The 115343-nt window shown below is 70.9% G+C and carries 85 protein-coding genes and 1 pseudogene (2 of these 86 cut by a window edge); 38 read left to right on the forward strand and 48 right to left on the reverse strand.

The genetic code is table 11. The features are described from left to right. The 4 genes in view from JYK02_RS04325 to JYK02_RS04340 are tightly spaced (at most 44 nt apart) and all read right to left on the reverse strand, a layout consistent with a single transcriptional unit that may run on beyond the window. Positions 1–1022, reverse strand: partial view of a non-ribosomal peptide synthetase gene (locus JYK02_RS04325; protein ID WP_207048563.1) — the 5' end (the start) only. Its footprint begins 2302 nt before the window's first position; only the first 1022 of its 3324 coding nucleotides appear in the window; the start codon lies at positions 1020–1022; its stop codon lies off the left edge, out of view. 2 nt (positions 1023–1024) lie between these two features. Beyond that, the gene (locus tag JYK02_RS04330; RefSeq protein ID WP_207048564.1) at positions 1025–6979 is read right to left on the reverse strand and encodes a type I polyketide synthase; all 5955 of its coding nucleotides are present in this window, start codon (positions 6977–6979) and stop codon (positions 1025–1027) included. Between the two features lie 39 nt (positions 6980–7018). Continuing rightward, positions 7019–11677 carry a type I polyketide synthase gene (locus tag JYK02_RS04335; RefSeq protein ID WP_207048565.1) on the reverse strand — a complete coding sequence of 1553 codons (4659 nt, stop codon included), beginning with the start codon at positions 11675–11677 and terminating at the stop codon, positions 7019–7021. A gap of 44 nt (positions 11678–11721) precedes the next feature. Further along, the gene (locus tag JYK02_RS04340; RefSeq protein ID WP_207048566.1) at positions 11722–17166 is read right to left on the reverse strand and encodes a non-ribosomal peptide synthetase; all 5445 of its coding nucleotides are present in this window, start codon (positions 17164–17166) and stop codon (positions 11722–11724) included. Positions 17167–17864: 698 nt separating this feature from the next. Between JYK02_RS04340 and JYK02_RS04345 the strand changes: the two genes are divergently transcribed. Both JYK02_RS04345 and JYK02_RS04350 read left to right on the forward strand, forming a co-directional pair. Further along, positions 17865–18584 carry a YcnI family copper-binding membrane protein gene (locus tag JYK02_RS04345; RefSeq protein WP_207048567.1) on the forward strand — a complete coding sequence of 240 codons (720 nt, stop codon included), beginning with the start codon at positions 17865–17867 and terminating at the stop codon, positions 18582–18584. Positions 18585–18602: 18 nt separating this feature from the next. Continuing rightward, on the forward strand, positions 18603–18806 hold the full coding sequence (locus JYK02_RS04350) for a hypothetical protein (protein WP_207048568.1): 204 nt from the start codon (positions 18603–18605) through the stop codon (positions 18804–18806). Positions 18807–18814: 8 nt separating this feature from the next. On the opposite strand, the gene JYK02_RS04355 is transcribed toward JYK02_RS04350, so the two are convergent. The 7 genes and pseudogenes from JYK02_RS04355 to xdhC all read right to left on the reverse strand — a co-directional run bounded on the left by JYK02_RS04355 (position 18815) and on the right by xdhC (position 29514). Further along, a complete protein-coding gene (locus JYK02_RS04355) occupies positions 18815–19825 on the reverse strand; it encodes a hypothetical protein (protein ID WP_347402424.1) in 1011 nt (336 codons plus the stop codon). A gap of 326 nt (positions 19826–20151) precedes the next feature. After that, positions 20152–21853, reverse strand: a pseudogene (locus tag JYK02_RS04360) (hypothetical protein). Between the two features lie 302 nt (positions 21854–22155). Next, a complete protein-coding gene (locus tag JYK02_RS04365; protein ID WP_207048570.1) occupies positions 22156–22587 on the reverse strand; it encodes a hypothetical protein in 432 nt (143 codons plus the stop codon). A gap of 151 nt (positions 22588–22738) precedes the next feature. Next, on the reverse strand, positions 22739–23860 hold the full coding sequence (locus JYK02_RS04370) for a methanobactin export MATE transporter MbnM (protein ID WP_207048686.1): 1122 nt from the start codon (positions 23858–23860) through the stop codon (positions 22739–22741). Between the two features lie 42 nt (positions 23861–23902). Then, the gene (locus JYK02_RS04375; protein ID WP_207048571.1) at positions 23903–24769 is read right to left on the reverse strand and encodes an MbnP family copper-binding protein; all 867 of its coding nucleotides are present in this window, start codon (positions 24767–24769) and stop codon (positions 23903–23905) included. Positions 24770–24853: 84 nt separating this feature from the next. Then, positions 24854–28687, reverse strand: coding sequence for a xanthine dehydrogenase molybdopterin binding subunit (xdhB, locus tag JYK02_RS04380; protein WP_207048572.1), 3834 nt, complete (start codon positions 28685–28687; stop codon positions 24854–24856). Then, positions 28684–29514 (reverse strand): xanthine dehydrogenase accessory protein XdhC, encoded by an 831-nt coding sequence (xdhC, locus tag JYK02_RS04385; protein WP_207048573.1) that lies wholly within the window; start codon positions 29512–29514, stop codon positions 28684–28686. Before xdhC ends, xdhB begins: the two co-directional genes overlap by 4 nt. Positions 29515–29670: 156 nt before the next feature. Between xdhC and JYK02_RS04390 the strand changes: the two genes are divergently transcribed. Together JYK02_RS04390 and JYK02_RS04395 are read left to right on the forward strand one after the other, a co-directional pair. Beyond that, positions 29671–30114 (forward strand): DUF2383 domain-containing protein, encoded by a 444-nt coding sequence (locus JYK02_RS04390; RefSeq protein ID WP_207048574.1) that lies wholly within the window; start codon positions 29671–29673, stop codon positions 30112–30114. Positions 30115–30281: 167 nt separating this feature from the next. Then, the gene (locus JYK02_RS04395) at positions 30282–31115 is read left to right on the forward strand and encodes a hypothetical protein (RefSeq protein WP_207048575.1); all 834 of its coding nucleotides are present in this window, start codon (positions 30282–30284) and stop codon (positions 31113–31115) included. Positions 31116–31121: 6 nt separating this feature from the next. Here JYK02_RS04395 and JYK02_RS04400 read toward each other — a convergent pair whose 3' ends face one another. The 3 genes from JYK02_RS04400 to JYK02_RS04410 form a co-directional block, all read right to left on the reverse strand. Further along, positions 31122–32216: a hypothetical protein gene (locus tag JYK02_RS04400; protein ID WP_207048576.1), complete on the reverse strand. Its 1095-nt coding sequence runs from the start codon at positions 32214–32216 to the stop codon at positions 31122–31124. An 18-nt stretch (positions 32217–32234) separates the two neighbouring features. Further along, the gene (locus JYK02_RS04405) at positions 32235–32792 is read right to left on the reverse strand and encodes a DUF2378 family protein (RefSeq protein WP_207048577.1); all 558 of its coding nucleotides are present in this window, start codon (positions 32790–32792) and stop codon (positions 32235–32237) included. A 134-nt stretch (positions 32793–32926) separates the two neighbouring features. Continuing rightward, positions 32927–34816 carry a M4 family metallopeptidase gene (locus tag JYK02_RS04410; protein WP_207048578.1) on the reverse strand — a complete coding sequence of 630 codons (1890 nt, stop codon included), beginning with the start codon at positions 34814–34816 and terminating at the stop codon, positions 32927–32929. Positions 34817–35075: 259 nt separating this feature from the next. Here JYK02_RS04410 and purL point away from each other — a divergent pair, with 259 nt between their 5' ends. Further along, complete coding sequence (gene purL / locus JYK02_RS04415) at positions 35076–38972, forward strand: phosphoribosylformylglycinamidine synthase (RefSeq protein ID WP_207048579.1); 3897 nt, start codon at positions 35076–35078, stop codon at positions 38970–38972. A 12-nt stretch (positions 38973–38984) separates the two neighbouring features. Here purL and JYK02_RS04420 read toward each other — a convergent pair whose 3' ends face one another. Further along, positions 38985–40877: a glycoside hydrolase family 18 protein gene (locus JYK02_RS04420; protein ID WP_207048580.1), complete on the reverse strand. Its 1893-nt coding sequence runs from the start codon at positions 40875–40877 to the stop codon at positions 38985–38987. Positions 40878–41125: 248 nt separating this feature from the next. On the opposite strand from JYK02_RS04420, the gene JYK02_RS04425 reads away from it, so the two are divergent. Then, the gene (locus JYK02_RS04425) at positions 41126–42358 is read left to right on the forward strand and encodes a FadR/GntR family transcriptional regulator (RefSeq protein ID WP_277991225.1); all 1233 of its coding nucleotides are present in this window, start codon (positions 41126–41128) and stop codon (positions 42356–42358) included. Positions 42359–42432: 74 nt separating this feature from the next. Here the strand turns inward: JYK02_RS04425 and msrB are convergent, their stop codons facing one another. Further along, positions 42433–42855 carry a peptide-methionine (R)-S-oxide reductase MsrB gene (gene msrB, locus JYK02_RS04430; protein ID WP_207048581.1) on the reverse strand — a complete coding sequence of 141 codons (423 nt, stop codon included), beginning with the start codon at positions 42853–42855 and terminating at the stop codon, positions 42433–42435. A gap of 218 nt (positions 42856–43073) precedes the next feature. Here msrB and JYK02_RS04435 point away from each other — a divergent pair, with 218 nt between their 5' ends. Next, positions 43074–43493 (forward strand): CBS domain-containing protein, encoded by a 420-nt coding sequence (locus JYK02_RS04435; RefSeq protein ID WP_207048582.1) that lies wholly within the window; start codon positions 43074–43076, stop codon positions 43491–43493. Positions 43494–43569: 76 nt separating this feature from the next. On the opposite strand, the gene thrS is transcribed toward JYK02_RS04435, so the two are convergent. Together thrS and JYK02_RS04445 are read right to left on the reverse strand one after the other, a co-directional pair. After that, positions 43570–44772 (reverse strand): threonine--tRNA ligase, encoded by a 1203-nt coding sequence (gene thrS / locus JYK02_RS04440; protein WP_207048583.1) that lies wholly within the window; start codon positions 44770–44772, stop codon positions 43570–43572. Between the two features lie 254 nt (positions 44773–45026). After that, a complete protein-coding gene (locus JYK02_RS04445) occupies positions 45027–46874 on the reverse strand; it encodes an OPT/YSL family transporter (RefSeq protein WP_207048584.1) in 1848 nt (615 codons plus the stop codon). A gap of 123 nt (positions 46875–46997) precedes the next feature. Here JYK02_RS04445 and JYK02_RS04450 point away from each other — a divergent pair, with 123 nt between their 5' ends. Beyond that, a complete protein-coding gene (locus JYK02_RS04450) occupies positions 46998–48590 on the forward strand; it encodes an MBL fold metallo-hydrolase (protein WP_207048585.1) in 1593 nt (530 codons plus the stop codon). Here the strand turns inward: JYK02_RS04450 and JYK02_RS04455 are convergent. Together JYK02_RS04455 and JYK02_RS04460 are read right to left on the reverse strand one after the other, a co-directional pair. Continuing rightward, positions 48545–49585: a hypothetical protein gene (locus JYK02_RS04455; protein WP_207048586.1), complete on the reverse strand. Its 1041-nt coding sequence runs from the start codon at positions 49583–49585 to the stop codon at positions 48545–48547. The two genes, JYK02_RS04450 and JYK02_RS04455, sit on opposite strands and share 46 nt — an antisense overlap. 85 nt (positions 49586–49670) lie before the next feature. Further along, positions 49671–50279 carry a hypothetical protein gene (locus JYK02_RS04460; protein ID WP_207048587.1) on the reverse strand — a complete coding sequence of 203 codons (609 nt, stop codon included), beginning with the start codon at positions 50277–50279 and terminating at the stop codon, positions 49671–49673. Positions 50280–50476: 197 nt separating this feature from the next. Between JYK02_RS04460 and JYK02_RS04465 the strand changes: the two genes are divergently transcribed. The 3 genes from JYK02_RS04465 (at position 50477) to JYK02_RS04475 (ending at position 56173) form a co-directional block, all read left to right on the forward strand. After that, a complete protein-coding gene (locus JYK02_RS04465) occupies positions 50477–51295 on the forward strand; it encodes a class I SAM-dependent methyltransferase (RefSeq protein WP_207048588.1) in 819 nt (272 codons plus the stop codon). A 312-nt stretch (positions 51296–51607) separates the two neighbouring features. After that, positions 51608–52927, forward strand: coding sequence for a carbamoyl-phosphate synthase (locus JYK02_RS04470; RefSeq protein WP_207048688.1), 1320 nt, complete (start codon positions 51608–51610; stop codon positions 52925–52927). A gap of 12 nt (positions 52928–52939) precedes the next feature. After that, positions 52940–56173 carry an HYR domain-containing protein gene (locus tag JYK02_RS04475; RefSeq protein ID WP_207048589.1) on the forward strand — a complete coding sequence of 1078 codons (3234 nt, stop codon included), beginning with the start codon at positions 52940–52942 and terminating at the stop codon, positions 56171–56173. Between the two features lie 508 nt (positions 56174–56681). Here JYK02_RS04475 and JYK02_RS04480 read toward each other — a convergent pair. From JYK02_RS04480 to JYK02_RS04490, 3 genes are all read right to left on the reverse strand, one after another. Further along, positions 56682–58130 carry a pyridoxal-dependent decarboxylase gene (locus JYK02_RS04480; RefSeq protein ID WP_207048590.1) on the reverse strand — a complete coding sequence of 483 codons (1449 nt, stop codon included), beginning with the start codon at positions 58128–58130 and terminating at the stop codon, positions 56682–56684. Positions 58131–58144: 14 nt separating this feature from the next. Further along, on the reverse strand, positions 58145–59005 hold the full coding sequence (locus JYK02_RS04485) for a glycosyltransferase family 2 protein (protein ID WP_207048591.1): 861 nt from the start codon (positions 59003–59005) through the stop codon (positions 58145–58147). A gap of 260 nt (positions 59006–59265) precedes the next feature. Then, the gene (locus JYK02_RS04490) at positions 59266–59436 is read right to left on the reverse strand and encodes a hypothetical protein (RefSeq protein WP_207048592.1); all 171 of its coding nucleotides are present in this window, start codon (positions 59434–59436) and stop codon (positions 59266–59268) included. Positions 59437–59612: 176 nt separating this feature from the next. Here JYK02_RS04490 and JYK02_RS04495 point away from each other — a divergent pair, with 176 nt between their 5' ends. Beyond that, positions 59613–60437, forward strand: a complete 825-nt coding sequence (locus JYK02_RS04495; protein ID WP_207048593.1) for an arginyltransferase — start codon at positions 59613–59615, stop codon at positions 60435–60437. Here JYK02_RS04495 and JYK02_RS04500 read toward each other — a convergent pair. Then, entirely contained in the window at positions 60424–61323 is a 900-nt protein-coding gene (locus JYK02_RS04500) for an alpha/beta fold hydrolase (protein ID WP_207048594.1), read from the reverse strand. The two genes, JYK02_RS04495 and JYK02_RS04500, sit on opposite strands and share 14 nt — an antisense overlap. 136 nt (positions 61324–61459) lie before the next feature. Here JYK02_RS04500 and JYK02_RS04505 point away from each other — a divergent pair, with 136 nt between their 5' ends. From JYK02_RS04505 to JYK02_RS04525, 5 genes are all read left to right on the forward strand, one after another. Continuing rightward, the gene (locus JYK02_RS04505) at positions 61460–62275 is read left to right on the forward strand and encodes a glycosyltransferase family 2 protein (protein WP_207048595.1); all 816 of its coding nucleotides are present in this window, start codon (positions 61460–61462) and stop codon (positions 62273–62275) included. Then, the gene (locus JYK02_RS40335) at positions 62275–63441 is read left to right on the forward strand and encodes a GNAT family N-acetyltransferase (protein ID WP_207048596.1); all 1167 of its coding nucleotides are present in this window, start codon (positions 62275–62277) and stop codon (positions 63439–63441) included. Before JYK02_RS04505 ends, JYK02_RS40335 begins: the two co-directional genes overlap by 1 nt. A 50-nt stretch (positions 63442–63491) precedes the next feature. After that, positions 63492–64628: a glycosyltransferase gene (locus JYK02_RS04515; RefSeq protein WP_207048597.1), complete on the forward strand. Its 1137-nt coding sequence runs from the start codon at positions 63492–63494 to the stop codon at positions 64626–64628. Between the two features lie 65 nt (positions 64629–64693). Further along, positions 64694–66376 (forward strand): glutamine--tRNA ligase/YqeY domain fusion protein, encoded by a 1683-nt coding sequence (locus tag JYK02_RS04520; protein WP_207048598.1) that lies wholly within the window; start codon positions 64694–64696, stop codon positions 66374–66376. A 162-nt stretch (positions 66377–66538) separates the two neighbouring features. Further along, a complete protein-coding gene (locus JYK02_RS04525; RefSeq protein ID WP_207048599.1) occupies positions 66539–67696 on the forward strand; it encodes a hypothetical protein in 1158 nt (385 codons plus the stop codon). 8 nt (positions 67697–67704) lie between these two features. Here the strand turns inward: JYK02_RS04525 and JYK02_RS04530 are convergent, their stop codons facing one another. Next, entirely contained in the window at positions 67705–68193 is a 489-nt protein-coding gene (locus tag JYK02_RS04530) for a GNAT family N-acetyltransferase (protein WP_207048600.1), read from the reverse strand. Positions 68194–68307: 114 nt separating this feature from the next. Beyond that, the gene (locus tag JYK02_RS04535) at positions 68308–68811 is read right to left on the reverse strand and encodes a DUF3592 domain-containing protein (RefSeq protein WP_207048601.1); all 504 of its coding nucleotides are present in this window, start codon (positions 68809–68811) and stop codon (positions 68308–68310) included. 166 nt (positions 68812–68977) lie between these two features. On the opposite strand from JYK02_RS04535, the gene JYK02_RS04540 reads away from it, so the two are divergent. Beyond that, the gene (locus tag JYK02_RS04540) at positions 68978–69811 is read left to right on the forward strand and encodes a 3'(2'),5'-bisphosphate nucleotidase CysQ family protein (RefSeq protein ID WP_207048602.1); all 834 of its coding nucleotides are present in this window, start codon (positions 68978–68980) and stop codon (positions 69809–69811) included. Here the strand turns inward: JYK02_RS04540 and mug are convergent, their stop codons facing one another. Beyond that, positions 69812–70312, reverse strand: a complete 501-nt coding sequence (mug, locus tag JYK02_RS04545) for a G/U mismatch-specific DNA glycosylase (RefSeq protein WP_207048689.1) — start codon at positions 70310–70312, stop codon at positions 69812–69814. Between the two features lie 196 nt (positions 70313–70508). On the opposite strand from mug, the gene JYK02_RS04550 reads away from it, so the two are divergent. After that, positions 70509–71771, forward strand: coding sequence for a glycosyltransferase 87 family protein (locus JYK02_RS04550; RefSeq protein WP_347402427.1), 1263 nt, complete (start codon positions 70509–70511; stop codon positions 71769–71771). Positions 71772–71842: 71 nt separating this feature from the next. Beyond that, positions 71843–72151 (forward strand): hypothetical protein, encoded by a 309-nt coding sequence (locus JYK02_RS04555; protein ID WP_207048604.1) that lies wholly within the window; start codon positions 71843–71845, stop codon positions 72149–72151. An 18-nt stretch (positions 72152–72169) separates the two neighbouring features. Here JYK02_RS04555 and JYK02_RS04560 read toward each other — a convergent pair whose 3' ends face one another. Next, a complete protein-coding gene (locus tag JYK02_RS04560; RefSeq protein ID WP_207048605.1) occupies positions 72170–72544 on the reverse strand; it encodes a DUF423 domain-containing protein in 375 nt (124 codons plus the stop codon). 99 nt (positions 72545–72643) lie between these two features. On the opposite strand from JYK02_RS04560, the gene JYK02_RS04565 reads away from it, so the two are divergent. Both JYK02_RS04565 and JYK02_RS04570 read left to right on the forward strand, forming a co-directional pair. Further along, on the forward strand, positions 72644–73312 hold the full coding sequence (locus JYK02_RS04565; RefSeq protein WP_207048606.1) for an SET domain-containing protein: 669 nt from the start codon (positions 72644–72646) through the stop codon (positions 73310–73312). A 52-nt stretch (positions 73313–73364) separates the two neighbouring features. Continuing rightward, positions 73365–74300: an acyl-CoA dehydrogenase family protein gene (locus JYK02_RS04570; RefSeq protein WP_207048607.1), complete on the forward strand. Its 936-nt coding sequence runs from the start codon at positions 73365–73367 to the stop codon at positions 74298–74300. A gap of 212 nt (positions 74301–74512) precedes the next feature. Here the strand turns inward: JYK02_RS04570 and JYK02_RS04575 are convergent, their stop codons facing one another. Next, the gene (locus JYK02_RS04575; protein WP_207048608.1) at positions 74513–75223 is read right to left on the reverse strand and encodes a hypothetical protein; all 711 of its coding nucleotides are present in this window, start codon (positions 75221–75223) and stop codon (positions 74513–74515) included. A gap of 120 nt (positions 75224–75343) precedes the next feature. On the opposite strand from JYK02_RS04575, the gene JYK02_RS04580 reads away from it, so the two are divergent. Beyond that, positions 75344–76177 (forward strand): hypothetical protein, encoded by an 834-nt coding sequence (locus JYK02_RS04580; RefSeq protein ID WP_242588320.1) that lies wholly within the window; start codon positions 75344–75346, stop codon positions 76175–76177. Positions 76178–76189: 12 nt separating this feature from the next. Further along, complete coding sequence (locus JYK02_RS04585; protein WP_207048610.1) at positions 76190–77500, forward strand: M18 family aminopeptidase; 1311 nt, start codon at positions 76190–76192, stop codon at positions 77498–77500. A 76-nt stretch (positions 77501–77576) separates the two neighbouring features. On the opposite strand, the gene JYK02_RS04590 is transcribed toward JYK02_RS04585, so the two are convergent. Further along, the gene (locus tag JYK02_RS04590) at positions 77577–79709 is read right to left on the reverse strand and encodes a M4 family metallopeptidase (protein WP_207048611.1); all 2133 of its coding nucleotides are present in this window, start codon (positions 79707–79709) and stop codon (positions 77577–77579) included. A gap of 371 nt (positions 79710–80080) precedes the next feature. Here JYK02_RS04590 and JYK02_RS04595 point away from each other — a divergent pair, with 371 nt between their 5' ends. Next, positions 80081–80665: a DUF2378 family protein gene (locus JYK02_RS04595; protein WP_207048612.1), complete on the forward strand. Its 585-nt coding sequence runs from the start codon at positions 80081–80083 to the stop codon at positions 80663–80665. A 22-nt stretch (positions 80666–80687) separates the two neighbouring features. On the opposite strand, the gene JYK02_RS04600 is transcribed toward JYK02_RS04595, so the two are convergent. After that, a complete protein-coding gene (locus JYK02_RS04600; protein ID WP_207048613.1) occupies positions 80688–81701 on the reverse strand; it encodes a S1 family peptidase in 1014 nt (337 codons plus the stop codon). Between the two features lie 178 nt (positions 81702–81879). On the opposite strand from JYK02_RS04600, the gene uvrA reads away from it, so the two are divergent. The 3 genes from uvrA (at position 81880) to JYK02_RS04615 (ending at position 89060) form a co-directional block, all read left to right on the forward strand. Beyond that, positions 81880–87192, forward strand: a complete 5313-nt coding sequence (gene uvrA / locus JYK02_RS04605) for an excinuclease ABC subunit UvrA (RefSeq protein ID WP_207048614.1) — start codon at positions 81880–81882, stop codon at positions 87190–87192. Between the two features lie 26 nt (positions 87193–87218). Continuing rightward, the gene (locus JYK02_RS04610) at positions 87219–87782 is read left to right on the forward strand and encodes a glutathione peroxidase (protein WP_207048615.1); all 564 of its coding nucleotides are present in this window, start codon (positions 87219–87221) and stop codon (positions 87780–87782) included. Between the two features lie 132 nt (positions 87783–87914). Then, positions 87915–89060 carry a chemotaxis protein gene (locus JYK02_RS04615; protein WP_207048616.1) on the forward strand — a complete coding sequence of 382 codons (1146 nt, stop codon included), beginning with the start codon at positions 87915–87917 and terminating at the stop codon, positions 89058–89060. A 9-nt stretch (positions 89061–89069) separates the two neighbouring features. On the opposite strand, the gene JYK02_RS04620 is transcribed toward JYK02_RS04615, so the two are convergent. The 5 genes from JYK02_RS04620 to JYK02_RS04640 all read right to left on the reverse strand — a co-directional run bounded on the left by JYK02_RS04620 (position 89070) and on the right by JYK02_RS04640 (position 92016). Further along, the gene (locus tag JYK02_RS04620; RefSeq protein ID WP_207048617.1) at positions 89070–89645 is read right to left on the reverse strand and encodes a DUF4136 domain-containing protein; all 576 of its coding nucleotides are present in this window, start codon (positions 89643–89645) and stop codon (positions 89070–89072) included. Positions 89646–89776: 131 nt separating this feature from the next. Next, entirely contained in the window at positions 89777–90265 is a 489-nt protein-coding gene (locus JYK02_RS04625) for a hypothetical protein (RefSeq protein ID WP_207048690.1), read from the reverse strand. A 5-nt stretch (positions 90266–90270) separates the two neighbouring features. After that, the gene (locus JYK02_RS04630; protein WP_207048618.1) at positions 90271–90816 is read right to left on the reverse strand and encodes a zf-HC2 domain-containing protein; all 546 of its coding nucleotides are present in this window, start codon (positions 90814–90816) and stop codon (positions 90271–90273) included. Continuing rightward, positions 90816–91388, reverse strand: coding sequence for a sigma-70 family RNA polymerase sigma factor (locus tag JYK02_RS04635; RefSeq protein WP_207048619.1), 573 nt, complete (start codon positions 91386–91388; stop codon positions 90816–90818). The genes JYK02_RS04630 and JYK02_RS04635 overlap by 1 nt, the downstream gene beginning before the upstream one ends. A gap of 151 nt (positions 91389–91539) precedes the next feature. Further along, on the reverse strand, positions 91540–92016 hold the full coding sequence (locus tag JYK02_RS04640; protein ID WP_207048620.1) for a peroxiredoxin: 477 nt from the start codon (positions 92014–92016) through the stop codon (positions 91540–91542). A 122-nt stretch (positions 92017–92138) separates the two neighbouring features. On the opposite strand from JYK02_RS04640, the gene JYK02_RS04645 reads away from it, so the two are divergent. From JYK02_RS04645 to JYK02_RS04660, 4 genes are all read left to right on the forward strand, one after another. Beyond that, positions 92139–93308, forward strand: a complete 1170-nt coding sequence (locus tag JYK02_RS04645; RefSeq protein WP_347402428.1) for a YcaO-like family protein — start codon at positions 92139–92141, stop codon at positions 93306–93308. Continuing rightward, positions 93305–94474: a TfuA-like protein gene (locus tag JYK02_RS04650; protein ID WP_207048621.1), complete on the forward strand. Its 1170-nt coding sequence runs from the start codon at positions 93305–93307 to the stop codon at positions 94472–94474. Before JYK02_RS04645 ends, JYK02_RS04650 begins: the two co-directional genes overlap by 4 nt. A 381-nt stretch (positions 94475–94855) precedes the next feature. Then, positions 94856–96751 (forward strand): serine/threonine protein kinase, encoded by a 1896-nt coding sequence (locus JYK02_RS04655; RefSeq protein WP_207048622.1) that lies wholly within the window; start codon positions 94856–94858, stop codon positions 96749–96751. A gap of 119 nt (positions 96752–96870) precedes the next feature. Beyond that, complete coding sequence (locus JYK02_RS04660) at positions 96871–97779, forward strand: DUF2381 family protein (protein ID WP_207048623.1); 909 nt, start codon at positions 96871–96873, stop codon at positions 97777–97779. 3 nt (positions 97780–97782) lie between these two features. On the opposite strand, the gene JYK02_RS04665 is transcribed toward JYK02_RS04660, so the two are convergent. From JYK02_RS04665 to JYK02_RS04680, 4 genes are all read right to left on the reverse strand, one after another. Next, positions 97783–98688, reverse strand: a complete 906-nt coding sequence (locus JYK02_RS04665; protein WP_207048624.1) for a DUF3396 domain-containing protein — start codon at positions 98686–98688, stop codon at positions 97783–97785. Beyond that, positions 98685–99476 carry a hypothetical protein gene (locus JYK02_RS04670; protein ID WP_207048625.1) on the reverse strand — a complete coding sequence of 264 codons (792 nt, stop codon included), beginning with the start codon at positions 99474–99476 and terminating at the stop codon, positions 98685–98687. Before JYK02_RS04670 ends, JYK02_RS04665 begins: the two co-directional genes overlap by 4 nt. A gap of 120 nt (positions 99477–99596) precedes the next feature. Further along, on the reverse strand, positions 99597–100508 hold the full coding sequence (locus JYK02_RS04675; protein ID WP_207048626.1) for a type VI immunity family protein: 912 nt from the start codon (positions 100506–100508) through the stop codon (positions 99597–99599). Beyond that, positions 100508–101077: a hypothetical protein gene (locus tag JYK02_RS04680; protein WP_207048627.1), complete on the reverse strand. Its 570-nt coding sequence runs from the start codon at positions 101075–101077 to the stop codon at positions 100508–100510. The genes JYK02_RS04675 and JYK02_RS04680 overlap by 1 nt, the downstream gene beginning before the upstream one ends. Positions 101078–101363: 286 nt before the next feature. Between JYK02_RS04680 and JYK02_RS04685 the strand changes: the two genes are divergently transcribed. Beyond that, positions 101364–102137 (forward strand): DNA-methyltransferase, encoded by a 774-nt coding sequence (locus JYK02_RS04685; RefSeq protein WP_207048628.1) that lies wholly within the window; start codon positions 101364–101366, stop codon positions 102135–102137. On the opposite strand, the gene JYK02_RS04690 is transcribed toward JYK02_RS04685, so the two are convergent. Then, positions 102116–102754: a hypothetical protein gene (locus tag JYK02_RS04690; protein ID WP_207048629.1), complete on the reverse strand. Its 639-nt coding sequence runs from the start codon at positions 102752–102754 to the stop codon at positions 102116–102118. The two genes, JYK02_RS04685 and JYK02_RS04690, sit on opposite strands and share 22 nt — an antisense overlap. A 71-nt stretch (positions 102755–102825) precedes the next feature. On the opposite strand from JYK02_RS04690, the gene JYK02_RS04695 reads away from it, so the two are divergent. The 3 genes from JYK02_RS04695 (at position 102826) to JYK02_RS04705 (ending at position 106620) form a co-directional block, all read left to right on the forward strand. Beyond that, positions 102826–104103 carry a dicarboxylate/amino acid:cation symporter gene (locus JYK02_RS04695; RefSeq protein WP_207048630.1) on the forward strand — a complete coding sequence of 426 codons (1278 nt, stop codon included), beginning with the start codon at positions 102826–102828 and terminating at the stop codon, positions 104101–104103. A gap of 76 nt (positions 104104–104179) precedes the next feature. After that, complete coding sequence (locus JYK02_RS04700) at positions 104180–104662, forward strand: FKBP-type peptidyl-prolyl cis-trans isomerase (RefSeq protein ID WP_207048631.1); 483 nt, start codon at positions 104180–104182, stop codon at positions 104660–104662. A gap of 62 nt (positions 104663–104724) precedes the next feature. Beyond that, on the forward strand, positions 104725–106620 hold the full coding sequence (locus JYK02_RS04705) for an OPT family oligopeptide transporter (RefSeq protein ID WP_207048632.1): 1896 nt from the start codon (positions 104725–104727) through the stop codon (positions 106618–106620). Between the two features lie 10 nt (positions 106621–106630). On the opposite strand, the gene JYK02_RS04710 is transcribed toward JYK02_RS04705, so the two are convergent. The 3 genes from JYK02_RS04710 to fusA all read right to left on the reverse strand — a co-directional run bounded on the left by JYK02_RS04710 (position 106631) and on the right by fusA (position 111808). Beyond that, positions 106631–107452, reverse strand: coding sequence for a flagellar motor protein MotB (locus JYK02_RS04710; RefSeq protein WP_242588321.1), 822 nt, complete (start codon positions 107450–107452; stop codon positions 106631–106633). Positions 107453–107654: 202 nt separating this feature from the next. Beyond that, the gene (locus tag JYK02_RS04715) at positions 107655–109586 is read right to left on the reverse strand and encodes an ATP-binding cassette domain-containing protein (RefSeq protein WP_207048634.1); all 1932 of its coding nucleotides are present in this window, start codon (positions 109584–109586) and stop codon (positions 107655–107657) included. A gap of 104 nt (positions 109587–109690) precedes the next feature. Then, a complete protein-coding gene (fusA, locus tag JYK02_RS04720; protein WP_207048635.1) occupies positions 109691–111808 on the reverse strand; it encodes an elongation factor G in 2118 nt (705 codons plus the stop codon). A gap of 158 nt (positions 111809–111966) precedes the next feature. Here fusA and JYK02_RS04725 point away from each other — a divergent pair, with 158 nt between their 5' ends. Together JYK02_RS04725 and JYK02_RS04730 are read left to right on the forward strand one after the other, a co-directional pair. Beyond that, positions 111967–112329, forward strand: coding sequence for a nuclear transport factor 2 family protein (locus tag JYK02_RS04725; RefSeq protein ID WP_120548854.1), 363 nt, complete (start codon positions 111967–111969; stop codon positions 112327–112329). A gap of 9 nt (positions 112330–112338) precedes the next feature. Further along, a complete protein-coding gene (locus JYK02_RS04730) occupies positions 112339–112683 on the forward strand; it encodes a hypothetical protein (protein WP_207048636.1) in 345 nt (114 codons plus the stop codon). Between the two features lie 10 nt (positions 112684–112693). Here JYK02_RS04730 and sthA read toward each other — a convergent pair whose 3' ends face one another. The 4 genes from sthA to JYK02_RS04750 form a co-directional block, all read right to left on the reverse strand. Next, positions 112694–114097 (reverse strand): Si-specific NAD(P)(+) transhydrogenase, encoded by a 1404-nt coding sequence (sthA, locus tag JYK02_RS04735; RefSeq protein WP_207048637.1) that lies wholly within the window; start codon positions 114095–114097, stop codon positions 112694–112696. Between the two features lie 44 nt (positions 114098–114141). Then, positions 114142–114936, reverse strand: a complete 795-nt coding sequence (locus tag JYK02_RS04740) for a pseudouridine synthase (protein ID WP_207048638.1) — start codon at positions 114934–114936, stop codon at positions 114142–114144. 44 nt (positions 114937–114980) lie between these two features. Further along, the gene (locus JYK02_RS04745; RefSeq protein ID WP_431603467.1) at positions 114981–115208 is read right to left on the reverse strand and encodes a hypothetical protein; all 228 of its coding nucleotides are present in this window, start codon (positions 115206–115208) and stop codon (positions 114981–114983) included. Positions 115209–115328: 120 nt separating this feature from the next. Further along, a protein-coding gene (locus tag JYK02_RS04750) for an RNA methyltransferase (protein ID WP_207048639.1) crosses the window boundary here: on the reverse strand, positions 115329–115343 show its final stretch. Its footprint extends 705 nt past the window's final position; only the last 15 of its 720 coding nucleotides appear in the window; the start codon falls outside the window, past its right edge — the gene reads right to left on this strand; the stop codon is at positions 115329–115331.

Raw genomic sequence — 115343 nt, forward strand, 5'->3', positions numbered from 1 at the left:
TCCAGCGTGGACTCGTGCACGCGGCGCAGCAGCTCCTTGAACGTGGGCTTGCCGGACAGGTCCGAGCGCAGCGCCAGCATGTTCACGAACAGGCCGATGAGCCCTTCCACCTCCGCGCGCGGACGGCCAGCGATGGGCGTGCCCACCACGATGTCGTCCTGCCCGGTGTAGCGGGACAAGAGCACGTTGAACGCGGACAGCAGCGTCACGAAGAGCGTGCGGCCCTCGCGCTGGCCCAGCGCCTTGAGGGCGTGGGTCAGGGCCGGGGACAGGTGCATCACCTGCCGCTCGCCCTTGGAGCTCATCAGCGCCGGGCGCGGCTTGTCCTGGGGCAGCTCCAGCAGCGCGTTGGGGTTGAGGCGGTTCTTCCAGTAGGTGAGCTGGCGCTCCAGCTCCGCGCCCTGGAGCCAGTCCTTCTGCCACACCGCCCAGTCCGCGTACTGGAGCGGCAGCGGCTTGAGCGGCGAGGGCTGGCCCTCCAGGCACGCGCGGTAGAGCACTGCCAGCTCGTGCACGAGCACGCCCATGGACCAGCCGTCGGAGACGATGTGGTGCTGATCCACCAGCAGCACCTGCTCGCCGTTGCCCAGGAGCATCAGCACCGCGCGCAACAGCGGCCCCTGCTCCAGGCTGAAGGGCTGCTGCGCGAGCGTCACCACGCGCCGCTGCGCCTCGGCCTCACGCTCGGACTCCGGGAGGCCCTGGAGGTCCATCACCTCCAGCGGCACCTCGCCCGTGGAGGCGATGAGCTGCACGGCGCCGCCCTCGCGCTCCTGGAAGGTGGTGCGCAGCGTGTCGTGCCGCTCCACCAGCAGGGCCAGGGCGCGGCTCAGCGCGTCCGTGTCCACGGTGCCCGTCAGGCGCACCGCGGTGGGCATGTGGAACGCCGCGCTGCCGGGGCTCCACTTGTCCAGGAACCACATCCGCTCCTGCGCGAAGGACAGGGGCGCCTGCTTCGAGGCAGGGCGCGACTTGTCCTTCAGGAGCTGCGCCAGGCGTGCTCGCTTCTCTTCGGGCGTCATGTTCAGGCCGCGTCCTCGCTGCTGCTGCCACCACCGTCACCGCCGCCCGCGTCTTCCAGAATCGCGAGCAGCTCCGCCACCTGTTCGTCGGAGAGCTGGTCCATGTTCTCCAGCAGCTTCTCCGCCTCCGCCGCGGTCACCTTCTGCTTCGCGGCGGGCGTGGCCACCGGCTGCGCGGCCACCGGGGCCGGCGCGGGCGTGGCGCCCTCCACGGAGTAGCCCAGCCGCTCGATGACGGCGTGGGTGGACGCGTCGAAGGCGCGGGGCCACTTGATGCGCTTCCAGGACTCGCCCATCTTCTTCTCGATGCCCTGGTGCTGGAGGATGTTGGGGTCCCCCAGGCCGCCCATCATGCGGTCCTTCTTGCCGTCGTACGGCTGGACCATGCGCTCGTCGAACTCCAGGCCCAGGAAGTGGGCCACGCCGGTCATCACCTTCGTCGGGTCCGCGACCAGGTCCTCGTAGCGGACCCAGTGGCAGCGCTCACGGCCGATGCCGTCGAAGAAGTTGAGCAGGTTGCGGTTGGACAGCGCCCACACCGTCTCCGCCACCACGTAGGGGTCCACGTCCGCGTCGCCGAAGAGGCCGGCGGCGAAGAGGCGGTCGAAGCGCATGCGGAGGATGGACTCCATCACCGGGAGCGGGTGGCGGTAGAGGTAGATGTACTTGTTGCCCTCGAACATCCGCTCCGCGCGCTCCAGCGTCTCCACGTCCATGGCGTACGTGGGCGTCTTGTCCACGAGCAGCCGGGGCGCGGACTTCTCCTGGAGGCGGCGGTAGACGTCCTGCGCGGACACGTCCTCCGCGACCAGCCGGTCCACCAGCGCGGCGCCAGCGGGCGAGTCCAGCTTCTCCAGCTCCATGAGCGCCCACTGCAGGCCGCCCGTGGTCCACTCCATCTCGGAGCCGAAGCCGATGTTCTCGCGCCACTCGCGCATGCCCTCGAAGAAGAGCAGGTTCACTTCCGGCGGGCAGAACAGCCGGGGGTGTCCCGCGAGCATCACGCGGAACAGCGTGGAGCCCGCGCGCGGGCTGGAGTGCACGAACACCATGGGCGGGTTCTTCTTCGCCGTGTTGGTGCGCTGCACGCCGGACACCTGGGCGCGGTAGGGCTTCAGCGGATACGCGGACAGCGGCTTGTTCTCCGCGAAGCGCTGCGGATCCTGCAGGCGGTCCATCTCCACGAGCAGGTACTTGGACAGCTCCGGAATGGACGGGTGCGCCTGCACCTCGTGCGGGTAGAGCTGGAACTTGAAGTCCTGCCGCAGGTCGTACTCCAGCTCCGCGCCCAGCGCGTGCAGGTCGTAGCCCTTGAGGCTGCCGTCCGCGGGCAGCTTGTCCTGGGGAATGCGCAGCCCTTCGGAGATGTGGTGGCGCAGGTACTCGGTGAGCAGGGCGGGGCGCTCGGTGGGGAACGCGGTGCGCAGGCGCTCCGCGATGGGCTTCTCCGTGGAGGCCGCGCGCTTGCCCAGCTCCTGCTCCACGCGCCCGGCGACGCCCGCCACGGTGGGCGTCTCGAAGAGGCCGCGCAGCGACAGGTCCACCTTCAGCACCGCGTGGATGTGATTGCGCAGCTGCGTGGCCAGCAGCGAGTGGCCGCCCAGCTCGAAGAAGTTGTCGTTGATGCCGATGCCGTCGATGCCCAGCACCTGCTCCCAGATGCCCGCGACGGTCTTCTCCAGCTCCGTGCGCGGCGCGGCGTAGGGCGTGAGGATGGACGGCCGGGCGTGCTTGTTGCCCTTGGCCGCGTCCTTCTTGCCCTCCTTCGCCTTCGTGGCGCGGGGCCCCTGGCGCTGACGCGCGGCCAGGTTGCCCGTGGAGATGGCCAGCTGGCCCTCGCCGTGAGACAGCGCGCGGCGCAGCGCCTCCAGGCCCTCGGCGGGCTGGATGGCGAACTGGGCCAGCGTGGGGGACAGCTCCGCCATGGCCTGCGCGTCCGCGAACTGCCACGCGTCCCAGTCCACGCTCAGCCACGGGTAGGCGAAGCCCTCCGTGCGGTTTTCCGCGAACGCGTCCATGAAGGCGCTGGCGGAGGCCTGCGCCACCTGGCCCAGGCCGCCGAGCACGGACGACAGCGACGACACGAGGAGGCAGAACGCGGGGCCCTCCTTGGGGAGCACCTCCGCCAGCACCCGCACGCCGTGCACCTGCGGGCGGAAGTGCCAGGCGCACTCGTCCGGGCCCGTCTCCGCGATGGTGCCCAGCGTGGCGCCCTGCATGCCGCCCGCCGCGTGGATGACGCCGTCGATGCGGCCGAAGCGCGCCACCGCCGCGTCCACGACGCCGCGCATGGACTCCACGTCGGTGAGGGCCGCGGGCAGCACCAGCATCTCGATGCCCGTGCGCTCCAGGGCCAGCGCGCGCTGGATGCGGCGGGACACCGCGTCCTCGACGCCGTGCTTCTCCACCCACGTCGTCCACTGGCCACGGCTGGGGAAGTCCGCCGTCTCCACCAGCGTCAGCTTCGCCTGGTGCACCGTGGCCAGCTCGGACGCCAGCGCGTGGCCAATGCCCGTGAGGCCGTCGGTGATGAGGTACGCGCCGCCGTCGCGCAGCACCGGCGTGCCGGCCGCCTCCAGGCGCACGGGCTCGAAGGTCTGCACCCAGCGCTGGCGGCCGCGCAGGGCCACCACCGCGTCACGCGCCTCCGCGCGCAGCTCCGCGGCCAGCCGGTCCGCCACCGCGCCCGCGTCGCCGGGCACCACGTCCACGAAGCGGCAGGAGAGGTTCGGATACTCCTGCGGCAGCACGCGCGAGGGGCCCACCAGCAGGGCCTGCTCCGGCAGCTGCGCATCCACCTGCTCCACGCGAGCGGAGCGGCTGGTCACCATGGACCAGGTGAGCGGCTCCAGGTGGCCCGTCTCGCCCAGGGCGCGGGCGAGGAACAGCTGGCTGTGGAAACCCAGGTCCAGGGACCCGGTCTCCTTCGACAGGCTCCACAGGTGAACGATGTTGGAGAACGCGCGGCCCTGCTTCTTCAGCGCCTCCAGCACCGCGCAGTAGTCCTCGCGGCGCGCCGGGTCCACCGTGAACGAACCGTCCGCGCGCTGCTCGAAGCGCGCGCCGGGGACGACGCGGAAGATGTCGCCGCCCAGCTTCGGCGCCAGGGCGTCCGCCACGCCGGTGTCGTCCGCGAACACGAGCCAGCCCGCGCCCGCCGCGTCCTTCGCCTTGGGCAGCGGCGACAGCTTCCACGACGGCGCGTAGAACCAGTCCGCCACGTCCGCGCGCTTCGCCAGCGACGCGGGCGCGTCCGCGCGGGCACCGCCGCCCAGCGGCTTCGCGTCGATCCAGTAGCGCTCGCGCTGGAAGGGGTAGGTGGGCAGCGGCACGCGGCGGCGCTGCTCGTTCGCCGCGAAGCCCTTCCAGTCCACCGTCACGCCGTTGAGCCACAGCCGGCCCAGCGCGCCCAGCAGCACCTGGAGGTCCGCCGCCTGCTCGCGCGGGTGGCGCGTGGAGGCGATGAGCACGCGCGCTTCCGCGCCCGGCTGCTGCTTCGCGAGCGTGGTGAGCACCGTGCCCGGGCCCACTTCCAAAAGCGCCGCCTGCGGCCACTTGCGCGACAGCTCCTGGAGGCCCGCGGAGAAGCGCACGGCCTGGCGCAGGTGCGTGGCCCAGTAGTTCGGGTCGGTCGCCTGCGCCGCTTCAATCCAGGTGCCCGTCACGTTGGACAGGAAGGGCAGCGTGGGCGCGTTGAGCTTCACCTGCCGCACGCGCGCGGTGAAGGCCGCGAGGATGGGGTCCATCATCGCGGAGTGGAACGCGTGCGACGTGTGCAGCCGCGACACCTCCACGCCCAGGCCCTCCAGCTTCGCCTGGAGCGCGTCCACCGCGTCGGTGGGGCCCGCCACGACGGTGAAGCCCGGCGCGTTCACGGCCGCGGCGCTGACGTTCGCGGGGAGCAGCGGCTTGAGCGCGGACTCCTCCATCTTCGCGGACAGCATCGCGCCCGAGGGCAGCCCCTGCATCAGCTTGCCGCGCGCGGCCACCAGCGCCAGCGCGTCATCCAGGGTGAACACGCCCGCGAGGCACGCGGCCACGTACTCACCGATGCTGTGACCCAGCATCGCGGAGGGCTTCACGCCCCAGGCCATCCACAGCTTCGCCAGCGCGTACTCCACGGCGAAGAGCGCGGGCTGCGTCAGCTCCGTGCGCGTCAGCGCCTGCGTCGCGGCCTCCGCCCTGGAGGCCTCCGGGAAGAGGACCGTGCGCAGGTCCAGGCCCAGGTGCGGCGTCAGCTTGTCCGCGCACGCGTCCAGGTGCCGCTTGAACGTGGGCTCGGACGCGTAAAGGTCGCGCGCCATGCCCACGTACTGCGAGCCCTGGCCGGGGAAGAGGAAGGCCACCGGCCGCTCGTGCACGTCCGGCGTGTTCGTCCACAGGCGGGGGCTGCCTTCGACATCCAGCGCGGCCATCGCGTCGTCGCGGTCGCGGCACACCAGCACGCGCCGCTTCGCCATGGCCTGACGGCCCGTCTGGAGCGTGAAGGCCACGTCCGCCAGCGCCTGCGCGGGGTGCGCCTTCAGGTGCGCGGCCAGGTTCTTCGTCGCCGCGTCCAGCGCCGCGTCGCTCTTCGCGGAAAGCACCAGCAGCTGCGCGGGCCGGGACGCACCGGACGCCGGAAGGGCCGGGGCCTCCTCCAGCACGATGTGCGCGTTGGTGCCGCCCACGCCAAAGGAGCTCACGCCCGCGCGGCGCGGGTGCTTGGGGTTCGCCTGCCAGTCCGTGAGCTTCGTGTTGACGAAGAACGGACCGCCCGCGAACGGAATCTCCGGGTTCACTTCGGAGACATGGAGGCTGGGCGGAATCTGCCGGTTCTCCAGCGTCAGCACGGCCTTGATGAGGCTGGACACGCCGGCCGCGTTGGCCAGGTGCCCGATGTTGCTCTTGAGCGAGCCCACCGGAATCTTCGGAGGGGCCGCCTTGGCCGCCGCCGAGCGGAACTTGAAGGCCTTGTTGAGCGCGCGCACCTCGATGGGGTCGCCCATCTTCGTGCCGGTGCCGTGCGCCTCCAGGTAGCCGATGGTCTCCGGGGCCACGCCCGCGGCGCCCAGGGCCTCGGTGATGACGGTGGCCTGGCCATCCACGCTGGGGGCGGTGAAGCCCACCTTCTGCGCGCCGTCGTTGTTGATGGCGCTGCCCTTGATGATGGCGTGGATGTGGTCGCCGTCTTCAATCGCATCCGCCAGCCGCTTGAGCACCACCACGCCCACGCCGCTGCCGAACACCGTGCCTTCCGCCTTCGCGTCGAACGCGCGGCAGTGGCCGTCCGGGGACACGATGCCGCCGGGCACGAAGGGGTAGCCCTCCGGGTGCTTCACGTGCACGGACACGCCGCCGGCCAGGGCCAGGTCGCACTCTTCATTCAAGAGGCTCTGGCAGGCCGCGTGCGTGGCCACGAGCGACGTGGAGCACGCGCTGGTGATGGAGTAGCTGGGTCCGCGCAGGTTGAGCTTGTACGCGACGCGGGTGGCCAGGAAGTCGCCGCCGTTGTTCACGTCCACCTGCACCTGGTCCATGCCGCTCAGCTGGTCGAAGTTGGGGACCAGGTGGAACACGAGGTACGTGTTGGTGGCCGCGCCCGCGAACACGCCGATGGAGCCGTCGAAGCCCTCCGGCGTGTGGCCCGCCTTCTCCATCGCCTCCCACGCGCACTCCAGGAAGACGCGGTGCTGCGGATCCATCAGCTCCGCCTCGCGGGGCGTGAAGCCGAAGAAGCCCGCGTCGAACAGCTCCATGCCGGCCAGCGCGGCGCTGGCCTTCACGTGGCGCGGGTCCTTGCGCAGGACGGGGTCCACGCCCAGCTTCTCCAGCTCCGCGTCGGGCACGGGCTGGATGGACTCCACGCCGTCGCGCAGGTTCTTCCAGAAGGAGGCCAGGTCGGGAGCGCCGGGGAAACGTCCGGCCATGCCGACGATGGCGATGGCCTGCGCGTCGATGTTCGTGTCAGCGGACATGGGGTGTGCTCGGGCTTCGAAAGGTGGGGGAGGGGACGGCTACTCCTCGTCGGAGGCGGCGTCGCCCTGACGGTTCGCGCGGCGCGCACGGCGGCGCTCCCCGCGGCTGAGCGCCTCGGTCTCCTCGGGCGCGGGTTCCGTGTCCTCGGTGCCGCTGGCGGCCTTGAGCAGCTTGGCCAGTGCCCCCACGGTGGGGCCTTCGTAGAGGGTGACGGCCGGCAGCGCGACGCCGAACTGCTCGCGCACGCGGGCAATCAGCTTCACGCCGACGAGCGAGTTGCCACCCAGCTCGAAGAAGTTGTCGTGCACGCCGACCTGGTCGATGCCCAGCGTCGTCTGCCACAGGTGGGCAATCTTCTCCTCCAGCGCGTCGCGCGGCGGCACGTAGGCGTTCTGGAGCGTGGGCCGGGGCGTGGTGCCCAGGGACGACCCTGCCTCCTGCTTCGCCTCCGCCTTCTCCTGCGAGGCGGCCGGCTGGGCCCACTTGCGCGCGCGGGCGCGCAGGTTGCTCGTGGACACGGCCACGTGCGACACGGCGCCCAGCTGGAAGAGCTGCTCGAAGGCGTCCTCGCCCTCCGCGGACGTGATGGCCAGCGCGCCGAACGGGCTCTGCGCGCCACCCGCGCGGGACTCGTACTGCCACGCGTCCCAGCCCACGCTCATCCACGGCACCGGCGAGGTCTGCGCCTGCTTCGTGGCGAACGCGTCCATGAAGGACGTGGCCGCCGAGTACGACGCCAGCCCCAGGCCGCCCAGCACCGCCGCCAGCGACGACGACAGCACGCAGAAGTCCAGCGAGCGTCCGCGCACCGCCTCCTCCAGCGCGTACAGCCCGCGCACGCGGCCGTGGAAGGTGTCGCGCACGTCCTCGGGCCGGGTGTCCGGGATGGCGCGGAAGAGCGCCTGCCCCACGTCACCCGCCGCGAACACCACGCCGTTGAGCGTGCCGAAGTGCGTGAGCGCCGCGTCCACCGCGGCCTTCACCTGGACCTTGTTGCCCGCGTCCACGGCCGTCACGTGCACCTGGGCGCCCAGCGCCTCCAGCTCGCGCACCTGACGGATGCGGCGGGAGACGGCGTCGTCCTCGCCATGGGCCGTAAGGTGCGCGTCCCACTGCGAGCGCTCCGGCAGCGCCGTGCGGCCCGCGAGCACCAGCTTCGCCTTCGCGCGCTTCGCCAGCGACTTCGCGTGGGAGAAGCCCAGCGTGCCGAAGCCGCCGATGAGGAGGTACACGCCCCCGTCGCGCAGCGGGAGCTGTGCGGCGCGCGGCGCGTCCGCCGGCACGTGCTCGAAGTGCTGCACCCAGCGGGCGCCGCCGCGGTACGCGACGACGGTCTCCAGCTTGGAGGGCGTCGCGGCCTCGGACAGCAGCGACTCCACCAGCGCCGTCTCCTGCCAGCTGCCGGAGGCCGGCAGGCGCACGTCCACGGCCTTCGCGGACAGGTGGCCGTACTCCTGCGGAATCACCCGCACCGGGCCCAGCACCGTGGCCAGCTCCGGGTTCGGCGCCTCGTCGCCCAGGGCCTGCATGCGGTTCGTCACCGCGACCAGCGACACGGGGCGCGTGCCGGGCTGACGGCCCAGGGCCTGGGCCAGGGACAGGAGCCCCAGGAAGCCCTTGCCCAGCGCGGCCTCGAAGTCCGCCTCGCCGTGCGCGTCACCCAGGCCCAGCGTGCCCAGGTGCAGCACGTGGTCCGGCGCGCGGCCCTGCGCGGTGAGGGCCTCCAGCACCGTGGCCTCGCCGCCCAGCGCGAGCGACCAGTGGTGCTCGTCGTGCTTCGCGGTGACGGCGGCCGGGGTGATGCGCACCACGTCCTGGCCGGCCTCGCCCAGCTTGAGCGCGAGCCGCGTGCCCAGGCCCTCGTTGGAGTCGTCCGGGAGCAGCAGCCACCAGGTGGCCTTCTTCTCGCTCCAGGCGCCCTGCGGCGACGGCAGCGCGCGCTGCCACGACGGCAGGTAGAACCAGCGGGCCACGGGCTGCTTCTGGTCCGCGGAGGCCCACTCGGAGCGCTCGCCGTCGGCGGCGGTCTCCTTGCGCGGGTCCACCCAGTGCTTCTGACGCTCGAAGGGTGACGTGGGCAGCGCGATGCGGCGGCGCTTCTCCCCGCCCCGGAACGCGTCCCAGTCCGCCTCCACGCCCTCCAGCCACAGCCGGCCCAGCGTGGCCAGCACGTGGTCCAGGTCCGCGACCTGCTCCTTCGGGTGGCGCAGCGAGTTGATCAGCGCGTGCTTCGCGCCCTTGTCCGGGTGCTGCCGCGCCAGGGTGACGAGCGTGTTGCCCGGGCCCACCTCCAGGAGGATGGCGTCGGACTCCTTGAGCAGCTCGCCCACGCCGTCCGCGAAGCGCACCGCGCCGCGCAGGTGCTTCGCCCAGTAGTCGGGGCTCGTGGCCTGCTCGGCCGTGACCCAGGTGCCGGTGACGTTGGACAGGTAGGGCTTCGTCGGCGCCTTCCGGGCCACCTTGCGCACCGCCTCGCGGAAGGCGTCCAGGATGGGGTCCATCATCGCCGAGTGGAACGCGTGCGACGTGTGCAGCCGCGAGGACGCCAGGCCCTGGAGCTTCAGCGTCTCCACGAACGCGTCGATGAGCGGCGTGGGACCGGCGACCACGCACGTGGCCGGGCTGTTCACCGCCGCCACGGACAGCCCTTCCGGCAGCATGGGCGTGACGTGCTCTTCCGGCAGTGACACCGCGAGCATGGAGCCCGCGGGCAAGGACTGCATCAGCCGGCCGCGCGCGGCCACCAGCGCCAGCGCGTCGTCCAGGCTGAAGACGCCCGCGAGGCACGCGGCCACGTACTCACCGATGCTGTGGCCCACCATCGCGTGCGGCGTCACGCCCCACGACTCCCAGAGCTTCGCCAGCGCGTACTCGATGACGAACAGCGCGGGCTGCGTGAGCCCGGTCTGCTTGAGGCGCTCCGACGCCAGCTCGCGCGACCCGGCGGGCGGGTAGAGCACCGTGCGCAGGTCCAGGCCCAGGTGCGGCTTGAGCTTCTCCGAGCAGGTGTCCACCTGCGCGCGGAAGGTGGCTTCCGTCTCGTAAAGCTCGCGGCCCATCTCCACGTACTGCGAGCCCTGTCCGGAGAACATGAACATCACCGGACGGCCGCTGTTCTCCGCGCTGCCGCTGAAGACGCGGCCCGGGGTGCGCTCCGCCAGCGCGGAGGCCAGCTCCGCCGTGGTGCGCGCCACCACCGCGCGGCGCTTGCCGAAGCGCTTGCGCCCCAGTTGGAGCGTGTACGCCACGTCGGCCAGGTCCACGGAGGGGTTCTCGCGCAGGTGCTCGGCCAGCCGGTCCGTGGCGACCTCCAGCGACTTCTCCGTGCGCGCGGACAGCAGCACCACCTGCGCGGGCAGGCGGGCCTTGTCGGTGGCGGGCAGCTCCGGCGCCTCCTCCAGGATGGCGTGCGCGTTGGTGCCGCCCATGCCCAGCGACGTGACGCCCGCGCGGCGCGGCGTCTCACCCCGGGGGAAGTCGCGCAGCTCCGTGTTCACGTAGAACGGGCTGTTGGGGAAGTCGCACGCGGGGTTGGGCGTCTTGAAGTTGAGGCTGGGCGGGATGACCTTGTGGTGCAGCGTGAGGGCCGCCTTGATGAAGCCCACCGCGCCCGCCGCCGAGTCCAGGTGGCCGATGTTGCTCTTCACCGAGCCCAGCGCGCAGAAGTTCTTCTTGTCCGTGCCCTGGCGGAAGGCCTGCGTGAGCGCCGCGACTTCAATCGGGTCGCCGACCTTCGTCGCCGTGCCGTGGGCCTCCACGTAGCCGATGGAGTCCGGATCCACGCCGGCCACCGCCTGCGCCAGCGCGATGACCTCCGCCTGACCCGCGACGGCCGGGGCCATGTAGCTGACCTTCTGCGAGCCGTCGTTGTTCACCGCCGAGCCGCGCACCACCGCGTAGACGGTGTCGCCGTCCTTGAGTGCGTCCGACAGGCGCTTGAGCGCGACCACCGCCGCGCCGTGGCCCGCGACGAAGCCCGCGGCCTCCGCGTCGAAGGTGTGGCAGTGGCCGTCCGGCGCCGTGGTGCCACCCTCGTGGTACAGGTAGCCCGCCTTCTCCGGGAAGTGGATGGACACGCCACCGGCCAGCGCCATGTCGCACTCGAACGACAGGAGGCTCTGGCAGGCGTAGTGGATGCAGGTGAGCGACGTGGAGGACGAGGACTGGACCGTGACGGCCGGGCCCTTGAGGTCCATCCGGTACGCCACTTCGGTCGTGAGGCTGTCCTTGTCGTTGCCGATGGACGCCTGGAGGCTCTCCACCGACGCGACGTGCGCCAGGTGCGAGTACAGGTTGGAGAGCAGGTACGTGTTCATGCTCATGCCGCCGAACACGCCCACGCGGCCGGGCTGGCGCTCCGGGCTGTAGCCGGCGCTCTCCATGGCCTCCCACGCGCATTCCAGGAAGACGCGGTGCTGCGGGTCCATCAGCGCGGCCTCGCGGGGGTTCATCCCGAAGAAGGCCGCGTCGAACTGATCCGTGTCGCCCAGCGTGCCGCGGGCCTTCACGTAGTTGGGTGCGCGGACCATGGCGGGGTCCGCGCCCTCGGCGATGAGCTCCTCGTCGGTGAAGAACGTGATGCTCTCCACGCCGCCGGTGAGGTTCTTCCAGAACTCGGCGATGGTCTTCGCGCCGGGAAGCCGGCCACCCAGGCCGATGACCGCGATGCCATCCACTTCGGGGGTGTCAGTGCTCATGGAGCCGTCCTTCGAAACCTGGGGGTGTGCCTGAAAGTCGTTGGTTACTTGCGGCCGCGCGCCTGCTGACGCTTGGCCTGGGCGGCGCGGCGGCGCTCCGCCTCGTCCTTGATCTTCTGGGAGGCCGCGCCCGAGTCCTCGCCCTTGTTCGCGAGGTGCTGGGCCAGCGCGCTCACCGTGGTGAACTTGAACATGTCCACCAGCGCGAGGTCCGCGCCCAGCTCTTCCTTCAGGCGCCGGTGCGCCTGCGCGATGAGCAGCGAGTTGCCGCCCAGCTCGAAGAAGTTGTCGTTGAGGCCGACGCGCTCCACCTTCAGCACGGCCGCCCAGATGGCCGCCACGCTGCGCTCCACCGCGCTCTGCGGCTGGGCGTAGGCGACGCCGGACGCAAGGCGGGCCCCTTCCGGCGCGGGCAGCGCCTTCGCGTCCACCTTGCCGTTGGGCGACAGGGGCAGCGCGGAGAGCGGCACGTACGCGGACGGCAGCATGTACGGCGGCAGCGCTTCCGCGAGGAAGGTGTTCAGGTCGGAGTGCGTGGGCGCGGGCTCGCCCAGCACCACGTACGCCACCAGCCGCTTGTCCCCGGGCGAGTCCTCGCGCGCCATCAGGAACGCTTCCTTCACGGCGGGGTGGCGGCGCACGGCGGCCTCCACTTCACCCAGCTCGATGCGGAAGCCGCGGATCTTCACCTGATCATCCGCGCGGGACAGGAACGTGAGCACGCCGTCCGGCAGCCAGCGCGCGCGGTCGCCCGTGCGGTACAGGCGCTCGCCCGCATGGAACGGGTCCGCGATGAAGCGCTCGGCGGTCAGCTCCGGACGCTTCCAGTAGCCGCGCGCCACGCCCAGGCCGCCCACGTACAGCTCACCGGCGACGCCCACGGGCAGCAGGTTGCGCTCCGCGTCCAGCACGTACACGTCCGTGTTGATGACGGGCCGGCCGATGGGCACCCACGCGTGGCCCTGCAGGTCCTCCACCGCCATGCGGTGGTAGGTGGAGCACACGGTCGTCTCCGTGAGGCCGTAGCCGTTCACCACCGGCACCGTGGCGAGCAGCTTCTCCACGTCGCTGGCCACCAGCGCCTCTCCGCCGGAGAGCACCAGCTTGAGCGGCGGCAGCTGCTCCAGGCGCGCGTTGAGGCCGGCGATGACCGCGGGCACCGTGCTCACGATGGTGACGGTGTGGCGGGTGATGAGCTGGAAGAGCTTCTCCTGGTCGAGGATCTCATCCTCGGTGGGCAGCACCAGCGCGCCGCCCGTGCACAGGAGCGGGAGGATCTCACCCACGAAGCTGGCGGACGCCACCGACGTGAGCGGCAGCATCCGGTCCGTGGCCGTGGGCGCGTAGGACTCCACGAACGAGCGGACGAGGTTCGCGAGGCCGCCGTGCTCCAGCATCACGCCCTTGGGCTGACCGGTGGAGCCGGAGGTGTAGACGAGGCACGCCAGGTCCCCGGACTGCACCGTCGCGGCGGGCGCGGAGGACAGCGCGCCGTCCAGCGGCTGGTCCACGAAGAGCGTGCGCGCGGTGGTGCCGGCGGGCAGCGAGCGCTGGAGCCAGGACTGCGTGATGATCACCGGCGCGTGCGTGTCGCCCAGGATGAAGGCCACGCGCTCGGAGGGGTAGGCCGGGTCGATGGGCACGTACGCCGCGCCCGCCGCCATCACGGCCAGCACCGACACCAGCGTCTCCACGGAGCGCTCCAGGCAGATGCCCACGATGTCGCCCGGCTTCACGCCCGCGCCGCGCAGCCACGCGGCCAGTTGTCCCGCGCGCGCGTCCAGCTCGCGGTAGGTGAGCTGCGCGTCCTTGAAGAGGACCGCGACGTTATCGGGCGTGCGGGCCACCTGCGCCGCGAAGAGCGCGGGCAGCATGTCCTTCTGCGTGAGCGGCACGCGCGGGCCCTTCCAGGTCTCCAGCAGCTGACGCTGTTCAGCCTGCGTGAGCAGCGGCAGCCCCGCGAGCGCGCGGCCCGGCTGCGCGGCGATGCCGGACAGCAGCGTGGCCAGGTGCCCGGCCATGCGCTCGATGGTGCCGGCCTCGAAGAGGTCGGTGTTGTACTCGAAGGAGGCCACAAGCTCGCCGTCCGCCTCGCCCATGGTGAGCGTGAGGTCGAACTGCGCGCCGCCGTGCGACAGGACCAGCGACTCGATGGGCAGGCCCGCCACCGTGGACTTCGCGCCCGGGATGTCCAGGGCGAAGGGCGTGAGGCCGCGCTCGTCCAGCTTGGAGGCGCGCTGGTAGACGAACATCACCTGGAACAGCGGCGAGCGGCTCTGGTCACGCACCGGCTGCAGCCGGTCCACCAGCGCGCTGAACGGGTAGTCCTGATGCTCCAGCGCGCCCAGCATCGTCTGGCGCGTCTGGGCCAGGTAGTCCGTGAAGGACAGGGTGGGGGCGGGGCGCGTGCGGACCACCAGCGGGTTGACGAAGTAGCCCGTGATGCCCGCCAGCTCCGCGCGTCCGCGGCCCGCGCTCACCACGCCCAGCGTGAAGTCCTGCTGGCCGGTGTAGCGGTGCAGCAGCACCTGGAACGCCGTCTGGAGCACCATGTTCGGCGTGGCGCCGTGGTCGCGCGCCAGCGTCTTCACCGCGCTCGCGACGGTCGCGTCCAGCCGGGTGGTGTGCACGCGGCCGTTGAAGGTCTGCGCCGGGGGACGCGGGTGGTCCGTGGGCAGGTCCAGCACCGGCACCGTGCCGGACAGCTGCTCACGCCAGTACTTCTCCAGCGCCTGGCCGCGAGCCCCCGTCAGCATCTCCGCCTGCCAGCGCGCGTAATCCGCGTAGGTGCGCGCGGGCTGCGCCAGCGACGGCCGCTTGCCCAGCTTCAGCGCCGGGTAGAGCGCGTCCAGCTCCTCCGCCATCACCGCCAGCGACCAGAAGTCGGTGACGATGTGGTGCATCGCGATGAGCAGCGCGTGGTCCTCGGCGGACCGCGACACCAGCCGCACGCGCAAGAGCGGCCCCTTCTCCAGGTCGAACGGGCGGCGGGCCTCCGCGGACAGGTGCTCCGCCACCTGCGCGTCGCTCCAGCCCTTCGCGTCCGTGGTGGAGAAGTCCAGCGGCAGCTCCGCGTGCACGCGCTGCACGGGGCCCGTGGCCGCCATGACGAACGTGGTGCGCAGGGCGGGGTGGCGGGCCACCAGCGCCTCGAAGGCGCCCTTCAGCGCGTTGGCGTCCAGCCCCGCGCGCACGCGCACCGCGACGGGCACGTGGTAGGCCGCGCTGTCCGGCGCCAGTTGGTGCATGAACCACAGCGCCTGCTGACCCCCGGAGAGGGGCGCGTCACCCGTGGCGGACGTCACGGCCACCGCGCTGGAGGCCTGCTGGGACGGAGGCGCCGACATCAGCGTCACGACGACTTCCGCCAGCTTCGACAGCGACACGCCCTGGAGCACATCGGACAGCGGCAGGTCGATGCCCAGGCCCGCGTCCACGGCGCTCTTGAAGTCCACCGCCATCAGCGAGTCCACGCCGTAGGCGTGCAGCGGCTTGTTCGCGTCCACCTGCGCGGTGGGCAGCCGCAGCACCTGCGCGGCCTGCTCCTGGAGGAACACCGCCACCATGGCCCGGCGCGCGGTCGTGTCCGTCACCACCGCCAGCATCTTCCGCAGCATGCTGGTGTCCGGGCCCACGGGCGCGGGCGCGGCGGTCTCGGGCGCGGCGGCCGTCGAGGTCTTCACGGGCTCGGGCGCCTGGACCGGCGCGGCGGCGAGGACGCTCTTGTGCAGCGCCTCCAGCGTGTCCGCGACGTACTCCGCGCGGGTGGCGAAGCGCTGGATCTTCCCGCTGGACGTCTTCGGGATGGCGCCCGGCCCGAGCAGCACCACGCCCTGGGCCTGCAGGTCGTGTCCGGCCGCGACGGCCTGCCGGATGCCCTGCGCCAGCGCGTCCAGGTCCACGCCGTCGCGCTCCACCGCGCGGCGGTCCACCTCGGTCACGACGATGAGGCGCTCCTCGTCGTCCTGCTCGATGGAGAACGCCGCCGTGCAGCCGGGGCGGATGGCGGGGTGGCTGGACTCCACCGTGCGCTCGATGTCCTGCGGGTAGTGGTTGCGCCCGCGGATGATGATCAGGTCCTTCAGGCGGCCCGTGACGAACAGCTCGCCGTCCGCGAGGAAGCCCAGGTCGCCCGTGCGCAGGAACGGCGTCGGGTCACCCGTGCCCGCGAGCGGCTGCTGGAACGTGTTCCGCGTCTGCTCGTCGCGGCCCCAGTAACCCTGCGCGATGCTGGGCCCCGCGACGCGGATTTCGCCCACCTGGCCCGCCGGCAGGGGCGCGCCCGTCTCCGGATGCGCGATGACCAGCTTCTGGTCGGTGAGGTTGCGGCCGGAGCCCACCAGCGTCTGGGCGCCGGGCGTCGCCGCCTCCTTCGCCACCACGCGGTTGTCCTTCAGCGCGCCCGCGTCCACGGTGCGCTGCACCGGCAGCTCGCGCTTGTCACCGCCAGAGGCGATGAGCGTGCCCTCCGCGAGGCCGTAGCACGGATAGATGGCCTCCGAGCGGAAGCCCTGCGGACCGAAGGCCTCCGCGAAGCGCCGGAGCGTGTCCGGCATGATGGGCTCCGCGCCGTTGAAGGCCAGGTCCCAGCGGCTCAGGTCCAGTTGCGCGCGCTCCTCCGGCGTGGACTTGCGCACGCACAGGTCGAACGCGAAGTTGGGCCCGCCGCTCGTCGTCGCCTTGTAGCGGGAGATGGCCTCCAGCCAGCGCATGGGGCGCTTGAGGAAGTCCACCGGCGAGAACAGCGTCACCGGGAAGCCGCCGTACAGGGGCTGCAGGATGCCGCCGATGAGGCCCATGTCGTGGTACGGCGGCAGCCAGATGACGCCCTGGCTGTCCGGCGAGTGCCCGAAGCACGAGTGGATCAGCTTCGAGTTGTGCAGCAGGTTGCCGTGCGTCAGCACCACGCCCTTGGGCGACGACGTGGAGCCGGACGTGTACTGGAGGAACACCCGCGTGTCCGTGGCCACGCCGGGGTCCTTCCAGCCTTCGGCGACCTCCGCGTCCAGCGTGTCCGTGGCGATCCAGTGCAGCTCCCGCAGCTCCGGCGCCTGCTCGAAGAGCATCTCCCCCATGCCGTAGATGAAGTCGGTGGTGAGGGCGATGGTGGCCTGCGCGTCCTGGCTGATGGCCAGCAGGCGCGGCAGCGTGCGCGCCAGACGCATGGGGTCGGGCGGATAGATGGGGACCGCGATGACGCCCGCGTACAGACAGCCGAAGAACCCGGCGATGTAGTCCAGCCCGGGCGGATACAGCAGAAGGGCCCGCTGCCCCTGCGCCCCACGCGCCTGGAGCGCCGCCGCGATGGCGCGGGCCTTCTGATCCAGCTCCGCGTACGTCAGGTGCGCTTCGTCCGTCTCCCCATCCAGCAGGAACGTAAAGCCGCGACGGCTGCCCTGGGTGCTCGCGCGGACGCGCAGCAATTCAACCAGAGTGGAAAACGCAAAGTCGGGGGCCGGGGAAGAACCGGGCAGGGTTCCAGTGGGCATGAACGCGACTCCTGGGAGGCGGGGGTGTTCCGTGCACGGGGAGCACGGAGACGCGGATTCAGGGGCCGGGGGGAAGCTGTCGCCCGGCGAGACAGGGTTTCAAGAGGTCAGTCGCAAGCAGCACCCGCCGTGAAGGCGCGTTGTCTCGCGCATGTATCGTCTGGCGCGCGCGCGAGCAATCCCCCCCCACCCACATTGGAGCCTTGCCGAGCGCCGGGCACGGCGGGGGCTCGTGAATCAAGAGCGGAGCAGGGTGCGAATTTCATGGTGACGGAATTCGGAGAGCGTCGGGGCCGCGAGTCACTTCATCGCGCGAACGGAGGAACATTCAAACGACCCCCAAGGTCGGAAACCCGGGGACCTCCTCCGTTCACCGGATACTGCGCGCGATGCCCGTGTAAACGTGACACATCGGATCGTGTGACGGGAACACGCTGAGTGTATGGGTCCATTGCCCTGACCGGCTTCCCGTGGCCGTGACGTCGCAGGAACGTCGCTTGTGTCTGTGAATTGCTGGTGAGAATGGGATTCCTTGGATTCGTCTGGAGAGTGTTTCCGGAGGATACGGGGCAGGTCCGACACGGCCCCTGCGCGTGTGTGTCGTGAGGGGCGGGTGCGAGCGCTGCGACAAATGACCGCAGCGGCTGCTTCCGGGGACGCTGCTATCCGGGCGGCTCCCTCCTTCCTGGAGCCACCTGATGAAGCCTTTCCTGGGGCCGCTGTGCGTCGTCGCGGGTTCGCTGTTGTCCTCCACGGCCTTCGCGCACGCGACGGTGGCGGGGGCCACGCCTCCCCATGCCGGCGCGACCTTCGAGGCGGACTTCACGGTGAGCCACGGCTGTGATGGCGCGGACACGTACAGGATGCGCGTCCAGATTCCCGAGGGCGTGACGGGCGTGCGCCCGGTGGACTCCGTCTTCGGCAAGGCCGAGGTGGAGAAGGACGCCAACGGCAACGTGACGGCGGTGACGTGGACGCGGCCCACGGGCGAGGTGAAGGCAGCGGACACGCACTTCTTCCACCTGGGGCTGCGGATGAAGCTGCCCGCGAAGCCGTTCACCTCGGTGTTCTTCCCCACGACGCAGACGTGCCGCACGCCGGCGGGCGTGGAGACGGTGGTGGAGTGGTCCAACACGGCCGGGGGCGAGCACAGCCACGACGGCGACGCGGGCACGGCGCCAGCGGAGAACCCGGCTCCGTCGCTGTACCTGCTGCCCTCGCGGCTGCCGGGTTGGAACCAGTACACGGTGCAGGAGCACGTGCACGACCTGACCGTGTTCAAGGACGCGCTCATCGTCTGGTCCGGGTCACAGGCGTACAGCTTCAACCCGGTGACGCAGGCGCTCATCGAGAAGGAACAGGGTGTCACCGCGCTCACGCAGATCCACCCGGGCACGGTCATCTGGGTGAAGTACTAGGCACGGGAGACAGCGACCATGCGCCACTGGCTCATCATGTTGTGTGTCGGCGTCCTCGCCGGCTGTTCGGACAAGCCCGTCACGCCCGAGCCCTCGGGGCAGACCGACGCGGGCACCATCGTGGAGGACGCGGGCACGGCCTCCGGTGTCGAGCGGCCGGGAGCGCTGGAGCGTCCGCCGCTGGAGCGCCTGCCGGACGACCTCAAGCCGCCGTCGCGGTAGCGCTTGCTTCAGCGGGAGTGGCGTTCCGCGACGCGGTAGAGCTGGGTGAGGGAGTGGTCCAGCAGGGACTGGGTGGACCGCATGTAGCGGTGGGCGCGGGCGAAGGGGAGCCACACGCGGTCACCGACGCGGACCTGGGCTTCCATCCACTGCTTGCGTGGGAGCCACTGTCCACCCAGGTGTTTGACCAGCACCTCGCCCAGGTAGGCCCCCACGGCGGGGACCGCGATGGCATCGACATTGTGCCGCTCGAAAGTGTCCGGGAAGGTCTCCTTCCAGAAGTGGAAGTCGATGTCCGTGAGCGACTCGGGGGACATCTTGAGGACGGAGGGCACGGGCGTGTGGAGCAGTGCGATGAGGCGTTCCGCGAGGTGCGCGTACTGCTCGAGGGCTGCTTTCGGGTCGGCCACGTCTGGAGGGAGGGCGGAGTGCACCGGGAGCCATTCTTCCGGCTCCGGAGGGACGTAAGCGTTGAGCTCGGCGATGCGCCGTTGTTGTTGGCCCAGGGACGCGTATTCGGGCAGGCGCGAGAGCAGCGCGGCGATGTCTGGAGTGAAGCGGGGTTCGACGGGTGCGAGGGTCGCGCTCCGTTCACGGAGGGTGGCCATCACGGTGTAGAAGTCCAGGTCCGGCCGGAGGTGGACCCACGCGCGGGCCTGGGCAACGCGCGCGGGTTCGCTGGCGAAGTCCGCGGCGGTGGGCCAGGTGACGAGGAGGAAGGAGCCGTCGGGGAGTTCTTCGACACGGTGGGCGGGCGTGGAGCGCATGCGCTCGCGGCCCACGGTCTCCACGAGCTTCGCGCCGAAGACGTTGAGCCAGTACACGGCGTAGATCTGGTCGAAGCCGTCCCGGAAGGTCGTCTCGTTGTCTCGGCCAAAAGAGGGAAAGTCTGCCAGTTCCTTGTCAGCGAGGCTGTGGGCCGAGGCATGGGTGACGGGGTAGTGGATGGCCCAGGCTCGGACCATTTCGACGAACGACTGGCAACGGGCTTCATCCGCGAACAGGTCAAGCGGCCTCACGTTGCCCCAGATTCGCAGGCTTGGAGGAAGGGGGGGAAACCGGAGCCGGAGCGACATGTCCAACGCGGTGCCCGTCGAGTGATAGAGGCCCACGGAAGTACTTTTTTCCTGGAGTGATTCCGTCAGGCCCTTGATGACCGCCTCACGTGTGTACTTGCGACGTCGCCGTCCCTTGACGACTTCGGGCATCCACGCCCCAGCACCTGACTCAAGTGCTTGGAGAAAGGGCGCCAGTTCTTTCTCGAGGTCACCAGGCGTATTGCAGGCGCCATTGAACGAGAGGAGAAGGTGGTCCTCTATTCCCAACTCATGATGCTCTTGCGTGGTCATTGGAATCGGACCTCCACGCCGTGGACGCTCTCAGCAACTTCCTCCAAGGCGTTCTTCAGGATTGCCGCACCCCTTGGCTTGAAGTCGCCACCCTCGTAGATGAGGCGCACTCGACGAATTCGTGCTGGTCCTTCGAGCCCAGGTCTGCGGACGTTCACGGTTTCGCCGTAATAACGAAGAGCGGCACGCGCGTCCGCACTCATCTGGGCCGTCAAGGCCTGCTGATTGAGTTGACGCAGGTCGCGGCTCTTGAAGCTAAGGGTCTCCATGCGAGGCGGTTGTCCTGACGGTGGCTTCGTTTCGACGACCAGCACGTCCGCGAAGCGCAGGTCCGCCTTCGTCATTCCAACGTGCGTTTCAATTCGAGGCTGTTCGAAGTCCTTGAGCCACTGGCGCTGTGCGCGGGGTAGGGCCGCGTCTGCTCGGAGACGGGCGACCATGGTCCTCTCGAACATGAGGCCTCGGACGAACAGGCCGCGCAGGTCCAGGTAGCCTTCCCACTTCAGTGGCCCCTTCGCCTGCTTGCCCTGTTCCAGTTCCGCGAGCCGGGCCTCCCGGTAGCTCACGTACTCGGTCCAGAGTGGGTGGCTTTCGGCTCCCGGCGGCGCATCCCGTTCCGGCGGATGTTCCTTGAGGAAGGACACCTCGCGGGGCAGACGTGGACCCGTGGCTTCCCACTCCACCTGTGCGAGCCGCGCCTCCAGGACCTCCGGTGGCACTCCCGCGAAGTCCTTCGATAGCGCGGCGGTGCCTCCATTTCTTCCGGCGCCCGGGCGGTCACGGCTTGCCTCCGCCAGCAGGGCCTGTGCCTTCGCCGCGTTGCCTCGCGCTTCGTAGAGCGCCAGTGCTCCTGCTTCTCCCCACTCGGCCGCGAGGAGGGCTCCTTCCCGGCTCGCGCGGAGCTGGCGCAACAGTTCTCGCGTGGCATTCACGCCGAGCTGATCTTCGAGACGCTCCACCGCCGCCTTGAGGGCCTCCACGTCGAAGGCGGGCCGTTCGCGAAGGGCCCGCGCGCCTTTGCCTCCGGCGTACAGCGCCACCATGAGCGCGGCCGGTACCAGCTCTCGCGTGGCCTGTTCGTACCGGCCCTTCGTCAGCGACGCCGCGCCCTGCGCCGTTCCGGCGAGCAGATGGAAGAAGCCCATCGGGACGCCGAACGTCAGATGATCAAAGCCGCCCAGCACCACATTGCCCGGCGAGTAGTGCCCCGCCATCAGGGCCCGCTCCACCGCGTCGAGCGCTTCCTGATACGGCGGAGGCAATTGGGGCCCGCTTCTTCGTGAAGTCCACGTAGTGGGCGCCCGCGCTCACCTCGGTACTGGAGAGCGCATCCCGCCCCGCGCGGCCCAGCCCCCGCAGCACGTCGCCGGCCCGCTCCTCGCGCTCCGGATACGCCGCGACCTTCAAGCCACGGCGCAGCAGTTCCTCGCGCGCGACGGGCATGGCGCCCAGCGTCTCGCCCAACTGCTTGTCGCGGGCCAGGTGCTGAAGCAGCTCGCGCAGCTCGTCATCGAAGGTGGTGTGGAGGATGAAGAGGGCGAACACCTCGGCGCGCGGCGGGCCGTACTGCTCGACTGCCGTGACGAGGAAGGCCGCGCGCTTGCGTTGAAGGATGCTGGAGGACTTCGCGTCCAGCGGGCCCAGGGCTCCCAGCCGGACTGCATCCCAGTCGTCCAGGCCATCCACCAGCCGGGGCATGTCCACCCCTCGCTGCATGGCCACGAAGGCCGCAGGCGAGGCACAGGACAGAAAGGGCGCGAGGCGCTGCTCGCTGCGGTCCAGGTCGGGCCAGCCGGGCGGCGGTGCCTGACCGTCGCAGGCCCATTCCCTGTCTTCAGGAGCCTGCGCGGAAGCCTTCCGGGAAGCTCCCGCCCAGGGACTCCATGTGGGCCGCGACGCCGGTGTTCCGTAGCGCCACGTGCCCCCGTGGGACGGCGACGAGGCACAGCCTGCGAGCAGCAGGGCCATGCACGTCAGCACCGCCCACCGCTGCACGGAGCTCAGTCGAGCCCCTCGTAGGAGGCATACGCGGTGAGGACGCCCGACCACTGTCCCGTCCACGTGTCGTAGACCTGCACCCGCTGGCTCAGCGTCTGGTAGCGGGAGATGGTGCGCAGGCAGATGTTGCCCTCATCCAGGGTGTACCCGGTCGACTGGCAGGTCCCATCCAGGAACTGCACGACGTAGCGGCCCCCGGATTGATCAATCCCCTGCACCCCGAAGACGACCTGCGTCGTGTACGCGCTGCCCATGGAGAAGCAGGAGCCGGGTTGCAGGTACTCCCAAGCGGGCGTGTCCACGTAGCAGGCCGCGACCGCATCACCTGCGCCCAGCGACTGGATGCCTTCAGGCGCTCGGGACTCCGAGGCCCAGACAGCGGACGACAGCGACATCGCGGCGACGGCGGAGACTCCAGCAAGCAGACGGCGCATGGCACCTCTCCTGTGACGGGGAGTGAGAGGCTACCGATGGCGCCAATGGCAATCAATGCGAGGCCAATGGCAATCCGATGTCAGGGTGCAAAGTTCGCGGCTTGCTGGACGCGGGGATGTCTGTCCATGGCTCGTGCGCGGGCGCGCTCCGTCACGGCACGGTGGCGGGATCCGCGAAGCGCGGGTCGCTCAGGAACGCGGTGTCCGTGAGCGATTCCAGGAACGCGATGACGTCCGCCTTCTCGTCGGGCGTCAGCTCGAAGCCGCGCACGAAGGCGCTCTGCAGGGGGCTCGGCTTTCCTCCGTTCGCCGCCCTCGCGCGGCCTCCCGCCGCGTAGTGGTCCAGCACGTCGGAGAGCGTCGCCACGCTGCCGTCGTGCATGTACGGCGCGGTGACGGCCACGTTGCGCAGGGACGGCGCGCGGAAGCGCCCCATGTCCTCCGGCCGGACCGTGATTTCGTAGAGGCCGGTATCCCCGATGGGATACGCGCCGCGGCCGTCCTCGTTGTAGAGCCCCGTGTTGTGATACGGCAGCGCCGGCTCCGGCGTCGTCTCGTGCACGGTCGCGTCCTGGAAGTTGAAGCCGGAGTGGCAGTGGTCGCACTCCATGCGCTCGGACAGGAACAGCTGCAGGCCCCGCTTCGCCGCGGGGCTCAGCGCGTCCACGTCCTTGCCGTAGAGATAGCGGTCATACGGCGACGTGCCGGAGATGAGCGACCGCTCGAACGCCGCCAGCGCCCGCGTCAACGTGGCCAGCGACACCGGCGTGGCCTCACCCGGGAACGCCTCCGCGAAGCGGGCCGTCAGGTCCGGGTCGGCGCGCAGCCGCTCCAACAAGATGTCCTGTTGATCCGCGAACCCCAGCTCCACCGGGTCTCTTCCGAACAGCGGCACCCGTGCTTGCGCCTCCAGCGTGGTGAGCGCGGAGTTGGCCCAGGTGAGGCTGGTCGCGTACGCGACGTTCGCCAGCCCCTGCCCGTTGCGGCGGTGCGTCTGCCCCGTGCTGCCCACCGCGTGCACGCGACCGTCCGTGAAGGCCCGGGCCTGCTCGTGGCAGGAACCGCAGGACTGCGTGCCGTTCAGCGACAGGCGCTTGTCATAGAAGAGGCGCCGGCCCAACTGGACCTTCGCCTCCGACATGGGGTTGTCCTCGGGCACGCGCGGGACGGGGAAGCCCGCCGGCAGCTTCCAGTCATAGGGCGTGGGCTGCTCGGAGGGCCCGGATGGATCCGCGCAGCCCGTGGCGAGCAGCGCCACCGTCGCGAGCGCCATCCACGTCTGTCTCTGTCGTCGTGCCACGGTGGACGTCCTCTCCTACTCGGCCCGGATGAAGGCCTGCGCGGCCGGGTTCGCCGCCTGGGCACCGAAGGCCAATCCCAGGCGCTCGAAGAGTGGCGCGCAGTCCACGTCGTCGGGGAACGACATGCAGCCCGCGGACGTGTTGGGGGTGTTCACGTCCAGGTTGGAGCCCGCGAAGAGGGTGCCCAGGTCCATCACCACCTTGTTCTTCGTCACGTCGAAGCCGTCCAGTTGGAACTCCGGACGGTTGTTGTTCGCGCACCCGGCGGTGCCCTGCGTCTGGCCCGCGGGCGGCGGCGCGCAGGCCGTGCTGCCCAGGTGCATGACGTGCTCAAGCTGGCCCTGCGCCCGGCCCTCGATGCGCGTGAAGAGGAAGCCGCCCTGCCAGCTCCAGTGCAGGTTCGGGTCCTCCATGGGATTTCCGAGCGTCATGGGGTCGGCGTGGTTCATGTCCTCCGGCACGCCCAGCGTGAAGCGCAGGCCCGTGTAGTCACCCTGCGGCACGGTGCCCTTGATGGACGCGTTCATGCCCGCGGTGCCCTGCGTGCACAGGCCGTCCTTGTTCGCGAAGTCCAGCAGCACCACGCCCGAGTGCTGCCACGTGCCGTCCTCGGTCAGCGTGACAGGCACCTCCTCGCCCCCGCGCGTCACCAGCCGCACGGCGTGCACGTACACGCGGAAGTCCATGGGCTCGTAGGTCGTCCCCGTCGTCCCGACGTTCGTGTACGTCCTGCCGCACGCGAACGGCTCGCTGCCCACGCGGGCGGCGACGGGAATCTCCACCGTCACCATGGGAGGGTCCTGGGGTTCATCCTCCCCACAGCCGAGCGCGCCCACGAGGGCCAGCGGGAGGAGGAGGCGGGAGCGGAGCAGGGAGCGCATGGGGGTCATCCTTGGAAGGTGCCCCCCTGTAACGCACCGGCCGCGCGGGCATGCCGTGGCATGTTGCCGCACCCATCCGCCCCCTCACGCCACTTCGCGCGCTTCGTCCGGAACTGGAAGCCCGGCGCCCCGCGCCTTGCGCCGCTGGATGGCGAGGAACAGGGCCTCGTGCGTGGCGGGCGAGGGCAGCCCCACGTCGCCGCCCGGGCTTCCGAAGGCGGCCACCGCGTCGCGCAGCGCCTCGCGCACGGACAGGGCCAGCATCAGCGGCGGCTCGCCCACGGCCTTGCTGCCGTGGATGACGCCCTTCTGCTCCGCGCGCTCCATGAGCGTCACGCGCAGGTCGATGGGCGCGTCGCTGAACGCGGGCACCGCGTAGGTGCTGGCGGAGTGCGTGAGCAGCCGCCCCGTCGCGTCCCACTTCAGCTCCTCGCCGGTGAGCCAGCCCAGGCCCTGCACGAAGCCGCCCTCCACCTGGCCCCGGTCCACGCCGGGGTTGAGCGAGTCGCCCACGTCCTCCAGCAGGTCCGAGCGCAGCACGCGCTTCATGCCCGTGTCGCCGTCCACCTCCACCTCGCTCACGGCCGCGCCGTAGGCGAAGTAGAGGAACGGCTTGCCCCGCCCCACGCTCCGGTCGTAGCCGATGCCCGGCGTGCGGTAGTAGCCGGTGACGGACAGGCCCACGCGGTCGCGGTAGGCCTCCTCCACCACGGACTCGAAGGGCAGCCCCTGGTCCGGCCGCGACGCCGCCGCGATGCGGCCGTCCTCGAACACCAGCGCGTCCGGAGACACCGCCTGGCCGTGCAGCTGCACCAGCATGCGCGCGGCCACCGGGGCCAGCCGCTCGCGCACCTGGATGCAGGCCTCGCGCACCGCCGCGCCGTTGAGGTCCGACCCGCTGGAGGCCGCCGTCGCGGACGTGTTGGGCACCTTGTCCGTGGCCGTCTGCGCCACGCGTACCCTGTCCGCCGGCAGGCCCAGCTCGCGCATGGCCACGCCTTGAATCTTGGTGTGCAGGCCCTGGCCCATCTCCGTGCCGCCGTGCGACAGCAGCACGGAGCCGTCGCGGTACACGTGCACCAGCGCGCCCGCCTGGTTGAGGAAGGTGGCGGTGAAGGAGATGCCGAACTTCATGGGCGTGATGGCGAGGCCGCGCTTGATGCGGGGGCTGGACGCGTTGAAGGCGTCCACCTGCGCGCGGCGCTTCGCGAAGTCGGACGACTCCAGCAGGTCATTCCACAGCCTGGGCAGCCGGTTGTCCTCCAGCTCCTGGCCGTAGTGCGTGGTGTTGGTGTCGCCCACGCCGTCGTAGAGGTTGCGCTGGCGCACGGCCTCCGGCGCCAGGCCCAGCGCGGCCGCGATGCGGGCCAGGATGTCCTCCATCACCAGCATGCCCTGCGGTCCGCCGAAGCCGCGGAAGGCGGTGTTGGAGACCAGGTGCGTCTTCGCCACGCGGCCGGAGTAGCGCACCGCCGGCACGTAGTAGCCGTTGTCCAGGTGGAAGAGGGCGCGGTCGGTGATGGACTCGGAGAGGTCCAGGGACCAGCCGCCGTTGGACGTGAGGTCCGCCTTGAGCGCGAGCAGCCGGCCCGTCGCGTCGAAGCCCACCTCCCAGGCCGCGTGGAACGGGTGGCGCTTGCCGGTGACGACCATGTCCACGTCCCGGTCCAGCATCCACTTCACCGGCCGGCCCGTGTGCACCGCCGCCAGCGCCACCAGCGCGGCGGGCGCGTTGCCCTGCGTCTCCTTGCCACCGAAGCCGCCGCCCATGCGCGGGGCCTTCACCACCACGCGGCTTCTGGGCAGGTGCAGCACGTGGGAGATGATGGCCTGCACCTCGGACGGGTGCTGCGTGGAGGACGTCACCGTGACGTCGCCGTCCTCGCCCACCTCCGCGAAGGCCGCGTGCGTCTCCAGGTAGAAGTGCTCCTGGCCGCCCATGGTGAGTTCGCCCGCGAGCCGGTTCGGGCTGGACGCGAGCGCGCTGTCCACGTCGCCCCGGCGGATGACGTGCGGGTCGGTATGGAAGCTCTGCTGCTTCAGGGCCTCGTCCAGCGTGAGCACCGCGGGCAGGGGCTCGTAGTCCACGGCCACGTGGCGGGCGCCCTCGCGGCAGGCCTCGGGCGTCTCGCCCACGACGAGCGCCACCACCTGCCCGTGGAAGAGGACCTCGTCCTTCGCGAGCAGCGGCTCGTCGTGGCGGATGGGGCCCGTGTCGTTCATGCCCGGGATGTCCTCCGCGAGCAGCACCTTCACCACGCCGGGCACCTTCTGTGCGGCGCTGGCGTCGCGGCGGAGGATGCGTGCGTGCGCGTGCGGCGACAGCACCGGCCACACCGTCAGCATGGGGCGGCGCTGCGCGAGGTCGTCCACGTACTGCGCGCTGCCCGTCACGTGGCCCAGCGCGCTCTCATGGCGCAGCTCGCGGCCCGCCTCCGCCGTGACCGCGGGAGCGCCCGGGGCGAAGTGGGGGCGGCCGTCCAGCACGGGGCTGCGCGCGCCGGACGCGAACTTCTCCAGGAGCGACACCACCAGCCCGCGCCGGTAGTCCGCGCTGCCGCGCAGGTCGGTGAGCGGCGTGAACTCGCGCTCCAGCGTGGCGCGCACGCGGGCCACGGCCTCCGCGTTCCACGGGTGGCCCAGGAGCAGGGCTTCCGTCTGCTTCGCGCGCGCCGGGGTGGCCGCGACGCCGCCGTAGCCCAGCCGCGCGGTGCGCACGAGCCCCAGCGAATCCGTCTCGATGCAGAAGCCCGCGGCGACGATGCTGATGTCCAGCTCGCGGCGCTTGGACACCTTGAAGCTGTCCGAGTGGCGCGTGAGCCCGCTGTCCTTCCCCGGCGCGTGGGGGATGACGACGAAGCGGACCACCTCGTCCGGCTGGAGCGCCGTCTTGCGGTACGCGAGGAAGAAGTCCGGCAGCGCCACCGTCCGCTCGCCGCGCACGGACGCGAGCACCAGCCGCGCGTCCAGCGCCAGCAGCACCGGCGCCGTGTCTCCAATGGGAGACGCCGTCACCAGGTTGCCCGCGAGCGTGGCGCGGTGGCGGATCTGCCGCGAGGCGAAGACGTTGAGCATCTTCGCCAGCTCCGGCACCTCGTGGCCCAGCGCGTCCTCCACGTCCACCAGCGACGCGGCGCCGCCCACGTACCAGCCGTCCTCCTCGCGGCGGATGGCGCGCAGGGCCTCCACGCCTTCGGTGGAGATGAGGAACGGATAGCGGCGGGACTTCTTGGTGATGTCCACGCCCAGCTCCGTGGCGCCGGCCACGAGCATCGCCTCCGGGTGCAGGGCGCGCAGCGCGAGCAGGTCCTCCCAGGTGGTGGGGCGCAGGAACAGGCCGTCGCGGGCCTCGTAGCGCAGGGGCGGGGTGGGGGAGGGCGGGCCCTCCAGTGAGACGCTGGGGAGGCCGGGGCCGTCACCCTTCGCGTCGCGCGTGGCGAGCGCGTCCATCATCGCATCGCGGATGGGGCGGTAGCCGGTGCAGCGGCAGATGTTGCCGCAGAGCTGATCCGCGATGGCCTCCGGCGAGCCCGCGTCCTTGCGACAGTAGGCCTCCACCATGGAGACGACGAAGCCCGGCGTGCAGAAGCCGCACTGCGAGCCGTAGTGCTTCACCATCGCCTGCTGCACGGGGTGGGGCGCATTGCGGCTGCCCACGCCCTCCACGGTGACGAGCTCGCGGCCGGCCACCATGGGGAGCAGCGCGATGCAGCTGTTGAACGCGCGCAGGGTCTTCTGGCCGTTCACGTCCTGGTCCACCATCGCCACGGTGCACGCGCCGCAGTCGCCCTCGGCGCAGCCCTGCTTCGTGCCGGTGAGGCCGCGCGCGCGCAGGTGGTCCAGCAGGGTGGTGTTGGGCGACGCGTCTTCGACCTGGACGGTCTGTCCGTTGAGCCGGAACTCGAAGGGGGTGCTCATTCCTCGGAGGATAGCAGGGGCGCGGGCTGTGACTGAGCGCCTGCCTCCTGGGCCAGTCCCGGGGCCAGCCCATGGTGGAGCTGGAGCAGCCCGGCGGCGATGCTCACGGCCACCTCCTGCGGTGACTTTCCACCGATGGGCAGCCCCATGGGGCACTGGACGCGGCCCACCTGCCGGGCGGGCATCCCCTTCGCCTCCAGCCGCTGCCGGAAGCGGGCCCACTTCGTATCGCTGCCGATGAGGCCGATGTAACGGGCCGGCTTCTGGATGGCGAAGGCGATGATGTCCTGATCCACGTCGTGCCGGTGCGTCATCACCGCCACGTAGGTGCGCGCGTCATCCCAGGCCGCGCGCGACGCGAAGTCGTCCCAGGGCTCCTCGTGGCGGACCACGGAGGCGGGCACCAGTGGGGACTGGACCCACTCGGCGCGCTCGTCCACCAGGTGCACGCGGAACGGGGTGCCCTCCAGGATGCGGCACAGCGCCTGGCCCACGTGGCCGGCGCCAAAGAGGTACAACTGGGGCCCGTGGTTGACGGGCTCGACGAAGACGTCCACGACCCCTCCACAGCACTGGCCCAGCTTCGCGCCCAGGGGATAGCGGAACGTGCGCGCCTCCCCTTGGGCCAGACAGGCGCGGGCGTCCTGGAGGACCAGCTGCTCCAGGTGGCCGCCGCCGATGGTGCCGTGGAAGGAGCCGTCCGCGCGCACCAGCAGCTTCGCGCCGGGGGGCGCGGGCGTGCTGCCCTTGCACTCCGTCACCGTCACGACGGCGAACGGCGTGTCCTCCCGCGCCCACTCCGCCAGCTGGTGAACCCAGTTCCACATGCCACCAGGGAGTCTGCCACGACCGCCGTCACGGCGGCGCCCTTCCGGACGCCTGCCCAGCAGGCAAGGGGAGGTGCACCTGTTGTCGCGTCGGGAAGGGACACCACCTTCTACGCCAGACGATTTCCATCCATCCGAAACCCAGGAGATGACGTCATGGCCAATGCCGCCGCCGAACTCGAGACGCTGAACTCCTTCCTGCGCGGTGAAATCTCCGCCGTGGAGACCTACCGGCTCGCCTCGAAGCACATCGAGACCGAGGTCGCTCGGACGGAGGTGGAGGCCTGCCTCCACGACCACGAGAAGCGCGTGGAGGCGCTCAAGGAGCGCATCGAGAAGCTGGGAGGTGAGCCCGCGAAGGGCTCCGGCCCGTGGGGCCTCTTCGCCAAGGCCGTCCAGGCCGGCGCGGACCTGCTGGGCGAAAAGCGCGCCATCGACGCGCTGGAGGAGGGCGAGGACCACGGCCTGAAGGACTACACGCGGGACGTGGACAAGCTCCACGGCGAGGCGCGCACCTTCGTGCGTCAGCAGCTCCTGCCGTCGCAGAAGCAGACGCACGCGCGGCTCAGCGCACTCAAGAAGAACCCCACCCTGCACTGAGCGTAGGGGTTGCGCAGTGCCGGACATCCCAAGACGCCCATTCCTGGCTTCAGGGAGGGGCGCCTTGTGGTGCATCGCACGTCCCCGCATCCAGGTCTGGAGGCGACAGGAGGCGTGCGATATTCGGAAGGACGCATCTTCCACCGGCGAAAGAGGGTGAAGCGCGCATGAGGCGGGAGCACACGGCGCCGGGACCGCACGGGCCCGGCACCGACACCGAGGACGGGGAGACACCGTCTCCGCGTACGAGCGGCGTGCGCGCCGAAGCCTCCGGCCTGCCCTCCATCCCCTCGCCGACGACCGCGGACACCAGCTACGCCGCGGGCGCCCTGGGCACCGGTCTGGAGGTCCTCTTCACCACCTCCGAGCGCGCCCTCCAGTGGGCCTGGCGCGTGCTCCAGCTGGCGCGAAGCGTGGTGGACCCCACGCCGAAAGGCGACGCCTTCGTCCGCGAGGCCCGAGCGTGCGTGGTGGACTTCCTGGACCACATCCCGCCGCACGTGCGCCGCAGCGTGGAGGAGGTGCTCGTCTTCTGCAATCTCTGGCAGGCCGTGGGCGTGCGCCTGCGCCGCCGGGGGGACTTCCCCATGGGCGACGACGTGGCGTGGCGCCAGCTCTGCGAGGACGTGGAGCTGTTGCAGCGCGCCGCCCAGGCCCGGCTGGGCACCGCCGCCGCGCTGGAGCAGGGGCTGCTCAAGGACCTGGGCCACCTGCGCGCGCTGGCCCTGTCCTGCGGTGACTGCGCCAACGAAGTCACCGTGGGCATGGAGGTGTTCACCCGCTGCATCGCGGAGCTGATGGCGGTCTCCAGCGCCGTGCGCCGCGCGTGGGAGGCCGCCGCCGGAGAGCTGGCCGAGTCCTCCGCGTGGCTGCGCGCGGGCGACCCGGCCTTCAGCGCGTGGCTGGCGGAGCACCTGGTCGCCTCCGAGCCCGCGTGGGAGCGCACCCAGAAGATCGCTCGCTGGCTGCGCGACGTGGGCGCCTTCGCGGGCCAGCTCTGACGGCGCTCAGGGCTCGACGAGGATGCGGTGCCGGTGCAGCTCCAGGAGGATGTCCGGATCCAGGTCCGCCTGCTTGTGGTCGCGCAGGTGCTGGCGCACGGCCTCCACGGGCTTCTGGCCGGTGAACTCCACCAGCAGCGCGTAGGCCTCGCCGGGCAGCGCCACCGCGTCGTATTCGCTGTACGAGCCCAGCGCGACGCTGCCGTCCGGCAGCCACTTCACCGTCGCGTCCGGGTTGAAGCGCAGCACGCGCGGCAGCGTGGGCGCGGTGGCCTGCGTGTAGAGCTTCTCCAGCACCTTCTGCTCGATGGTGCCGTCCAGCCCCAGCATCCGCTCCAGCCCGTCCCGGTCCACGGCCTTCACCGCGTCGAAGCACGCGCGGTAGAAGTCCTTCTCCATCCCGGCGTACCCCTTCCAGAGCGCGGCGTACACCTTCGCCGGGGGCGCCGCGTCGTCCAGGTCCTCCACGGACAAGGGGGCGGTGGCCACCTCCGCCTTGTCGCGCCCGTCCAGGAGGAACTCCGGCATGAGCTGGAGCAGCGCGTGGCGCGACAGCTGGAACTCCGCCAGCGTCAGGTACGTCTTGAGCGACATCCAGAAGCGCTGGCCGTCCTTGCCCGCCACGTACTTGCAGAAGAACGTGGAGCAGACCGACTCGCGGTACGCCCAGATGGTGCAGCCGCCGGACTCCAGCGCGTAGTACGGGCAGCGCAGCGACGACGCCCGGCCGAAGAACTGGTGCGCGTTCTTGTACAGGTGGTTGAACTTCGCCGGCGGCTTCACCCACTGCGGGCTCACGCCGATGCGGCTGTCAATCTTCGCCTCGATGCGCCGGCGCCCCTCCGCCATCTGCGGCGAGTCATCCGACAGGAGCGCGCCCACGAGGTAGTTGGGCAGCCGGGGCTGGTACGTGCAGCACTTCGTGTCCGGCCGGAACAGGTGCTCCGCCCCGTCCACCGACTCCACCGTGGCCCGCGCGGAGGCGCGGCTCATGGCGCAGTTGGAGCAGGTGGCCTTCGTCTCCGTGGGCGCGTCCTTCTGGAAGAAGGCCGGGAAGAGGTCCTGGTAGAGGGCGGGCAGCGTCGAAAGGATGGAGGCCATGGGGGCGGGCTTTGAGGCTCAGGAAGCGCGGTCGCTCCACTCCAGGTGGTAGGTGGCGGACTCGGGCGAGTGACGGGTGCGGTGCAGGGTGAACTTCTGCATGCCGACGCGCAACATCCCTTCTTCCAGCACGCCGTCCACGAAGCCCTCCAGCGCCTGCGGCTCGTTGAACCAGAGGTCCGCCTGGGACGGGCCCAGCACGGTGAGGCGCGTCTCCGTGTAGTTGTTGCCGCTGCGGAAGTTGTGCTGCATCCGCTCCAGCGAGCGCATGGGCCCCACCACGCGGGCCAGCGTGAGGACGGCGCCGCCCACCAGCGTCTGCGCGTAGCCCTCCACCATGCGCCGGCCCAGGAGGCGCCGGCCCTGCTCCACCGGCTGATCCGGGTGGAGCGTGCGGGCCGTGTCCTCCAGGCAGTCCACCCAGACGGCGAACGGGTAGGCGGCGAGCAGCGGGGCGTGGAGGTTCATCCCCCGGGCGCGCAGCCGGTCCACCAGCTCGGGCGTCAGGGAGGGCGCCAGTGCCTTGCGATACAGGCTGTCCACGCTGCTGCTGAAGATGACGCGCTCGTCCCTCATGGCCCTCTGCCCTTGCCGGGGGCCCGAAGCGGCCCCGGGCGCGCATTCTTCGCCCAGGGCCCCGGAGGAGGCCAGCCCCCTGGTGCCCACCCTCACCGCGGGTACGCGCGGCGCAGGGCAGGCAGCCGGGTGCGTCAGTAGTGCACGGACAGGCTCACGCCGCTGTAGGCGCTGAAGCCCCGGAGCAGAATCCACTGGCGGCCAGCGGTGGCCTGCGCGCCCAGGTTGCACGTCTCGCTGTTGCCTCCCAGGTAGGGGCGGCAGTTGTACGCGGTCGTCGTGGGCGCGGCGCCAAAGCGCGTGTAGAGGTCCACGTCCCCGGTGCCGCTGGTGGTGGACACCGTGGAGGCCGTGTTCGCCGGCACGTCGAAGCAGAAGTACTGCTGCGACCCGGCCGCGCCGGAGAGCAGCGACACCGTGGTGTTGTTGGGCAGCAGGGTGCAGGTGGGAGGCGGCGTCGCCACGCCCACGCCCACCGCTTCCCACGCCGCGTCCACCGCGTTCTGGGTGGCGGTGGGGTAGCCCAGGATGGCCGCCGCCTGCCGCGTCGCCGTCTTCGCCGCGGCCAGCGTGGTGCTGGAGGTGAAGAGGTTGGCGTTGGCGTAATAGAAAATCTTGGCCGCGGCCTGCACGCCGATGGCCGGCACGTTCACGGTCGACTTGCCGCGCGGGTGCACGCCGCCGGTGGACAGCAGCTTGAACGCCAGGTTGGGCACGCCGGAGCCGTAGTGGACGTCCGTGGTGCCCGTCACGTCCGGGGCCCAGTCCAGGGACGCGCCATCCAGCGCGGGGTCGTTCATGTAGCGCAGCGCATCCCCGGGCGTGCTCGGCGTCCAGGCCGTCTCACCCAGCTGCCAGACGGACGCGGCGGTGCTCCAGGTGCCGGTGGCCCAGCTGGTACAGGTGGCGGCGAAGATGTCCGACAGGGACTCGTTCAGCGCGCCGGACTGGCCGCTGTAGATGAGGTCGGACGTGCTGTCCGTGACGGCGTGCGTGTACTCGTGCACGACGATGTCCGGGTCCCCGCACGGCGGCCCGAACTGGGGCAGGCTGCCGTCGCCGCACACCAGGGCCGTGCCATCGAAGTACGCGTTCGCGTAGTTGGTGCCGTAGTGCACCCGCGCCAGCAGCTGGCCTCCCGCGTTGTTGTACGAGTCGCGGCCGAAGTTCTGCTGGAAGCAATCGTAGAAGAGGCCCAGGTTGTCGTACGTCTTGTCGATGCCCGTGTCGCCCGTGGGCAACTGGCCCTCCAGCCGGCACCAGCCGTTGGTCGCGCCGCCCACCGAGCAGACCTTGCGGTTGCGCGCGGTATGGATTTCCGGCGTGCGCAGCACCTCGTGGCCGTCCGCCGCGCTCACGTAGACGCGGTCGCGCAGCGGCAGGCCGTCCTCGTGCCGGCCGGACACCACCACCTCGAAGGCGCGGACCAGGGCCGCTTCCGGCGCCGGGCGGACGAACACCTCCCGGACCGACTCCGCGATGCCGCCCGCGGACGCCGCCAGCGCCGCCTCGCTCGCGGCCTCGGGACTGATGCGGGCGGGGGCGGGTACGGGCTCGCCGTCGCGCGCGCTGCTGTTCACCGCGTAGACCCGGCCCTGCGCATCCAGGTGGAGGATGAGCTCCTCGTTCACCACCGGCAGGCCGTCCTTCGTCTGCCCATAGCGCAGGTGCGTGTGGCCCAGCTCATCCCGCTGGATGCGCTGGGGCACCACGTCCTTCGCCGTCAGCCGGAAGGCGGGCAGCACGCGCAGCAGGGTGGGCTCCACGAGCGCGTGCGCCTGCCAGGCGCTGGCACCGGGGATGGGCCGGCCCGCGCTCCCCAGCTCGCCCTGGAGGAACCCGGGAACGCCGTCCTCGTGCACTCCCAGCACCTGCGCGCCAGGCAACGCGCCCAGCGCCGCCTTCAGGTCGCCCGGGCGGGCCTCGGCCGGAGCGGCCGGCACGTCCGCGTCGGGACCTTCCGCGCCACAGGCGGACAGCGTGAACGTCAGGCCGGCGAGGAGCCAGCGTGTCTTGCGCGTCATGAAGATGCCCCCAGTGTGACAAAACGAGAATTTGAAGCCTGGCGAGCAAAGCATGGAGCCCTGATTGTCAGGTGAATTCTTGAATGACTGGGAGTGTTGAGAGGGAGGCCGGGGACGGAGGGGGGCACACGTCGGCGGCGGTTTACCCACCTGGGTGCTGTGCGGGCGTCCGGGCATGAACTCCGGCCGTTGTGACGCGGGGCGCGGTGATAAGGACGGCCCCGCTGTTACCTCCCGTCACCCGTTCGCAAGGACCTTCATGCTCACGCTGCGCGGGGCTCCGGCCCTCTCCGAATTCAGGCTCGCCAAGCTGCTCGTCCGTTGCCGGGAGCGGGTGCCGACGGTGGCCACCCTCTACTCGGAGTTCGTGCACTTCGTGGACGCGTCCGCGCCGCTGACGCAGGACGAGGCGGAGCGGCTGGGGCGCCTGCTGGAGTACGGCCCCCACACGGCGAAGCGCGAGCGCACCGGCACGCTGCTCCTGGTGGTGCCGCGTCCCGGCACGGTGTCGCCCTGGGCCTCCAAGGCAACGGACATCGCGCACCACTGCGGCCTTACGCAGGTGCGCCGCATGGAGCGCGGCATCGCGTTCTTCCTCACCGGCCCCGGCGGCCGGCCGCTGGACGCCAACGAGGCGGAAGGCGTGCAGGCGGTGCTGCATGACCGCATGACGCAGGCGGTGCTGCCCCGGCTGGAGGACGCGGAGGTCCTCTTCCGCACGGACGCTCCCCGGCCGCTCACGCGCGTGGATGTGCTGGGCGGGGGCCGCGCGGCCCTGGTGCGCGCCAACGGCGAGCTGGGCCTGGCGCTGGCGGAGGACGAAATCGACTACCTGGTGGAGCGCTTCACGGAGCTGAAGCGCAACCCCACCGACGTCGAGTTGATGATGTTCGCGCAGGCCAACAGCGAGCACTGCCGCCATAAAATCTTCAACGCGTCGTGGACGGTGGATGGCAAGCCGCGCGAGCGCTCGCTGTTCCAGGCCATCAAGAACACCTTCGCCCAGAGCCCGGGCGGCGTGCTGTCCGCGTACAAGGACAACGCCGCCGTCATCGAGGGCTTCGAGGTGGAGCGCTTCTTCCCGCAGGGCGAGGCGCGCGAGTGGGGCACCGTGCGCGAGCCGGCCCACATCATGATGAAGGTGGAGACGCACAACCATCCCACCGCCATCTCCCCGTACCCGGGCGCGGCCACGGGCGCGGGCGGTGAAATCCGCGACGAGGGCGCCACCGGGCGCGGGGCGAAGCCGAAGGCGGGGCTCACGGGCTTCTCCGTCAGCCACCTGCGCCTGCCGGACTTCGCGCGCCCGTGGGAGGCACCCTACGGCAAGCCGGACCGCATCGTGTCCGCGCTGGACATCATGGTGGACGGTCCGCTGGGCGGCGCGGCGTTCAACAACGAGTTCGGCCGGCCCAACCTCACCGGCTACTTCCGCAGCTTCGAGCAGCAGGTGCCCACGCCCGACGGCGTGGAGGTGCGCGGCTACCACAAGCCCATCATGCTGGCGGGCGGCCTGGGCAACATCCGCGCGGACCACGTGAAGAAGGCCCCGCTGCGCGCGGGCGACAAGCTCATCGTGCTGGGCGGCCCGGCGATGCTCATTGGCCTGGGCGGCGGCGCGGCGTCGTCCATGGCGCAGGGCGCGAGCGCGGCGGATTTGGACTTCGCCTCCGTGCAGCGTGACAACGCGGAGATGGAGCGCCGCTGCCAGGAGGTCATCGACCAGTGCTGGATGCTGGGCGACCGGAACCCCGTGCGCTCCATCCACGACGTGGGCGCGGGCGGTCTGTCCAACGCGCTGCCGGAGCTGGCGCACGACAACGAGCTGGGCGGCCGGCTGGAGCTGCGCGAGGTGCCCAACGACGAGCCGGGCATGTCCCCCGTCGAAATCTGGTGCAACGAGGCGCAGGAGCGCTACGTGCTGGGCGTGGCGCCGGAGGACCTGCCGCGCTTCGCCGCGCTGTGCGAGCGCGAGCGCGCCCCCTTCGCCGTCCTGGGCGAGGCCACCGCGGAGCAGGTCCTCACGCTCACGGACCGGACGCTGGGGGAGACCCCCATCGCGCTGCCCATGGACGTCCTCTTCGGCAAGGCGCCGCGCATGCACCGCGAGGGCGTGTCGCGCCCCCTGAAGCACGCCCCGCTGAGCGCCCCGTCGGACCTGAAGGCCGTGGCGCACGCGGTGCTGTCGCACCCGACGGTGGCGGACAAGTCGTTCCTCATCACCATTGGCGACCGCACCGTGGGCGGCCACACCGCGCGCGACCAGATGGTGGGCCCGTGGCAGGTGCCGGTGGCGGACTGCGCGGTGACGGTGTCCTCGCTGATGTCCGACACGGGCGAGGCGATGGCGCTGGGCGAGCGCACACCGGTGGCGCTGGTGGACGCGGCGGCCTCCGCGCGCATGGCGGTGGGCGAGGCGCTCACCAACCTGGCGGCGGCGCGCATCGCGAAGCTGTCGGACGTGAAGCTGTCCGCGAACTGGATGGCGGCGGCGGGCAGCCCGGGTGAGGACGCGAACCTCTACGCGGCGGTGCACGCGGTGGGCATGGAGCTGTGCCCCGCGCTGGGCATCGCCATCCCGGTGGGCAAGGACTCCATGTCCATGCGCACGCAGTGGCAGGAGGATGGCCAGAAGAAGGCGGTGACGGCGCCCCTGTCGCTCATCATCACCGCGTTCGCGCCGGTGCTGGACGCGCGCGTCACGCTGACGCCGCAGCCGGTGGACGTGGCCGGGGACACGCGCCTGTTGCTGCTGGACGTGGCGAAGGGCCGGCAGCGGCTGGCGGCCTCCGTGCTGGCGCAGGTGCAGCAGCAGGTGGGCCCGGAGTGCCCGGACGTGGACGATCCGGCGGCGCTGAAGGGCTTCTTCAGCGCGGTGCAGGAACTCCACGCGGCGGGCGTGCTGCTCGCGTACCACGACCGCTCCGACGGCGGCCTGTGGGCCACGCTCGCGGAGATGGCCTTCGCGGGCCACTGCGGCCTGGACGTGGACCTGTCCCCGCTGGGCGCTGACGCCGTGGCTGCCCTCTTCAACGAGGAGCTGGGCGCGGTGGTGCAGGTGCGCGCGGCCGACGTGGCGCGCGTGCGGGAGGTCCTCGCCCGCCACGGCCTGGGCGCGCACGTCCACGAGCTGGGCCGGCCCACGCCCGCGCAGGTGGTGCGTGTGCGGCACGGCGGCCGGGAGCTGCTCGCGGAGGAGACGGTGGCGCTCAAGCGCACCTGGTCCCGCGTGAGCTACGAAATCCAGAAGCTGCGCGACAACCCCACCTGCGCGGAGGAGGAGTACGCCGCCAAATGCGACGCGCAGGATCCGGGGCTGTCGCCGGTGCTGACGTTCGATCCGAAGGTGGACGTGGCGGCGCCGTACATCGCGAAGGGGGCCCGGCCCCGCGTGGCGGTGTTGCGCGAGCAGGGTGTCAACAGCCAGCAGGAGATGGCGGCGGCGTTCACCCGCGCGGGCTTCACCGCGGTGGACGTGCACATGAGCGACCTGTTGTCGGGCCGCGTGTCGCTGAAGGACTTCCACGGCGTGATGGCGTGCGGCGGCTTCAGCTACGGCGACGTGCTGGGCGCGGGTGGCGGGTGGGCCAAGTCCATCCTCTTCAATTCACGCACGCGGGACGCCTTCGCGGAGTTCTTCGCGCGGCCGGACAGCTTCGGCCTGGGGGCGTGCAACGGCTGCCAGATGTTCGCGCAGCTGCGTGAGCTCATCCCCGGCGCGGACGGATGGCCGCGCTTCGTGCGCAACGCGTCCGAGCAGTTCGAGGCCCGCCTGGGCACGGTGGAGATCTCCCCGTCGCCGTCCCTCTTCTACAAGGGCATGGAGGGCAGCCGCATGCTCATCGTCGTATCGCACGGCGAGGGGCGGGCGGAGTTCCCCACTGCGGAGGCCGCCGCGCGCTTCAACGCCTCCGGGCTGGTGACGACGCGCTGGGTGGACAACCGGGGCCAGGTGGCGGCGAAGTACCCGGCCAACCCCAACGGCTCGCCGCACGGCATCGCGGGGCTCACCACGAAGGACGGGCGCTTCACCATCACCATGCCGCACCCGGAGCGCGTGCACCGCACCGTGCAGCACTCCTGGCACCCGGCGGAGTGGGGCGAGGACGGCCCCTGGATGCGCATGTTCCGCAACGCCCGCGTCACCCTGGGCTGACGCGCTCCAGCGTCAGCGCAGGAAGGCGTCCCGCACGGCGTCCAGCAACGGGTTGGCACCGGTCTGTGGATCGGTGCAACCCTGGTTGAGCGTCCAGATGATGGTGCCGCCGTAGCCCTCCTGCTTCACGAATGCGCCCTTGGCGGCGATGGCCTGCGGGCTGTCGTAGGAGATCCACGTCACCGAGCCGTCCTCCACGAGCTTGTCCGGAGCGAACGTCACGTAGCTGGCCTGGGCCTTCTCGTCCCACTGGTACTTCCCCTGCTTCGAGTAGCGGAGGATCTTCTTGTAGGTGAACGAGTTGTCCCCGCCCACGTAGTCGGACCAGTTCGTGAACGGCTGGTAGGGGCCGGTGATGTGGCGCCACGCGAGGCCGTAGAAGGGGATGCCGATGCCCAGCTTCGCCTTGGGGATGCCCGCCTTCACCCACAGCTCCAGGCTGGACGCGATGGACGTGGGGTGCAGCCCCTGTTCACCCCGGAGCGCGGACGTGTGCCAGGACTTCCATCCGTCCCACGCGCCAATCATCTCGTAGGACATCAGGTTCATCTGGTCGAAGTACGTCGCCAGCTCCGAGAACCAGGGATCGGCGTCCGCGGGGAAGTTGGTGTTGATCCAGTGGAGGGGGAAGGTGAGGAGCATCTTCGGCCGCGCCTCGCGCAGCGCCTTCACCAGGGCCAGCAGCTTGGGCCGGTCCTCCTTCTCCACGGGCTCCCAGTCCAGGTCCAACCCGTCGTAGCCGAAGTCATCCATGGCCTTGAGCAGCGAGCGGACGAACTTCGCGCGGTTCGCGTCGGACGCCGCGCCCACCCAGCCGTCGTGCTCACCGGAGCCGCCCACCATGATGAGAGCCTTGCGTCCAGCAGCGTGCGCGCGCTTCGACAACGTGCGGGCAATCTCCGGCCCCCAGTCGTTGTCGAACTTCGTGCTCAGCGTGCCATCCGCCTTCGGTGTGACGCGGCCCACGAGGATGTGAGTGAGCGCGCTGAAGTCCACCTTCTCTGGCGGATAGTCGTCCGCGTTCCAGCCCGTGTAGTAGCCCGACACCCACTTGCCGCTCTGCCCCGGGTGCCCGCCCGCGGCAAGGGATGCGCCCACCACCACGCTGGCCTCGGCCACCTGGCTCGGATCCGCCTTGCTGCGAGCCATCACCCGGTACGTGCCCGGCTTGCGGGGCGCGGTGTAGACGCCGGTCGCGTTGATGGTGCCCCGCTCGTTGCCGGGCTCGACGCTCCACGTCACCGCCGGGTCCTTGCTGTTCGTCACCGTGGCGCGGAAGGCATGCGTGGCGCCCGGAGCCAGGAAGACGGCAGGCGTCTCCAACGTGATGGCCACCGGCCGCGGCCCCTGTTCGATACCGATGTCATCGAAGAAGAGAGGCGGCAGCGTCCTGCCGCTGTCCTCCTGGAGCCACAGGCCGGTGATGCGCGTGCGGCCTTCGGGCAGCAGCTTCGCCATGGGCACTCGGCACGTCGTCCACTTGCTGGCGGGGATGGCGCCACCCACGCAGGTGGAGCCCAGGGGCACGCCCACGGGCTGCTCGGAACCAATGACGACGCGCGCGCGCACCGCCGCGTTCGCACCGTCCTTCCCGCCGTGCACCTTCAGCACCAGCGTGTCCTCCGGTGCCACGTCGAAGCCCGGGTGCCCGAAATACAGCGCCTCCCACGGCCCCAGCGTCACGGAGATGGCGTGGCTGCCCGAGGCCCCTGGGACAGTGGCGCCCATCGCGTGCGCGCCCGCCCACGTCAGGTCCTCCCAGGGCGAGACCAGCCGGTCCTGGTAGAGCCACGTCACTGAAGGCTGCGCGGCCGGCGTGGCCTTCGAGGGGGAAGCCCCCTGAGAAACACCTCCCAACAGGAGCGAGATGAGCAGTACCCGGAGTCCGGCCGGAGGTCGTCGCATGGTCTCCCATCCTCACAGAGGAAGGGGAGACGCGTCCTGCATCAAGAGGCCATCGGGTGCTGGCGCGGATGGACAGGCAGGGCCACTCACGGACAGGGTCCCTCTGCCGGGCGCGATGTCCGCGAACTGGTCCGACAGTCGGACCAGTTCGCGGCGCCCGGCTCCCGGGGCCGCGCTGCCCTGGCGAGTGCCGAGGACAGTGGGCCCTCGCCGCCAATGTCAGACCCGTCTGGTTGGATGGGCGAAGCATGGGCGGGGAGGGGATTCAGATGGTGCGGGTGGGGCTGGTGGCGTACGTGGAGGCGCAGATCGAGCAGGACATCTTGCTGCGGCGACTGCCTGGGAACGGGCGGTTGGCCTCGGAGCGGATGATGGCTCGCTGGTATGGGGTGAGCCGGGGCACGGTGCGTGAGGCCTTGCGACAGCTGGCCGCGAGGGGACTGGTGGTGCTGCGCTCCGGGCGCCAGGCGCGTGTGGTGGCGCTGGACGAGGCGCTGACGCTGGAGAACCTGGGCCTGGCGTTGCATGACGCGCGCTCCGAGGAGTGCCGGCGGCTGCTGGAGGGCTTCTTCAGCCTCAAGCGTCAGGTGCTGGTGGAGCTCTTGGCCGACTGCTGCGCGAAGGCCTCCGAGTCGGAGGTGGACCAGTTGACGTCCGTCTGTTACGCGCTCTTGGATGCGGCGCGCTGGTACCCCGGAGAGCGCTGCGCCCAGCTGGAGTTCGAGTTGTTGCGGCTGGCGGCCCAGGTGGCTGTACGTCCCGGGCACCTGCTCCTCATCCAGTCGCTACAACGGGCCTTCAGAGGCATTGCGGCGCGGTTGCTGCCTTTCATGGGTGGCGAAGCCCTGGGACAGTGGGCCCGGTGCGCGATGCATGCCCTGAACGAGCGCGACATGCAGACGCTTCAGCACCAGCTGCCGGTGTTGCTGAAGGCGTGTGATGCGCGGGTACTCGACCAGTTCGCCCCGCGATCTCAGGTGCATGTATCTCCCGAGGCCTCTGACGCCCAGGAATGCCTCCCCGAGGCCCCTTCCTCAGCGACCGCGTCGGACGATGCCTGTCTTGAGACGGGCGGCACAGGAGCTCCGGTGTCAGTCCCCGAGCAGGGTGAGGCTCCTGTGGCACCTTCCTGCGTTGAGTCGCGTGGCCCCGCCGACTCCGGCTGCGCCACCGTGCAGATCGATGCGCGAGAGGCACGCTCTTTCGTTGGTGCGTGTGAACCCGAGTGCATCGCGCCGGCGGCTGAGGAGACCGGGCTGCTCGGAGTTGCCGCTGGCTCCCATGGGCAGGCCCTTCCCGTGGCGTCGGACAGTGGGGTGCTGAGCGTTCCATCCGCTCTGGGGGCCGACTCCCGCGGACAAACCCGCGGGGCGGTGTGCGATGAGGGTGAATCGCTTGAGCGCGCTCGGAACCCCCTGGGCCGATGGGCGGTGCGCCTCTGGCGCTTCCTTGCCCATTCCCTGGGGCTTCCTGCTTCGTGAGCGTCGGTTGTCCTTGCCCGCCTTCTTACGGCGGGCCTGGCTCCGGATGGGGCAGCGAACTCCTGGGTGACGGCTCAGGCCCGGACCAGTTCGATGGGGCTGCCTTCGGGGATGTGCTTCATCGCCACGGAGTTCATGCAGTAGCGCAGCCCCGTGGGCGGCGGGCCGTCCGGGAAGACGTGGCCCAGGTGGCCGTCGCAGCGCGCGCAGCGGACCTCGGTGCGGATCATTCCGTGCGACACGTCGCGGATCTCCGTCACGGAGTCCTCCGACAGGGTCTGGGTGAAGGACGGCCAACCGGTGCCGGACTCGAACTTCGTGCCGGACTTGAACAGCGGGTTGTTGCAGCCCGCGCACACGTAGGTGCCCGGCGTCTTGGTGCCGAGGAAGCAGCCCGTTCCCGGGTACTCGGTGCCGTGCTGACGCAGCACCTGGAACTCCTCGGGGGTGAGGCGCTTGCGCCACTCTTCGTTGGAAAGATTGAGCTTGTCCGCCATGGGTCCTCCTCCACGTTTCGGGCCCTGAAGCCCGGAGCACGGCCTTGGATGCACCGTCGGCCTTTGCGTCGCACCCTATACCAGGGAGGCAGGCAGGGCCTTGTCTCCCCGGAGGCATGCCTCGCGTCCCGGCGGGCCTTCACGCATGCGGCGAAGGGAGCGGTGCGCCAGTTGTACTTCCCCGGGGCGTCGCGCCCGTCACCAGAGGAGGCCTGACGATGCGGATTTCGGAACTGATGACCCGGGACGTGAAGACCATCGACGCGGATGAATGTCTGCGCTCCGCCGCCGAGCGGCTGGAGTCTTCCAGCCTGGGCGCGTTGCCTGTCGTGGATCGGGGCCGGCTGGTGGGCCTGCTCACCGACTCGGAGCTCTCCCTGTGCTCCACCGTCCATGGGCACGACCCCGATGTCACCACCGTGCGCGAGGCGATGTCCGCGCCGCTCGTCACCTGTCCGGAGGATGCACCGCTGGAGGCCGGTGAGCGCCTGATGGAAGAGCACCACGTGAGCCGGCTGGTCGTCGTGGACGCCGAGCAGCACGCGGTGGGCCTCCTGCGCCTGGACGACGTCGCCTCCGAGCCGCTCACGCTGCTGCGGCCCGGCGAGCCGCTGGAATACCTGAGCCTCTACTCCTGAAGCTCCAAGGAGAGGGCCCGGCGCTCCTTTCGCAAACGCGAACGGAGCACCGGGCCGGTGTCTCTTGTCCGGACGCTCAGCCCGCCACGGCTGGCTGGCACGCGGCTGACAGCCAGCCCACGGCGTCATCCCAGGGCAGGTCGCGCTGCGAGCCGTCGCGCTGCCGCAGGCGGACTCCCTTCGACTCCACCTCCCGGCCTCCCACCACCGCCAGGAACGGCACTCCGTCCTCGTGCGAGCCCAGGACCTTCTTCGATAGGGACTCGTCCCGCACGTCCGCTCGCGCCCGGCAGCCGGCCAGCCGCAGCCGCGCCGCCAGCGCCTCCGCGTACGCGGCGGCCCCCGCTCCCACGGAGGCCACCACCACCTGCTCCGGCGCGAGCCACGCGGGCAGCGCGCCCCCATGGTGCTCCAGCAACATGCCGATGAAGCGCTCCAGGCTGCCGAACAGCGCGCGGTGAAGCATCACCGGGCGCAGGCGCTCTCCGGACGCGCCGACGTAGTGCAGGTCGAAGCGCTCCGGCAACACCAGGTCCAGCTGGATCGTCCCGCACTGCCAGGCCCGGCCCAGTCGGTCCTTCAGCACGAACTCCAACTTGGGCCCGTAGAAGGCACCCTGGCCCGGCTGGTCCTCGTACACCAGACCCGCCTGCTTCGCCGCGGACTGGAGCCACGCCTCCGCCTGGTCCCACAGCACGTCACTGCCGGCCCGCATCGCCGGACGGCTGGAGAAGGCCACCTGCACGTCGTCGAAGCCGAAGCCCGCGTAGAACGCCTTGAGCGACCGCACGAAGCGGACCACCTCCGCCTCCACCTGCTCCGCCGCGCAGAAGATGTGGCCGTCGTCCTGCGTGAACTGCCGCAGGCGGAACAGCCCGTGCAGCGCGCCGCTGGGCTCGCTGCGGTGCACCAGCCCGAACTCCCCCAGCCGCAGGGGCAGGTCGCGGTGGCTGGGCGCCATGCGCTGCACCAGTTGGATGTGGCCAGGGCAGCTCACCGGCTTCAACGCCAGGTGCCGGTCGCCTTCCTCCATGCAGAACATGTTCTCGCGGAAGTTCTCCCAGTGGCCGCTCTGCTCCCACAGCGGCTGGGAGCACAGCTGCGGCGTACGGACTTCTCGGTAGCCCTCTTCGCGCATGCGGGCGCGGACGTGGTCCTCCAGGAGGCGGTACAGCATCAGTCCGCGCGGGTGCCAGAACACCATGCCCGGCGCCTCCTCCTGCAGGTGGAAGAGGTCCAGACGCTGGCCCAGCGCGCGGTGGTCGTGTTCATCAAGCATGGTCGTCTCCGTGTGTCGGTCGGGATGAAGCAGCCGGGGCCGGACACGGGGCGTGTGAGGTTGCACGGTCGCCCCGGCCGGACTTCGGCGGGGCGGGAAACCGTGCGCTCGTCAGGCCACCGACACGCGCACCGAACCCACGCCCGCCGAAGCGGTGGTGGTCTGGGTCGCGGTGGTGGTGATGACGAGGCTCACGCGACAACAAGTGCTCCCGAGCGCACGGAAAGTCAAGTCGTGCGCCGGGGCAGGGTGCTTCAGCCCAACAGGGACACCAGGCCGGCGAGGCCCACGAAGAGGTAGAAGAGCGACTCGCCCGCGATGAGGCCGCCGCCCACCAGCGACATGGTGCTCATGTCCTCGGGCAGCACCGCTTCGCCGGGCGCGGGCTCGCGCTTGAAGCGCTTGGAGACGGTGTTGAAGACGGACGTGAGGACGCCGCCCACGCCGAACCAGAGCGCCGCGGGCAGCGCGATGAAGCCGCCGAATGCGTACGCGTAGGGGCTCGCCAGCACCAGCGAGTCCATGGCCCAGCCCACGCCGAACCCCGTCCGCGAGCCCTGCACGAAGCGCAGGTAGGCGGGATTGCGGCGGACCCCCTTGCGGATGACCTCCAGCGTGAAGCCGATGCCCAGGCCCACGAGCAGCGCCGTCACCTTGTGCGCGGACAGCGTGCCCAGGTCGCGGATGGCGCCCACGAACTTGTACGTCATCGCGGAGCTCCACTGCGCCACCTTCACGTCCGGGTGGTCCAGCTGGTTCACGGACAGCACGGGGTAGGCGCCCATGAACACCCGCGCCAGCACCACGCACAGCACCGCGCCCATGAAGATGCCCAGCACCTGGTAGCGGAACTGCACCACGCGGTTGGTGCCCAGGCGCCATCCGGTGGAGCGGTCCTGCTGCATGTCGCAGCCCACCGACGTGGAGATGAGCAGGATGGAGGACGCCATCAGCCCCACCAGCGGATCCTTCAGGCCCAGCAGCGACATCAGCAGCACCGACATCACGAAGGCGCTGGAGATGGGGTTGTTGTCGCTGATGCCGTAGGCGATGCCGTTGATGAGCACGAACAGGAGCGACAGCGCGAGCCCGAAGAGGATGAAGCCCGCGGGCTGGTGCAGCACCTGCGTGGCCACCACCACCACGGCCGCGCCCCAGCCCACCACCCAGGCGATGAGCCGGGGCACGTTGACCTTCTTCCACGCGGGCTCGGTGTCGGCCGGCGCCTGCGCCCGGCCCCGGATGCGGTCCACCGCCTGCACCGCGAGCAGCGCCAGGTCCACCAGCGCCGCGCCGCAGATCATCGCCAGCGACACCAGGAAGCCAATCTTCCGGTAGGGGTCATTCGGGCCCAGCCACCCGATGCCCTGCAGATACGGGGTGAGCGCGTAGCCGATGAGGCCCATCAGCATGGCGGGCACGGTGATGCGGCTGCCCACCACCATGCCGGCGCCCACCGTGGAGCTGCTCACGCTCAGCGCGGCGATGGAGGCCGCCTTCTCCGTGAGCCACGCGGCCAGGATGCCCAGGCCGGTGCCGCCGCCCAGCTTCGCGATGGAGGCCTTGAGCAGGCGCTTGTCCGTGAGCGCTCGCAGGATGTTGGCCACCGCGTAGCCGGACGGGTAGTCCAGCTGGAGTCGGTCCACGAGCAGCGGCGTGTAGAGCATGCCCACGCCCACGCCGAACATGCCCACGCAGCCGACGAAGAGCATCAGCTGCCACGCGGGCGGCTGGGGCATGCCCAGCCACACCATGGATTGGATCAGCACGGACATGGCGCACAGCGAGGCCACGGACGCGGCCATCGTCTGCATGTAGTTGGCGCCGTGCTTTCCCTCCGCGCCGTAGCCGTAGGTGACGACGCTGCCGAGGATGCCGGAGAGCACCTGGCTGGCGACGAAGAAGCCCAGGCTGAAGTTCATGTACGACGCGGCCACGCCGCCCAGCGGGCCCAGGAAGAGGATGGCCACCGACGCGAGCAGCAGGTGGTACTTCCACGTGCCCACCGCAGGCAGGAAGCGGAAGCGCGGCGTGACGTCCTCGGGCACGGAGGACAGGGGGGCGGAAGGCTCCGGCGGGAGCGGCTCGGCGGGGTGGGCCATGGGTGCGCGGGAGGGTACCGGCCTCCCGCGGGGCTCACAACCTGCCTGGAGACGGGCGGCCCGGCGGCCGGCCCTCGGGTGCAAGCCCTTGCGAAGGTCGTGGCGCCATGCGAGTCCGCACGCATGCGATTCACCCTTCACCGCGGCGTCAGCCTGGCCGTCCTCGCCTCCGCCCGGACGGAGGCCGACCACCACGAGGACCTGGGGTGCAGCATCCAGGGGCCCACCGCGCGTCCGGTGCGCCGCGCGCAGGTGCCGCTCAAGCGCCACATCGCCTCGCTGGGCCGCGAGGGCGCGCTGCGCGAGGCCGACGCGCTCATCCACTGGCTGGAGGACACGCCCCGTTACGCCGCGCTCTGCCAGGGCTCGAAGCGGCGCATGGGCCGGCGCGTGCTACGCGAGGACGTCCTCTTCCCGGATCCGCTGCGCCACCGCCCGCGCGTGCTGCACCTGCGCCAGGACTCGCTGGGGCTGGACGTGCCGGTGCGCGCGAAGGACTGGCCGGTGGTGGCGGACCTGTTCGCGGCGCTCGCCCGGGGCGCGACGCGTGAGGAGCTGCGCGCGCTGGCCATCACGCCCATCGTGGGCGAGCTGCTGGGCGACCTGTCGCAGGCCGGCTGGCTCGTGCGCCACGCGGGGCCGGTGGACGTGCCCGGCCCGGGAGCCCTCTTCGTGGGACACAACACGGTGCTGGTGGCGGGCAGGGAAGGGCGCGTGCTGGTGGATCCGTACTTCCGCCCCACGGGCGAGGTGGACCCGCCGGGCTACGGAGCATTGCAGGCGGGGGACTTGGGGCGCGTGGACGCGGTGGTCATCACCCACTCCCACGGGGACCACTTCCACCTGGGCTCACTGCTGCCGCTGCCGCGCGACACGCGCATCTTCGTGCCGGCGGTCGCTCGCGAGAGCCTCTTCTCCACGGACTGCGCGCTGCGGCTGAAGCAGCTGGGCTTCACGCGCGTGGAGCCCCTTCGCTGGGGGGAGTCGCGGCAGGTGGCGGACGTGACGGTGCACGCGCTGCCCTTCCACGGCGAGCAGCCCACGGACGGCGAGGGCCCGCACCCGGACCTCTACAACGAGGGCAACACGTGGCTCGTGCGCTCGGAGGACTTCTCCGCCGCCTTCTTCGCGGACGCGGGCCATGACGTGCGCGGGGACATGGACGCGGTGTGCCGCCGCGTGCGCAAGCAGCAGGGGCCGGTGGACGTCCTCTTCTGCGGCGTGCGCGGCTTCCGGCTGCCGCCCATCTTCTTCGGCTTCACCACGCTGGACGCGTTCCTCGTCAACGTGCCGCGCGACGCGCTGACCACGCCGCAGCGCCTGATGGCGGGCCCGGAGGAGGCGCTGCGCTACGGCGAGCTCCTGGGCGCGCGCTACGTGGTGCCCTGCGCGGACGGCGGCGCCCCCTGGTACTGGCGCGAGGGCATGGGGCCTCGCTACGCCGGCTATCCGGGCGAGCCCGTCGCGGGCGCGAGCAACATGGACGAGAACCCGGACGCGGATCCGTATCCGGAGCGGCTGGCCCAGGTGCGCAAGGCGCGGCGTGAGGGACCGCAGGCGCTCCTCCTGCGGCCCGGCGAGGCCCTGCGCTGGCGGGGCGCTCGGAAGCCGGAGGTGCTCCGCACGCCGGGCTTCGAGTGGCCGTTCGGGAGCTGGGGCGAGCCCGAGCCTCAGCCTCGCAGCGCGCCGCGGACGGCCCAGAGGCCCCGCAGGTAGAGCGCGCCCAGGGCCGCGAGGCAGAGGACTCCGACGGTGACGTTCCAGTGGATGACGCGGCTGACGTTCCAGCCGTACACGTCCACCAGGGTGCTGGGGTCGCTCAGGCCCACGCCCTCGATGCGGCCGAAGGGGATGCGGTCCACGTCGGTGCGCGCCGCCCACCACTGCTCGAAGCCATCCATGAAGGCCGCGGCGCCCATGACGACGAACCCCCAGCGCAGCTGGTGCCGGCGGAGGTAGTGGCCCCAGGGCACGTAGAACGTGGCCATCAGGAGCGCGCCCAGGACCATCAGGCCCGCGTCACCGCCGAAGAAGGTGAGGGCCCTGGCCTGCGAGTGCGTCAGCCCGAACGTGCACACCATCTGCGCGACGAGCAGCCCCGCGCCCACGGCCAGCCACGTCCACCGGCGGCACTTCCAGCTCCGCCACACGAGCGCCCCCGACAGCCCCGCGATGAGCAGGATCATGAACGCCGAGCGGTCCCTCGACACGTGCGTCACCCAGAACGTGGGCGTGGCACTGAAGCCGCAGAACCACGCGGTGACGGCGTGCCCCAGCTCGTGCACCGGCATCGTGAAGAAGATGCGCAGCAGCGAGTGGAAGCCCGGTGAACCGACCGCGAGGAAGGCGATGACGAGCGCGGCCGGCAACACCGCCAGCCGCAGGCGCGCCTCCAGGGCGTCCTCGCTCCCGGCGTCCTCGCCCGGGTGGAAGGTGATGCCCTCCGTGGTGGGCTGGGAGGCAGTCAGGGCCGCGGCCATGGGCGGCACGAACGTGGGGGCCGCGTGGGCCTCCAGGGCCTCGCGCAGCGCCTGGCGCTGGTCCTCGGCTTCGCGCTCGGCGGCCTCGCGGGCCTCGCGGTCGCGGGCTTGCGCCTGCCGGGTGGCGGCGCGCTGTTCCGCGCGCAGGTAGATGACGCCGCACGCGGGGCACTCGGGCCCGTCCACACGGGGGGCGCCGCAGCGGGGACAGGAGGTGGACGGAGGGCTCACGGGCCCTGGACTCTAGGGGCCCCGGGGGCGGGACGAAAATCGCACCGCCGGGAACCCGTGGGCTCCCGGCGGCGGAACGCGGGCTCTAGAAGCCGTAGTAGTCGCTGTAGTCCACGCCGAACAGGTCGATGACCACCGTGCCCCAGGGGCGCACCATGATGATGGTGACCGTCTTGAAGAAGCGCGTGAGGTTGTAGTCCCGGATGGTCTGCTGCTGGAGGCCCACGTTCATCGGGGAGCCGTAGCGCGCGGACTTCAGCGGCGCGGAGAAGGTCTCGATGCGCGTCGCACGCTGCGCGACCTCCTTGCCGCTCGCGTCGATGAGGCTGGCGACGGCCTTGTACTTGCCCACCTGCATGTCCTTCGGGTCGGCCCGGACGTTCACGCGGTAGTACCCCGCCGGGACGCCCGCGTCCGCCGAGTCGATGTAGACGAAGGCCACGTCCACGCCCTTGGCGTACTCCGTGTCAGGCACGTTCTCGAAGCCCGCGATGCTCGTCGCGACGATGTCGCCCGTGTCCGACGACAGGGTGCCAATCTGCTCCGCGTTGAGCGCGAGGCCCTGCGCCTTCGCCGCCTCCAGCAGCTTGCTCTTGCTGTCGGTGCAGGCGGTCGCGGTGGCCGTCGTGGACCGGGGCTCGGCCGCGAAGGCGGAACCGGAGAGGAGGAGGGCGGCCACGAGGGAGGAACGCATGAAGCTGGAAGAGGTCATGGGGGACGGAGAACCAATCATCAAAGAGGGGGACTTCAAGCCGGGCCCTGTGCAGTCTCGGTGCCAGTCCGTGGCGCGGTGCCGCCCCTCGGGTTTCCAAGGGCTTGGAGCGCGCGCGTGTGACATTCCGGGTTACGGCCCGCGCCGGGCAATGACCTCTCGCGCTACAACGCGGGCGCATGGCTGGTGAGCTGGATACCCCCACCCGGGGCAGGACCGCGCGCGGGCGCCTGCGAGCGCTGGACGCGTACCTGTGCCAGTTCGAGGCCGCGCTCCTCACGCGCACGGAGGACGCGTGGGCCCGCGCCGTCTTCGTGGACGTGGGCTTCGGAGAACACCCGTGGACCACGCTGGAGAGCGCCGCGGCCTTCCGCGCGCTGAACCCGGCGCTGTCGGTGGTGGGCGTGGAGCTGGAGCCTGAGCGCGCCACCGCCGCCGCGCGGGCGCACTCGGACGCGCGCACGCACTTCCGCGAGGGCGGCTTCGCGCTGCCGCTGTCCCCGGACGAGCCCGCCCGCCTGGTGCGCGCCATGAACCTCCTGCGCCAGGGGCCTCCGGAGCGCATCCCCGAGGCCCACCTCTCCATGTCGCGTCACCTGCTGCCCGGGGGGCTGCTCGTGGAGGGCTCCTCCGACACGGACGGCGCGGTGCTGGTGGCCCACCTGCTGCGCCGGACCCCGGAGGCGGAGGTCCCCGCGCGCGAGGGGCTCCTCTTCCACACCGACTTCTCCCGGGGCTTCGCGCCGCTGCTCCTGCGCGACTGGCTGCCCCGCGACCTGCGCCGCCGCGTCCGCCCTGGCGAGCCCATGCACGCCTTCTTCCAGGCGTGGGAGGCGGCATGGAAGGCCGCGCGCGCGGAAGGCCAGACGGCACCCCCGGACGCGTTCGCCGGGTCCGTCCTGCGCCTTGCCCGGATGACCCCGGGGGTGGCCACGGACGCCTGGCTCCTTGCCCACGGCTTCCTGCGGTGGACCCCACCTGGCGGGACACCGGCTTGAGCTTCGGCCTGAACCCGGCCAGCCCTTGGAGATCCAATCGTCAGGAGGCAGGTCGCAAGCGACGCCGGAAAAGGTATTCTGTCGCGAATTGGGCTTCCGGTGGTTTCCCGAACCACTGGAGGTCGACGGCTCGACATGAACAGGCACCTTCTGACGCTTCTCGCCGCGGGGCTGATGGCCAGCACCGCCGTCGCCGGCCCGTCGACCCCTGACCTCGGGGGCGGTCGCCTCGCGCAGCGCCCCCAACGCCAATCCCGTCGTTCCTCCGCGCGCTCGCGCCGCGAGGCCGACCCCGCGAACCTGGAGCATGAGATGCAAGAGGCCGCCTTCTCCGGTGGGGCCCCCGCGGCCGCCATCGCGGCCCGCCCCCCGGCGTTGCTGTTCTCCGCCAACTTCTACGGCACCCTGGCCGCCGCGCGCTGTCTGGGCCGCCACGGCGTGGACGTGACGGTGGCGGACACCGGCCGGCTGGGCCCGGCCAGCTACTCGCGCTTCGTCAGCCGCCGCGTGCAGTGTCCGCCGGAGTCACAGCCGGAGGCCTTCCTCCAGTGGCTGGTGGACTTCGGCCTGCGCGAGCCCGTCAAGCACGTGCTCTACCCGACGAGCGACGAGCTGGCGTGGCTCATCGCCGCGCACCGCTCCAAGCTGGAGGACCTCTTCCACCTCTACGACCCGGGTGTGGATGCGGTGTACGGGCTGCTCAACAAGCGCCGCCTCTACGAGCTGGGCACGGAGGCCGGCCTGCACCTGCCGCGCACCTGGTTCCCGCAGTCCGAGGAGGACCTGGAAGAGGTGCGCCGCGAGGCGAAGTTCCCGGTGCTGCTCAAGCCCACCACGCAGATCCTCCACGCCACGCACCGCAAGGGGCAGCCGGTGTCGTCCCCGGACGACCTGGCGCGCGAGTACCGCGAGTTCGCGCGCGACACGTACGCGCCCATGCTCGTGAAGTTCGACCCGGCCGTGGTGAACCCCATGGTGCAGGAGTTCCACCCGGAGGCCGCCGAGGGCATCTACAGCCTCTCCGGCTTCGTGGACGAGTCCGGCGAGCTCTTCGAGGCGAGAGCCGCGATGAAGGTCCTCCAGCGTCCGCGCCGCCTGGGCGTGGGCGTCTGCTTCGAGTCCGCGCCGCTGCGCCCGGACCTCGTCGCGGGGCTCACCCGGCTGTGCAAGAAGCTGGGCTACCACGGCGTCTTCGAGGTGGAGTTCATCCAGACGAAGGACTCGTACCTCCTCATCGACTTCAACCCGCGCTTCTACGGGCAGATGGGCTTCGACATCGCGCGGGGGCTGCCCCTGCCGCTGCTCGCGTACCACGCGGCCACCGGGGACCGGGACGCGCTCAAGCGCGCGGTGGAGGACGCCCGCGACGCCGCGGCGGCGCACGAGGACGCGGTGTTCTGCAACCGCATCGCGCTGGAGATGCTGCTCAACCTCCAGCGGCTGTCCGGCGCGCTGCCGGCCGACGAGGCCCGGCAGTGGCGGCAGTGGTTCAATACCCACAAGGAGACGGCGGTGGATCCGCTCATCGACGGGGACGACATGATGCCCGCCGCGGTGGAGCTGGCCACCATCTCCTACGGGGCCGCCCGCCACCCGCGCGCCTTCCTCCGGATGATGGTCTTCAACCGCTAACGAGCAGGGTCCATGAAACGACAGACGGGGGGCGCTCGCGCAGGTGCGCTGGGGGGCCTCTGCGCCCTGGGCCTGGTGGCTTGTACGAACGAGGAACCGGCCGGGGCCGCGCGCTCGCTGGAGACGCGAGCGCAGGGCGTGACGTCCGTGGCGAAGGTGACGGCCTTCTCCTCCGCCACGGCCACGAAGCAGGACACGCTTCCGGACGGGTTCACGGAGATGGACGGCTTCGCCCTCTTCTTCTCCCGCACCCGGAAGGGCCTCTTCCGCACGGATGGAACGGAGGCAGGGACGTCGCTCGTGCGCGACCTGGATCCCACGGTGGACTCCTTCCAGAGCGCGCCCCGCATGGTCAGGCTGGGGACGCGGGCCTACTGGCTCCTGCAGGGGGAACTCTGGACGTCGGACGGGACGCCCGGGGGCACGCGGCTGATGCTGGACGCGCCCTTTCCGTCCAGCCCCACGCCGCCCGTGGTCTTCAACGGCGCGCTCTACTTCAGCGTGGGCACGTCGCTCTACCGCTCGGACGGCACGGCGCAGGGGACGCAGGTCATCGCCACCGCGGCGATGAAGGTGACGGAGGACGGGTTCTACGACGCGTGGAGGGTGATGGGGGACCGGCTGTACTTCGCCTGCACCCTGGGCACCGGGAGCGCGGGCATGGAGCTGTGCGCCACGGACGGCACGGGGCCGGGCACGGTCCTGATCGCGGACGTGGGGCCGGGGAGCGCTAGCGGCAGTCCCTCGCTGCTGGGGGAGGTGAACGGCAGGCTGATCTTCTCCGCGGCCTCCACGACCACCAGCCGCTCCCTCTACGCCACGGATGGCACGGACGCGGGCCCCATCCAGCTGCTCCACGTCGCCAACAACTACACGGTGGGCACCGGCCAGTCCAACTTCGCCACGACCCTGAACGGGCGCGCGTACCTGCTGTGCGCCACGCCGGCCACCGGCGTGGAGCTGTGCGCCACGGATGGCACGGCGGCGGGCACCCAGGTGCTCGACCTGGTGCCGGGCAGCACCTCCTCGAACGCCAAGGGGATGACGCGCCTGGGTGACCGGCTCTACTTCTCCGCGTGCACCTCCCAGTCCGGCTGTGAGCTCTGGTCCTCGGATGGCACCCTCGCTGGCAGCGCGATGCTCAAGGACATCCTCCCGGGCACCGCGCACGGGTTCCCCGGGCCGGAGCTCCTCCCCGTCAATGGCGGGCTGCTCTTCGTGGCGCTCACCCCCAGTGGTTCCGGGGTGCTGTGGAAGACGGATGGCACCGCGGACGGCACCGTCCTGCTGAAGGACGTCGTCTCGCCGCAGGCGTCGGGAGGCCGCTACGGGCTGGAGCTGACGGACGGCGTGCGCCTGGGCGACGCGCTCCTCTTCCCCGCGGACGACGGCGTCCACGGCCAGGAGGTGTGGCGCACCGACGGCACCGCGGCCGGAACGCGGATGGTCACGGACGTCACCCCCGTGCAGCGCGACGGCGATGCCTCCGGGATGCGGGCCTTCGATGACTGGCTCCTGCTGGGCGCGCCCACCGATACGGGGCAGACGGGAGTCTGGCGCTCGGACGGCACGGCCTCGGGCACCCGGCCGCTCGCAGCGGCGATGGGCCCGTCTTCGTACACCCCGGCCATGGCCCCCTTCGGGGACCGCCTGCTCATCGCGCGAGGGCAGGAGTTGTGGATGACGGACGCGACCGCCGCGGGCACGGTGCGCTTCAAGGAGCTGCCCGGCTCCGGAGCCTACGGGGGCGTCGTGCAGCTGCCCAACCAGGTCGGCGTGTTCATCGGATCCACGCAGTTCCAGACCGTGGGGCTGTGGCGGACGGACGGCACCGACACGGGCACGCAGCTGACCACTCCCATCGTGGAGAACGCGCGCAACATGGGCGTCTCCAATGGGAAGGCCTACCTCACGGGGCTCTACTCCAGCCTGGGCAACGAGCTGTACGTGAGCGACGGCACTCCGGGGGGCACGGCCTTCCTCAAGGATATTTATGTGGGCTCGAAGAGCTCGGAGCCCTCGGGCTTCACGCCCCTGGGAACCCTGACGCTCTTCTCCGCGGATGACGGCGTCGCCGGCCGGGAGCTGTGGAAGACGGATGGGACCGCTGGCGGGACGGCGCGTCTGGCGGACCTGAATCCCGGAGCGCTCAGCTCGTCACCCACGAGCCTCCATCCCCTGGGCAACCGGGTCGTCTTCTGGGCCCGGAGCCCCACGGCCCGCCTGTGGACGACGGATGGCACGGCGCAGGGCACGCAGCCCGTGGGCGCGGCCGTCACCCCGGGCTTCCCCGAGCGCTTCGTCACCTGGGGCGACGTCGCGTTCTTCGCCGGTGCGGAGGCCACGACCGGGACGGAGCTGTGGCGCACGGACGGCACGCTGGAGGGCACCGTGCAGGTGGCGGACCTCCAACCGGGGCGCGGCTCGTCGCTGCCGGACCAACTGACGCTCGTCTCGCCGTCGGGCCCGCTGCTTTTCGCCGCGGAGGACGCCGTGGGAGGCCGGGAGTTGTGGCGGCTGGACTCGCCCACGGGGGTGCCCACGCGCGCCGCGGATGTCGTCGCCGGGCCGGGCTCCTCCCGCCCCGGGCAGCTCACGGTGAACGGCTCGGCCGTCTACTTCTCCGCGAGCGACGGGACGGGCAGGGCGCTGTTCCGGATGTCGGGGCTGGTCCCGGACACCCACCCGCCCAGGCTCGGCTGTCCGCCGGACGCGACGGTGGCCGCCACGAGCGCGACGGGCGCGGTGGTGACCTTCCCCGCGGCGAGCGTGCGCGATGACTCGGGCGAGGTGCCCACCGCGCGCGCGGTTCCGGCTTCGGGTGGGCGCTTCCCGCCGGGGTTGACGCTGGTCACGTTCTCGGCGACGGATGCCGCCGGGAACACCGGGACGTGCACCTTCACCGTCACCGTGACGCCGCTGCCCGGAGCCGATGCGGGCACGGCGGACGCAGGTGTTCCAGATGCAGGCCCCACGCAGGACGCGGGCTCGGCCGATGCCGGTTCGGCGGACGCAGGCACGACGGACGCGGGCGTTCCGGACGCGGGCCCGGTGGATGCAGGGTCAACCGACGCGGGCCCCAACGGCCCGGGACGTGATGCCGGCCCCGGCCTCGGCGAGCCGGAACCCGACTCCCGAGGCGGCTGCGGCTGTCAGGAGACGCCGGTTTCGGCGCCGTGGGGCCTCGCCCTGGCCGGACTCTTCGCCTTCGCGAGGCGTTCGCGGAAGCGGCGGACGCACGCATAGGCAGCGGGCTTCGCCCTGGCCGGGCTCTTCGCTTCCGCACGGCGTTCGCGGAAGCGTCGATAGCGTGCGTGCGGAGCGTCAGGGCGAGCATCCATCCCGGCCCCAGGCTAGACGCGTCCGGGCCGACGTAGCCCAACTGGTCCGACTGTAGGACCAGTTCGCTGGACGCCTCCGGCCCGGCGCGGCCCAACTGGTCCGACTGTAGGACCAGTTCGCTGGACGCTCCGGCCCCGACGCGGTTCCAACGGGCCCGACTGTAGGACCAGCTCACTGGACGCCCCCGGCCCGGCGCAGCCCAACTGGTCCGACTGTAGGACCAGTTCGCTGGACGCCCCCGGCCCGGCGCAGCCCAACTGGTCCGACTGTAGGACCAGTTCGCTGGACGCCCCCGGCCTGGCGCAGCCCAACTGGTCCGACTGTTGGACCAGTTCGTGAGCCGCGCCGCGGACTGGGGCACTCGTTGAATGCTTCGGCGCATCCCGGTGGAGGCGCCGTCAGGTCCGCGGGCTCAGCTCGCCGCGCGCGAGGGGGCGGCGGGCGCCAGGTCGTCGAAGGTGATGAGGTCCTCGTGCGTCTCCGCCCGGCGCAGACGCCGCACCTTCCCGCCCTCCACGCCCACGATGGCCGGCTGCGGGAACGAGAACGACGTGCCGAAGGGCACGAAGTACGCGCCCGCGTCCATGATGGCCAGCGTGTCACCCACCTTCAGCTCCGGCAGCCGCACCGCGTGGTACAGCGTGTCGCCCGGCGTGCAGATGGGGCCCACCACCGTGTACGCGCGGTGCGCGGGCTCGGTCGGCCGCTCCACATGGAAGAGCTGGTGGTACTCGTTGCGCACGCATTCCGCGTGGTTGATGCCCATGTCGAGCACCGCCCACGTCCGCTCGCCGCCGTCCTTGAGCGCGTGCACGCGGCCCAGGAGCAGCTGCGTGTTGCCCGTCATCGCGCGGCCCGGCTCCAGGAAGATGCGCGGGCGCTTGCGGCCCTGCTTCGCGTAGTGCGCCTCCACCTGGGACACCACCTTCGCCACGTACCGCTCGATGGAGAGCGCCGCGGCGTGGTCCGGCGCGGGCAGGTCCCGCTGGAAGGTGAGGTTGAGCCGCCAGTCCTTCTGCTCGATGTGCTCCACCGTCGGCGTGCAGAGGCTGCCGCCCAGGTCCAGCACCTCCAGGTCCAGCCCCAGCTCGCGGTGCAGCTCGTCCGCGAAGTCCAGCACCGAGCCGACGAAGCCCTCCAGCTCTCCCTCCGTGCGGATCAGCTCGCCCCGGTGCGCGTGCAGCCCCACCACGTCCAGGTTCCCCGACGCCATCGCCTGACGGTACGCCGCCAGCGCCTGGCCTCCCGCGATGGGCGTGCCGAACTGCGACGTCCAGCCCGTGGCCGTCGTCACCCGCACGGCCACGCGCGGGCGCTTGCCCAGCTCCGCCGCGTGGCGGGAGAACACGTCCAGTTCCTCGCGGTGGTTCGCCGCCAGCAGGCCGATGCCCCGCGTGATGGACTCGCGAATGGACGCGTCCGACTTCACCGGGCCGTTGTAGACGATGCGCTCCGGCGCCACGCCCAGCTTGAGCGCGAGCCACAGCTCATAGGCGGAGATCACCTCCGCGCCCACGCCCCTCGCGTGCAGCGCGGACAGCACGCCCGGCACCGGGTTGGTCTTGTACGAGTAGTACACCTCGCAGCCGCCCGCCGCGCCCGGGGGCACCGCCTGGAACGCGTCCGCGTTGCGGTGCAGCGCCGCCAGGTGGACGACGTGCAGCGGCGAGCCGTACTCACCGGCCAGCTTCGACAGCGACACGCCCTCCAGGAAAAGGCCCTGGCCGCCCCGCGACTCCAGGCCCCATGTCTCCGGAGGGAGGAAGGCGCGCGCGGGGGCCATCGCGCGCTGCACCACGGGCCCCAGGGTCTGCTTCAACTGCCGCTTGGCGGTTCCAACGAGACGACGACGCAGGCTCACGGTGAGGGGCCCTTTCAGGAGACGCCGGGCAGCTTGAGGGGGAGGTAGCGCGTGAGGCCGAAGCGGCCCTTCAGCGCGCGCGTGGCCACCTGCAGGAGCCGGTACTCCAGCTCGCCGTGCTCGCGCCGGTACTTGTTGTGGATGATGGCGTTGGACTCCGCCACGGACTTCTCCACCTTCGCGCCCGTCTTGCCCAGGTCGTTCATCAGCGACGGCTTGCCCACGCGGTAGTTGAGGATGGGCCGGTTCACGTAGACGTGGCCGTAGCGGCGGATGCCGCGCATGTAGAAGTCCACGTCCTCGTAGACGGGGATGTTGGGGTCGAACCCGCCCAGCGGCTGGAAGTACTCGCGGCGCACCATGCACGCGGAGTTCACGTACAGCGTGCCCAGGAACAGGATGTGCGCCACCGTCCACGCGCTGTTGGGCGTGGTGGCCCCCACCTTCGCGACCCGCTCGAAGTAGCTGCTCTTGTCCTCCAGCCACTCGGGGTCCTCGCTGAAGGGCACCACCCAGCCCACCGCCACGCCCGCGTCCGGGCGCGCGTCCAGCGCCGTCACCATCGCCTTGAGCGCCCCTTCGGCGAGCGTGTCGTCGTCGTCCAGGAAGTGCAGGTAGCGGCCCCTGGCCAGCGTGGCGCCGTGGTTGCGCACCAGCGCGGGGCGCCCCTTCGAGGGCACCTCCTGCTTGAAGTAGCGCACGCGCGCATCGCCAATGCCCTGCACCGCGTCGCGGGCCGTGCCCTCCGGCGAGTCGTCCAGGACGAGCACCTCCACCTGGACGCCCTCTTGACGCAGCGCGGAGTGGATGGCCTCCACCACCTCCTTCTCGCGCTTGTAGGTGGGCATCACGACCGAGACATCGATTGAGGACATAGGCGGCCGTTTATACCGGGGGCGCCCCACGACTGAGAAGCCAGCCCGGCCTCCCCGCCCGCGGGGCGTTCCTCCCACCGGGGGCATCGCGCCCCGCCCCTGTGTCCGAGGCTACCCGCCCGCTGTCCGGGGAAGCGAACGCGGCGGGCCCTCTCGCGATTTCTCGGAAGTTTCTACGGCCCCTTCAGGAGGCCGACCGGAAAAGTTTGCGCCGGGATCGCGACAGATTTGCCGCACCGTGGCCACTGGCCCACGGCATTTCAGAAGCTGGCGATGGCGAAGTCGAACACGTCCAGGTCGTCCTCGGCGTCGGCCGCGGCGGCGGAGTGCGTTGCGTCATCCTCCTCGGAGAACGCGTCGCCCGAGAGGAGCCCGTCGGTCTCCTCCGGTTCCATCGCCAGCCATCCAGGATGCAGTTCCTCGCGGGCCATGTGCGTTCGTCCTCTTCCGCAAGCGGTACGGCTTCACCCGGAAGCTTGCAGTCGTTGTGCCACTTGCTCATACGGAACGGCCCACGCGGACGGGTCGTTTCCGACGGAGGGTGGGTCGCCAGACGGGCAGGCATGGCTTGACGCGGGAGCCCGGGGCCGACAGGAAGGGAACACCGATGGCCGTCCTCCTGGCACATGAAATCGAAACCCCGCGTCCGTGCAGCTACCTGCCAGACCGGGAGGCGTCCCTGGAGACGCTGCTGATGCGCAACGTGACGGCGCAGGAGTACGAGCACCTGCTCGTGCGCGGCTGGCGCCGGTTCGGACCGCAGTACTTCCGGCCCGCTTGCGCGTCGTGCAATGAATGCGTGTCCCTGCGCGTGCCAGTGGAGGGCTTCACGCCCAACCGCAGCCAGCGCCGGGCCCGCGCCGCGTGCGCGCACCTGCGCGTGGAGGTGGGCCCGCCGCGCGTGGACGAGGAGCGCCTGGCGCTGTACCGCGCGTGGCACGCGGAGCGGGAGACGACGCGCGAGTGGGAGGCGTCCGAGCTGGGCGCTCGGGAGTACGCGTTCCAGTTCGCCTTCCCGCACCCGTCCGCGCGCGAGGTGGCCTGGTACGACGACAGCGACCCGGCGGGCCCGAAGCTGGTGGGCCTGGGCCTGTGCGACGAGACGCCGCACGCGTGGAGCGCGGTGTACTTCTTCTACGACCCCGCCTACGCGCGGCTGTCGCTGGGCAAGGCGAGCGTGCTGTTCCAGGTGGAGCTGGCGCGCGAGCGGGGCATCCCGTACGTGTACCTGGGCTACCGCGTGCTGGCGTGCGACTCGCTGCGCTACAAGGCCGGCTTCCGCCCGCACGAGCTGCTGGAAGGGCGCCCCGCGCTGGACGCGCCGCCGGAGTGGCGCGCGGCGCCAGAGGCTCCGGAAGCGCCGGAGGCTCCGCGGGCTTCGCAGGCTCCGGTGTCGGAGCCGGGGCCCGCGGACGGCGTCAGGAGCCGCTGAGCAGCGCCGCGTCGAAGAAGTCGCGCAGGTGGCGCGCGTACTCCTCCGGGGCCTTCTTCGCGTACTCGCCGTGGTGCGCGCCGGGCACCACCCAGTAGGACTTCGGCTCGCACGCGGCCTGGAAGAGCGCGTCCTGGAGGAACGCGGGTGCGTACTCGTCGACGTCGCCGTTGATCAGCAGCAGCGGCCGGCCCTTGAGGTCACACAGGCGCTTCATGGGGTCCACCGCGTCCACGTCCACGCCGGACAGGCGCATCGTCCAGAGCACCGGCTGGGCGCTCAGCGGGCCCCACTTGCCGTAGCTGTAGCGCGTGTCCGCCTCCAATGACGGGTACGCGCCCGCGGCGGCCACCGCCTTGAGGCGGTCATCCTCCAGCGCCTCCAGCATCGCGGTGGTGCCGCCCATGGAGAAGCCCAGCACGCCCAGCCGGGAGGGGTCCACGTCGTCGCGGTGCGAGACGAAGTCCACCGCCGCGCGCAGGTCCTCGCGCTCGCGGTCGCCCCACGTCACCAGGTCGCCCTCGCTCTCGCCGTGGCCGCGCGAGTCGAAGAGCAGCACGCCATAGCCCGCGCGGGAGAGCGCCTCCGCCTCGAAGAGCATCTGCGTGCGGTTCTCCGCGAAGCCGTGCATCACCACCACCGCCGCGCGGTTGCGCGAGGGCAGGTACCAGCCGCGCAGCGTCACGCCGTCGCGCGTGCGCAGCACCACGTCCGTGCGCCCCGCGAGCGCGCCCTCCGCCACGGGCTTCAGCGGCTGGCGCGCGGGGTGCAAGACAGCGCGCGCGGTGCGGACGTTGCGGTACGCGATGACGGCCACCACCGCGAGCACGCCCACGAGGGCGAGCGCGATGAGGCGGGCGGGACGGGGGGGGATGGGTTTCTTCACGAGGATGGATTGTGAGCCTATATCCGGAGTCCGATTGCTGGCAGGAGGCCCCCGGGCTCGTTGAGCCCCCAAGCAGTGAGGCCCGAGCCCTGCCTCGCCTGGCGCACGTGGGGGTGCCCGGGCCGGAGGTTCTGAGATGACACCCGATGTCTCGGTGGTGGTGCCCACCTTCCGCCGTCCCGCGCTCGTGGTGGAGGCGGTGAAGAGCGCGCTGACCCAGGCGGACGACGGCGTGCGCGTGGAGGTGCGGGTGCTGGACGACAGCCCGGAGGGCTCCGCGCGCGAGCCCGTCCTGGCGCTGGGGGATGCGCGCGTCTCCTACGTGAAGCGCGACGTGCCCACCGGCGGCAACCCCGCCACGGTGCGCAACGAGGGCTGGCCCCTCGCCACGGGCCGCTACCTGCACTTCCTGGACGACGACGACCGCGTGGCGCCGGGGGCCTACCGGGCGCTCATGGAGGCGCTCGACACGCACCCGGACCGGGGCGTGGCCTTCGGCCGCGTGGCGCCGTTCGGAGATGACGCCGAGGTGCTGGCCCAGCAGACGGCCTACTTCGAGAACGCGGCGCGCCGGGCGCGCGTGGCACAGCGGCTGGGGTCTCGGCGCTGGATGGTGGCGAACATGCTGTTCCGCCCCACGGTGCTGGTGAACTCCGCGTGCCTCATCCGCCGGGAGCTGCTGCCCCGGGTGGGCGGCTACGACACGCGGCTGCCGCTGGTGGAGGACGTGGACTTCTACCTGCGCGCCATCCGCCGCGCGGGCGCGGTGTTCCTGGACCGCGTGGTGCTGGAGTACCGCACCGGCGCGCCGTCGCTGATGCACGACGAGCGCGACGCCAGCAAGGCCGTGAGCGCGTACCGGCTCATCCACGAGCGCTACCGGCGGGAGTGGGGCGCGGTGGAGCACACCGCGCTCCGGCTGGCCACCCGCACCGTCCTGCGGTGGCTCTGATGCGCCTCACCGTCGAACAGGTGGACACGGTGGAGGGGCTGCACGCGCTGGGCCCGGAGTGGCGCGCGCTGGCGGCCCGCGTGGGGCAGGGGCTGCCCTTCGCCACCTGGGAGTGGAACGTCACCTGGTGGCGCCACTTCCAGGAGCAGCGCCACAGCGTGCGCGACCACCTCTGCGTGCTCGCGATGCGGAGCGCGGACGGAAGCCTGCGCGCCGTGGCGCCGCTGATGCGCACGGAGCGCCCGGGCTCCGGCCCCGTGCGCGTGCGCGTGCTCCAGTTCCTGGGCGCGGACCCCAACGTCACGGAGCTGCGCGGGCTCATCTGCGCGCCGGAGCTGGAGGCCCCCTCCTTCGCCGCCCTCACGCGCCACCTGCGCGCGCACGCGTCCGAGTGGGATTGGATCCTCTGGAGCGGGCTGGACCTGCAGGGTCCCGCGGCGGGGGAGCTGTCCCGGATGTCGCCACTCACGCCGCTGAACGAAGTGCCCGCGTACGTGCTGGAGCTCGCGCCCACGTGGGAGGCGTTCAAGGCGGGCCGCTCGCGCAACATCAAGGAGTCGCTGCGCAAGTGCTACAACTCGCTCAAGCGCGACGGGCTCTCCTTCACCTTCCAGGTCGCGCGCACGCCGGAGGAGGTCGCCCCGGCGCTCACCGCGTTCTTCCAACTGCACCAGGCCCGCGCGCAGGCGCACGACGCGGGCGTGCGTCACCGGGACGTGTTTGATTCGCCGCAGGCCCGGGACTTCCTCGCGGCCCTGTGCCAGGAGCTTGCCCGGCAGGACGCCGTCCGGGTGTTTCAGCTGTGTATCGGCGGGGCGGTGGTCGCCGCCCGCGTGGGCTTCGTGCTGGGTGACACGCTGTATCTGTACTACTCGGGTTATCTGCCCCGCTGGGGCGACTACAGCGTGATGACCACCACCGTCGCGGAGGCCCTCCAGTACGGCATCGCCCAGGGACTGAAGGTCGCCCACCTTTCGTCGGGGAGGGATGTTTCGAAGCTGCGCTGGGGGCCGAAGGAGATCCACCGGTACGACGCCGTTCAACTGTCTCCTGAGTGGCGGGGCCGTGTGGCCTTCGCTACCTATCGCAAGGTGCGTGCGCTATTGAGCAACGAGCAACTCCAGGGGTGGGCCCGTCGGACGCTCGCGCGCCGGGCGGGAGGTTGAAAATCCTTTCTTACGGGAAATCCCAGACATTGGAACTCCAGGCGCGAGACATGGCGGTCCCAGCTCCCGGGCGCAAGCGTGTGCTGTTCACGCTCGTCTTCATGGGGACGGGCGGCATCGAGCGCTCGGTGTGCAACGTGCTGGCGGGGCTGGACCGGGAGCGGTTTGATCCGTCGCTGTTCTTCCACCACGGGCCGCCGCCTCCGGACACGCGCGGGCGCATCCCCGCGGACGTGCCCGTGTCCTGGGGCGTGGGCGTGGAGGCGTACCGGCGCTGGGAGCTGCCGCGGATGCTGTGGCGGCTGTTCCACGAGGCGCGCAAGACGGACATCATCGTTTCCGGGCAGGAGGGACGGGCGGCCCTGCTGGCGCGGATGGCGGGGGCCCTGCTGGGCAAGCCCGTGTTGGGGATGGTGCACTTCGACTGGGGCGCCTTCCACCACGAGCAGCCGCGCCGGCAGCTCTGGGGCCTGAAGGTGCTCTACCCGGGCATGGACCGCATCGTGGCGTGCGGCTACGACTCCGCCAAGGCGTTCGCGGAGCTGGTGAACGTGGACCGCGAGCGGCTGGAGGTCATCCCCAACTTCGTGGACGCGGAGCGGATCCGCGCGGCGGCGGACGCCCCCCTGCCCGCGTGGGCGGAGCCGGTGTTCCAGAAGCCCGTGGTCATCGCGGTGGGCCGGCTGGAGCCGCAAAAGGCCTTCGACATGCTCATCCGCGCGCACGCCCGGATGCGGGCCGCCGGGACGGACACGCACCTGCTCATCCTGGGAGTGGGCTCGCTGGAGTCGGAGCTGAAGGCGCTGGTGGCGGAACTCGGGGTGGAGGGTTCCGTGTTCATGCCAGGCTACGCGGACAACCCGCACGCGCTGATGCGGCGGTCCACGGCGTTCGCCCTGTCCTCGCGCTACGAGGGGCTGCCCATGGTGCTGCTGGAGGCGCTCGCGCTGGGCTGCCCCATCGTCAGCACGGACTGCCCCTCCGGCCCCTCCGAGGCCCTGGACGGGGGGCGGGCAGGCGTGCTGGTGCCCATGGGGGACGACGCGGCCATGGCCCAGGCCCTGACCCGCGTGGTGGAGGAACCGGAGTGGCGCGACGGGCTGCGCCACCGGGCCCTGGACCGGGCGGACGAGTTGTCCGCCGAGCGGGCGCTCAAGGCCTGGGAGTCGCTGCTGGCGGAGGTCTGAAGCCAGGGGACGGGGCAGGAAAACCTTGCTCCCCCTGGCCCGCTTCAAGAGGATTCGCACCCATCATGACGACGACGAACGAGACGCAGGGCCTCAACTTCCTCCAGGAAGTCGTTGAGGAAGACCGGCGGACGGGAAAGCACGGCGGACGCGTGCACACCCGCTTCCCGCCCGAGCCCAACGGCTACCTCCACATCGGCCACGCCAAGTCCATCGCGCTGAACTTCGGGCTGGCGCAGCAGTATGGCGGCAAGTGCAACCTGCGGCTCGACGACACCAACCCGCTCACCGAGGACACCGACTACGTGGAGTCCATCCAGCGCGACGTGCGCTGGCTCGGGTTCGACTGGGACGACCGGCGCTTCTTCGCGTCCGACTACTTCGACCAGCTCTATGCCTTCGCGGAGCAGCTGATCAAGCAGGGCCAGGCCTACGTGTGCAGCCTGTCGCCGGAGGAAATCAGCCAGTACCGCGGCAACTTCACCACGCCGGGCAAGGACAGCCCGTACCGCACGCGCACGGTGGAGGAGAACCTGGACCTGTTCCGCCGGATGAAGGCGGGCGAGTTCCCGGACGGCAAGCACACGCTGCGCGCCAAGATCGACATGACGTCGTCGAACCCCGTGCTGCGCGACCCGCCCATCTACCGCATCCGGCACGCGCACCACCACCGCACGGGCGACAAGTGGTGCATCTACCCGCTCTACGACTTCGCGCACTGCCTGTCGGACGCCCTCGAGGGCATCACGCACTCCGTCTGTACGCTGGAGTTCGAGAACCGCCGCGTGCTGTACGACTGGATCGTGGACGCGCTGATCAAAGGCGACCGGCCCTACCAGTACGAGTTCGCGCGGCTGAACCTCACCTACACGGTGATGAGCAAGCGCAAGCTGCTCCAGCTGGTGCAGGAGAAGCGCGTCTCCGGCTGGGATGATCCGCGCATGCTGACCATCAGCGGCCTGCGGCGCCGGGGCTACACGCCCGCGTCGCTGCGCGACTTCGCGAAGCGCATCGGCGTGAGCAAGTCCGACAGCCTCATCGACATGGGCGTGCTGGAGCTGTCCGTCCGGGACGACCTCAACGAGTCGGCCCCGCGCGCCATGGCCGTGCTGCGTCCGCTGAAGGTGGTGCTGGAGAACTACCCGGAGGGCCAGGTGGAGGAGCTGGAGACGGCGAACCACCCGAAGCGCGAGGACATGGGCACGCGCAAGGTGCCGTTCATGCGCGAGCTCTACATCGAGGCGGACGACTTCCAGGAGGTGCCGGAGAAGGGCTTCTTCCGCCTGGCGCCGGGCAAGGAGGTGCGCCTGCGCTCCGCGTACTTCATCAAGTGCGAGAAGGTCATCAAGGACGCGGCGGGCCACATCACGGAGCTGCGCTGCACCTACGACCCCGCCACGCGCGGAGGCGACTCGCCGGATGGCCGCAAGGTGAAGGGCACGCTGCACTGGGTGCCGGGCAACGCGCCCGTGGCCGAGGTGCGCCTGTTCGACCGGCTCTTCTCGGTGGAGGCGCCGGACAAGGACGAGACGAAGGACTTCAAGGAGTTCCTCAACCCGAACAGCCTGGAGACGCTCTCCGGCGCGCGCGTGGAGCCGATGCTCGCGGAGGCGAAGCCGGGTGACCGCTTCCAGTTCGAGCGGCTGGGGTACTTCTGCGCGGACTCGGTGGACTCCAAGCCGGGCGCGCCCGTGTTCAACCGCACGGTGACGCTGAAGGACTCGTGGGTGAAGGAGCAGAAGAAGTAGGGCGCTCCCCTTCACGCGGATGAAGCTTCAGGGAGCCCCGGGTGGAAGCACCCGGGGCTTCGTCGTTTCGCCCCCTTCCTGCTGGGGGATGGCGGGCCATGGGGCTCGTGCTCCATGCTGGAGAGGGCACTGCCGCCCCTTCCTCCCGGAGCCCGTTCCGACATGGCGCCCCACCCGCTGCCGCGCTCCTGGCCGCCGCCGACGTACGCCGAGGTGGAGGCCATTGGCCGCATGGAGGACGCGGCCCTGCGCAACCTCCACATCACCCAGACGTACCACGTGCTGAAGGTGGCCTTCGCCGGCGTGCTGGGGGAGGCGGACCAGTCGTGGTGCGGCTTCTCCACCTGGGCGTCGAAGACGGCCGGGACCTTCATCCGCAAGGAGATGGTGACCGCGCTGGAGCGCGACATGCTGTCCCGCGCGGAATCGGTGATGCGCGGCTTCGGCGTGACGCAGGCGCGGCTTTTGGGCTCGTGGGGTCTGCCGACGGGCGTGGCCACGGTGCTGAAGCGCGCCTTGGACCCGGTGATGAGCGCGGTGGCGAGGCACATCGCGCACGGCAACCTGCTGGTGTTCCAGGAGCTGGGGCCGCTCTACGCGGCGATGCTGGAGCACTTCACCGGCCCCCAGGCGACGAGCCCCGCAGCACTGGAGCGCGTGCTGGCCCTGCTCAAGCCGGGGCCGCTGGAGTCCGGGGGCCAGGACCTGCTCATCCGCGCGGTGCGCGCGTACCACGAGGCCCTGAGGCTCACGCGCGCCAAGGACCGCGCGGAGCGCGTGTTCCTGGCCAACGCGCTGGTGGGCTACCACGAACAGGTGCGGCTGCAGGCCCCCATCATGGGGGCGCTCGAGGCGCCGCTGAAGGAGCTGTTCCTGGACCAGCTGCGGGAGCTGCTGCGTGCGCGCGGGGCCGGGATGCCGGAGACGTGGCTGCTCGCCATCTTCACGCCGCTGGCGGACCGGCTGGAGCGCTGCTGGCGCGAGCTGATGACGCGCGAGCTCATGACCATGGAGCTGCCGGACCGGACGCTGCGGCTGGGCGAGGACGTCCCGGCGCTGACCGCCGCGGCGGACTTCCCGCCGGACCTGCTGAAGCTGGAGCACCCGGAGCTGTGCGCGCTGATGAAGCAGCTGGACCGCACGCCGGACGACACGGCGGGCAGCGCCGCGCGGGACTGGGGCTCGGTGAAGGACCGGATGAACCTCATCGTGGACCTGTTCCGTTCGCGGCAGCAGGACCGGAGCCTCTACCAGCCGCCCTTCACGCAGGCGCAGGTGGAGGCCTTCCAGCAGGGCCGGATGCCGACGGGCAGGCTCTGACGCCAGGGCTATGAGCGGGGCGGCGTCTCGCGGGTCATCTCCACCATGGTGGGACGCCAGCCCAGCCGCTCGAAGAGGCGCCGCGCGGCTTCATTCTTCGCGGCGGTGCTGAGCACCACGCGCGGCGCGCCCAGCTCCGTGAGCCTCTGCACCATGGCCTCCGCGAGCAGCCGGCCGGTGCCGGTGCCGCGCGCCGCCGCCTCCACCCAGATGTCGTGCAGGGCGCCGTGCTTGTCGAGGAGCATGTTCCAGTCCACGCCCTCCAGCCGGCCGTAGCAGTAGCCCACGACCTCGCCGTCCAATTCGGCCACCAGCACCACGGCCTCCTGCGGACGGCGCGCCTCCTTGCCCAGCCACCAGCGGTAGCCGGACTCCACGTCGTCCGGGACCATGAAGCGTTGGGCATCGAAGCCGTGGTGCTGACGCGCGAGCGCCGCGCCCATGCGGCCCAGCGCGGGCGCGTCCGAGTCCTTCGCGGGGCGGATGGTGACGGGCATGCGTTCTCCAGGAAGCGGGTGTCCACCCCAGGATGGGCATCCCCGGCCGCGCCTGTCGAAGCCTTCCCGAAGGAAGTGCTCAGCCGGCCACGCGAAAGCGCGGCCCGCCGTCGCCTAGCGGGCCTTCGCGCGCATCTGCGGGGCGGTGCGCTTGCCCTCGCGCAGGGTGGCGCGGGCCATCTCCAGGAGGCCCCAGCCGGCCACCAGGGCGAACACCGCGCCGCCCGCCGTCACCAGGTAGTTCACGAAGCCCGTGTCGCCGCACTGGAGGCACGCCACGGAGGGGTCCTCCGGCTCGTAGTGCAGCGTCACCGGGGCGCCCGCCGCGTAGTGGTGCGACACCGCCTGCGCGTCCGCGAGCCCGCCGGAGCCGTGGCCATCGAAGGCCACCGTGTCGGAGGTGTACGGGACGCCGTTCACCTCGTAGCGGTAGCTCACCTCCGGGCGGAAGCTCACCGCGCGCTTGCTGCGCAGCGTCTCCACGCGGGAGCTCACCACGGTGCCCTGCGCGGTGGGCCAGTCCTTGCTCGCCTTGGAGCGGTACACCATCCGCCCGCCCGCGAACGCCAGCGCCACGCCGATGCCCAGCAGGGCCAGTCCCATCAGCCACTTCATCATCGTTCGAGTCCTTGCTTGCACCCCGCCGCGCTGCCGTGGGGGAGGAGGTCGTGTCCCCCGGGATTGCAGCCACCGGGCCAGGGCTTCCGCCCCGACAGGTGGGGTGTCCGGGGCGGGGCAGATTTCCCCACGAGGGGCAATTCGCCCCAGTAGACTCGCGGTCTCCATGCCCGCACTCGCCCAAGAGCTCGAAGTGGCCCGGCGCATCGCGCGCCAGGCTGGTGACATCCTCCTGCAGGTCTACGCCACGGACTTCTCCGTCACGGACAAGGCGGGCGGCGCCGGGCCCGTCACGCTGGCGGACGAGCGCGCCAACGCCTTCATCGTGGGCGAGCTGCGCAAGGCCTTCCCGGCCGACGGCGTGGTGGCGGAGGAGAAGGAGGACGTCTCCGACGCGAAGCGCTTCAGCCGCTGCTGGTTCGTGGATCCGCTCGACGGCACGCAGGAGTTCGTCAACCGCAACGGCGAGTTCGCCATCCACATCGGCCTCGCGGTGGAGGGCCGGGCGGCGCTGGGCGTCGTGTACCGCGCCGTGGGCGACGTCCTGTACTCCGGCATCGTGGGCGAGCAGGGCTACGTGGAGGACCCCCAGGGCCGCCGCGCGCTGCGCGTGTCGGACGTGGCGGACCCCGCGCAGCTGCGGCTGGTGGTGTCGCGCTCGCACCGCTCCAAGACGACGGACGCGGTGGTGCGGGGGCTGGGCATCACGAAGGAGACGGAGTCCGGTTCGGTGGGGCTCAAGTGCGGCCTGCTGGCGGAGGCCCGCTGCGACCTCTACGTGCACGTGAGCGACAAGAGCTACCGCTGGGACAACTGCGCGCCGGAGGCCGTCATCCGCTCCGCGGGCGGCGTGCTCACGGACCTCGCGGGCAACGCGTACCTGTACGACGGCTCGGAGCTCCAGAACCGCCGGGGCCTGCTCGCGTGCAACGCCGCCGCCTTCGACAAGGTGCTGCCCGTCGCCTCGCAGGTGGCGCGCGAGTCCGGCCTGCTGAAGTAGTCAGCGCGTCCCGGCCGCGCGGCGCAGCTCGCCGTACAGCCGCGCGAGGTCCGGGAGCTGGTAGCTGGCGTTGAGTCCGCTGGGATTGGGCAGCACCCACAGCCGCGTGTCCCCCAGCGTCTCCTCCTGGATGCCGAACCTCGCCTTCGGCCGCGCGAAGGCGGTGCGGTACGCGCCCAGCCCCAGCACCGCCAGGTACCTCGGGCGGTAGCGCTTCACCTTGCGCAGGAGCGACTTCGCCCCTTCGGCGTACTCCTGCGCGTCCAGCATGTCCGCGCTCGCCGTGGCCCGGTCCACCACGTTGGTGATGCCCAGGCCCAGGCCCAGCAGCTCCTCCTGCTCGGAGGGTTGCAGCCGGCGCGGCGTGAAGCCGGACGCGTGCAGCGAGGGCCAGAAGCGGTTGCCCGGCCGCGCGAAGTGCACCCCCACCACCGCGGAGTAGAGGCTGGGGTTGATGCCGCAGAAGAGCACCCGCAGGCCCGGGGCCAGCAGGTCCTTCATGGTGCGGCCGGTGGCGGCGAACAGCTCGTCCTTCGTGGGGCGGTGGAGCTTCATGGAGTGGGAGACCTGGCCCGGAACCTAGCGGGTCGGGTGCCGGCTCGCATGGGGATGCGCCTGGATGCCGCCCGGACAGGGGAGGGGGCGGATGCCTTTCCCCGGCGACAGCACCCGGTCCGCACGGGCAGAGTGCCGCCCCGTGTCCGATTCGAATCCGTCCGCGTCCTTCCGGCTCGCGCCCAGGCACTGGCTCGCGCTCGCCGTGAGCGTGTTGCCGCTGCTGCTCTACGCGTCGTTCTCCATCCGCGAGGGCGACCTGCCGCTGTACTTCCGGACGGCCCGCGCGTTCCTGGACGGCGCGACGCCCAACCGCGACTTCCGCTTCGAGTACCCGCCCTACGCGCTGCTGTGGTTCGTGCCCGCGACGTGGGCGGGCGGCGACCTGCGCGGGTTCATCCTCGCGTTCGGCCTCCAGCTCACGCTCTTCGACGCGTTCATCAAGTGGCTGCTGCTGTCCGAGGGCGTGCGCCGCTGGGGCACGTCCTGGCGCGCATGGGCGCCGCTCGCGGCGTACTTCGTCGTCAGCTGGGTCCAGAGCGTGCACTACCTCAAGCGCTACGACGTCATCCCCGCCGCGTTCGCGCTGGCCGCGCTGGTGGCCCTGATGCGCCGCCGCGAGGGCTGGGCCGGCGTGGCGCTGGCGGTGGGCACCGTCACCAAGCTCTACCCGGCGGTCCTCGTGCCGCTGGCCCTGGCGGTGTGCTGGCGCCGGGGCGCGAAGCCGACGCGGGCCCTGCTCCTGGGCCTGGTCGCCGGCGTGCTGCCGCTGGTGCCGCTGAGCCTCGTGTGGCCGTGGTGGCAGTTCGCGTCCTTCCACGTCGAGCGCGGGCTCCAGGTGGAGGCCTTCACCGCGGGCCTGCTCTGGGCCGCGCACCAGTTGGGCTTCGCCGACGTCCGGTGGGTCCACGCCCCCGCCTCCTACGAACTGCACGGCGCGGCCGCGGAAGGGGTGCGCGCCGTCACCCGGCAGCTCTGGGTCGCGGGCTCGCTGCTGGCCGCGGCGGTGTCCGTGCGCGCCGCGTGGCGCAGGCCTCCGGTGACCATGGAGGACCTGTCCCGGCTGGCGCTGGTGCCGCTCACGGCCTTCGTCATCCTCAACCCGGTGTTGAGCCCGCAGTACCTCATCTGGCTCACCGGGGCCGCGGCGCTCGCGCTGCTCTCCGGCAGGGTGGGGCCGTCCGTCGTGCTGCTGGTGGCCGCGGCGATCACGCGCGGCCTCTTCGCGGGCAGCACCTACAGCAAGGGCTTCCAGCCGCCGTACACGCTGCTGCTCCTGGTGCGAAACGCGATGGTGCTGGGCGCGGGCCTCGCCTGGGCCCGCGAGACGTGGCGGTGGGGAAATCCAGGCGTCGCGGAGCGCTTGGAAGCGAAGGACGCACCCGCTCCGACCCCGCAGGCCTGAAGCCCGGCCGCCTGCCCGGCGAGGCCCCCCGGCGCGATGCGAAGCCGGGGGCTCGTGGTTAATGGGAAGCCATGGCTCGACCGGTGAACGTCAACGCCCTGTTGCCCATCGAGGTGGACTTCCAGCGCGAGCGCGCCTCCGGGCTGCGCCGCTCTGGCGACAAGCTGGAAGACGCCCTCGCGCTGCTGGCGCAGTCAGAGAAGGAGCTGCGCGCCCTGAGCGGCCACGCTCGCGTGGCGCGCTATCCGGCGTACCGCGCGGCCTGGAAGGAAGCGGAGCGGCTGCGCTGGAACCTCACCGTGCAGCGCGAGGCCTGCGGGCTGCGCAACCACCGCGACCTGGACGTCATCTACCCGCTGCCGCCCCTGCTCAAGGAGTAGGACCGGCTGTTCACCGCCTCACGGTGTGGCGCGCCACGCGGCCACGGCGAGCAGCGCCCAACCGGCGAGGAAGCCCAGGCCGCCCAGCGGCGTGATGGCGCCCAGCACGCGCACGCCGGACAGGGCCAGCGCGTACAGGCTGCCGGAGAACAGGACGATGCCCACGAGCATCGCCCAGCCCGAGGACTCCAGGAGCGCCGAGGGGCGCACCGTGCCCAGGAGGCCCACCGCCACCAGCGCGAGCGCGTGGTACATGTGGTAGCGCGCCCCGGTTTCGAAGATGACCTGCAGGTCCTGGGGAAGCCGGGCCTTCAGCGCATGGGCTCCGAAGGCCCCCGCCGCCACGGCCAGGAAAGCGTTCACCGCGCCGACCACGATCCACCACCGCATCATCGAGTGCCTTTCTTCGCGCGCTTGACTGCGGCACGCTACACCGCGCCTGAAGGCAGCGTCCTGGTTGAACACGCACCCGCCCCAGCCGCGCCACTTCCGATGACGACTTCCCCTTCCTTCCAGCCGACCCCGTCGATCCCCTTCGAGCTGCGCCAGTCCCCCATCCAGGGCATGGGCGCGTTCGCCACCCGCCGCATCCGCAAGGGCGCGCGCATCATCGAGTACATCGGTGAGCGCATCACCCAGGCCGAGGCGGACGTGCGCTACGACGACGAGTCGATGGAGCGCCACCACACGTTCCTCTTCAACCTGGACGACGACACCGTGCTGGACGCGGGCACGCTCCACAACGAGTCGCGCTACATCAACCACTCGTGCGAGCCCAACTGCCAGTCGCTCATCGACAAGGGCCACATCCACATCTACGCGCTGCGTGCCATCGAACCGGGGGAGGAGCTGACGTACGACTACGCGTACGAGCGCACCCCGGAGATGGACGCCGACGCGGAGGCCCTCTACGTCTGCCGCTGCGGCACGCCCTCCTGCCGGGGCACCATCCTGGCCCCGGAGAAGAAGGCCCCCGCGCGCCGCAAGAAGGCGACCCGCAAGGCCAAGGCGCCCTCCAAGGGCAAGGCCGCGTCGAAGTCCAAGTCGGCCTCCAAGGCGAAGTCCGGCTCGAAGCAGAAGGCCGCGCCGCCGGCCGCGAAGAAGAAGCGGGGCACCCAGCGCGCGAAGTCGCCGGGCCGCGGCCGCCGCGCCGCCGGCTGAAGCGCCCAACAGCAAGCGCGCACGCGCCGGGGGCGGGCATTAGACTGGAGGCGTGAAAGACGTCCTGCGCTTCCTGCTCACCGAGGCCCCTGACTTTCCCGCGCTCGACTCCGTGGAGGCCTGGTGGCGACGGCACCTCGCGGTGCTGCCGCGCTTCCCGGTGCCCGCGGACCTGGCGCTCGCCAGCGGCTTCCGGATGGACCGGGTGGGGTTCGCGTTCGCCTCCGGCTACCAGGCCGCGCTGCGCTGCCTCTTCCCCCAGCTCCCGGCGAACCGGCGCGCCGCGCTCTGCGCCACGGAGCTGGGCGGCGGACACCCGAGCGCCATCGAGACGAAGCTCACGCCGCACGGCTCCGGCTGGAAGCTCGATGGCGTGAAGACCTACGTCACGCTGGGCACGCACGCGGAGGTGCTGCTCGTCATCGCCTCCGAGGGCCGCGACGCCCAGGAGCGCAACCGGCTGCGCATGGTGCGGCTGGACGCGGCGACGTCCGGCGTGACGGTGGAGCCGCTGCCGCCCCTGGGCTTCGTGCCGGAGGTGCCGCACGCGGCGCTGCGGCTGGACGGCGTGGAGGTGGCGGCGGAGGACGTGCTGCCCGGGGATGGCTACACCCGCTACCTCAAGCCGTTCCGCACGGTGGAGGACTGCCACGTCAACCTGGCGGTGCTGGGCTGGCTGGTGAAGGTGGCCCGCCGGTGCGGCTGGCCGGTGGCGCTGCGCGAGGAGCTGATCTCCCTCGCGGTGATGATCCACGCGCTGGCGCTGGAGGACCCCAGCGACGCGGCCGTGCACGTGGCGCTGGGCGGCGCGCTCGCGCAGGTGCAGCGTGCGGTGGAGCGCTGCGAGGTGGCCTGGGAGGGCGTGGACGTGGAGATGCGCGAGCGGTGGCAGCGCGACCGGCGCCTGCTCGACCTGGCCTCCAAGGTGCGCGCGAAGCGGCTGGAGGTCGCTCGTCAGCGGCTGGCCGGCGGCGCGGGCGACGACTGACAGCCCCAGGCAGAACCCGCGAGGGGCGGGAGCTGAGTGCCCCTCCCGCGTGTGCCGAAGGGCGGCTCTCTCAAGCCTGACGCGAAGCCCGCGAGGGGCGGGGGTACGCGCCCCCTGCCGCGGCGGTCCCGTCAGCCCCAAAGCGAAGCCCGCGCGGGAGGTGCGTGAGGCCTCCTCCACCGCGCGGGCCCGGGTACCACGGAAGCCTGCTTTCAGTACCGGCCGCCGCCCAGCGCGGAGACGGCGGCGGACAGGATGCGGTTCTCCACGCCCCAGACGGCCTTGTTCATGCCCTTCACGCCCGCGCCGCGCATGTAGTCCGTGAAGTCGTGCAGGGCGGTGGAGCGCTGCATGCGCTCCGTCTTGGCCGCGTAGAGCAGCGGCGTGTTCGGCGCGCCCGTGAGGCCCAGGTCCGGACAGGCCTCCGACAGCGCCGCGCGGTCGATGCCCGTCACCGCGGACAGCATCGCCACGGTGAAGTGGTGCACCGGCAGCTCGCGCGCGTTGGGCACGCGCTCCAGCACCTTCGCGCGCGTCGCGGGGTCGGTGGCCAGCTGGGGCAGCGTCACCCGGGACATCGCCAGGATCTGCTCGTTGGTGACGTGCTTGTTGTCCAGGATGGCCCGGTCGAACAGGCTCTGCGGCGTGTCACCCTTGATGGTGATGTTCACGTCGGACAGGCGCTGACGCATGGTCTGGATGGCGCGCCCCACCTCCGTGTTCGCGCCCCCGCGCCACGAGCCCGGCGTCGCCTGCACCGGCGCCGTCGTCGCGCGGGCCCGCGCCAGCTCCGCGCGGTTGAGCACGTCCGCGCGCGACGCCTCCGTGACCTGGTTGGCCCGGGCGGGCTGCGAGGCCGGCGCCTGCGTGCGGGCCGGGGCGACGGAGGGAGCGGTGGGACGGTTGCGGATGGGCTGCGTCATGGAGGCACCTTCTACCCTGGAATTTCGGAGTACCGGATTATCGCCGGGAGGGCAGGGGAGTTGCCTCGCGCGTCCTACCCGGCGCGTGCGTTCCTCCGGCGGACCGGTATGGTGCGCGCCATGTCCCCGCGCCTGCCCACCCAGTTCGCCGACCTGCTCACCCCGAAGGGCCGCCGCATTCTCGAAGGCCGAGACGCCGAGACGTGCGGCGCGCTGCTGGACCCCACGCGGCCCTTCATCGCGCTGCAGGGCGTCATCGACGTGAAGAAGGCGGCCGAGGCCCGCGACCTGCTCGACGCGGCGCTGCGTGACACGCTCGTCACCATGGAGGACCCCATCCCGGAGGACTCCATCTCCGGCATGGTGGAGAACTACACGGAGGCGCTGCCCAAGACGGTGCGCGTGCGCACGGCGCTCCTGGAAAGCCGGCGCTCGCGCTCATGGCGCGCGGCGGAAGGGGTGGGGCTGGTGGCGCTGCTGCGCTCGGACACGTTCGCGGCCTTCGCGGCGGCGGTGAGCGGCCGGCCGCTCAAGCGGGGCTGGGGCATCCAGGTCCTCTGCTACGGCCCGGGTGACTACACGGGCCCGCACAACGACCACCACCCGGAGGAGGCGGACGCGCGCGACGGCTACGTGGACATGCACGTGAGCCTTACCATGCCGGCCGTGGACCACCAGTACCTCGTGTACGCGAAGGACGGGCACTTCTCCGAGCTGACGAAGGTCAGCACCGTGGGCGGCGTCACCGTGTACCGGCTGCCCTTCTGGCACTACACGACGCCTTTGGCCGCGAAGCCGTCCAAGGAGGACGCCGCGCGCCGCTGGGTGCTGCTGGGCACCTTCCTGGACGCGCCCCCGGGGACGCGCCCCTCCTCCACCGTCCTGCCGGCGGGCGCCCCGCCGCCTGTCCGGGCGGTGACAGTCGGACGTGGCACCGGGGCCGGACGGCGTTAGCGTGCCGGGCCCATGAGCCCGACCGACATCGACACCCAGGCCAACGACCTCCTCCAGTACATCGACGCGTCGCCCACGCCGTACCACGCCGTGCGGGAGACGGCGCGCCGCCTCACCGCCGCGGGCTTCCGCGAGCTGGACGAGCGCGAGTCCTGGTCGCTGAAGCCCGGCGACAAGGTCTTCGTCATCCGCGGCGACACGAGCATCGCCGCCTTCCAACTGGGCACGAAGCCCGTGGACACCACCGGCTTCCGGCTGGTGGGCTCGCACACGGACTCGCCCAACCTGCGCCTCAAGCCCAACGCGCCCGTCAACCGCCACGGCTACCAGCAGCTCGGCGTCGAAATCTATGGCGGGGTGCTCCTGCACACGTGGACGGACCGCGACCTGTCGCTCGCGGGCCGCGTGGTGGCGCTGCACAACGGCCGTCCCCAGCACCACCTGGTGGACTTCCGCCGGCCGCTCTTGCGCGTGCCCAACCTGGCCATCCACCTGAACCGCGGCGTCAACACCGACGGTCTCAAGCTCAACCCCCAGGAGCACATGGTGCCGGTGCTGGGCCTGGAGAGCGCGGGCCCCGCGGAGCTGCGCGCGCTGCTGGTGGAGGAGCTGGGCCGCTCTGGCGTGAAGGCCGCGGCGGACGACCTGCTGGGCTACGACCTGTGCCTCTATGACCTGCAGCCGTCCACGCGCTCCGGTCTGCACGGGGAGTTCCTGCACGCGCCCCGCCTGGACAACCTGGCCAGCTGCCACACGGGGCTCACGGCGCTCCTGTCCGGCACCGACAAGCGCGAGGCCACGGTGGGCGTGGTGCTCTACGACCACGAGGAGTGCGGCAGCCGCAGCGCGCAGGGCGCCGCGTCGCCGTTCCTCAAGGACCTGCTGGAGCGCATCGTCCAGGCGCACTCGGACGGGCGCGCGGACGCGTTCCACCGCGCCATCCGCCGCTCGTTCCTGGTGAGCGCGGACATGGCGCACGCGGTGCACCCCAACTACTCGTCCATGCACGAGCCCAAGCACCAGCCGCAGCTGGGCGCAGGCCCCGTCATCAAGACCAACGTCAACCAGTCCTACGCGACGGACGGCGAGTCGTGGGCGCACTTCGCGGCGCTGTGCAAGGAGGCGGGCGTGACGCCGCAGCACTTCGTCACCCGCACGGACCTGGGCTGCGGCAGCACCATTGGCCCCATCACCGCGGGCCAGCTGGGCATCCGCACGGTGGACGTGGGCAACCCCATGCTGTCCATGCACTCCATCCGTGAGCTGGCCGCCGCGTCCGACGTGGCGAAGATGGTGGCGGTGCTGACGCGCTTCTTCGCGTAAGGCGAAAAGGAAGAGGCGGGCCCGGTGTCACCCCCGGACCCGCCTCGGATGTTTCAGGAAGCCTTGAAGCGGGGGACTAGTTCACGCCCACCGCGGTCCAGGCGTCCTTCACCTTCTGCACCTGGACGGAGTCCGCGCCGTGCAGATCCGTGGCGGCCTTGATGGTGGCCTCACGCGCCTGGGCGAACGTCGTCTTCGGCGTCATGTACGTGGTGAGGGCGCGGCCGAAGATCTTCAGGCCGTCCTCCATGCCGATGCCGCCCTTCACTTCCAGGCCGGAGGTGCGGTTCTTGCCACCCTCCACCAGCAGGTAGAAGGCGTTGTTGGCGATGCCGCTGGAGCCGTGCACCTCCGTCTGCTTCGGGTAGTTCTTGTAGTTGTCGACCGAGTAGCCGTCCTTGGTCGGGTCGTTCATGTAGCGCAGGCCGTCCTCGTTGGAGCCGTTGTTCGGCGTCCAGGCGGCCTCGCCCACGGTCCAGTTCCACTTGGCCTCGGGGTTCTTCTGCGCGGCGAACCACTCCACGCCCGTGCCCATGATGTCGGAGAAGGCCTCGTTCAGGCCGCCGGACTCGCCGCTGTAGATGAGGCCCGCGGTGCGCTCGGTGAGGCCGTGGGTGATTTCGTGGCCCGCGATGTCCAGCGTGGTGAGCGGGCCGGACTGCTTCCCGTCGCCGTCGCCGTAGCTCATCTTCTCGCCGTCCCAGAACGCGTTCACGTAGTTGTTGCGCACGTGCACGTAGCTGGTGAGCTTCTCACCCGCGCCGTCGATGGAGTCGCGGCCGAGGATGTCCTTGTAGAAATCGTAGGTCGTCGCCGCGCCGTAGTGCGCGTCCACGGCGGCCTTGGCGCGCGCCGGGTCGGTGGCCTCGCCCCACTTGTCGTTGTTGTCGGTGATCTTCGTCTGGCCGGACGCGGTCGTCTTGTTGTTCGCGTCGTAGGTCACCACGCCCTTGCCGCGCGTCGAGTCCTCCAGCGAGTACGTGCCGTCCGCGTTCTTCGTGGTCTTCAGGTCCACGTGGCCGCTGTACATGGACACGTCGTCCGCGGTGCCCGTGGGCGGGTTCTGCGGATCCGTCGGCGGCGGCGTGGTCTCCTTCGCCTGGATGTTCAGGCTCCAGTTGTTGAGGGTGCCCACGTCACGCGCGGCCTTGTCCTCGACCTTGAGCGTCCACTCGCCCTTCGTGTTCTCGCCCGCGAACGCGGTGGACAGGTCGAAGGAGCCCGCGATGTCGTCCTTGGAGCCGCCCTTGCGGTCCTGCACCACCACGGACTTGCCGGAGGGGCTGGTCAGCGTGACCTTCAGGTCGCCGCTGAAGGTGTGCTTGACGTTCAGGTCGAGCGACAGCTTGTCGACCGTCACGTTGTCCGGGATGGAGATCTTCGACTCGACCTGGCCCTTGTCCGGGATGGCCGCGTTGGGGCTGGCCGTGCCGTTGACCTGCATCGCCGCGGCGGCCTTCTTCGACCAGCCGCCAATCTTGTTGTAGTTCTCCAGCACCGCGCCGGTGTTCGCGTCGATGATGAAGTTCTGCTTCTTCGGCTTCTCCTGGCCGGCGATCTGCGTCACTTCCACCTGGTAGGCGGCGCGGTACTTGCCGTCCGCGTCCTGGTAGACGACGCGCTCGGAAGAGGGCTGCTTGTCGGCCTTGCCGCCCAGCTCCTTCTTCGCGATGTCGATGGCCTGCTGCGGCGCCAGCTTCACCTTCTGGTTGCCCAGGCCCGCGGGGATGGGGTTCTGCTCACCGGTGACGCTGGACACCTTGCCGTCCGCGCCCAGGTGGCTGATGACCTGCTCGCCGAAGACCTTCACGCCCTCGTGCATGCGGTCCAGACGCACGTGCGTCATGCCCAGCTCGTCGCGCTCCACGCTCCGGGGCGCCAGCGTCGGGCCGGCCTTGTTCGCGGCCAGCAGGTTGGACGCGGTCAGCGGCGGGGTGAGGGCCTTCAGGGACGTCTGGATGGCCTGCTGCGCCTCCTTGCTGTCCAGGGGGAGGCGGCCGGGCTGGGAGGCCGTGGCACCCGTGGAGGAGGACTGCGCCGTCGCGGAAGCGGCGGCCGTGGGCTGCGCGCCAGCGGCGGCGCCCGTGCGGGAAACGGACTCGAAGCCGTCCTTCACGCGAAGGACGTTCTTGGCCTTCGCCGGCGCGGAGGTTTCGGTGGTGGGACGGAGGGAAACGGGCGTCGAACCTTCGGTGCGGCGAATGGTCATTGAACACTCACGCTGCAAGGGGGATGAACAATTCTCTCATGATGGACTCCGAGAGTTTCCGATGGGACGAAGAAGTTAACGCGGCATCCCAGAACTCACTGGATTGCGCTGGCGGACTTCCTGTGAATTCCACGGTTGACACCCAAAATTTGCTTGCAGCAGGGGTCCGTCCTGACCCGAATTCCTGAAATCCCTGACATGAGCCGTCATGGATCAGCGTCGGCGGGATGCGGAAATGCGGGGGAAATAATCAAAAAAATTACATCGGAGTGGCAACCAGGCGGGCAGGCCGTTCGCGTGGGGGCTGATACACTCCGCCACGGTTTCCCGGCCGGGTTGGTGCGGGGGCTGGACCCTGGGGGGGTTGAGACATGGAGCCGTGGATTCATCCGGAGACGCGGGAGGCGCCTGGCCTTCCGCCGCTGGCGGTGCGCGTGCCGCGCCGGAACTTCGAAGGTTTGTTTCAACACGCCCTGAGGCCGGCCGGCCTGTTCGCGCAGGCGCTGCGGGACGTGGGCTACGACCCGGACGCGGTGGAGGAAGTGCTCCCGCTGGAGGTGTGGCGCGCGTCGCTGGCGGTGGCGCGGCGGCATGCGTGCCCGGGCCTGACGAGCGAGGACGCCAACCGCGTGCTGGGCACGCACTACGTGGACGGCTTCGCGCAGACGCTGGTGGGGCGCATCTTCGCGGCGGCGGCGCCGCTGTTGGGCGCGGAGCGGTGCCTGGCGCGGCTGCCCACGTACCTGCGCGCGGGCCGTGACGACATGAAGCTGCTGCTGGAGCCGGTGCGCACGCGCGAGTGGCGGGCGCGCGTGGTGGACGCGGATCCGCTGCCGGACTTCGTGGCGGGCGTGGTGGAGCAGGTGCTGCGCCGCACGCGGGTGCTGCCGCGCGTGGACGTGCTGGAGCGCGCCGAGCACGTCTATTCGCTGCGGATCCGCTGGGACGAGGCCTGAAGGCCGGCGCGTCCCTCCGCCGCTAGTTGAGGTACGTCTTCGGCGGGGGGCGCTTCGTGGGGGTGGCGAGGGGCGCCGGACGCGACTGGCGCCACCGGCCGATGACGTCCATCAGCCCGTCGAACGTGTCGCGCAGGGCCCAGGCGCGGTCCTCCACGTCCTTCAGGCCCTCGCAGCGCAGCAGGCCGTCGCGCAGCGCGCGCTGGACGCCGGGGCAGTCGTCGCGCTCGTCGATGAGCTGTTCGGCGGTGTGCGCGTAGAGCCGGTAGCAGCCCTCCACGTCGCCCCGGTTGTAGGCGGGCGCGCCCACGTTGATGGCCTGGCCCAGCAGCGCGGCCACGGACTCCACGGCGGGCGTCGCGCAGCCCTCCAGGAGGCCCACGGGGTGCTGGGGCACCTGGCGCACGCGGGTGGCGCGCTGCCGGGGCGCGTCCAGGGCGGACAGCGGGCGGAGCGGGCCGGACGTCTTGAGGAGCGGCGTGATGTAGCGCACCGGGATGACCAGCCCCAGCGCGCGGCCGTTGGCGAGCGCCGCGGTGGCCAGCCCCACCACCTGCCCCTTCGCGTCCAGCACCGGCGAGCCGGAGGCGTCCTCGGGCAGCGTGCGGGACAGCTCCAGGAGGGTGAGCCATTCCCCCAGCACCTGCACCGCGCGGACCTCCAGGGCGCGGGACTCCGGGGGGCGGTCCGCATGGGCCTGGAGCACCTGCACCGCTTCTCCCTCCCGGGGCAGCGTGGCCGGGCCCAGCGGGAGGGCGGGCAGCAGGTCCGGGACGGACAGGCACAGGACGGCCAGGTCGCGCCGCTCGTCCACGGCGGACACCTGCACCACCGGGGAGCGCAGGCCGTCCGGGAGCACGGCGGTGATGGCGCGCGCGCTGGCCACCGCGTGGAGGCTGGTGACGACGTGGCCCTCGGTGGAGACCACGAAGCCCGTGGCGGTGTGGCCGCCCAGGTCCAGCAACACCAGGGAGGCACTCGTGCGCCGCAAGGCCTCTTCGGCCCGCGCACGGCGTGCCCCGTCGTCGTCGGACATGGCCACCCCCGTTTGTGACATCCCGGCCGGAATTCCCATCGAGATACTTTCGAGGGGAATGGCCGCACCGCTTTGTATCAGCCCGCCCGCTCTGCACCCAACCCACCCGGGCGGGGCGATGTTGGCCGTCATGTTGTGATTGGCGCGCGAGTGTCCGGTCGTTAAACCTCCGGCCGGCATGCACAAGACCCACCTCGTCGGCGCCCGCACCCACAACCTCAAGGATTTGTCCGTCGACCTCTCCGAAGGAGAGTTCGTCTGCGTCACCGGCGTGTCCGGAGGCGGAAAATCGAGCCTCGCGCTGGACACGCTCTACGCGGAGGGCCAGCGGCGCTTCGTGGAGAGCTTCAGCCCGTACGCCCGGCAGTTCCTCGAGCGGCTGGAGCGGCCGCCCATGGACGCGCTGGAGCCGGTGGCCGCGGGCGTCGCGGTGGACCGGCGCGCGCCGGTGAAGAGCTCGCGCTCCACGGTGGCGACGCTGGCGGACGTGGAGCCGTACCTGTCCGCGCTCTTCACCCGTGAGGCCATGCCGGTGTGTCCGGACTGTGGCCTGGAGGCGGTACGCACCGACGCGCGCGTGGCCGCTCGGGCCGCGCTGCGCGAGCACCCGGACGCGACGGGCGTCTTCACGTACCCCGTGCGCATCCCGGACACGGCCGCGTTCCTCGACGCGAGGGCCCGGCTGCTGAAGGACGGCTACCACCGGCTGATGGTGCAGGGCGAGGTGAAGGAGCTGGAGACGCTCAAGCCGGGCGAGGCCACCGACCCCGCGGGCGTGGCGCAGGTGGTGGTGGACCGGGTGAAGCTGACGGACGCGAACCTGTCCCGCGTCACCCAGGCGCTGGAGGATGCGTGGGCGCGCGCGGACGGCGAGGCGCTGCTCTTCCTGCCGGAGGCCGCGCCGAAGCGGCTGCGCCGGGGCCTCGTGTGTCCGAAGTGCGCGCGGGAGTTCGAGCTCGCGAGGCCTGGCCTCTTCAGCTACCAGAGCCCGGTGGGCGCGTGCGCGCCGTGCCGGGGCTTCGGGCGCACCATCGGCATCGACTGGGGGAAGGTGATCCCCAACCCGACGCTGAGCCTGGCGCAGGGGGCCATCCGCCCCTGGTCCGGCCAGTCCACCAGCTGGGAGCGCGAGATGCTCCAGCGCTACTGCAAGCAGAAGGGCATCCCCTTCGACAAGCCGTGGGAGAAGCTCACCGCCGCTCAGCGCGAATCGGTGCTCCAGGGCGAGGGTGACTACGACGGCGGCCGCGTCTACCCGGGCGTGCGCGCGTGGTTCCGGTGGATGGAGGGGCGCACGTACAAGATGCACGTGCGCGTGCTGCTGGCGCGCTATCGCGCGTACACGCTCTGTCACGCCTGCGGTGGTGCGCGGCTCAACGAGCAGGCCCGCGCGTGGCGCGTGGGCGGGCTGGATCTGCCGGGCTGGCACGGCCTGGAGCTGACGGACGCGCTGGGCCGCCTGGACGCGCTGAAGACGCTGACGGGGCAGGGCGACCTGGCGCGGCGCGAGCTGTCCGCGCGCCTGCGCTACCTCCAGCGCGTGGGCCTTGGATACCTGACGCTGGACCGGCCCGCGCGCACGCTGTCCGGCGGCGAGGCGCAGCGTGTGTCGCTCACCGCGGCGCTGGGCACGTCGCTGACGGGCGCGCTCTTCGTGCTGGACGAGCCCACCGTGGGCCTGCACCCGGGGGACGTGCCGCCGCTGACGGAGGCCATCGCGGAGCTGGCGGACCGGGGCAACATCGCGCTGGTCATCGAGCATGATCCGCTGGTCATCCGCTCCGCGCACCGCGTGCTGGAGCTGGGCCCGGGCGCGGGACGCAATGGCGGCACGCTGTGCTTCGACGGCACCCCGGAGGCGCTGGCGAAGCGGCAGGACCTGCCCACGGGCCGCATGCTGTCCGGCGGCTCGGAGGCGCCGCGCACGCCACGCACCCGCACGGGGGAGATCGTCATCCGCGAGGCGCGCGAGCACAACCTCAAGGACGTGTCCGTGCGCGTGCCGCTGGGCGTGCTGTGCGCCATCACCGGCCCCAGCGGCTCCGGCAAGAGCACGCTGATGGACGAGGTGCTGTACCGGCACCTGGCGCGCGGCCTGGGTGAGAAGGACGTGGAGGCCCCCGGCGACGTGGCGGCGGTGGAGGGCGGGGCGCAGGTGGAGGCCATCACCTTCGTGGACCAGTCCCCGCTGGGGCGCACGTCGCGCGGCAACGCGGCCACGTACACCAAGGCTTGGGACCGGCTGCGCGAGCGCTTCGCGTCGGAGCCGGACGCGGAGGTGCGGGGCCTGACGTCCGCGCACTTCTCCTTCAACGTGGACAAGGGCCGCTGCGAGGCCTGCGCCGGTGAAGGCTATGAGACGGTGGAGATGCAGTTCCTCGCGGACGTGGCCCTCTTGTGCGCGGTGTGCCGGGGCCGGCGCTTCAAGGAGGAGGTGCTCGCCGTCCGCCACCAGGGCTTCAGCGTGGCGCAGGTGCTGGAGATGACGGTGGACGAGGTGCTCCAGCACTTCGGCGACGATTCCGCGTTGAAGCGCACGCTGGGGCCGGCGCAGCGGCTGGGCCTGGGCTACCTGCCCCTGGGCCAGCCCCTGTCCACGCTGTCCGGCGGCGAGGCGCAGCGGCTCAAGCTGGCGCGCGCGCTGGCGAGCGACGCGAAGGGCACGCTGTTCCTCATCGACGAGCCGAGCGCCGGCCTCCACGCGGAGGACGTGCGCCACGTGATGGCGTCGCTGCACGCGCTGGTGGACCGGGGCGCGAGCGTGCTCGTGGTGGACCACGACGTGTCGGTGATGAAGGGCTCGGACTGGATCATCGACCTGGGGCCCAAGGGCGGCCGCGACGGTGGCCGGCTGGTGGCGGAGGGCACGCCCGCGGACGTGGCGAAGGTGCAGGGCAGCGCCACCGCCGCCGCGCTCCGGGGCGAGGGCAAGCCGCTGGCGAAGGCGGTGAAGCTGCGCCGTCCGGGGAAGGAGGCGCCGCCCGCCATCGAGGTGGAGCACGCGCGCGAGCACAACCTCAAGGACGTGTCCTGCCGCATCCCCCTGGGGAAGATGACGGTGGTGACGGGCCCCAGCGGCTCCGGCAAGAGCTCGCTGGTGTTCGACGTCGTCTTCGCGGAAGGGCAGCGCCGCTTCCTGGAGACGCTGACGCCGTACGCCCGGCAGTTCCTGCCCACGCTGCCGCGCCCGGACGTGGAGCGCATCAGCAGCATCCCGCCCACCGTGGCGCTGGAGCAGCGCACGTCGCGCGCGGGGGCCACCAGCACCGTGGCCACCGTCACCGAGGTGGCCCACTACCTGCGCCTCATGTACGCGAAGATTGGCGAGCCGCACTGCCCGCACGATGACACGCCCATTGGCGCCACCACGCCCGCGGCGCTCTACGCGCAGGTGCTGGCGGCGAAGGGCGAAGGGCAGGTGCTGGCGCCCGCGGTGCGCGCTCGCAAGGGCACGTACCTGGACGTCTTCACCGCGGCGGCGCGCGCGGGCATCACGCAGGCCATCGTGGACGGGGAGCTGGCGTCCACGGACAACCCGCCGCGCCTGACGAAGACGAAGGAGCACGACATCGACCTCGTGATGTACGAGGGCAAGCTCGCGAAGCTGCCGCGCGAGGTGTTCGAGGCGTCGCTCAACTGGGGCAAGGGCGCCGTGAAGCTGCGCACGGGCAAGGCGGAGACGCTCCTGTCCAGTGAGCGCACGTGCCCGAAGTGCGGCACCGCCGTGCCGGAGCTGGACCCGCGCTGGTTCTCCTTCAACACGAAGCAGGGCCGCTGCGAGTCGTGCGAGGGCACCGGCGTGCAGGGCGGAGCCTCCGCGATGGCCGAGGGCGAGACGGCCCCGTGCCGCACCTGCGGCGGCACCCGCCTGTCCCCGGTGCCGCGCGCGGTGCGGCTGGAGGGCGCGCGCTACCACGAGGTGGTGCAGGCCTCGGTGACGTCCACGCTCGCGCGCGTGCGCACCTGGAAGCTCAAGGGCGACCGGGCGCTGCTGGGCGAGACGGCGCGGCAGGAGATGCTGCGCCGCCTGGAGTTCCTGGAGCGCGTGGGCCTGGGCTACCTGTCCCTGGACCGCAACGCCGCCACGCTGTCCGGCGGTGAGATGCAGCGGCTGCGGCTGTCCGCGCAGCTGGGCGCGGGGCTCACCGGCGCGATGTACGTGCTGGACGAGCCCACCATCGGCCTGCACCCGCGCGACACGCACCGGCTGCTCGACAACCTGCGCGCGCTGGTGGAGACGGGCTCCACGGTGCTGGTGGTGGAGCATGACTCGGACACCATCCGCGCCGCGGATCACCTGCTGGACCTGGGGCCCACGGGCGGCCGGGGCGGTGGCCACATCCTGGCGGAGGGCACGCCCGACGTGGTGCTGGAGTCGGACTCGCCCACCGCGCTGGCGCTCCGGGCCGCGCAGGTGCGGCCTCCTTCCGGGAGGGGCGAGCCGAAGGCGTGGGTGGAGCTGAAGGGCGCGCGCGCGAACAACCTCCAGCGCGTGGACCTGCGGCTGCCGGTGGGGCGGCTCAACGTCGTCTCCGGCGTGTCGGGCTCCGGCAAGAGCACGCTCATCCGGCAGGTGCTGTACCCGGCGCTGCGCGACAAGCTGGGGCTCGTGACGTCGAAGCCCGGCGCGTTCGATGCGCTCAAGGGCACGGAGTCCATCAAGCGGGTGCTGTCGGTGGATCAGTCGCCCATTGGCCGCACGCCGCGCTCGGTGCCGGCGACGTTCCTGGGCATCTGGGACGAACTGCGCCGCGTGTTCGCGGCCACGCCGGAAGCGAAGATCCGCGGCTTCGGGCCGGCGCGCTTCTCCTTCAACACGGCGGCCGGTGGCCGCTGCAAGGTGTGCGAAGGGCAGGGCGCCATCTCCCATGAGATGTCCTTCCTGCCGGACGTCGTCACGCCGTGCGAGGCCTGCAACGGGGCGCGCTTCGACGCCGCCACGCTGGAGGTGCGCTACCACGGGCTCACCGTGGGCGACGTGCTGCGCCTGTCCGCCGACGAGGCGAAGGACGTGTTCCGTTCGCTGCCCAAGGTCGCCGCTCCGCTGGAGTGCCTGGCGGACCTGGGCGTGGGCTACCTGCAACTGGGCCAGGGCTCCAACACGCTGTCCGGCGGCGAGGCGCAACGGCTCAAGCTGGCCGCGGAGCTGACGGCCACGTCCCGCCACGAGCCCACGCTGTACGTGCTGGACGAGCCCACCACGGGCCTGCACCTGGGCGACGTGGAGAAGCTGATCACCTTCCTGGGCCGCCTGGTGGACCGGGGCGACACGCTGGTCGTCATCGAGCACCACCCGTCGGTCATCGCCGCGGGAGACCACGTGGTGGAGCTGGGGCCGGAGGGCGGCGAGGGCGGAGGCCGCATCGTGGGCGAAGGCACGCCGCGCGAGGTGGCGAAGCTCAAGACGCCCACGGGGCGCGTGCTCAAGACTCTTTTTTCCACTGAAGAACCCCGGAGCACGCGCCGCCTCACGGGGACGGTGAAAGGGTGAGCGCGATCCGGCATCCTGGGCGCGCCATGCGAACCCTCCTGCTGTGCACCGCCGCGGCGGTGCTCTCCCTCTCCACGGCGGCCTCCGCCGAGGACAAGAAGCCCGAGAAGAAAGCCATGTCCTTCCACCAGCTCTCCGCCAACCGGCTCGACGGCAAGCCCGAGAAGCTGTCGGACTTCCAGGGCAAGGTCGCCCTCGTCGTGAACACCGCGTCCGAGTGCGGCTACACGCCGCAGTACAAGGGCCTGGAGGCGCTGTACCAGGGCTACAAGGACAAGGGCGTGGTCGTCCTGGGCTTCCCGTCCAACGACTTCGGCGGCCAGGAGCCGGGCACCTCCGAGCAGATCGCGAAGTTCTGCGAGCTGCGCTTCAAGGTCACCTTCCCCATGTTCGAGAAGGTGAAGACGAAGGGCGAGGGCCAGTCCCCCGTCTACGCGTTCCTCGCCAAGGACCACGGCGAGCCCAAGTGGAACTTCCACAAGTACGTGGTGGGCAAGGACGGCCAGGTGAAGGCCGCGTTCCCCAGCAGCGTGACGCCTGACAGCCCGGAGCTGAAGGCCGCCATCGACAAGGCGCTCGCGGAGAAGTGACGGGCGTTCCCCGGCGACGGATCCGGTCCTCGTGACGTGGATCCGCGCCGGGCGTTGGACGTCCGACGGTGGCTCCGCGCTGGAGGGCCGCTCGGCGGTGGGGTGGGGCGTGCGCAGCTTGGGTCCTGGCCCATGGCTCCGGTTCTTTCCCCCGCGCGCGTCGTGACGGCGGTGCTGCTCGCGGCGCTGTGTGGCGGGTGCGCTTCGCTGGAGCCCCAGCGCTCGGAGCTGGCCATGCGCGTGGGACGGTCCGACCTGTCCGTGGCGGTGATGCGCACGCGGGTGAGGGACCTGGCCCGGCGCTTCTCCGGATTGATCGAAGCCATGGCGGACGACCTGGCCTCGCGCTCCGGGTCTCCCTCCGTGGCCGCGGCCATGCTGCGGTTCAAGGCCAACGCGGTGCCCGCCGTGCAGAGCACGCTCTTCAAGCCGGATCCGGTGGCCGCGATCATCGACACGTGGGCGCTGCTGGCCCAACTGGAGGAGTCCCTGCCGCGCTCCGCCACGGGCGCCTCGCCGGAGCTGGTGTCGCAGGCCCATGCGTCGCTGGTGTCGCTGGAGTCCGAACTGGCGGCCGAGTGGCGCGAGGTCACCGGCCACGAGGACGTGACCCAGACCCGCGACCGGGTCCACGCCTGGGCCGCGGAGCACCCGTTGACCGGACCGCTGGTCACGCGTGAGTCCACCACGGCCCTGCTGGCGTCGCTCACGGAGGTGACCGGGGGAGGCTTGAGGTCCACGGCCGCCGGCCTCATCGAGGACACTCGCGACCTCACCGCGCGCGTGGACCTCTACGCGACCAGCCTGCCCCGGCAGGCGCGCTGGCAGGCGGAGCTGGTCGCGACCGACGCGATGCGCGCCCCCACCGTCCAGGCCGCGCTCGCGGAGCTGGGGCGCACGGTGGACCTGCTGGACCGCGTGGGCTCCGTGGCCGCCAACACCCCCGCGCTCATTGAACGCGAACGCCGCGCGGTGCTGGACGCGGTGCACGCCGAGCGCCTGGGCCTCCAGGAGTTCGTCACCGGCGAACGGCAGGCGGTGCTCGCGGACGTGGGACGCGAGCGCCAGGCGGTGGTGGACGCGCTGCACGCCGAGCGGGTGGCCACGCTCCAGCAACTCGATGGCCTCGCGCGCGGCTGGGTGGACCACGCGTTCGACCGGCTGGGGCCGCTCGTGGACCGCGTGTTCCTCTGGCTCGCGCTGCTGATGGTGCTGCTGGGCGTGGGCGGCGTGCTGGGCGGCTGGGTGCTGGCCCGGGCATGGCGGCGCGCGCGCTGACGGAATCGCCTACTTCTTCTCCTCCGGCTTGGGCGGGAAGTTCTCCAGCATCTTCTCCACGCCCTTTTCAATCCGGTCGCCGTTGGTCTGGGCGCTCGGGCTGTCGCCCAGGTTCGCCTGCGCCGTGCCGCGCCAGACGAGCTTCTTCTCCTTGGCGTCCACCACGTCGAGGATGAGCGTGCCCACGTCGTACTGGCGCACGTACGTCTCCGACGGCCCGTAGTACGAACCCCAGAACGGATCCCACGGGTAGCCCCAGTAGCTGTCCACCGTCTCCGCGGACAGCCGCGTGTCGATGGCGCCCTGCCAGCCGATGAGGAAGTCCGGGTTCGCGCTCGCGTCCACCTTCTGGTAGCCGCGGGCCTGGAGGTCGCGATCCACCGCCCCTGTCACCTGAGACTCGGTGATGGCGTTGTTGATGCGCGTGTCCTTCGTCTGCTGGGGATGCGTCAGCCACGCATAGGTGCGGAATGCGTTGATGCGCTGGACGGCGGCGGGGTCGTAGTTGGTGCCGACATCGACGCCCGCGCAGGACGCGAGCCCCAGGCCCACGAGCACGGGAACGACACGGGACAGCAGACGCATGGCGGCCTCCAGAAGGATGGGGCGCATCCCTCCGGGCGGGACGCGGTCAGCGACATGACGTTGGGGACGTCCCCCGGGGATGGCCCGTCGCCGTCCGCCCGTCCGGCTCCGACTTCCGGGAGGGGCGGCCGTCAGTCGCCGCGCGGTTCCTTGAGCCCCTTGAGCTTCATGCCCTTCCCGCCCTCGGAGCGGGCCATGAGCATGGCCAGCCGCGCGCGCTTCTGGGGGGACAGGTCCTTGGCGAGCGCCTGGTACAGCTCCCGGTCCAGCGCGGCGATCTGCGCCCGGGCGTCGAAGGCCTTCTGCGCCGCCGCGTCCACCTGTCCCAGCGCCGCGCTGTCGCCGCGCGCCGCCTGGTGGAGGATGCGCGCGGACTCCCGCACCTGCTCGCGCAGCGGGCGGCGGCGGTCCTCGAAGCGGCGCAGCGTCTCATCCATCTTCAGGGCCTGCGCGCTGTCCAGCTCCAGCGTGTCCGCCAGCTCCAGCACCTGCCGCAGCCGCTGCCGCTGCTCGGCCCGGGCCATGCGGTCGGGGTCACGCCCGCCCGGCGGCTGCGGCATGGGCTGCGCCAGCGCCATCACCGGCAGCGCGAATGCGAGCACCAGGGTCATCCGCTTCATCGTCTTCACAGTGTCTCTCCCAGGTCGAAGTCCCCATCCAGGTCGGCGTCGTCGCCCTCCCACGTCAGGTCCTCGTCCGCGCTGTACCCCGAACCGTCATCCTCCAGCGGATCCAACCCGGCCCACGCCTCGAAGGCGGCCAGCGTCTCCGGGTCCACGTCGTCGCGGGTGCTCGCCGTCCGCTCGGGGGCCGGCGCCGTCGCCGGGTGGGGCGCCTTGAGCCGCTCCAGCGCGGAAGGCCCCAGCATCAGCGCCACCACCGCCGCCACCGCCGCGAGCGACCCCAGCGCCCGGCGGCCCATGCCCCGGCGCGACTGCTCCCGGCGCCAGGCGGCCAAGGTCCTGGAACCCAGCCCCTCCTGCGCGCGCACCTCCACGGGCGTCTGGGGCGGCAGCGCCACCCGCCCGAGCACCTCGCGCGCGGCGGCCACCTCCGCCTGGCAGGCCGCGCAGGAATCCAGATGGGCCTGGAAGCGTGTGGCCTCCTCGCCCTCCAGCGCCTCCGCGGCGTGGAGGCTCGCCTGCTCCTCGTATTCCACGCACGCACCCATCACTGCGTCTCCCCGGCCACGTCGGCCTTCAAGCGTTTCACCGCGTGGTGGAACTGCACCTTCGCGTTGTTCTCCGTGATGCCCAGCGTCTCCGCGATGTCCTTGAACGGCAGTCCGCCGTCCACCCGCAGCGTCAGCACCTCGCGCTGACGGCGGGGCAGGGCGAGCACCGCCTGACGCACCCGCTGCCCCTGCTGGGTGCGCTCCAGGGACGCCTCCGCGCCCTCGCCCGGGTCCGCCGCCACGTCATCCGTCACCGGCGCCACCAGCACCGGCCGCCACCGCAGCCCCTGGCGCGCGTGGTTCTTCGCCAGGTTGAGCGCCACGCGCACCAGCCACGCGCGGAACGGCGTGGGCGTGGTGGGGGTGAGCCTCGCGAACACCCGTCGCGATGCCTCCAGGGCCCGCAGGAACGCCTGCTGCGTCAGGTCCGCCGCGTCCTCCGCGCTCACGGTGTAGCGGCGCATCAGTGAGAAGACGAGGCCCCGGTGCCGCTCGAAGAGCTGGCCGAACGCCGCCGCGTCCCCCGCGAGGAAGGCCCCGCAGAGGGCCTCGTCCGAGAGAGCGCTCACGGCCCCACCGGGCCGCACCAGTCCTAGCACCCGTCCGCTCACAGGGGCTCCAACCCTCCAGGGGGCGAAAGGTTATTTTCCGGCGCGCATTTCGCCCCAAGGGCCGGACAGGAGACGTCCGGTACCGGGCAGGCGGGCGGGCGCGGGCCCCTCAGGCGGAGGCGGTGCTGCTGCCCGGGGCGGGGTGGGCCTGGAGGTACTTCAGCACGTCGTCCAGGTGGCGGTAGACGCGCACCTCGTGGTGGATGACGTGCTCGACGGTGCCGTCCGCGCCGATGATGAAGGTGACGCGCCGGTCGATGTTGAGGACGGGCCACAGCACGCCCCAGGCGCGGCTGATCCGCCGCTCGTCGTCCCCCAGGAGGGCGAAGTGGATGCCCTCCTGCTGGGCGAAGTCGCACTGGGTGGTGAGCGTGTCCACGGAGACGCCGACCAGCTCCGCGCCCAGCTCGCGGATCCGCTCGTGGTTGTCCCGGAACGCCCTGTTCTCGATGGTGCAGCCCACCGTGAAGGCGCGCGGGAAGAAGAAGAGCACGACGCGCCGGCCTCGCAGCTCCGACAGGCGCACGGTCTGCCCATGGCAGTCGGTCGCGGCGAAGTCAGGTGCGAGGTCTCCGACGGCAATCATGCGATGCGTGCTCCATCCCCAACGGCGGGAGTTGTCCTTCCCCTACCACGTTTTCCCCGCCATCCCATGCCGCGCCGCGCCGGGTGTCCGCTCCCAGGGGAATCTGGCTAAGGTGCCCCGCCGTGTCGCCTGCCTTGACGGACCCCGCCACCCCCGCCTTCCTCGATGCCCTGGCCCGAGGCCTGGGCGTGACCCGCGTCGCCCGCGTCACCGGCCTGGACCGCACCGGCGTGGAGGTCGCCTGCGCGGTGCGTCCGGGTGGACACGTGCTCCAGGTGTGTAACGGCAAGGGGCTCACCTTCGAGGCCGCGGCCCGGGGGGCGCTCTTCGAGACGGCCGAGCTGTGGGCGGCGGAGACGGTCCGGCCGGAGCGGCTGCGCTGGGGCTCCCAGGCGGAGCTGGAGCGGGCAGGCGACCCGGTCTGGGGCGTGGAGGCGCTGGGGTCGGCGGGGGCGGTGGTGGCGCCCAGGCTCGCGGGGCCGGCGGTGCGGCTGGCCTGGTGCGAGGCGCGGACGCTGGACGGGGATGAGCGCGTCTGGGTGCCGGCGCAGGGCGTGTACTGCCCGCCCGCGGGGACGGCGGAGCTGGGGCCGCTGTCGGTGGCCTGGACGACGAATGGCTCCGGGGCGCATCCGGAGCCGGAGCCGGCGCTGCTGCACGCGCTGCTGGAGGCCACGGAGCGCGACCAGTTGGCGAGGGCGTTGCCGGAGGGCTGGTCGGAGGAGGGCGTGGTGGGGCGGATGCTGCGGCCGGAGGGCCTGGAGGACGAGGCGCCGCGCACGGCCGCCCTGCGGGACACCCTGGAGGCCCGGGGCTTCCGCGCCTACCTCTTCGACGTGACGCCCGCGCCCAGGACGCGGGGCCGGGTGGGGCTGCCGGTGGCGGCGGCGGTGCTGGTGGACGCGGACGAGGGGCCGGTGCCCCTCACGGCCGGCTACGCGTGTGCGTTGGACCGGGACGAGGCCCTGCACAAGGCCCTGCTGGAGGCCGCGCAGTCGCGGCTGACGGACATCCACGGCGCCCGTGAGGACGTGGCGGCGGCGGACCGCGAGGCGGCGCTGGGGTTCGCGCAGGCCCTGGCGGAGGTGCGGCCGCGCCGGGCCGTGGACGCGATGCCGGACGTGACGGTGCGGCGGGCCGGGACGGCGACGGCGACGGTGCGCGCGGTGCTGTCGTTGCTGCACGGCGCGGGCTTCACCCGGGTGGCGGGCGTGGCGCTGGACGCGCCGGTGCCCGGGCTGCACGTGTGGAAGGTGGTCGTGGCGGGCATGCGCGTCTCGGAGCTCCTGTGAAACGGCGATCGGACGACCTGGTGGTGTTCCTGGGGCCCTCGCTGCCCGAGGCGGAGGCGCGGCGGATCGCCCCGTGCACGGTGTTGCCTCCCGCGCGGCAGGGCGACGTGTGGCGGGCGCTGTCGCTCAAGCCCCGGGCCCTGGTGCTGGTGGACGGCGTCTTCGAGGCCCAGCCCTCCGTCTGGCACCACGAGCTGCTCGCCGCGATGGAGGTGGGCGTGGCGGTGTTCGGCGGTGGCAGCATGGGCGCGCTGCGCGCCTCGGAGCTGGCCGGGCAGGGCATGGTGGGCGTGGGCCGCATCTTCGGGTGGTACCGCGACGGCGTGGCGGTGGATGACGCGGAGGTGGCGCTCCTGCACGCGGACGCCGAGCACGGCTGGCGTCCCCTCACCGTGCCCCTGGTGAACGTGCGGCACGCGGCGGAGCAGGCACGCAAGGCGCGCGTGCTGGGCCACCCGGGCGCGCAGGCGCTGGTGGACGCGGCGGCGGCCGTCTTCTACCAGGAGCGCACCTGGGCGCGGATCCGCGAAGCCGTGGAGCCCGCGTGGACCCGGCCCGTGCGCGACGCCTGGGACGCGTGGTTCGCGAACGGGGTGGAGGACCTCAAGCGGCTGGACGCCATCGAGTGCATCCGCACGGCGGCGGACTTCGTGAGCCGGGGAGAGCCGCCACGGCCCGGCGAGCGGCGCAATCCGTCCTCGCTGGTGCGGCGCCGGCGCCTGACGGAGGACGTGACGCGCGTGGGCCCGCGCCCCGTGGACTCCGGACGCGTGATGGAGCTGCTGCGGGGCGCACCGGACGCGGCGGCATGGGCGGAAGCCGGCCTGCGGCGCGCGTTGCTCGCGGGGTGGGCGCGTTCGCTGGGGCTCGACGCGACGGAGGAGGAGATCGCCGCGGAGGAGGCCGCGTGGTGGAAGGAGCGGGGGATCCGCGCGTCCCGCCGCGAGGCCTTCCTCGCCGCCAGCGGACTCGATGGACCGGGGCTGCGCCGGCTGTGTGAGGCCCGGGCACTGGAGCGGCTGGCGCTGCTGAACGCCTCGAGGCTCCTGCCGGACGGCCCCTCCTGGGACGAGGCCCTGGCCTCCGAGGCCCGGCTGGGCGGCCAGTGGGAGCAGGCCGCCCGAGCGCTGGCGGAAGCGGACGAAGGGCCTGACGAAGGCCCCTGACGGCCTGTCCCCGAGCAATCCCAGACAGGGCCCCTTCCGTCACGGAGACGGGCTGAAACCTGTTTCACGCACCCCCGTGGCCCCCAGGCACCCTGGCGGGTTGGACGCGTGTTCAGGTCCAACCCTCCTGCTGCGTCACGAAAAAACGTGACAGTCCCGCACGGACGGATAGGGTCAACCCCGGAGGTTGTCCGCATTGAACACCGCTCCCCGGGTGGTTCCGCCAAGTGGGTCCGCGCCGTCGCCGGCCGGGCACGCTCGTGGATTGCGGGGAATCCGACCTCCGCAGTGGGACGTGGCAGGGAAGGGGCCCTCTCGGGTCCTGAAATGCTGGGGAGGTGTCCCCACCTCCCAGGTTGTGTCACGGCTTGAGTCAGGGACATGACCTCGCCGATCCACCCGGACCAGCTTGAAGTCGGCCACCACGTCGGCCCGTGGCGAATCGTGGGCTTCCTGGGCGCGGGAGGCTTTGGCCGGGTCTTCAAGGTGGAGCGGGGCGGGCACGTCTACGCGTTGAAGCTCGCGCTGCGGCCGGCGAACCAGCACGCCCCGGATGAAGAGGACGTCAACGGACGGCTCTCGCGGGAGGTGGCGGCGCTGCTCGCGTGCGCGCCGCACTCCAACCTGCCGCGCGTGCACGCGGTGGACCGTTGGCCGGAGCCGCCGGACGGCTACCTCTTCCACGTCACCGACTTCGTGGATGGCGAGACGTTTCACGAGTGGCGCTGGCGCGTGAAGCCCTCCGCCGCGCACCTGCTGACCGTCTACACGGAGGTCGTGCGGGTGTTCGCGGATCTCCACCGCCGGGGCGTGCTGCACCGCGACCTCAAGGCGGACAACCTGCTCGTCCGCCGCTCCGACGAGCGGCCCATCCTCATCGACCTGGGCACGGCACGCATCCCCGGGGCCTCCACGCTGACCGTCGGTGTCGCGCCCGCGTCGCCCCACCTGCTGCCTCCCGAGTGCGTCGCGTTCCTGCGCGAGGGCTCCTGGAAGTCGGGAGCGAACTTCGACGCGGGCATCCCGGGCGACCTCTACGCCCTGGGCGCGCTGCTCTACGAGTCGCTGACGGACGGCTACGCCTTCGACCCGCGCCTGCCCTACGAGCGGCTGCTGCCCGCCATCGAGACGGTGGTGCCGCGCGCTCCGAAGGACATCAACCCCAAGGTTCCGTCCAGCCTGTCGGACATCGCGATGCGGCTGCTCTCCAAGCGCCCCGAGGATCGTTACTCGGGAACGGAGACGCTGCTGCAGGCGCTCTGGGAGGCGGCCAAGGACAAGCGCCACTCGGACTGGAAGGTGTCCCTGGACATCCCGGCGGATCCGGACGCGTCCGGTCTGGACCGGGGCGTGGTGCTGCTGTCGCAGTACCCCGGGAGAGCCACCGAGTCGGAGTCCGGTGCCACGGAGCCGTCGAGCCCGCCCGCCACCGTGGAGCCCTCGGTGGCGCCCAGGCGGCGCCGTCATTCCGGAGCGGTGCTCGGCCTGGGAGCACTGCTGCTGGGGCTTTTGATCTTCGGGCTGGTCCAGCTGACACCGGACCGGCCTCCACCTGCCGTAGCGCCTGTGTCTGAGAAAGGAAGTCTGTCCGTGACCCCAACCCCGAGTCTTCCCGATGCCGCCGTGCTCGCGGTGGCCGCTTCCCCGGATGCGGGAGCCTCCCCCGTGGTGGAGCCGACTCCGTCCGCACCGCCCGAGGTCGCGAGCGCGCCCGCGAAACCCTTGCGTGCGGACGGGGGCGTCATGCGGAAGATCGCCGGAGCGGCCGTGGCGGCTTGCGTGGGTGTGTCCTGCGCGGGCGGCAACGCCAACACCCGCAGGGAGCAAGGCGAACCGTGCCCGCCGGGGGCCAAGGCGGCCATGACGGAGTTGAAGCTCATCGGGAGCAGGGGCATGAACGCCCTCTACCTGGAAGAAAGCGACCGCGGCGCGATGCAGGTCCGCGAAGGGCCCATCGTGGGCATTCTCCATGGAGGGAGTCGGGCGGCCGAGAACCTGCCGGTGGGCTCGAAGGTGAGGGGCCGCGCCGTGTTCGCGCCAAGGGAGACGAGGCTCTACTTCACGGAGGCCACCCTGCCCGATGGACGGGTCGTCCCCCTGTGCATGGAGTTCTACGACAAGGTTCGCGATCGATGGGGCTGGCTGAAAGACTCGGACGTGTTCACCCAGTACGGGTATATGGACACAGCCACCGTTCGTTACATCCCGGTCCAGCCAAACAATGTGCTGGCGGTCAAGCGACTCTACAACTCCAATGAGGTTGAGGAAGGAGAGTAGAGACTTCGCCCCAATGATGCCCGCTCACGGAGATGGGTCATTGTCGAGCGGCGGGCACGCGTAGCGCTCCGTGGTAGAAGAGAACTCCTGCCGCCCCGGTTCGAGGAGCCCTCACCCCTGTGCCCTCCTGTCTGTTCGTCGCGCTTCCGGTTCTTCTCTGGTCAACAAGCGTCCTGGCAGCGCCTCCCGTGGAAACGGCAGCCGTTGAAGGAATGCTCCGAGTGGAAGTGGGAGCGGAGGAGACACGGACGCGCCCCATCCGCATCGGGCCTGGGGTGAGCACCACGCTGCTCTTCGATACCGAGATCCAGCAGGACCAGGTGAGCCTGGAGTCGCGCGAACAATTCGCGCGGGTGAGCACGGGCGGCTCAATCCTCGTGCTCATTCCTTCCAATGACTTGCAGCAGGGGGAAACGTTGAACTTGTCCATCCCGTTCAGGGATGCAGCCCCGGCTCTTCCCTCGCGGTTGACATTGACCCTGGTGGTGGACTCCGGTGCCGTGGACAGGCAGGTGGAAGTCTACCGACGAGCGCGCTCCGCCGAGTCATACCGCCTGGAAGTGCAGCAACTGCGCATGGAACTTGAACGCTTGCGTCAGGAGCGGATTCCCCAGCACGGAGGGGTGTGCGAACAGGCGGGCTTTCGGGGGCTCCTGGGGGCTACGACGAGCTTTCCTGGCATATCGGTCGGGGACAACGCGATGTTGATGCATTGCAGTCAGTCCTGTTCATTGAATGTCGAAAAGAGCTGGACGTACACGGCGGGGAAGCGGCGGGCCGTGATGTTGTTGCTGCGGGCGGTCGACAAGAAGCCATGGACCATCGGGCGGGCTGTGCTGGTGGACCGGAAGGGAAGGGAATGGGAGTCCCTGCCGGCCGCACAGTCCGGGCCCATCACCTCGCAATCCTCGGCGACGCTGCTCCTGGAGTTCGACATGAACAACCCGGAGTTGGATGGCTATCAACTGAACGTCTCGGATGAGGACGGCGGTCGGACCGTACAGTGGAGCGGCATCAAGTTCCCCTGAGTCTCAGTCCAGGAACCGGCGCTCCCAGCGCCGTTGGGCCTCGCGCCCCCAGGAAGGGCGGAAATTGCCCCAGAAATACATCCACGGCTCCAGGACGCGGGCCAATTCACGGTAGGCCGGTAGCACGGGGCTTTGCGTCGTATCGCCCGCGTCGGGTTCAGGTCCCAGGGTGATGACCGCGCGTCCCTCGGCCAGAGGCTGGACGGTCGTGTCTGGACTCTTGAGCCTTTCGTGGAGGGCCTCCACGCCGCCCAGCTCCGCGAGCACCGGAGGGCCCAGGAAGTTCATCCAGTGGACGCCACGGATACGGTTACTCAGGTGCAGGGATGCGGACTCATCGGGAACATCGATTCCCGGATGACGCAGGCGTTCGCGATCAACCAGGTCGTCGACACCCAGGAGATCGAACTGGGCATTGAATGCGAGGCCCGCGTGCCCGGAGGTAAACGGCAGGCCTGCGGAGAGCTTCAATGCCAGTTCGTGGACAGCGACTGGGCCTTGCGACTCCAGGAACTCCGTGGGGAGCCAGAAGGTGACGGTGCTCAACGACCGCGATGCATCTGGGTCGTTGGGGTTCTCTCTCCACTGACCGCGGTAGACAAACTCGTAGTCGCCTACTCCATTGGTATGGTTCACCAAGTGGATGTGGGCTGAACTGGTGGAGCGGAATTCCTGCTCCAAGAACATTCGTCCGGCCCCATCCAGTTTGCGGTAGTCCCCTTCATAATCGCAATACCAATCCAGGGACGCCGGGGCGATGGCGTGCTGAAACACATGGAGGGAATGCTCAATGCGCTGGGTGATGTCCTGGTGGGAATGGCTGATGTAGAATGAAATGCTGACGCCATCCCGGATCAGCATCCCTCCATGACCGGCACGAATCCTGATCTGCGGGTGAGGGCGAGTCATGGTGTTGCTCCAAGGATGGGGACGATGAGCCAGGGGCGAACCCCCAAGGCCTGTTCATATATCTCGCCTTGCGTCTTTCCTTCATGCGGGTGCCCGCGAGGATAGGGTCGCCAGTTCGGGTTATTGCTGATGGGGCAGGGGAACTTGAAGTCGAAGCTCTCCTCAACGCGCAGTGGGTTTCCAGAATGGATGACCACGTCAGGGACAATCGTCCCTCGAAGCTGTCCTGTTCGACCTGTGCGGATCATCGCCTGCGCTTCTCCAGGTGAGATCAGTTCCAAGGTCTTCGTGTCCCGGTCGTACCGGTAGCGCTGTTCCAGGCTGAATCCGCCGGGCCGTTCGATGGACAAGCGAGCCTGGACGCAGCGAAGGGCCACCGTGTGCTTCTCCTGACCCAGGTGCATGGCCCGGGTGATGGGTTGGCCGGCCGCATCCGTTCCGACCTGCTCCTGGCACTGCTTCGCCGTCGGCGTCTTGCCGTCCATCAGCCTCAGGTTCACGTCCCAGTCCGCCTGGGTCGCGCACTCCTTCATGAGCTCCCTCAGGCGGGCCAGCCCCTCCGAATCCATGGCCCGCAGCGCCCCTGCCACGGAGGCACCTGCCTGTGCCGTGGAGCGGACCCCAGCGGACACGGCCATGTCCGCGCAGTAGGCAGGGTTGTGCCGGCACGCGTTCGTGCCTGAATCGAAGGTCTGCTGGTACTCCCGCCGCGTCTGTGCGCCGCCCCCGGCCTGACACCCGGAGAGCAGCAGCCAGCCCAGGAGGACCGCCGTGTGACGAATCCGCATGGCCTCCGAGCGTGCCAGAATCCCTTCGACTCCGCTCCGGAGTGATTCCGACGCTCGAGCCCAAGGACTACCAGGCTGTGCAGGGGCGTGACATCGACTTGCCCGAGCCTGACGCCCACCTCAATCCAGGAACCGGCGCTCCCAGCGGCGCAAGGCGTCGTTGTCACGGTAGGGACGTGAGACCTCTCGCGCCGCGAACCAGGGCTCCAGGATTCGAGCCAGTTCGCGGTGCGCGGGTAGCACGCGCCCTTCATTCATATCGCCCGCGTCAGGCTCAGGCCCCAGGGTGACGACGGCGCGGTCCGCTCCAAGCGCCTGCACGGAAGTCCCCGGTGTCTGGAGGCGTGCCGTCAGCGCGGAAGTGCCTCCCAGCGCCTCAAGCACCGGCGGTCCCAGGAAGTTCATCCAGTGGACGCCCTGGACCTTCTCTCCCACCGAGTATGCGTTGTTGTGTTCATCCGGCACATCCATGCCGGGATAACGGAGGCCGAGCTGAAACATGTGCCGCATGAGATCTTTTATGCCCAGCCAGGCATGGAATGACGGCCCTGCATGCCCGGAGTTGAGGGGCAGCAGTTTTGCCAATGCAAGGGCAAGTTCTCGAAACGAACCGCTGCCCTGGGATTGGAGGAACTGGGCGGGAAGCCAGAAGGAAGCCGCACAGGTGTGTAGGCCCGGTGCGCGGCGGCTCTCCGGTGAATCCAGGTCGACGCCCCGGTAAAGGAACTGAAAATCGACGAGGCTTCCGTAGCTGTCCCGCAGTTGGACGCGCGGGGCTGGATGTCTCATCAGTTCCTGATGGGTTGATTCGAGTGCTGCGTCATCCAGTTCCTGCCATTCACCTTCCACATCTGGGTACCAGGTCAGCGCCTGTCGACCGACAGCTTGGATGTAGGTCGTCAGTGCTTGTGAGATCAGAGGGGCCAGTTCCCGATGCGAGCGTCGCATGTAGAAGCAGATGCTGAGGCCCGCCTTCATGATGACGGAGCCGTGCGCGGCGACCATTTCGACAGAGGGCAGGTTCCAGGACATCAGTAGACTCCCACGATGGGCGAGACGCGGAATGCATCGACGCCCAATGCCTCTTCATACATTTCACCCTGGAGCCTGCCCTTCCAGGGATGCCCTTCGGGGTACATTCGCCAGATACCTTCCTTGCCAATAGGGCAGGGGAACTTGAAGTCGTAGCTCGCTTCAGCGCGAAGCGGGTCTCCAGAATGGATGACAATGTCGGGCACAATCGTCCCGCGGAGCCGTCCTGTTCGACCCGCGCGGATCAGCGCCTGCTCTTCTCCAGGAGAGATCAGTTCCAGGGTCTTCGTATCCCGGCCGTATCGGTAACGCTGTTCCAGGCTGAACCCACCGGGACGCTCGACGGAGAGACGCGCCTGGACGCACCGAAGGGCCACCGTGTGCTTCTCCTGCCCCAGTTGCATGGCCCGGGTGATGGGTTGGCCGGATGCATCCGTTCCGACCTGCTCCTGGCACTGCTTCGCCGTCGGTGTCTTTCCGTTGAACATCCGCAGGTTCACGTCCAGGTCCGCCTCGGTCGCGCAAGACGTCAGCAGCTCCCTCAGGCGTGCCTCAGCCGCCGCATCCATGGCCTTCAGTGCCCCTGCCACGGACGCACCGGCCTGTGCCGTGGATCGCACCCCAGCGGACACAGCCATGTCCGCGCAGTAGGCAGGGTTGTTCCGGCACGCGTTCGTGCCTGAATCGAAGGTCTGCTGGTACTCCCGTCGCGTCTATGCGCCGCCCGCGGACTGACACCCGCAGAGCAGCAACCAGCCCAGCAGGGCCGCCGTGTGACGAATCCGCATGGCCACCGAGCGTGCCAGAATCCCCTCAGCCCCGTCCCTCATGCCGGGTAGGGTGCGGCTCCACACGATGACCTCCGACCTCACGCCCGAATCCCTGCGCTGCGTCCGCGCCGACTCGCGCGAGCCCGAGGGCTACCGGGCCGCCCTCGGCGACACCCGCGCGTCCCTGCTCCACACGGATCCGCCCTATTGCCTGCTCACCCGGCGGCGCAAGGGCGGCGACCTGCGCGACCCCCGCGCGAACAAGAAGATCGACCGCAACCCCATCGTCCGCTTCGAGTCCGTGCGCGACTACCGCGTCTTCTCCGAGGCCTGGCTCACCCGCGCCACCGCGCACCTCACCGCCGACGCGCCCCTCATCATCTGGACGAACCTGCTGGGCAAGGAGCCCATCCTCTCCGCCGCGCGCGACCTGGGCTACACCCACCTGCGCGGCGAGTACGTCTGGGGCAAGCGCACCACCGACAAGAACGCCAACGAGCAGCTCCTGCGCGTCTACGAGGTCGCCCTCGTCATCGCCCGCACGCCCGCGCCGCCGCTCGCGCCCGGGGACGCCCCCACCGTGTGGGCCGTCGTCGGCGGCTACGACGATGACGCGGAGGCCGTGCAGTGGGGCGGCCACCCGCACCACAAGCCCTTCTCCGTGCTGGAGCCCCTGGTCCGCACCTGGAGCCGCCCCGGCGACACCGTGCTGGATCCGTTCGCCGGCAGCGGCTCCATGCCCTCCGCCGCCCTGCGCCTGGGCCGCCGCCCCGCCTGCATGGAGGTCGAACCCGAGTGGGCCGAGCGCGTCACCCACCGCCTGCGCGAAACCGCCCGTCAGCTCGCCAGCGCCCGGTAGAAGCGCGTCTCGCTCCACGTGGGCACGTCCGTGGGACGGTGGCCCCACCAGTTCATCACCAGCGTGCGCCGCTCGCGCGAAGGCCCCGGCAGCTTCCCCTCCGGGACCTGGTTGTTCGCGTCCAGCACCCCGTGCGTCAGCGTCCCGTCGAACACCACCAGCCGGTTGGGACGCGGCGCCACCAGCGTCAACTCCTCCAGCCGGTCCGGCGCGAGCGACGGGTTGTCCTCCGACGGCAGCTCCCGCGTCACCGCCAGCGCGCCGCCCCGCACCCGGTTGAGGAACAACACCGACGAGCGCACCGGATGCACCAGCTTCCCCGTCGCCAACGCCAGCCGCTCATCCCGGTCCTGGTGGAAGTCCACCCGCACGTCCGTGGCCTTCATCCGCGACAGCCACCACTCCACGCCGGCAATCTTCCACCCCTTCGTCACCCGGGGCCGCAGCGCGTGGATGACCTCCTCCACCACGTTCTCTGGATGCCCGAAGGCGTACCAGAACGTCGTCTGGTACGTGTGACGCAGCCGCTCTCCCTTCAAGTCCCCCACGCGGCGCGACAGCCGGCGGAAGAGGGGGAGGGGCAGGGCGGGCTCGGTGAGCTGGACGAGGGATTCCACGATGGGGCGGAAGCTTTCCCCCGAACGCGAGGTGGGCGCCACCCTCTTTCACCGGTAGGCTTCGCCCCCTCATGAAGCCCCATCAGAAGATGCTCCTTGGCATTTCCGTCGGCGCGGTGGCCGGGCTCGTCTGCAACGCCGTGTTCGGGAGCGCGGGCTGGCTCACCTGGACCGTCGAGCACGTCACCAACCCCGTGGGGCAGATCTTCATCCGCCTGCTCCTGATGCTCGTCGTGCCGCTCCTGTTCTCCGCGCTCGTCGTCGGCGTGGCGGAGCTGGACCTGAAGCAGGTGGGACGGCTGGGCGCCCGCACGCTGGGCTACACCGTCGTCTTCTCCGTCATCTCCGTGCTCATCGGCCTGTTGCTCGTCAACACGCTGCGCCCCGGAGACGGCCTGAGCGACGAGGCCCGGGCCCTGGCCCGCACGGGCACGACCATCAAGCCCGCGCCGCCCCCCGGGGACACGTCCGCGGGCGCGCTGTTCATGTCCATGGTGCCCACCAACCCGCTGAAGGCCGCGGCGGACGGGGACATGATTGGCCTCATCGTCTTCTCGCTCATCTTCGGCCTGGGCCTGGCGCTCACGCCGGGCGAGCCCGCGCAGCGGCTCAAGGACGTCGTCCAGGGGCTCTACGACGTGATGATGAAGCTCATCGACGGCGTGCTCCAGCTGGCGCCCGTGGGCGTGGGCGCGCTGCTGTTCTCCATGACGGCGCGGCTGGGCTTCCACATCCTGGGTCAGCTGGCGTCGTACGTGGGCGTGGTGCTGCTGGCGTTGAGCATCCACATGTTCGTCATGTACTCGCTGTCCGTGCGCTTTCTGGGCGGGCGCAACCCGGTGGAGTTCTTCCGCTCCTGCCGGCTGGCCATCGTCACCGCGTTCTCCACGTCCTCCTCCAGCGCCACGCTGCCCACCGCGCTCAAGGTCGCGGAGGAGAACCTCAAGCTGCCGCGCAACGTGTCGCGCTTCGTGCTCACCGCCGGCTCCGCGATGAACCAGAACGGCACCGCGCTCTTCGAGGGCGTCACCGTCCTCTTCCTCGCGCAGGTGTACGGCGTCCAGCTGGGCCTGGGGCAGCAGGCGACCATCATGTTCATCTGCGTGCTGGCGGGCATTGGCACCGCGGGCGTGCCGGCGGGCTCCATCCCTGTCATCGCGATGATCCTCGGCATGTTCAACATCCCCGTGGAGGGGCTGGGCCTCATCCTCGGCGTGGACCGCTTCCTGGACATGTGCCGCACCGTGCTCAACGTGACAGGAGACCTGGCCGCCGCGGTGTACGTGTCGCGCGGCGAACCCCCCGACCGTCCGGTCGGCGAGGAGGCGGCGGAGTCCCCCGCGGCCTGAGCCATGGTGTCACCCCGGTTCCACCTTTGACCGAAGTCCCATCCGCTGTCTTCCGAAGCCAAGGAGCTTCCGCCGCATGAAAATCGCCAACGGTAAGGTCGTCGCGCTCGAGTACCGCCTCCACCTGGGAGACGGGCAGGTCATCGACCAGAGCGCCCCGGGCCAGCCGCTCGCCTATCTGCACGGGCACGGGCAGATCGTCCCCGGCCTGGAGGGCGCGCTGGGCGGCCTGGGCGTGGGTGAGAGCAAGCAGGTGGTGGTGGCGCCGGATCAGGGCTACGGCAACCACAACCCGGAGGGCGTGCGGACCGTCCCCCGCTCCATGCTGCCGCCGGGCTTCGCGCCCCAGGTGGGCCAGACGCTGATGGCGCAGACGGAGGACGGCAACATCCCCCTGCGCATCCAGACGGTGAACCCGGACTCCGTCGTGGTGGACTTGAACCACCCGCTCGCCGGCAAGACGCTCCACTTCGATGTCACCGTGCGCGAAGTGCGTGACGCGACGCAGGAAGAGCTCACGCACGGCCACGTGCACGGGCCGGGCGGCGCGCACGAGTAACGCCCCGGGACGGCACGGAGCGTTTCGTTCCTCCGGGGGGCGTGAACTATCTTGCGCCCCCCATGGCTCCTCCCGTCCCGAACCCCAGCCAGCTCCGCGTCCCCCCGCCCGACCCCGGCGCCGTCCCTGACCGGCCCGGCGCCTCCGCGGCCATGGATCCGGAGCTGTACTGGCGGGAGCACGTCTACCAGGGCGGCGCGCGGCAGCTCACCGTGCGCGCCGTCATCGCCGGGATGCTCATTGGCGCGGTGATGTGCCTGTCCAACCTCTACGTCATCCTCAAGACGGGCTGGAGCCTGGGCGTCACCATCACCGCGTGCATCCTGGCGTTCGCGGTGTTCGGCACGCTGCGCTCGCTGAAGGTGCTGCGCCGCGAGTTCACCGACCTGGAGAACAACGCCATGGGCTCCGTGGCGTCCGCCGCGGGCTACATGACGGGCGGCGGCAACATGGCCGCGGTGCCCGCGCTGCTGATGCTCACCGGCACGCTGCCGTCGTCCGGCTGGCTGATGGTGTGGTTCGCCGTCATCTCCGCGCTGGGCGTCTTCGCCGCCATCCCCATCAAGCGCCAGCTCATCAACATCGAAGCGCTGCCGTTCCCCACGGGCACCGCCACCGCGGAGACCATCCGCGCGCTGCACGGCCACGGCGACGTGGCCCGCCGCAAGTCGTACCTGCTGCGCCTGGCGGCGGAGGTGGGCGTGCTGCTGGTGTTGTTGCGCGAAGGCCGCTCTCCGTGGCTGAGGAACCTGCCGGAGAAGGTCAGCCTGCCGTTCAGCATCCTGGGCCGTGAGGCGGGCAAGTGGTCCCTGTCCTTCGACTTCAGCTTGCTGCTCATTGGCGCGGGCGCGCTGGTGAACTTCCGCACCGGCTGGTCCATGCTCCTGGGCGCCATCCTCAACTACGGCTTCCTCGCGCCCGCCATGGTCTCCAGGGGTGTCATCCCGGAGGTGACGTACAAGGCCATCAACAGCTGGTCGCTGTGGACGGGCTCCGCGGTGCTGGTGTCGTCCGGCCTGTTGTCCTTCGCGTTCCAGTGGAAGAGCGTGGTGCGCTCCTTCTCCGCGCTCGGCGGGCTGGTGGGGATGAAGCCCAAGGAGGGAGCGAAGGAGGATCCGCTGGCGGACATCGAGTGCCCGCCGGCGTGGTTCCCCCTGGGCTTCGCGCTGCTGGGCCCGGTGGCCGTCTTCCTCATGGCCTACCTGTTCCAGATTCCCTGGTGGGCCGGCGTGCTCGCGCTCCCCCTGGCGGTGGTGATGGGCGTCATCGCGTCGCGCGTGACGGGCGAGACGGACACCACGCCCACCAAGGCGCTGGGGCCCGTCACCCAGCTCATCTTCGGCGGCCTGGCCCCGGGCAACATCCCCGCGAACGTGATGAGCGCCAACGCCACGGGCGGCGTGGGGCTGCACTCGGCGGACCTGCTCACGGACCTCAAGTCCGGGTGGCTTCTGGGCGCATCGCCGCGTCAGCAGTTCTTCGCGCAGCTGTTCGGCGTGGCCGCGGGCGCCATCGTGGTGGTGCCCATCTTCAAGCTGCTGGTGCCCACCGCGGACGTGCTGGGCACGGAGCAGTTCCCCGCGCCTGCCTCCATGGTGTGGGCCGGCGTGTCGAAGATGCTCGCGTCGGGTGTGGCCGCGCTGCACCCCACCGCGCGCATGGGCGCCCTGTGCGGCGCGCTGTTGGGCATCGCGCTGGTGCTGCTGGAGCGCTGGGCCCATCCGAAGGTGAAGGCCTTCATTCCCACCGCGTCCGGCCTGGGGCTGGCCATCGTCATCCCCGGCTCCAGCTCCATCAGCCTCTTCGTGGGCGCGGCGCTGGCGGCGCTCATCCGGCGCGTGAAGCCGAAGCTCGCGGAGGACTCCGTGCTGCCCGTCTCCTCCGGCTTCATCGCGGGCGAAAGCCTCACGGGCATCGCCATCGCGATGTCGAAGGCCTTCGACCTCATGCCGAAGTAGCGACGGGCCTTCAGTCCACCTTGCTGGTGGCGAAGGACAGGCCCGCGACGAAGCGGAAGGTGGGCGTGTCCAACCCCGCGCCCACGCCTGGACCGCCCATCACATACAGGTCCAGGCTGGACAGGGCGTGGCGGCGGATGGCGATGAGCAGCTCCGCCCCCACGCGCCCGCCGTCCAGCGGGATGCCCGAAATCACGCTCACCTCGCCGCGCGTCATCTCGCCGTGCAGCGACGTCACCGTGGCGCCCAATCGCAGCTCATTGCCCACGACGTCCCGCGGGTCGTAGGACACCGGGCCCAGATCCTGGCGCTTGCGCAGGAACACGCCGGCCTCGCCGCCCAGCTGGAAGCCCTCGCCCACGTAGCCCAATTGCAGACGCGGCTGCCACGCGTAGTCCTCGTGCGCCAGGGCCTCGCGGCTGCCCACGGGCAGGCCCGCCGTCAGCGCCACCGCCACGTTGAGGGGCGCCCCCTTCGACTGGCGCAGCAGCGCCGCTCGCGCGGTCAGCCACGGCGTGGCGAGCCCTCCGGACTTCGGCCCGAAGTACTCCAGCGTGGGCTTGCCGCCCTGCGTGAGGACGAAGGGCAGCTCCGCCCCCACGTCCAGCCAGGACAGCACGCCAAAGCCCACCGTCAGGTGGGCGGTCATCTTGTTCTCCACCAGCCCCGTGCCCTCACCGGGCTCCCAGCGTGTCTGGAAATGCAGGGGGAGCTGCTCGTAGTGGTAGTTCAATCCCACCCGCAGTTGCCCCGGCTCCAGCGTCCGGCCCGTCCCCACCACCAGCGACCCCAGGGCGCCCGGGTCCAGGCGCAGCCGTTGCAGGTCAAACATGGGCAGCGGGTTCTTGGGGCCACCTTCCTGGGCGAGGGCAGGGAAGGGGAGGGACAACAGGGCAGCGGCGATGACCGAGGCCGGACGAAACACGTGACGACTCCCGAGGCGGAGGGACGCGGACTCTAGCCAGAGTCCCCCGATCCGAAAATCATGCACGGGTGCGGCGCGAAGGTGTTTGCCCCGCGCAAATACTGCCCTGTCAGGCCGTTCCGGCCGCCAGGTCCTGCAATTCCTGCCATCGCGTATAGAGCCGATCCACCTCGGCGGTGGTGGCCTCCAGCGCCTGGTTGACCTCCGCGGATTTGGAGCCGCTGCTGTAGACGGCGGGGTCGGCCAGCTGGGCCTCCAGCTCCGCCTTGCGCTTCTCCGCGGCCTCGATGGTGGCCTCCATGCCGTCCAGCTCGCGCTGGTCCTTGTAGGAGAGCTTCCCGGGCTTCTTCTGCGCGGGCTTCGCGGCGGCGGCCTCCTCGCGGGGCGGCGGCTCGTCCTTCTTCTGCGCGGCGGCCTTGAGCGCGGCGGCCTGCGACTGCTCGCGCAGCCGCTTGTACATGTCGTAGTTGCCCTCGTAGCGGGTGACCTTGCCCTCGCCGTCGAAGGAGAGGATGGCGGTGGCCACCTTGTCGAGGAAGTACCGGTCGTGCGTCACCAGCAGCGTGCTGCCCGCGAAGTCCAGCAGCAGGCGCTCCAGGATGTTGAGCGTGACGATGTCCAGGTCGTTGGTGGGCTCGTCCAGCACCAGCACGTTGGCCCCTTCCAAAAACAGCCGCGCCAGCAGCAGCCGGTTGCGCTCGCCGCCGGACAGCGCGCCCACCTTCATGCGCTGCATGGGCACCGGGAAGAGCAGGTCCTCCAGGTAGTCGCGCAGGGCCACCTTGCGGTCCGCCAGCTCCACGTGGTCCTCGCCGTTGGAGGCCGCGTCGTACACCGTCTGCTCGGGGTCCAGCTGCGCGCGCTGCTGGTCGTAGTAGGCGACCTTGGTGTTCTTCCCGATGACGAGCTTGCCGCTGTCCGCCGGGATTTCGCCCAGCAGCACGCGCAGGAAGGTCGTCTTGCCCACGCCGTTGGGGCCCAGGAAGCCCACGCGCTCGCCGCGCTGGAGGCGGAAGTCCACACCGTCCAGCACCTTGCGCTCGCCGAAGGCCTTCCGCAGCCCTTCCGCCTCGATGACGGTGTGGCCCAGCCGGGGCGCCGCCACGACCTTCAGGTCCGCCACCTTGGGACGCTGGAAGCCCTTCTCCGCCAGCAGCTTCTGCGCCCGTTCGATGCGCGCCTTGCTCTTGGTGCGCCGCGCCTCCGGGCCCTTGCGCAGCCACGCCACCTCCTGCGCAATCCAGCGGCCGCGCTTGTGCTCCGCGACCTCCGCGTTCTCCTGCGCGACGAGCTTCTGCTCCACGTAGGCCGCGTAGTTGCCGGGATAGGAGATGAGCCCGCCGCCGGGCTGGATCTCGACGATGCGGTCCACCAGGTCATCCAGGAAGTAGCGGTCGTGCGTCACCAGCAGCAGCGCCCCGGGCAGCTTGTCCAGCTCGTCCTCCAGCCAGTCCACGGTGTCCGCGTCCAGGTGGTTGGTGGGCTCGTCCAAGAGCAGCAGGTCCGGCCGCGTGAGCAGGGCGCGGGCAATGGCCACGCGCTTCTTCAATCCTCCGGACAGCTGCGCCACCGGCCGGTCCCAGTCCTTCACGCCCAGCCGGTCCAGCAGCGTCTTCGCGTGGTGCTCCGTGTCCCAGCCGCCTGCCTGCTCAATGCGGTCGCTCAGCGCGGACAGCTGCTCCAGCATCTTGGGGGTGGCGTTCGCGGGGTCCGCCTCCATCCGCCGGGACAGCTCCGCGTGCGCCGCCAGCGCCTCCTTGAGCGGCGCCTGGGACACGGCCAGCTCGCTCGCCACGGTGGCGCCCTCGGGGAACTCCGGCTCCTGGGGCAGGTAGGTGACGCGAGCGCCCCGGCGCAGCTGCAGCTCGCCCAGGTCCGGCTTCGCCGCGCCGGCCAATATCTTCATCAGCGACGACTTGCCGGAGCCGTTGACGCCGACCAGGCCCACGCGCTCGCCCTCCTCGATGGTGAAGGTGAGGCCCTCGAAGACGGTGCGGCTGCCGAAGGCGAGCTGGACGTTGGCGGCGCGAAGCAGCGTCACGGAAAGGAACCTTTCGAAAGGGGGGACTTCAGAAAACGAAAAGGCGCCCCCCACCTGAAGCGGGGAGCGCCCTTCCTACAGCCAGTGCGGCGTCGGCACCCGGACTACTTGCGGGCAGCCTGCTCCGCGGCCTGCTTCTCCTTGTACTGCGCCATCAGGGCCTCCGCCTCGTTGCGCGGGACCGGCATGTACTTGGCGAACTCCATCGTGAACTCGCCCTTGCCCTGGGTCGCGGAGCGCAGGTCGGTGGAGTAGCCGAACATCGTGTTCAGCGGCACTTCGGCCACGGCCGTGACGTAGCCTTCCGCGGTGCCCGTCTCCAGGATGGTGCCGCGGCGCTGGTTCAGCTGGCCGACGACGGAACCCTGGAAGTCTTCCGGAGCCGTGACTTCGACCTTCATGATCGGCTCGAGGATGACCGGCTTGGCGGCGGCGTAGCCCTCGCGGAAGCCCATGATGGCGGCCGTCTTGAACGCCATTTCGGACGAGTCGACCGCGTGGAACGCGCCGTCATTGATGACCACGCGCAGGCCCACCACGGGGAAGCCGATGAGGCTGCCCTTCTTCACGGCCTCCTGGAAGCCCTTGTCGCACGCGGGGATGAACTCGCGCGGGATGGAGCCACCGACGATGTCGTCCACGAACTCGTACTGCTGCACGGCGTCCGAGGGCAGGGGCTCCACGTAGCCGCACACGCGCGCGAACTGACCCGAACCACCGGTCTGCTTCTTGTGCGTGTACGCGAACTCGCCCTTCTGGGAGATGGTCTCGCGGTACGCCACCTGGGGCTTACCGGCGACCACCTCGCAGTTGTACTCGCGCTTCATGCGCTCGATGTAGATCTCCAGGTGGAGCTCGCCCATGCCGCTGATGATGGTCTGCGCGGACTCTTCGTCACGGCGCACGCGGAAGGTGGGGTCTTCCTTGTGGAAGCGGTTGAGCGCCTTGGAGAAGTTCGCCAGCGTGTCGCGGTTCTTCGGCGTGACCGCCAGCGAGATGACCGCGTCCGGCACGAACATGGACGTCATCGTGTACTGCACGGTGCCGTCGGTGAACGTGTCGCCGGAGGCGCACTCGATGCCGAACAGCGCGACGATGTCGCCGGCCGTGGCCTCGTTCACGTCGTGCATTTCCGACGCGTGCATGCGGACGATGCGCGGAACCTTGACCTTCTTCTGGTTCACCTGGTTGATGATGAAGTCGCCCTTGCTCACCTTGCCCTGGTAGATGCGCATGTAGGTGAGCTGGCCGTAGCGACCGTCTTCCAGCTTGAACGCCAGGCCGACGAAGGGCTTGGCCGGGTCCGACTCCAGGATGACCTTGGCCTCGTTGTTCTTCTGGTCGAGGGCCTCGTTGGTCGCTTCCTTGGGGTTGGGCAGGTAGCTGCACACCGCGTTCAGGAGCAGCTGCACGCCCTTGTTCTTGTACGCGGAGCCGCACATCACCGGCGTCATCTTCAGCGCGATGGTGGCGCGGCGCACGGCGGCGCGGAGCTGCGCCTCGGTGATGGAGGCCGGGTCCATGAGGAAGGCCTCGCCCAGCTCGTCGTCGACGTTGGCGATGCCCTCGATCATCTCGTCGCGGCGCAGCTTGGCCTCGTCCAGCATGTCCGCGGGGATGGCCTCCTCACGGATGTGCTCGCCGTTCTCGCCGTCGAAGTAGAACGCCTTCATCGACAGCAGGTCGATGAGGCCCTGGAAGCGGTCCTCCGCGCCGATGGGGTACTGGAGCTTCACCGCGTGGTGGCCCAGCTTCTCCTTCAGCTGCGCGGCAACGCGGTCGTAGTTCGCGCCCGAGCGGTCCATCTTGTTGATGAACGCGATGCGCGGAACCTTGTAGCGCTTCATCTGGCGGTCCACCGTGATGGACTGCGACTGCACGCCCGACACGGAGCAGAGCACCAGGATGGCACCGTCGAGGACGCGGAGCGCGCGCTCCACCTCGATGGTGAAGTCCACGTGTCCCGGCGTGTCGATGAGGTTGATGTTGAAGTCGCCCCACATCGCGTACGTGGCGGCGGACTGGATGGTGATGCCCTTCTCACGCTCCAGGTCCATCGAGTCCATGACCGCGCCCACGCCGTCCTTGCCGCGGACCTCGTGGATCTCGTGGATCTTGCCCGTGTAGAACAGGATGCGCTCGGACAGCGTCGTCTTGCCCGAGTCGATGTGGGCGGAGATACCGATGTTACGAATCTTCTCGATGGGTACGTTGGAGGCCACGATCCGGTCCTTCTTCGTTTGAAAAAATTGCCTGAGGGAACAGAGCAGGCGGGGCCCTTACTTCCCACAGGACCCAGTTACCAGACAAATCCGCATGACGTAGGGCGTACATCCGCCTACGTTCCGCCGTTCCCGGTTCCGACTGAGGTCTCATAACAATGAGCGCGAGCGAAAACTTCTCCCTGGCCCGAGCCTGGCTCAAGGCCTTCAACGCCCACGACGTCACCGCCCTGGTTTCGCTCTACGCGGAGGATGCAACACACACCTCGCCCAAGATTCGCGTCCTGCACCCGGAGACGGGCGGGCGCCTGGTGGGCCGGCCGGCCCTGGAGCGGTGGTGGAGGGACGCCATCGCCCGGCTGCCGGGCCTGCGCTACGAGGAGACGGCGCTCACGGCGGACGGGGACCGGGTGTTCATGGAGTACCTGCGCCATGCGCCCAACGAGGCCCCCCTGCCGGTGGCGGAGGTGCTGGAGGTGAAGGGCGGGCGCATCGTCGCGTCGCGCGTCTACCACGGCTAAGGTGCCCCCATGGCGAACCCTCCCAACAGCTTCGACCGGGACTTCGGATACCTGCTGCCCTTCATGGACAAGGTGGCGGCGGCCGCCTCGGACCTGCCGGATGCGTCCGCCCGCGAGGAGCTGGTGCGGCTGATGGCGGAGGAGAAGGTCCGCTGGGAGCGCATCCGCTCGCTGCTCCAGGGCGCTCCGGGGCGGGGGGGGGCCTCCACGGGGGCCGCGCCCAGGCCGGCCGCCTCCAAGGCCGCGCCGCCCGCCGCGGCGCCTCCGCTGGCCCGGGTGTCCGGGGACGGGGTGAACCGGGTGGCCCGGCTGGAGTCGGGCCTCACCGTGGGCAGCCTCAAGGACTCGCGTTGAGCCCGGTGGATCAGGCGCTGCTGACGCGGACCTGATCCAGCGCGTCGTAGGTGGCGGCCTTGTAGGCCTCCGACAGTGTCGGGTAGTTGAAGCAGGTCTCCACGAAGAGCTGCGCGGTGGCGCCGGTGAGCAGCGCGGTGAGCCCCACGTGCACCAGCTCCGAGGCCTGCTCGCCCAGCACGTGCACGCCCAGCAGCTTCATGTCGTCGCGGTGGAAGAGCAGCTTCAGCATGCCCTGCCGCTCGCCGATGATCTGCCCGCGCGGGTTGGTGTCGAACGTGGCCCGGCCGACGACGTAGGGGATGCTGCGCGTGCGCAGGGACTCCTCCGTGTCGCCGGCCATGGACACCTCCGGGATGGTGTAGATGCCGTAGGGCAGGATGGGCGTGAGCGTGCGCTTGCCCGGGCCGAACGCGTGCTCCACCGCGATGCGGGCCTGCTCCATGGAGGTGGAGGCCAGCGCCGGGAAGCCGATGACGTCCCCCACCGCGTAGATGTGCGGCACGGCCGTCTGGTACGCGAGCCCCACCTCGATCTGCCCGCGCTTGCCCTGCTTGATGCCCAGCGCCTCGATGCCCAGGCCCGCGGTGTTGGAGGTGCGGCCGGAGGCGACCAGCACCTGATCCGCCTCCAGCACCTCGCCCGTGGACAGCTTCAGGCGGATGGGCTCCTCGTGCGACTCCGGGACGTGCGCGGACTCCACCGTCTGGCCCAGGCGCAGCCGCACGCCCAGCGTCTCCATGCAGTCGCGCAAGAGCTGGCCAATTTCCGCGTCCAGGAAGGACAGCAGGTCGTTCTTCACCTCCACCAGCGTCACCGGGATGCCGAGCGCGGCGAACATGCACGCGTACTCGCAGCCGATGACGCCGCCGCCCACCACCACCAGCGTGCGGGGCAGGGTGGTGATGTCGAGGATCTCATCCGAGTCGTGCACGCGCGGGTCCCCGAAGGGGTACAGCGGCGGCCGGTAGGGCGTGGAGCCGGTGGCGATGAGGACGGTGCCGGCGCTGAGCCTCGCGACCTCCGCGCCGTCGCGCTTCACCGCGACGGTGTGCGCGTCCACGAAGGCGCCGGAGCCCTGGAACACCGTCACGCCGTGGCGCTGGAGGTTCTTGTGGATGCGCTCGCGCTCCATCTGCTTCACGCGGCGCTCGCGGAAGAGAAAGTCGGAGACGGTGGCCTCGTGGCGCAGCGTCGCGTCCACGCTGTAGAGGCCACGCGCCTTGAAGCCGGACAGGTGCAGCGCCGTCTCGCGCAGCGTCTTGGAGGGAAGGGTGCCGGTGTTGGCCGCGGTGCCTCCGAGCACCGGCTCCCGCTCCACCACCGCCACGCGCTTGCCCGCGAGCGAGGCCTGTACCGCGCCCCATTCCCCCGCGGGGCCAGAGCCGATGACCACCAGGTCGAAGTCCGCCATGGACCCCACCCTAACCCCACCCCGGCGGACAGGGCAGCGGGAAGTCAGTCCCGGCCGGAGTAGTGCAGCTTCTCGCGGACCTCCTCGTCGGTGAGCAGCCGGAAGCCGCTCTCCGGCAGCCCCTCCAGGGTGATGTCGCCCACGGCCTCCCGGTGGAGCGCCCGGGCGGGCAGCCCCACGGCGCCCAGCATGCGCTTCACCTGGTGGTGGCGCCCTTCCGTGAGCGTCACCTCCACCGTGTGCTCGTCGCGCACGCGCACGACGGCGGGGCGCGCCGGGCCGTCATCCAGCGTCATCCCGTGGCGCAGCGGCTCCACCTTCGCGTCGTCCGCCACGCTGAACACCGTGGCCACGTAGCGCTTGGGCAGGTTCGTCTCCGGGGACGTGCAGTGGGCCACCAGCTTGTCGTCGTTGGTGAAGAGCAGCAGGCCCGTGGTGTCCACGTCCAGCCGGCCCACGGCGTGCCATGTGAAGCGGTTCAGCTCCAGGGGCAACTGGGGCAGCAGCACCTCGAACACGGTGCCCGTGCGGTGCTGGCGCGCGGTGGAGGTCAGCACGCCCGCGGGCTTGTGGAAGGCCAGCACGTGCGTGGGCACCTCCTTGCGCACCGGCAGCCCGTCCACCTTGATGACGGCGTCGGGTGGCACGGGCGTCAGCGGCGTCGTCGCAACGCGGCCGTTGACGCTCACGCGGCCCGCCTTGATGGCGGCCTCCGCTTCGTCCTGGGGCATGGCGCCCGCGCGGGCGAGCGCGCGGGAGAGCCAGTCCGGCTTCTCCTTGCCCTCCCAGCGGTTGGGGCGGGGCGGGGACTTGGGGGGCCGTTCGGGCTTGCGAGGCATGGGCGCGGCACCATAGCCGCGCTCGGGCGGCGGCGTGCTGGGAGTTAATGCCGGGACGGCTCGTCCGGATCCTCGCCCTCGGCGGAGCCCGGCGTCGGACCGGGCTCGTCGCCGTCCGCCATGCGGTGGGGCTCCTCCTCCAGTCCGCCGTCCTCCGCCGTCCCGGGCGTGCGGCCGGGTTCCTCGTAGCTGTCCTCGTGGGCCGGTGCCTGACGGCCAGGGCCGGGCTCGCTGCCTCCCACGATCATCGACTCATAGGGCATGTGGTTCACGCGGTGCTCCTTCCCGAAGGTTCCGCTGGTTCCGGCAAAGGTAGCGACGCGTGGGCATCCCGCCGCGCGCGGGAGGGGCGTTCCCCTGCCTGCTCAGGTGTCGTCCTCGGAAGGTCCGCCCTACTGGGGGAAGTG

Source organism: Corallococcus macrosporus (assembly GCF_017302985.1).
GTDB classification, from domain to species: domain Bacteria; phylum Myxococcota; class Myxococcia; order Myxococcales; family Myxococcaceae; genus Corallococcus; species Corallococcus macrosporus_A.

Excerpts from the sequence above, each read along its gene's own strand:
- JYK02_RS04485 (WP_207048591.1), bottom strand. The coding sequence starts at position 59,005 with ATGTCCTCAATCGATGTCTCGGTCGTGATGCCCACCTACAAGCGCGAG.
- JYK02_RS04365 (WP_207048570.1), bottom strand. The coding sequence starts at position 22,587 with ATGCGCCGTCTGCTTGCTGGAGTCTCCGCCGTCGCCGCGATGTCGCTG.
- JYK02_RS04540 (WP_207048602.1), top strand. The coding sequence starts at position 68,978 with ATGCCCGCACTCGCCCAAGAGCTCGAAGTGGCCCGGCGCATCGCGCGC.
- xdhC (WP_207048573.1), bottom strand. The coding sequence starts at position 29,514 with ATGTGGAACTGGGTTCACCAGCTGGCGGAGTGGGCGCGGGAGGACACG.
- mug (WP_207048689.1), bottom strand. The coding sequence starts at position 70,312 with ATGAAGGACCTGCTGGCCCCGGGCCTGCGGGTGCTCTTCTGCGGCATC.
- JYK02_RS04590 (WP_207048611.1), bottom strand. The coding sequence starts at position 79,709 with ATGACCATTCGCCGCACCGAAGGTTCGACGCCCGTTTCCCTCCGTCCC.
- JYK02_RS04470 (WP_207048688.1), top strand. The coding sequence starts at position 51,608 with ATGCAAGAGGCCGCCTTCTCCGGTGGGGCCCCCGCGGCCGCCATCGCG.
- JYK02_RS04620 (WP_207048617.1), bottom strand. The coding sequence starts at position 89,645 with ATGCGTCTGCTGTCCCGTGTCGTTCCCGTGCTCGTGGGCCTGGGGCTC.
- JYK02_RS04705 (WP_207048632.1), top strand. The coding sequence starts at position 104,725 with ATGGCTCCTCCCGTCCCGAACCCCAGCCAGCTCCGCGTCCCCCCGCCC.
- JYK02_RS04390 (WP_207048574.1), top strand. The coding sequence starts at position 29,671 with ATGGCCAATGCCGCCGCCGAACTCGAGACGCTGAACTCCTTCCTGCGC.
- JYK02_RS04505 (WP_207048595.1), top strand. The coding sequence starts at position 61,460 with ATGACACCCGATGTCTCGGTGGTGGTGCCCACCTTCCGCCGTCCCGCG.
- JYK02_RS04525 (WP_207048599.1), top strand. The coding sequence starts at position 66,539 with ATGGCGCCCCACCCGCTGCCGCGCTCCTGGCCGCCGCCGACGTACGCC.
- xdhB (WP_207048572.1), bottom strand. The coding sequence starts at position 28,687 with ATGAGCACCCCCTTCGAGTTCCGGCTCAACGGACAGACCGTCCAGGTC.
- JYK02_RS04640 (WP_207048620.1), bottom strand. The coding sequence starts at position 92,016 with ATGATTGCCGTCGGAGACCTCGCACCTGACTTCGCCGCGACCGACTGC.
- JYK02_RS04585 (WP_207048610.1), top strand. The coding sequence starts at position 76,190 with ATGAGCCCGACCGACATCGACACCCAGGCCAACGACCTCCTCCAGTAC.
- purL (WP_207048579.1), top strand. The coding sequence starts at position 35,076 with ATGCTCACGCTGCGCGGGGCTCCGGCCCTCTCCGAATTCAGGCTCGCC.
- JYK02_RS04520 (WP_207048598.1), top strand. The coding sequence starts at position 64,694 with ATGACGACGACGAACGAGACGCAGGGCCTCAACTTCCTCCAGGAAGTC.
- JYK02_RS04350 (WP_207048568.1), top strand. The coding sequence starts at position 18,603 with ATGCGCCACTGGCTCATCATGTTGTGTGTCGGCGTCCTCGCCGGCTGT.
- JYK02_RS04610 (WP_207048615.1), top strand. The coding sequence starts at position 87,219 with ATGCGAACCCTCCTGCTGTGCACCGCCGCGGCGGTGCTCTCCCTCTCC.
- JYK02_RS04450 (WP_207048585.1), top strand. The coding sequence starts at position 46,998 with ATGCGATTCACCCTTCACCGCGGCGTCAGCCTGGCCGTCCTCGCCTCC.
- JYK02_RS04710 (WP_242588321.1), bottom strand. The coding sequence starts at position 107,452 with ATGTTTGACCTGCAACGGCTGCGCCTGGACCCGGGCGCCCTGGGGTCG.
- uvrA (WP_207048614.1), top strand. The coding sequence starts at position 81,880 with ATGCACAAGACCCACCTCGTCGGCGCCCGCACCCACAACCTCAAGGAT.
- JYK02_RS04435 (WP_207048582.1), top strand. The coding sequence starts at position 43,074 with ATGCGGATTTCGGAACTGATGACCCGGGACGTGAAGACCATCGACGCG.
- JYK02_RS04460 (WP_207048587.1), bottom strand. The coding sequence starts at position 50,279 with ATGCGTTCCTCCCTCGTGGCCGCCCTCCTCCTCTCCGGTTCCGCCTTC.
- JYK02_RS04675 (WP_207048626.1), bottom strand. The coding sequence starts at position 100,508 with ATGTCCTGGAACCTGCCCTCTGTCGAAATGGTCGCCGCGCACGGCTCC.
- JYK02_RS04685 (WP_207048628.1), top strand. The coding sequence starts at position 101,364 with ATGACCTCCGACCTCACGCCCGAATCCCTGCGCTGCGTCCGCGCCGAC.
- JYK02_RS04420 (WP_207048580.1), bottom strand. The coding sequence starts at position 40,877 with ATGCGACGACCTCCGGCCGGACTCCGGGTACTGCTCATCTCGCTCCTG.
- JYK02_RS04345 (WP_207048567.1), top strand. The coding sequence starts at position 17,865 with ATGAAGCCTTTCCTGGGGCCGCTGTGCGTCGTCGCGGGTTCGCTGTTG.
- JYK02_RS04740 (WP_207048638.1), bottom strand. The coding sequence starts at position 114,936 with ATGCCTCGCAAGCCCGAACGGCCCCCCAAGTCCCCGCCCCGCCCCAAC.
- JYK02_RS04465 (WP_207048588.1), top strand. The coding sequence starts at position 50,477 with ATGGCTGGTGAGCTGGATACCCCCACCCGGGGCAGGACCGCGCGCGGG.
- JYK02_RS04580 (WP_242588320.1), top strand. The coding sequence starts at position 75,344 with ATGTCCCCGCGCCTGCCCACCCAGTTCGCCGACCTGCTCACCCCGAAG.
- JYK02_RS04680 (WP_207048627.1), bottom strand. The coding sequence starts at position 101,077 with ATGGATGCGGCGGCTGAGGCACGCCTGAGGGAGCTGCTGACGTCTTGC.
- sthA (WP_207048637.1), bottom strand. The coding sequence starts at position 114,097 with ATGGCGGACTTCGACCTGGTGGTCATCGGCTCTGGCCCCGCGGGGGAA.
- JYK02_RS04665 (WP_207048624.1), bottom strand. The coding sequence starts at position 98,688 with ATGACTCGCCCTCACCCGCAGATCAGGATTCGTGCCGGTCATGGAGGG.
- JYK02_RS04400 (WP_207048576.1), bottom strand. The coding sequence starts at position 32,216 with ATGGCCTCCATCCTTTCGACGCTGCCCGCCCTCTACCAGGACCTCTTC.
- JYK02_RS04445 (WP_207048584.1), bottom strand. The coding sequence starts at position 46,874 with ATGGCCCACCCCGCCGAGCCGCTCCCGCCGGAGCCTTCCGCCCCCCTG.
- JYK02_RS04490 (WP_207048592.1), bottom strand. The coding sequence starts at position 59,436 with ATGGCCCGCGAGGAACTGCATCCTGGATGGCTGGCGATGGAACCGGAG.
- JYK02_RS04395 (WP_207048575.1), top strand. The coding sequence starts at position 30,282 with ATGAGGCGGGAGCACACGGCGCCGGGACCGCACGGGCCCGGCACCGAC.
- JYK02_RS04700 (WP_207048631.1), top strand. The coding sequence starts at position 104,180 with ATGAAAATCGCCAACGGTAAGGTCGTCGCGCTCGAGTACCGCCTCCAC.
- JYK02_RS04425 (WP_277991225.1), top strand. The coding sequence starts at position 41,126 with ATGGGCGGGGAGGGGATTCAGATGGTGCGGGTGGGGCTGGTGGCGTAC.
- JYK02_RS04515 (WP_207048597.1), top strand. The coding sequence starts at position 63,492 with ATGGCGGTCCCAGCTCCCGGGCGCAAGCGTGTGCTGTTCACGCTCGTC.
- JYK02_RS04560 (WP_207048605.1), bottom strand. The coding sequence starts at position 72,544 with ATGATGCGGTGGTGGATCGTGGTCGGCGCGGTGAACGCTTTCCTGGCC.
- JYK02_RS04370 (WP_207048686.1), bottom strand. The coding sequence starts at position 23,860 with ATGGCGCTCGCGACGGTGGCGCTGCTCGCCACGGGCTGCGCGGATCCA.
- JYK02_RS04555 (WP_207048604.1), top strand. The coding sequence starts at position 71,843 with ATGGCTCGACCGGTGAACGTCAACGCCCTGTTGCCCATCGAGGTGGAC.
- JYK02_RS04630 (WP_207048618.1), bottom strand. The coding sequence starts at position 90,816 with ATGGGTGCGTGCGTGGAATACGAGGAGCAGGCGAGCCTCCACGCCGCG.
- JYK02_RS04655 (WP_207048622.1), top strand. The coding sequence starts at position 94,856 with ATGACCTCGCCGATCCACCCGGACCAGCTTGAAGTCGGCCACCACGTC.
- JYK02_RS40335 (WP_207048596.1), top strand. The coding sequence starts at position 62,275 with ATGCGCCTCACCGTCGAACAGGTGGACACGGTGGAGGGGCTGCACGCG.
- msrB (WP_207048581.1), bottom strand. The coding sequence starts at position 42,855 with ATGGCGGACAAGCTCAATCTTTCCAACGAAGAGTGGCGCAAGCGCCTC.
- JYK02_RS04375 (WP_207048571.1), bottom strand. The coding sequence starts at position 24,769 with ATGCGCTCCCTGCTCCGCTCCCGCCTCCTCCTCCCGCTGGCCCTCGTG.
- JYK02_RS04575 (WP_207048608.1), bottom strand. The coding sequence starts at position 75,223 with ATGACGCAGCCCATCCGCAACCGTCCCACCGCTCCCTCCGTCGCCCCG.
- JYK02_RS04530 (WP_207048600.1), bottom strand. The coding sequence starts at position 68,193 with ATGCCCGTCACCATCCGCCCCGCGAAGGACTCGGACGCGCCCGCGCTG.
- JYK02_RS04405 (WP_207048577.1), bottom strand. The coding sequence starts at position 32,792 with ATGAGGGACGAGCGCGTCATCTTCAGCAGCAGCGTGGACAGCCTGTAT.
- JYK02_RS04495 (WP_207048593.1), top strand. The coding sequence starts at position 59,613 with ATGGCCGTCCTCCTGGCACATGAAATCGAAACCCCGCGTCCGTGCAGC.
- JYK02_RS04730 (WP_207048636.1), top strand. The coding sequence starts at position 112,339 with ATGGCGAACCCTCCCAACAGCTTCGACCGGGACTTCGGATACCTGCTG.
- JYK02_RS04410 (WP_207048578.1), bottom strand. The coding sequence starts at position 34,816 with ATGACGCGCAAGACACGCTGGCTCCTCGCCGGCCTGACGTTCACGCTG.
- JYK02_RS04695 (WP_207048630.1), top strand. The coding sequence starts at position 102,826 with ATGAAGCCCCATCAGAAGATGCTCCTTGGCATTTCCGTCGGCGCGGTG.
- JYK02_RS04600 (WP_207048613.1), bottom strand. The coding sequence starts at position 81,701 with ATGTCCGACGACGACGGGGCACGCCGTGCGCGGGCCGAAGAGGCCTTG.
- JYK02_RS04565 (WP_207048606.1), top strand. The coding sequence starts at position 72,644 with ATGACGACTTCCCCTTCCTTCCAGCCGACCCCGTCGATCCCCTTCGAG.
- thrS (WP_207048583.1), bottom strand. The coding sequence starts at position 44,772 with ATGCTTGATGAACACGACCACCGCGCGCTGGGCCAGCGTCTGGACCTC.
- JYK02_RS04330 (WP_207048564.1), bottom strand. The coding sequence starts at position 6,979 with ATGTCCGCTGACACGAACATCGACGCGCAGGCCATCGCCATCGTCGGC.
- JYK02_RS04335 (WP_207048565.1), bottom strand. The coding sequence starts at position 11,677 with ATGAGCACTGACACCCCCGAAGTGGATGGCATCGCGGTCATCGGCCTG.
- JYK02_RS04595 (WP_207048612.1), top strand. The coding sequence starts at position 80,081 with ATGGAGCCGTGGATTCATCCGGAGACGCGGGAGGCGCCTGGCCTTCCG.
- JYK02_RS04475 (WP_207048589.1), top strand. The coding sequence starts at position 52,940 with ATGAAACGACAGACGGGGGGCGCTCGCGCAGGTGCGCTGGGGGGCCTC.
- JYK02_RS04340 (WP_207048566.1), bottom strand. The coding sequence starts at position 17,166 with ATGCCCACTGGAACCCTGCCCGGTTCTTCCCCGGCCCCCGACTTTGCG.
- JYK02_RS04725 (WP_120548854.1), top strand. The coding sequence starts at position 111,967 with ATGAGCGCGAGCGAAAACTTCTCCCTGGCCCGAGCCTGGCTCAAGGCC.
- JYK02_RS04615 (WP_207048616.1), top strand. The coding sequence starts at position 87,915 with ATGGCTCCGGTTCTTTCCCCCGCGCGCGTCGTGACGGCGGTGCTGCTC.
- JYK02_RS04535 (WP_207048601.1), bottom strand. The coding sequence starts at position 68,811 with ATGATGAAGTGGCTGATGGGACTGGCCCTGCTGGGCATCGGCGTGGCG.
- JYK02_RS04670 (WP_207048625.1), bottom strand. The coding sequence starts at position 99,476 with ATGCGGATTCGTCACACGGCGGTCCTCCTGGGCTGGCTGCTGCTCTCC.
- JYK02_RS04625 (WP_207048690.1), bottom strand. The coding sequence starts at position 90,265 with ATGAAGCGGATGACCCTGGTGCTCGCATTCGCGCTGCCGGTGATGGCG.